This window comes from Hymenobacter translucens, assembly GCF_020685205.1.
Classification (GTDB): domain Bacteria; phylum Bacteroidota; class Bacteroidia; order Cytophagales; family Hymenobacteraceae; genus Hymenobacter; species Hymenobacter translucens.
Genome location: NZ_JAJERB010000007.1, coordinates 56,253 through 171,595, shown reverse-complemented (window position 1 = coordinate 171,595; position 115,343 = coordinate 56,253). Strand labels below are relative to the sequence as shown.

At 60.3% G+C, this 115,343-nt stretch carries 96 protein-coding genes and 1 tRNA gene (2 of these 97 cut by a window edge); 69 read left to right on the top strand and 28 right to left on the bottom strand.

Annotated elements, in window-relative coordinates:
• Positions 1–1,286 carry the 3' portion of a hypothetical protein gene (locus LJY25_RS15995; RefSeq protein ID WP_227609364.1) on the top strand. Its footprint begins 463 nt before the window's first position, so 1,286 of the gene's 1,749 nt are visible here — the last part of the coding sequence; its start codon lies off the left edge, out of view; its stop codon occupies positions 1,284–1,286.
• Between the two features lie 209 nt (positions 1,287–1,495).
• On the opposite strand, the gene LJY25_RS15990 is transcribed toward LJY25_RS15995, so the two are convergent.
• Complete coding sequence (locus LJY25_RS15990; RefSeq protein WP_227609363.1) at positions 1,496–1,831, bottom strand: hypothetical protein; 336 nt, start codon at positions 1,829–1,831, stop codon at positions 1,496–1,498.
• A 436-nt stretch (positions 1,832–2,267) separates the two neighbouring features.
• Here LJY25_RS15990 and LJY25_RS15985 point away from each other — a divergent pair, with 436 nt between their 5' ends.
• The 4 genes from LJY25_RS15985 to LJY25_RS15970 all read left to right on the top strand — a co-directional run bounded on the left by LJY25_RS15985 (position 2,268) and on the right by LJY25_RS15970 (position 7,425).
• Entirely contained in the window at positions 2,268–4,124 is a 1,857-nt protein-coding gene (locus tag LJY25_RS15985; protein ID WP_227609362.1) for an ABC transporter ATP-binding protein, read from the top strand.
• Positions 4,125–4,239: 115 nt separating this feature from the next.
• Complete coding sequence (locus LJY25_RS15980) at positions 4,240–4,836, top strand: hypothetical protein (protein ID WP_227609361.1); 597 nt, start codon at positions 4,240–4,242, stop codon at positions 4,834–4,836.
• A gap of 111 nt (positions 4,837–4,947) precedes the next feature.
• The gene (locus LJY25_RS15975) at positions 4,948–5,538 is read left to right on the top strand and encodes a DUF4136 domain-containing protein (RefSeq protein WP_227609360.1); all 591 of its coding nucleotides are present in this window, start codon (positions 4,948–4,950) and stop codon (positions 5,536–5,538) included.
• Positions 5,539–5,742: 204 nt separating this feature from the next.
• A complete protein-coding gene (locus tag LJY25_RS15970) occupies positions 5,743–7,425 on the top strand; it encodes a catalase (protein WP_227609359.1) in 1,683 nt (560 codons plus the stop codon).
• A 112-nt stretch (positions 7,426–7,537) separates the two neighbouring features.
• Here LJY25_RS15970 and LJY25_RS15965 read toward each other — a convergent pair whose 3' ends face one another.
• Positions 7,538–8,482 (bottom strand): hypothetical protein, encoded by a 945-nt coding sequence (locus LJY25_RS15965; RefSeq protein ID WP_227609358.1) that lies wholly within the window; start codon positions 8,480–8,482, stop codon positions 7,538–7,540.
• A 210-nt stretch (positions 8,483–8,692) separates the two neighbouring features.
• Between LJY25_RS15965 and LJY25_RS15960 the strand changes: the two genes are divergently transcribed.
• Both LJY25_RS15960 and LJY25_RS15955 read left to right on the top strand, forming a co-directional pair.
• Positions 8,693–9,217 (top strand): redoxin domain-containing protein, encoded by a 525-nt coding sequence (locus LJY25_RS15960; RefSeq protein ID WP_227609357.1) that lies wholly within the window; start codon positions 8,693–8,695, stop codon positions 9,215–9,217.
• A 101-nt stretch (positions 9,218–9,318) separates the two neighbouring features.
• Positions 9,319–10,899, top strand: a complete 1,581-nt coding sequence (locus LJY25_RS15955) for a T9SS type A sorting domain-containing protein (protein ID WP_227609356.1) — start codon at positions 9,319–9,321, stop codon at positions 10,897–10,899.
• A 136-nt stretch (positions 10,900–11,035) separates the two neighbouring features.
• Here LJY25_RS15955 and LJY25_RS15950 read toward each other — a convergent pair whose 3' ends face one another.
• Positions 11,036–11,245 carry a hypothetical protein gene (locus LJY25_RS15950; RefSeq protein ID WP_227609355.1) on the bottom strand — a complete coding sequence of 70 codons (210 nt, stop codon included), beginning with the start codon at positions 11,243–11,245 and terminating at the stop codon, positions 11,036–11,038.
• Between the two features lie 213 nt (positions 11,246–11,458).
• Here LJY25_RS15950 and LJY25_RS15945 point away from each other — a divergent pair, with 213 nt between their 5' ends.
• From LJY25_RS15945 to LJY25_RS15935, 3 genes are all read left to right on the top strand, one after another.
• Positions 11,459–12,535, top strand: coding sequence for an MJ1255/VC2487 family glycosyltransferase (locus LJY25_RS15945; RefSeq protein WP_227609354.1), 1,077 nt, complete (start codon positions 11,459–11,461; stop codon positions 12,533–12,535).
• A gap of 78 nt (positions 12,536–12,613) precedes the next feature.
• Complete coding sequence (locus LJY25_RS15940; protein ID WP_227609353.1) at positions 12,614–14,599, top strand: peptidylprolyl isomerase; 1,986 nt, start codon at positions 12,614–12,616, stop codon at positions 14,597–14,599.
• A gap of 77 nt (positions 14,600–14,676) precedes the next feature.
• Positions 14,677–15,498 carry a phosphatase PAP2 family protein gene (locus tag LJY25_RS15935; RefSeq protein WP_227609352.1) on the top strand — a complete coding sequence of 274 codons (822 nt, stop codon included), beginning with the start codon at positions 14,677–14,679 and terminating at the stop codon, positions 15,496–15,498.
• Positions 15,499–15,598: 100 nt separating this feature from the next.
• On the opposite strand, the gene LJY25_RS15930 is transcribed toward LJY25_RS15935, so the two are convergent.
• Positions 15,599–18,586, bottom strand: a complete 2,988-nt coding sequence (locus LJY25_RS15930; protein ID WP_227609351.1) for a right-handed parallel beta-helix repeat-containing protein — start codon at positions 18,584–18,586, stop codon at positions 15,599–15,601.
• A gap of 339 nt (positions 18,587–18,925) precedes the next feature.
• A complete protein-coding gene (locus LJY25_RS15925) occupies positions 18,926–19,267 on the bottom strand; it encodes a cupin domain-containing protein (protein WP_227609350.1) in 342 nt (113 codons plus the stop codon).
• 196 nt (positions 19,268–19,463) lie between these two features.
• Here LJY25_RS15925 and LJY25_RS15920 point away from each other — a divergent pair, with 196 nt between their 5' ends.
• From LJY25_RS15920 to LJY25_RS15910, 3 genes are all read left to right on the top strand, one after another.
• Complete coding sequence (locus tag LJY25_RS15920; protein ID WP_227609349.1) at positions 19,464–20,294, top strand: serine O-acetyltransferase; 831 nt, start codon at positions 19,464–19,466, stop codon at positions 20,292–20,294.
• A gap of 140 nt (positions 20,295–20,434) precedes the next feature.
• Positions 20,435–21,355 carry a cysteine synthase A gene (gene cysK, locus LJY25_RS15915; RefSeq protein ID WP_227609348.1) on the top strand — a complete coding sequence of 307 codons (921 nt, stop codon included), beginning with the start codon at positions 20,435–20,437 and terminating at the stop codon, positions 21,353–21,355.
• A 145-nt stretch (positions 21,356–21,500) separates the two neighbouring features.
• Entirely contained in the window at positions 21,501–22,004 is a 504-nt protein-coding gene (locus tag LJY25_RS15910) for a cupin domain-containing protein (RefSeq protein ID WP_227609347.1), read from the top strand.
• A 108-nt stretch (positions 22,005–22,112) separates the two neighbouring features.
• Here the strand turns inward: LJY25_RS15910 and LJY25_RS15905 are convergent.
• From LJY25_RS15905 to LJY25_RS15895, 3 genes are all read right to left on the bottom strand, one after another.
• Positions 22,113–22,186 (bottom strand) — tRNA-Ala (locus LJY25_RS15905).
• 166 nt (positions 22,187–22,352) lie between these two features.
• A complete protein-coding gene (locus LJY25_RS15900) occupies positions 22,353–25,532 on the bottom strand; it encodes a TonB-dependent receptor (protein WP_227609346.1) in 3,180 nt (1,059 codons plus the stop codon).
• Between the two features lie 153 nt (positions 25,533–25,685).
• Complete coding sequence (locus tag LJY25_RS15895; RefSeq protein ID WP_227609345.1) at positions 25,686–26,363, bottom strand: C40 family peptidase; 678 nt, start codon at positions 26,361–26,363, stop codon at positions 25,686–25,688.
• 42 nt (positions 26,364–26,405) lie between these two features.
• Between LJY25_RS15895 and LJY25_RS15890 the strand changes: the two genes are divergently transcribed.
• Positions 26,406–27,815: an FAD-binding oxidoreductase gene (locus LJY25_RS15890; protein ID WP_227609344.1), complete on the top strand. Its 1,410-nt coding sequence runs from the start codon at positions 26,406–26,408 to the stop codon at positions 27,813–27,815.
• Between the two features lie 193 nt (positions 27,816–28,008).
• On the opposite strand, the gene LJY25_RS15885 is transcribed toward LJY25_RS15890, so the two are convergent.
• Positions 28,009–28,539, bottom strand: a complete 531-nt coding sequence (locus LJY25_RS15885; RefSeq protein WP_227609343.1) for an acyl-CoA-binding protein — start codon at positions 28,537–28,539, stop codon at positions 28,009–28,011.
• Between the two features lie 125 nt (positions 28,540–28,664).
• Here LJY25_RS15885 and asnB point away from each other — a divergent pair, with 125 nt between their 5' ends.
• From asnB to LJY25_RS15720, 32 genes are all read left to right on the top strand, one after another.
• Positions 28,665–30,572 (top strand): asparagine synthase (glutamine-hydrolyzing), encoded by a 1,908-nt coding sequence (asnB, locus tag LJY25_RS15880; RefSeq protein WP_227609342.1) that lies wholly within the window; start codon positions 28,665–28,667, stop codon positions 30,570–30,572.
• A 52-nt stretch (positions 30,573–30,624) separates the two neighbouring features.
• On the top strand, positions 30,625–31,962 hold the full coding sequence (locus LJY25_RS15875; RefSeq protein ID WP_227609341.1) for a UDP-glucose dehydrogenase family protein: 1,338 nt from the start codon (positions 30,625–30,627) through the stop codon (positions 31,960–31,962).
• A 94-nt stretch (positions 31,963–32,056) separates the two neighbouring features.
• Positions 32,057–33,043, top strand: coding sequence for a UDP-glucuronic acid decarboxylase family protein (locus LJY25_RS15870; RefSeq protein WP_227609340.1), 987 nt, complete (start codon positions 32,057–32,059; stop codon positions 33,041–33,043).
• Positions 33,044–33,131: 88 nt separating this feature from the next.
• A complete protein-coding gene (locus tag LJY25_RS15865) occupies positions 33,132–33,545 on the top strand; it encodes a sugar 3,4-ketoisomerase (RefSeq protein ID WP_227609339.1) in 414 nt (137 codons plus the stop codon).
• Complete coding sequence (locus LJY25_RS15860) at positions 33,524–34,459, top strand: hypothetical protein (protein WP_227609338.1); 936 nt, start codon at positions 33,524–33,526, stop codon at positions 34,457–34,459. The genes LJY25_RS15865 and LJY25_RS15860 overlap by 22 nt, the downstream gene beginning before the upstream one ends.
• A 95-nt stretch (positions 34,460–34,554) precedes the next feature.
• Positions 34,555–35,484, top strand: a complete 930-nt coding sequence (locus LJY25_RS15855; RefSeq protein WP_227609337.1) for a glycosyltransferase family 2 protein — start codon at positions 34,555–34,557, stop codon at positions 35,482–35,484.
• Between the two features lie 85 nt (positions 35,485–35,569).
• A complete protein-coding gene (locus LJY25_RS15850; RefSeq protein WP_227609336.1) occupies positions 35,570–36,940 on the top strand; it encodes a glycosyltransferase family 39 protein in 1,371 nt (456 codons plus the stop codon).
• 19 nt (positions 36,941–36,959) lie between these two features.
• On the top strand, positions 36,960–38,072 hold the full coding sequence (locus LJY25_RS15845; RefSeq protein ID WP_227609335.1) for a DegT/DnrJ/EryC1/StrS family aminotransferase: 1,113 nt from the start codon (positions 36,960–36,962) through the stop codon (positions 38,070–38,072).
• Positions 38,073–38,267: 195 nt separating this feature from the next.
• Complete coding sequence (gene rfbF / locus LJY25_RS15840; RefSeq protein WP_227609334.1) at positions 38,268–39,038, top strand: glucose-1-phosphate cytidylyltransferase; 771 nt, start codon at positions 38,268–38,270, stop codon at positions 39,036–39,038.
• Between the two features lie 14 nt (positions 39,039–39,052).
• Entirely contained in the window at positions 39,053–40,132 is a 1,080-nt protein-coding gene (rfbG, locus tag LJY25_RS15835; RefSeq protein WP_227609333.1) for a CDP-glucose 4,6-dehydratase, read from the top strand.
• A complete protein-coding gene (locus LJY25_RS15830; RefSeq protein WP_227609332.1) occupies positions 40,129–41,049 on the top strand; it encodes an NAD-dependent epimerase/dehydratase family protein in 921 nt (306 codons plus the stop codon). Before rfbG ends, LJY25_RS15830 begins: the two co-directional genes overlap by 4 nt.
• Before the next feature lie 14 nt (positions 41,050–41,063).
• On the top strand, positions 41,064–42,788 hold the full coding sequence (locus LJY25_RS15825) for a thiamine pyrophosphate-binding protein (protein WP_227609331.1): 1,725 nt from the start codon (positions 41,064–41,066) through the stop codon (positions 42,786–42,788).
• Between the two features lie 72 nt (positions 42,789–42,860).
• A complete protein-coding gene (gene rfbH, locus LJY25_RS15820) occupies positions 42,861–44,186 on the top strand; it encodes a lipopolysaccharide biosynthesis protein RfbH (RefSeq protein ID WP_227609330.1) in 1,326 nt (441 codons plus the stop codon).
• A 107-nt stretch (positions 44,187–44,293) separates the two neighbouring features.
• The gene (locus LJY25_RS15815; RefSeq protein WP_227609329.1) at positions 44,294–45,823 is read left to right on the top strand and encodes a glycosyltransferase; all 1,530 of its coding nucleotides are present in this window, start codon (positions 44,294–44,296) and stop codon (positions 45,821–45,823) included.
• A gap of 16 nt (positions 45,824–45,839) precedes the next feature.
• Positions 45,840–46,046, top strand: a complete 207-nt coding sequence (locus tag LJY25_RS15810) for a hypothetical protein (protein WP_227609328.1) — start codon at positions 45,840–45,842, stop codon at positions 46,044–46,046.
• A gap of 104 nt (positions 46,047–46,150) precedes the next feature.
• Positions 46,151–47,698 (top strand): glycosyltransferase, encoded by a 1,548-nt coding sequence (locus LJY25_RS21405; protein ID WP_317206606.1) that lies wholly within the window; start codon positions 46,151–46,153, stop codon positions 47,696–47,698.
• 50 nt (positions 47,699–47,748) lie between these two features.
• Complete coding sequence (locus tag LJY25_RS15795) at positions 47,749–48,687, top strand: NAD-dependent epimerase/dehydratase family protein (protein ID WP_227609327.1); 939 nt, start codon at positions 47,749–47,751, stop codon at positions 48,685–48,687.
• Between the two features lie 176 nt (positions 48,688–48,863).
• Entirely contained in the window at positions 48,864–50,756 is a 1,893-nt protein-coding gene (locus LJY25_RS15790) for a hypothetical protein (protein WP_227609326.1), read from the top strand.
• A gap of 204 nt (positions 50,757–50,960) precedes the next feature.
• Positions 50,961–52,742, top strand: coding sequence for an ABC transporter ATP-binding protein (locus LJY25_RS15785; RefSeq protein ID WP_227609325.1), 1,782 nt, complete (start codon positions 50,961–50,963; stop codon positions 52,740–52,742).
• Positions 52,743–52,781: 39 nt separating this feature from the next.
• Complete coding sequence (locus LJY25_RS15780) at positions 52,782–53,864, top strand: DegT/DnrJ/EryC1/StrS family aminotransferase (RefSeq protein WP_227609324.1); 1,083 nt, start codon at positions 52,782–52,784, stop codon at positions 53,862–53,864.
• Positions 53,865–53,894: 30 nt separating this feature from the next.
• Positions 53,895–54,518: an acetyltransferase gene (locus tag LJY25_RS15775; protein WP_227609323.1), complete on the top strand. Its 624-nt coding sequence runs from the start codon at positions 53,895–53,897 to the stop codon at positions 54,516–54,518.
• 48 nt (positions 54,519–54,566) lie between these two features.
• The gene (locus tag LJY25_RS15770) at positions 54,567–55,307 is read left to right on the top strand and encodes a dTDP-4-amino-4,6-dideoxyglucose formyltransferase (RefSeq protein WP_227609322.1); all 741 of its coding nucleotides are present in this window, start codon (positions 54,567–54,569) and stop codon (positions 55,305–55,307) included.
• On the top strand, positions 55,297–56,241 hold the full coding sequence (locus tag LJY25_RS15765) for a glycosyltransferase (protein ID WP_227609321.1): 945 nt from the start codon (positions 55,297–55,299) through the stop codon (positions 56,239–56,241). The genes LJY25_RS15770 and LJY25_RS15765 overlap by 11 nt, the downstream gene beginning before the upstream one ends.
• 72 nt (positions 56,242–56,313) lie before the next feature.
• On the top strand, positions 56,314–57,363 hold the full coding sequence (locus LJY25_RS15760) for a glycosyltransferase (RefSeq protein ID WP_227609320.1): 1,050 nt from the start codon (positions 56,314–56,316) through the stop codon (positions 57,361–57,363).
• A gap of 3 nt (positions 57,364–57,366) precedes the next feature.
• Positions 57,367–58,398: a glycosyltransferase family 2 protein gene (locus tag LJY25_RS15755; protein ID WP_227609319.1), complete on the top strand. Its 1,032-nt coding sequence runs from the start codon at positions 57,367–57,369 to the stop codon at positions 58,396–58,398.
• 11 nt (positions 58,399–58,409) lie between these two features.
• Positions 58,410–59,669 carry a glycosyltransferase gene (locus LJY25_RS15750; RefSeq protein WP_227609318.1) on the top strand — a complete coding sequence of 420 codons (1,260 nt, stop codon included), beginning with the start codon at positions 58,410–58,412 and terminating at the stop codon, positions 59,667–59,669.
• Positions 59,669–60,892: a glycosyltransferase gene (locus LJY25_RS15745; RefSeq protein ID WP_227609317.1), complete on the top strand. Its 1,224-nt coding sequence runs from the start codon at positions 59,669–59,671 to the stop codon at positions 60,890–60,892. The genes LJY25_RS15750 and LJY25_RS15745 overlap by 1 nt, the downstream gene beginning before the upstream one ends.
• 256 nt (positions 60,893–61,148) lie before the next feature.
• The gene (locus LJY25_RS15740; RefSeq protein WP_227609316.1) at positions 61,149–61,865 is read left to right on the top strand and encodes a WbqC family protein; all 717 of its coding nucleotides are present in this window, start codon (positions 61,149–61,151) and stop codon (positions 61,863–61,865) included.
• 1 nt (position 61,866) lies between these two features.
• Positions 61,867–62,793 (top strand): glycosyltransferase family 2 protein, encoded by a 927-nt coding sequence (locus tag LJY25_RS15735; protein ID WP_227609315.1) that lies wholly within the window; start codon positions 61,867–61,869, stop codon positions 62,791–62,793.
• A gap of 30 nt (positions 62,794–62,823) precedes the next feature.
• Positions 62,824–63,504 carry a formyltransferase family protein gene (locus LJY25_RS15730; protein WP_227609314.1) on the top strand — a complete coding sequence of 227 codons (681 nt, stop codon included), beginning with the start codon at positions 62,824–62,826 and terminating at the stop codon, positions 63,502–63,504.
• 369 nt (positions 63,505–63,873) lie between these two features.
• Entirely contained in the window at positions 63,874–65,034 is a 1,161-nt protein-coding gene (gene rffA, locus LJY25_RS15725) for a dTDP-4-amino-4,6-dideoxygalactose transaminase (protein ID WP_227609313.1), read from the top strand.
• Positions 65,035–65,074: 40 nt separating this feature from the next.
• Positions 65,075–66,139 carry a glycosyltransferase family 4 protein gene (locus LJY25_RS15720; RefSeq protein WP_227609312.1) on the top strand — a complete coding sequence of 355 codons (1,065 nt, stop codon included), beginning with the start codon at positions 65,075–65,077 and terminating at the stop codon, positions 66,137–66,139.
• Here LJY25_RS15720 and LJY25_RS15715 read toward each other — a convergent pair.
• Positions 66,061–67,428, bottom strand: a complete 1,368-nt coding sequence (locus LJY25_RS15715; protein ID WP_227609311.1) for a hypothetical protein — start codon at positions 67,426–67,428, stop codon at positions 66,061–66,063. The two genes, LJY25_RS15720 and LJY25_RS15715, sit on opposite strands and share 79 nt — an antisense overlap.
• A 22-nt stretch (positions 67,429–67,450) precedes the next feature.
• Complete coding sequence (locus LJY25_RS15710) at positions 67,451–68,704, bottom strand: tetratricopeptide repeat protein (RefSeq protein WP_227609310.1); 1,254 nt, start codon at positions 68,702–68,704, stop codon at positions 67,451–67,453.
• Between the two features lie 111 nt (positions 68,705–68,815).
• Here LJY25_RS15710 and LJY25_RS15705 point away from each other — a divergent pair, with 111 nt between their 5' ends.
• From LJY25_RS15705 to obgE, 9 genes are all read left to right on the top strand, one after another.
• A complete protein-coding gene (locus tag LJY25_RS15705) occupies positions 68,816–69,730 on the top strand; it encodes a M20/M25/M40 family metallo-hydrolase (protein ID WP_227609309.1) in 915 nt (304 codons plus the stop codon).
• Between the two features lie 288 nt (positions 69,731–70,018).
• Positions 70,019–71,083 (top strand): NAD-dependent epimerase/dehydratase family protein, encoded by a 1,065-nt coding sequence (locus tag LJY25_RS15700; RefSeq protein ID WP_227609308.1) that lies wholly within the window; start codon positions 70,019–70,021, stop codon positions 71,081–71,083.
• A gap of 19 nt (positions 71,084–71,102) precedes the next feature.
• Positions 71,103–72,173, top strand: coding sequence for an NAD-dependent epimerase/dehydratase family protein (locus tag LJY25_RS15695; RefSeq protein WP_227609307.1), 1,071 nt, complete (start codon positions 71,103–71,105; stop codon positions 72,171–72,173).
• A gap of 1 nt (position 72,174) precedes the next feature.
• Positions 72,175–72,918 (top strand): glycosyltransferase family 2 protein, encoded by a 744-nt coding sequence (locus tag LJY25_RS15690; RefSeq protein WP_227609306.1) that lies wholly within the window; start codon positions 72,175–72,177, stop codon positions 72,916–72,918.
• Positions 72,919–72,925: 7 nt separating this feature from the next.
• On the top strand, positions 72,926–74,398 hold the full coding sequence (locus LJY25_RS15685; protein WP_227609305.1) for a hypothetical protein: 1,473 nt from the start codon (positions 72,926–72,928) through the stop codon (positions 74,396–74,398).
• A 259-nt stretch (positions 74,399–74,657) separates the two neighbouring features.
• Positions 74,658–76,874, top strand: a complete 2,217-nt coding sequence (locus LJY25_RS15680) for a sodium-translocating pyrophosphatase (protein WP_227609304.1) — start codon at positions 74,658–74,660, stop codon at positions 76,872–76,874.
• Between the two features lie 119 nt (positions 76,875–76,993).
• Positions 76,994–77,533 carry a hypoxanthine phosphoribosyltransferase gene (gene hpt, locus LJY25_RS15675; RefSeq protein ID WP_227609303.1) on the top strand — a complete coding sequence of 180 codons (540 nt, stop codon included), beginning with the start codon at positions 76,994–76,996 and terminating at the stop codon, positions 77,531–77,533.
• Between the two features lie 110 nt (positions 77,534–77,643).
• The gene (locus LJY25_RS15670; RefSeq protein WP_227609302.1) at positions 77,644–78,267 is read left to right on the top strand and encodes an adenylate kinase; all 624 of its coding nucleotides are present in this window, start codon (positions 77,644–77,646) and stop codon (positions 78,265–78,267) included.
• Positions 78,268–78,480: 213 nt separating this feature from the next.
• Positions 78,481–79,476, top strand: coding sequence for a GTPase ObgE (gene obgE, locus LJY25_RS15665; protein WP_227609301.1), 996 nt, complete (start codon positions 78,481–78,483; stop codon positions 79,474–79,476).
• Between the two features lie 30 nt (positions 79,477–79,506).
• On the opposite strand, the gene LJY25_RS15660 is transcribed toward obgE, so the two are convergent.
• Complete coding sequence (locus LJY25_RS15660; protein ID WP_227609300.1) at positions 79,507–79,866, bottom strand: hypothetical protein; 360 nt, start codon at positions 79,864–79,866, stop codon at positions 79,507–79,509.
• Positions 79,867–80,057: 191 nt separating this feature from the next.
• Here LJY25_RS15660 and LJY25_RS15655 point away from each other — a divergent pair, with 191 nt between their 5' ends.
• On the top strand, positions 80,058–80,630 hold the full coding sequence (locus LJY25_RS15655) for a nucleotide exchange factor GrpE (protein WP_227609299.1): 573 nt from the start codon (positions 80,058–80,060) through the stop codon (positions 80,628–80,630).
• Positions 80,631–80,642: 12 nt separating this feature from the next.
• Positions 80,643–81,782 (top strand): molecular chaperone DnaJ, encoded by a 1,140-nt coding sequence (gene dnaJ / locus LJY25_RS15650; RefSeq protein WP_227609298.1) that lies wholly within the window; start codon positions 80,643–80,645, stop codon positions 81,780–81,782.
• An 83-nt stretch (positions 81,783–81,865) separates the two neighbouring features.
• Here the strand turns inward: dnaJ and LJY25_RS15645 are convergent, their stop codons facing one another.
• Both LJY25_RS15645 and LJY25_RS15640 read right to left on the bottom strand, forming a co-directional pair.
• Entirely contained in the window at positions 81,866–83,227 is a 1,362-nt protein-coding gene (locus LJY25_RS15645; protein ID WP_227609297.1) for a T9SS type A sorting domain-containing protein, read from the bottom strand.
• A gap of 117 nt (positions 83,228–83,344) precedes the next feature.
• Entirely contained in the window at positions 83,345–83,647 is a 303-nt protein-coding gene (locus LJY25_RS15640) for a hypothetical protein (RefSeq protein ID WP_227609296.1), read from the bottom strand.
• 173 nt (positions 83,648–83,820) lie between these two features.
• On the opposite strand from LJY25_RS15640, the gene LJY25_RS15635 reads away from it, so the two are divergent.
• From LJY25_RS15635 to LJY25_RS15615, 5 genes are all read left to right on the top strand, one after another.
• Positions 83,821–84,333 (top strand): RNA polymerase sigma factor, encoded by a 513-nt coding sequence (locus LJY25_RS15635; RefSeq protein ID WP_227609295.1) that lies wholly within the window; start codon positions 83,821–83,823, stop codon positions 84,331–84,333.
• Entirely contained in the window at positions 84,333–84,950 is a 618-nt protein-coding gene (locus LJY25_RS15630) for a hypothetical protein (RefSeq protein WP_227609294.1), read from the top strand. The genes LJY25_RS15635 and LJY25_RS15630 overlap by 1 nt, the downstream gene beginning before the upstream one ends.
• Positions 84,951–85,118: 168 nt before the next feature.
• Positions 85,119–86,069, top strand: a complete 951-nt coding sequence (locus LJY25_RS15625) for an ABC transporter ATP-binding protein (protein WP_227609293.1) — start codon at positions 85,119–85,121, stop codon at positions 86,067–86,069.
• A 143-nt stretch (positions 86,070–86,212) separates the two neighbouring features.
• The gene (locus LJY25_RS15620) at positions 86,213–87,553 is read left to right on the top strand and encodes an ABC transporter permease (protein ID WP_227609292.1); all 1,341 of its coding nucleotides are present in this window, start codon (positions 86,213–86,215) and stop codon (positions 87,551–87,553) included.
• Positions 87,554–87,664: 111 nt separating this feature from the next.
• Complete coding sequence (locus LJY25_RS15615) at positions 87,665–88,537, top strand: ChaN family lipoprotein (RefSeq protein ID WP_227609291.1); 873 nt, start codon at positions 87,665–87,667, stop codon at positions 88,535–88,537.
• A gap of 388 nt (positions 88,538–88,925) precedes the next feature.
• Here LJY25_RS15615 and LJY25_RS15610 read toward each other — a convergent pair whose 3' ends face one another.
• The 8 genes from LJY25_RS15610 to LJY25_RS15575 form a co-directional block, all read right to left on the bottom strand.
• The gene (locus tag LJY25_RS15610) at positions 88,926–89,870 is read right to left on the bottom strand and encodes an N-acetylornithine carbamoyltransferase (protein ID WP_227609290.1); all 945 of its coding nucleotides are present in this window, start codon (positions 89,868–89,870) and stop codon (positions 88,926–88,928) included.
• Between the two features lie 78 nt (positions 89,871–89,948).
• Positions 89,949–90,239 carry a GIY-YIG nuclease family protein gene (locus LJY25_RS15605; RefSeq protein WP_227609289.1) on the bottom strand — a complete coding sequence of 97 codons (291 nt, stop codon included), beginning with the start codon at positions 90,237–90,239 and terminating at the stop codon, positions 89,949–89,951.
• A 167-nt stretch (positions 90,240–90,406) separates the two neighbouring features.
• Positions 90,407–93,637 (bottom strand): carbamoyl-phosphate synthase (glutamine-hydrolyzing) large subunit, encoded by a 3,231-nt coding sequence (gene carB / locus LJY25_RS15600; protein ID WP_227609288.1) that lies wholly within the window; start codon positions 93,635–93,637, stop codon positions 90,407–90,409.
• Between the two features lie 631 nt (positions 93,638–94,268).
• Positions 94,269–95,348 (bottom strand): glutamine-hydrolyzing carbamoyl-phosphate synthase small subunit, encoded by a 1,080-nt coding sequence (carA, locus tag LJY25_RS15595; protein ID WP_227609287.1) that lies wholly within the window; start codon positions 95,346–95,348, stop codon positions 94,269–94,271.
• A 191-nt stretch (positions 95,349–95,539) separates the two neighbouring features.
• A complete protein-coding gene (locus LJY25_RS15590; protein ID WP_227609286.1) occupies positions 95,540–96,703 on the bottom strand; it encodes an aspartate aminotransferase family protein in 1,164 nt (387 codons plus the stop codon).
• Positions 96,704–96,849: 146 nt separating this feature from the next.
• Complete coding sequence (argC, locus tag LJY25_RS15585) at positions 96,850–97,830, bottom strand: N-acetyl-gamma-glutamyl-phosphate reductase (protein ID WP_227609285.1); 981 nt, start codon at positions 97,828–97,830, stop codon at positions 96,850–96,852.
• Complete coding sequence (argG, locus tag LJY25_RS15580) at positions 97,820–99,010, bottom strand: argininosuccinate synthase (RefSeq protein WP_227609284.1); 1,191 nt, start codon at positions 99,008–99,010, stop codon at positions 97,820–97,822. The genes argC and argG overlap by 11 nt, the downstream gene beginning before the upstream one ends.
• A 148-nt stretch (positions 99,011–99,158) precedes the next feature.
• Complete coding sequence (locus LJY25_RS15575; RefSeq protein WP_227609283.1) at positions 99,159–99,731, bottom strand: GNAT family N-acetyltransferase; 573 nt, start codon at positions 99,729–99,731, stop codon at positions 99,159–99,161.
• 598 nt (positions 99,732–100,329) lie between these two features.
• Here LJY25_RS15575 and argB point away from each other — a divergent pair.
• The 3 genes from argB (at position 100,330) to argH (ending at position 103,814) form a co-directional block, all read left to right on the top strand.
• On the top strand, positions 100,330–101,112 hold the full coding sequence (gene argB, locus LJY25_RS15570; RefSeq protein WP_227609282.1) for an acetylglutamate kinase: 783 nt from the start codon (positions 100,330–100,332) through the stop codon (positions 101,110–101,112).
• A complete protein-coding gene (locus tag LJY25_RS15565; protein ID WP_227609281.1) occupies positions 101,100–102,167 on the top strand; it encodes a M20 family metallo-hydrolase in 1,068 nt (355 codons plus the stop codon). The genes argB and LJY25_RS15565 overlap by 13 nt, the downstream gene beginning before the upstream one ends.
• A 339-nt stretch (positions 102,168–102,506) precedes the next feature.
• The gene (argH, locus tag LJY25_RS15560; protein ID WP_227609280.1) at positions 102,507–103,814 is read left to right on the top strand and encodes an argininosuccinate lyase; all 1,308 of its coding nucleotides are present in this window, start codon (positions 102,507–102,509) and stop codon (positions 103,812–103,814) included.
• 71 nt (positions 103,815–103,885) lie between these two features.
• On the opposite strand, the gene LJY25_RS15555 is transcribed toward argH, so the two are convergent.
• On the bottom strand, positions 103,886–104,236 hold the full coding sequence (locus LJY25_RS15555) for a HesB/IscA family protein (RefSeq protein ID WP_227609279.1): 351 nt from the start codon (positions 104,234–104,236) through the stop codon (positions 103,886–103,888).
• 151 nt (positions 104,237–104,387) lie between these two features.
• On the opposite strand from LJY25_RS15555, the gene LJY25_RS15550 reads away from it, so the two are divergent.
• Entirely contained in the window at positions 104,388–104,924 is a 537-nt protein-coding gene (locus tag LJY25_RS15550) for a DUF7935 family protein (protein ID WP_227609278.1), read from the top strand.
• 160 nt (positions 104,925–105,084) lie between these two features.
• On the opposite strand, the gene bshA is transcribed toward LJY25_RS15550, so the two are convergent.
• Positions 105,085–106,221 carry an N-acetyl-alpha-D-glucosaminyl L-malate synthase BshA gene (bshA, locus tag LJY25_RS15545; protein WP_227609277.1) on the bottom strand — a complete coding sequence of 379 codons (1,137 nt, stop codon included), beginning with the start codon at positions 106,219–106,221 and terminating at the stop codon, positions 105,085–105,087.
• Positions 106,222–106,373: 152 nt separating this feature from the next.
• Positions 106,374–109,289: a glycoside hydrolase family 3 N-terminal domain-containing protein gene (locus LJY25_RS15540; RefSeq protein WP_227609276.1), complete on the bottom strand. Its 2,916-nt coding sequence runs from the start codon at positions 109,287–109,289 to the stop codon at positions 106,374–106,376.
• Positions 109,290–109,610: 321 nt separating this feature from the next.
• Between LJY25_RS15540 and mutL the strand changes: the two genes are divergently transcribed.
• From mutL to LJY25_RS15525, 3 genes are read left to right on the top strand one after another with little or no spacing between them, the layout of a single operon-like run.
• Positions 109,611–111,581: a DNA mismatch repair endonuclease MutL gene (gene mutL / locus LJY25_RS15535; RefSeq protein WP_227609275.1), complete on the top strand. Its 1,971-nt coding sequence runs from the start codon at positions 109,611–109,613 to the stop codon at positions 111,579–111,581.
• A gap of 24 nt (positions 111,582–111,605) precedes the next feature.
• Positions 111,606–112,382, top strand: a complete 777-nt coding sequence (locus LJY25_RS15530; protein WP_227609274.1) for a rhomboid family intramembrane serine protease — start codon at positions 111,606–111,608, stop codon at positions 112,380–112,382.
• Between the two features lie 10 nt (positions 112,383–112,392).
• Positions 112,393–113,289 (top strand): rhomboid family intramembrane serine protease, encoded by an 897-nt coding sequence (locus tag LJY25_RS15525; RefSeq protein ID WP_227609273.1) that lies wholly within the window; start codon positions 112,393–112,395, stop codon positions 113,287–113,289.
• A gap of 86 nt (positions 113,290–113,375) precedes the next feature.
• Here LJY25_RS15525 and LJY25_RS15520 read toward each other — a convergent pair whose 3' ends face one another.
• From LJY25_RS15520 to tilS, 3 genes are all read right to left on the bottom strand, one after another.
• Positions 113,376–114,074, bottom strand: a complete 699-nt coding sequence (locus tag LJY25_RS15520; protein ID WP_227609272.1) for a DNA alkylation repair protein — start codon at positions 114,072–114,074, stop codon at positions 113,376–113,378.
• Positions 114,075–114,167: 93 nt separating this feature from the next.
• A complete protein-coding gene (mdh, locus tag LJY25_RS15515) occupies positions 114,168–115,109 on the bottom strand; it encodes a malate dehydrogenase (RefSeq protein ID WP_227609271.1) in 942 nt (313 codons plus the stop codon).
• Between the two features lie 121 nt (positions 115,110–115,230).
• Positions 115,231–115,343, bottom strand: partial view of a tRNA lysidine(34) synthetase TilS gene (tilS, locus tag LJY25_RS15510; RefSeq protein WP_227609270.1) — the 3' end only. The gene runs 1,216 nt beyond the window's last position; 113 of the gene's 1,329 nt are visible here — the last part of the coding sequence; its start codon lies beyond the right edge, outside the window; it ends in the stop codon at positions 115,231–115,233.

Genomic DNA, 115,343 nt, shown 5'->3' with positions numbered 1-115,343 from the left:
TGACCTCAGCGGGAAGCAACGATGTGTTCGTCGCCAAGTTCGCCGCCGCTACCGGCGCCTGCGTGTGGGCCGTGCGGGCCGGCGGCAGCGGCTTTGATACCGGCACTGCGGTGGCCGTTGACGCAAGCGGCAACGCCCTAGTTACGGGGGGCTTCGCCGGCACGGTCAGCTTTGGCACCAGCCCAACCGCCACGGTCCTGACGGCAGGGCGCAGCGGCATATTCGTGGCCAAGTTCAGCGCTGCCACGGGCGCCTGCGCCTGGGCCGTGCAGGCCAGGGGCAACAGCGATGATCTGGGCTACGGAATAGCGGCAGATGCCAGCGGCAATGCCCTGGTCACGGGTATCTTCGGTGGCACGGCCAACTTTAGCACCAGCCCAACGGCCACGGCCTTAACCTCAGTAGGTAGCTATGATGTCTTCCTCGCCAAGTTCACTGCCGCCACGGGCGCCTGCATGTGGGCCGTGCGGGCCGGCGGCAGCAGAAGTGATTACGGCTATGCGGTTGCGGTGGACGCAGGCGGCAACGCCCTGCTCACAGGTGTCTTTGGCGGCACGGCCAGCTTCGGCACCAGCCCAACGGCCACGAACCTGACCTCGGCTGGTAGTATTGATGTGTTCGTGGCCAAGTTCGCCGCCGCTACCGGCGCCTGCGCCTGGGCCGTGGGGGCCGGCGGCAGCGTCGAAGATTACGGCTTCGGGTTGACGGTGGACGCAGGCGGCAACGTCTTGGTAGCGGGATATTTCCAGGGTACGGCCAGCTTTGGCACCAGTCCAACAGCCACGGCCCTGAACTCAGCGGGAAGCTATGATGCGTTCACGGCTAAGTTCGCCGCGACTACGGGCGCCTGCGAGTGGGCCGTGCGGGCCGGTGGCGGCGGCGAGGACTTCGCCACCGGGGTGGCGGTGGACGCGCGCGGCAATGCCTTTATCAGCGGTACCTTCGCCAGCTCGGCCAGTTTCGGCAACCTGACCCTGATGGGCCGCAGCAGCGGGGCTACTGGATACGTGGCCGTCCTGTCCGGAGCCGCCGTGCTGGCCACTGGCGCGCCGTTGGCTGGCACGCCGGCTTTCGCCTTGTTCCCTAACCCGGCCCGGAGCACCTGCCAGGTACGCGGGCTGCCGGCTGGGGCCCGGGTGACCGTGCTCGACGCGCTGGGCCGCCCACGGCTGAATGTCCTGGCCGATGGGACAGGCACGGCCTTCCTGTCGCTGCCGGACGGGCTGGCCCCGGGCGTGTACCTGGTGCGCAGCGGGGCGCGGGCCCAACGCCTGCTGGTGGAGTAGCGGCAGAACATGCCGTCTAATTCATGGTCTGCTACCCTTTTTGCCGGCCGAAAGCATTAAAAACGCTCAGATGCCGCTAAATAGCATTCGAAGAAATGTCGGCCATAAGCCGATGGTGCAGACGCGGAGGGCAGAAGCGGGCATGAGCCGTAAGGGTCGCCCTTTAGCCGGGAACGGCGAAGGTCGGCGGTGGCTTTACGGGCTGGCAGCTACCGGCCGCGCCGCTTCAGCAGGTAGCGCGAGGGGCCGGGCACGGAGCTGGGGTTGGGAATCACCTCCCAGCCCTGGCTATACAGGAAGTTGAGTATGGCGGCCTCGTCGGCAAAAACCCGGTCCTTGCCGTTCTCCTGGTAGTAGCTTTGCTTCGGGTTAGGCGTCACGCCGTCGTTGAGGATGAGAAAGTACCGGTTGCCGAGGTTGGGTCCGTCGACCATTGCGAGGCCGTAGACCGGCTGAGTAGGGGTGGGAGCGGGCTGAGCCTGCTGGGCTACGGCGGCAGTGGAAAGGGCGCAGCACAAGAGGAAGGCAGAAAGGAGGCGGATCATAGAGCAGCGGTGAGGAGTACGGCAGGTGGGGCTAAAGATACGAGCCCGTTTACGGCGGTAACGTCGCCCCGGTCGGCTACGTCAGCGGGAAGGGCCGGGCAGTAGCAGCACCCGCTTGCTGAACTTGCACTTTTCCGACGCGGCTGAAACTGAAGATGGCGGGAAGATGGCTTCAAGGTCTCAACTAGGTGGCTGCCAGCCTTCGACTAGAAATAGCATCCTTCTTAGAAACTAGCAAACCGGCCTGAGCTCCCGGCGTCGTGGTCGGTTTGCAGCAGTTCTCACAGCGGGAAGCCGTCGGTTTGGTCAAGCCCGGGTGAATCCACCTTCCCTGCCCGCCAGTACGTACCTCTGTCCGGCTGCCAAAACGGCGGCTCCCGCGTTTCGGCGCGAAGTATGTGCTGCCCCTGCGTCTATGTCCTGGCTTTCACGAAAAATGGCGAAGCTGTCCGCCAAGCGTCCGCGCCCCGACGGCAAGCCTGCCCTCACGGTGCAGGAGCGGTTTTCGGCTTTGCGCAACCTGCCCGAGTTTCTGGGGCTGATCTGGCAAACCAGCCCGGCCCTGACGCTCGGCAACATTGCCCTGCGGCTGCTGCGGGCCGCCCTGCCGGTGGCGATGCTCTACGTGGCCAAGCTGATCCTCGACACCATCATCGGCCTGGCCCAGCACCCGAGCCCCCACACCGCCCTGCGGCCGGTGTTTCAGCTCGTGGCCCTGGAGTTTGGTCTGGCCATTCTGTCCGATGCCCTGGGTCGGGGCGTGGCCCTGCTCGACTCCCTGCTCGGCGACCTGTTCGCCAACCGCTCGTCGGTGCGCATCATGGAGCACGCCGCCCAGCTCGACCTCGACCAGTTCGAGGACAGCACCTTCTATGACAAGCTGGAGCGGGCCCGGCGCCAGACGTTGTCGCGCACCGTGCTGATGTCGCAGGTGCTCAGCCAGGCCCAGGACCTGATTACCATGGGCTTTCTGGCTATAGGCTTGATCAGCTTCAACCCCTGGCTTTTGTTGCTCTTGCTGGTGGCGGTGGTGCCGGCGTTTCTGGGCGAGTCGCACTTCAATGAGCGCAGCTACTCGCTCGTGCACGGCTGGACGCCCGAGCGGCGGGAGCTGGACTACCTGCGCCAGACCGGTGCCTCCGACGAAACGGCCAAGGAAGTGAAGATCTTCGGGCTGTCGGGCTTTCTGATCAACCGGTTCCGGGAGCTGTCCGACACCTTTTACCAGCAGAACAAAGCGCTGGTGATTCGCCGGGCCGGCTGGGGTACGTTCTTCGCGGCGGTGGGCGCGGCCGGCTACTACGCGGCCTACGTCTACATCATCAGCCAGGCCGTGCGGGGGCGGATATCCATTGGTCAGCTTACCTTCCTGGCGGGCTCCTTCGGGCGGATGCGCGGCTTGCTCGAAGGCATCCTGAGCCGGTTCAGCAGCGTGGCCGAAGGAGCCTTGTACCTGCAGGACTTTTTCGACTTCTTCCACCTCCAGCCCCGCATCGTGCGCGACGAAACCAAGGCCATACGGCCGTTTCCGCGCCCGATCCGCCAGGGCTTCGTGTTCGAGAACGTAGGCTTTCAGTACCGCAACACCGACAAGTGGGTGCTGCGCAACCTGAGCTTCGAGCTGAAGGCCGGGGAGAAGCTGGCCCTGGTAGGCGAAAACGGGGCGGGAAAAACCACGCTCGTCAAGCTGCTGGCCCGGCTTTACGACCCTACCGAAGGGCGTATCCTGCTCGACGGCCACGACCTGCGCGAGTACGACCCGGCCGAGCTGCGCCACGAAATTGGGGTGATTTTTCAGGACTTCGTGCGCTTTCACCTGTCGGCGGCCCAGAACCTGGCCGTGGGCCGGATCGAGGAAATGGGCAACCAGGAGCGGATTCAGTCGGCGGCCGCCCAGAGCCTGGCCGATACGGTCATCAAGAAGCTGCCCGGCGGCTACGACCAGCTGATCGGCCGTCGTTTTGCCGGGGGCGTGGATTTAAGCGGGGGCGAGTGGCAGAAGATTGCGCTGGGCCGGGCCTACATGCGCGACGCCCAGCTGCTGATTCTCGACGAGCCTACCGCCGCCCTCGACGCCCGGGCCGAGCACGAGGTGTTTGAGCGGTTTGCCGAGCTTACCCAGGGCAAAACCGCCGTGCTCATTTCCCACCGCTTCAGCACCGTACGCATGGCCGACCGGATCTTGGTGATTGAAAACGGGAAATTCGTGGAAATGGGCTCCCACGCCGAGCTGCTGGCCCGGGAGGGGCGCTACGCCGAGCTGTTCGCCCTGCAGGCGGCCGGCTACCGGTAGTAGCCTGTGCATGTAGCCGGTACCTTTGCTTACGCAACCTGACGCCGCTCATCCGGATCAGTGTAGAAGTCGCCGCTCTCTAATTATCGTCATTATCGTCGCTGTCCCCGCAAGAATGAAAAAACCGTTGATCCTGCTTTTGGTGACTCTGCTTGGCCTGCCGGCCTGCGGCTTGTTCACCGAGAAGTGCGTGGTAGTGCCGGCCCCGCCTTACTACGACGTGGAAGGCGTGCAGCTGCTGGCGGCCCAGCATCCGGCGGGCCAGAGTCAGCAGCCATTGGCGACCGGTCAAAGCGTGGCGGGCTTTGATGCCCGGCTGGAGTTCCGGGTTACGGCCCGTTTCTACGGCGCGGTTTCCCCGCCCGGCGGCTGGCTGGCCGGGGCCTATGCCTGTTCACCTTCCCCGCCGGCCGGCTACCTGGGCACCACCGAGCGCATCGACTCTTTCACGGTGGTCAGCGCCTATGCCTTCGATGCGGCCCACCCGGCCGGTACCTCGCTCAACGATGTGCTCGTGGACGAAGCCAGCGGGCAGGTTCTCGACCAGGCGCTGGTATCCGTGCTGCAGGGGCGGGGCTACTTTCCGCGGGAGCTGTATCTGTGTCTGCGCCGCCCCCCGGCAACCCCCGGCAATCAGCAGTTCACGGTGCGCTACCACCAGACCAACGGGGAATCATACTCGGCCCGGACCGTACTGTTTCGCTTAAACTAGCCTCTGCTGGAGGCGGAGGGGCCAGGTCTAAATTTTTTCGCTAACCAGCAGCCTCTCAAAGCCCTTGCTTACGTATCTTAGTAGGTATCCTACCTAAGAACCTGCCTGAGCATGAAGCTAACTAGTACATTGTTAATTGGGCTGGCCCTGGCCCTGTCGGGATGCCTGTCCTCCCGCGAAGCGCGTATCGAGTCGGATTACAGCTACAGCGGCAATTTCCGGCGCTACCGCACCTACGAATTTATTACCGGCCAGGGGCTGGCTTCCGATACCAGCCGCCTGGGTGAAATTCTGCGCGACGCCATTCGCACCCGCCTCAAGATTCAGGGCTACCGTGCTGCCCGCAACCGCCCCGACCTGCTGGTTTCCTTCCGGGTGTACGAAGGCGACATGAAGTTCCGGGGCTACGACCAGGAGGATATTGCCCGCTGGGTGACTACGGGCAACGTGGAAGATGAGGAAACGCCCGAAAACCAGCGCCACGGCTACCAGCCCGTCCGCCGCCTGCTGTCCGAAGGTACTCTGCTGATCACGCTGATTGACAACCGTACCAACCGGGCCGTGTGGAACGGCTACGCCTCGGGCGTGACGGTGCCGCCCGGTCCTCAGGGCGAGGTGGTGCTGCGCCGCTCGGTGCGCTCCATCTTCGACCACTACCGCGTCTTCACCGAAGGCTACCTCGACTCCAACAGCGGGCAGTAGCCAACTGCTACCAGAGCCGCCCCGGGCCCGCCGAAAGGAGGGTGCCCGGGGCGGTTCGTTTTTCGGCACCTGCGTGCGCCGCCTGATTCATCGGAGCCTGCTAAGGTTTTTTCAAAACTATTCGCCGGCAAAATCAGGCGGGGTGATGAACAATTGCCGGCTTTTTGAGTAGTTTAAGACAGTCAACCATTACCGTAAAAGCTAATGCAAGAGGACCACAACCACCAGAACGCCACCAATTCCTCCGAACCCAGTGGCAACGGCACCGGAACCGCGGTAACCGGGGCCGGCACCTCGCACGACCCGCGCACCGCCGCCGGTGAGGAAAGCCAGACCCTGACCACCCGGCAGGGCCACCCGCTTACCAACAACCAAAACACGCGCACCGTGGGCAACCGCGGCCCCGCCACGCTGGAGAACTATGCCTTCATCGAAAAAATCAGCCACTTCGACCGGGAGCGGGTTCCGGAGCGGGTGGTACACGCCCGCGGCGCCGGCGCCCACGGTGTGTTCGAAGCCTACGGCAAAGTGGGGGAGGAGCCGATTGCGAAGTACACCCGCGCCAAGCTGTTCAACACGCCCGGCAAGCAGACGCCCGTTTTCGTGCGCTTCTCCACGGTAGGCCACGGTGGCCACTCGCCCGAAACCCTGCGCGACCCTCGGGGCTTCGCCGTGAAGTTCTATACTGAGGACGGCAACTGGGATCTGGTCGGCAACAACCTGAAGGTCTTCTTTATCCGGGACGCCATGAAGTTCCCGGACCTGATTCACTCCCAGAAGCCTGACCCGGTCACCAACCGCCAGAGTGGGGAGCGGATCTTCGACTTTATCTGCAACACCCCGGAGGCCATGCACATGGTGTCGTTTCTGTTCTCGCCCTGGGGCATTCCGGCCAACTACCGCCAGATGCAGGGCTCGGGCGTGAACACCTACAAGTGGGTGAATGCCGCCGGCGAGGCCGTGCTGGTGAAGTACCACTGGGAGCCGCTGCAGGGCATCAAGAACCTGACCGCTCAGGAAGCAGAAGCCATCCAGGCCAAAAACTTCAACCACGCCACCCAGGACCTGTTCGAGAACATCAAGGCCGGCAACTTCCCCGAGTGGGAGCTGCGCGTGCAGATCATGAGCGACGACGAGCACCCGGAGCTGGACTTTGACCCGCTCGACGACACCAAAATCTGGCCCGAAGACCAGTTCCCGCACCTGCCCGTGGGCAAGATGACGCTGAACCGCAACCCCGAAAACTACTTCGCCGAGGTGGAGCAGTCGGCCTTCGGTACGGGTGTGCTGGTGGACGGCCTCGACTTCTCCGACGACAAGATGCTGCAGGGCCGGACCTTCTCGTACTCCGACACCCAGCGCTACCGCGTGGGCACCAACTACCTGCAGCTGCCCATCAACGCGCCCAAAAAGCATGTGGCCACTAATCAGCGCGACGGGCAGATGGCCTACCATGTGGACTCGGCCCCCGGGCAGAACAACCACATCAACTACGAGCCCAGCTCCCTGAACGGCCTCAAGGAGGCCCCCCGCAGCGCCCCCGACCACATGCCGCAGTATTCGGGCCGCCTGATGCGCCAGACCATCGACCGGCAGAACAACTTCAAGCAGGCCGGGGAGCGGTACCGCCTGCACGAGCCCTGGGAGCGGGACGATCTGATCAGCAACATGGTGGGCGCCCTGGCCGCTGCCGACCGCCGGGTGAGCGACAAGATGGTGGAGCTCTGCACCAACTGCGACCCGGACTGGGGACAGCGCCTGGCCGAGGGCCTGCAAGCTGCCCGCGCCGGTAAGTCGGCCGAGGGTGGCAACCAGTACAACGAAGGGCAGCAGGTGGAGGCCGCGCAGCGGGCCGAGCAAATGGCCCACGATGCCAAGCCCTACTAGCGCTGTAATCAGTTGAAAGAAAAAGAGCCCGTTGATAACTCAACGGGCTCTTTCTTTTGCTATTCTGGTCAGGGTAGAACGTCTGCCGGCCGGGGGGCAGCAGGTACCCGACTTACCAGCTGCGCTTGGTGGGAATGCGGAACTGCAAGCCGATGGAAGGCACTACGGTGAAGCCCTTCAGCGAAGCCGTCTGGTTGTTGAGCAGCTTGTACGTGCCGTAGTTCTGGTAGAACACCGACATGGCCGGAATCACATAGGCATACTTGAAGCCCAGTTTGGCGTTGCCGAAAATTCCGAAGGCCGAGTAGTTGTTTTTAGTGTTGAAGCCCTTGAGCGGCTCCAGCCGCTCGTTTACCTGCCCGCTGCCGGGGCCGGTGTAGATGTTGGTCGGGTCGAAGGCGTACTTCATAAACGTGTGGCTGTACACCACGCCGTAGGAAATAGCTCCAATCTTTTCTTCAGGACCAAACGAGTTGCTGAACACCAGGGGCACGATGATATCCTTACGGGAAGCCTCGAACTGCAGCAGGTCGTTGATGTCGCCGAGGTAGGGGATGTTGGGCAGCTTGGAGTTCTGGGTGGCATACTGGATGCCGATGCTGCCGTAGGTCTGACCGCTCTGCCCGCCGGGATTTTCGGGAGTGCCCACCGGACCCAGAAACTGGTACATGGCATCGAATACGTGCGAGCCGAACGCATACTTGTAGCCCACATCCACCCGGTCGACTACGCCGTAACGCAGATACAGGTCCGTGGACTGCTGCACCGGGTCGAGGATGTAGGAAAGGGCCGCTACCTGGAACTCGTCGATAATCTTGCCGTAGCGCACCGTATCCATCCGGGCCGCATCTTCGGCCGCCGTCTTCAGCAGGCTGCCCGTATTGCCGATGGTGGACGTGCTGATGTTGAAGGCCATGTTGCCGCCCACTTTGAACTCGCCCCTGGGCGTTACCTTGCCCGACGAGGTGATGGTGCGCGGGGCAGTGCAGGCGGAGGCAAAGACCGTGGCCAGGGCTGCCAGCAATACGGAGGCGCGGAAGCGAAAATGTTGATTCATAAGAACTGAAAAGTGGAAGGCGCGGAATCAGTCAGGTAAAATAGGGTATTTGCGAAAACCGGGCCGAAGGTACGAAGCGCATTAGTTTAACCACCGGCCACGGGCGGAACTGCCAGCCCCGGCCAGCTGTCTGCTACCGTACGCGCCGGGCCAGTTTTGCCAGTACCTGCGCAGAGGAGTATCTTTCTGTCTATAACGTTGCTTGGGGGTATGCGCTTTTTGCTTGCCGGGGTGTTTTTCCTGCTTCTCAGCTGCCTGCGGGCAGCCGGAACAAACCCCGTGCCCACCCGCCCGACCGTTGCCACCGTGTATGTGTTCCTGGATCCGGGTTGCCCGATCAGTCAGAACGCGACGGTGGCGCTGCGGGAGTTGTATGCGGTTTACAGCCCGCAGGGAGTTGCGTTTGTCGGCCTGTTTCCGGGGCCGGAGGTTGCCCTGACCGACGTGGCCGGCTTTGGTCGCCAGTACCAGATCCCGTTTCGACTGCTCCGCGACGAGCACCAGGAGTCAACCCGCCGCTTCCAGGCCCGCATCACGCCGGAAGTGGTGGTGGCCCGGCCCGATGGTACCGTGCTTTATCAGGGCCGGATCGACAATTCCTATGCCCGGCTGGGGGTGCGCCGCACCGTCACGACCAGCCACGAGCTGGCCGATGCCCTGGCCGCCGTGGTAGCCGGCCGGGCGGTGACTCAGCCTCGTACCGATGCCGTGGGCTGCTTTATCACTACCCACTGACTGTCAGCTGCTAAATTTTAAGTTTGATTGCAAAGCCAGGCGTAAATGCCGACCTTCAGATGCTTCGGCAAACCTGTGGGCCCACCAGTAACCTTCTGCCTATGTCAGCTTCTCTACGTTTTCTCTTGCCGGCCCTGGCATTGCTGGCATCGACGGTCCACGCCCAGCAGCCCCAGCAGCTGACCTACAGCGAGCATATCGCCCCCATCATCTACCAGCACTGCACACCCTGCCACCGGCCGGGCGAAGTGGCTCCTTTTACCCTGCAGAGCTACCAGGACGTGGCGGCCCGGGCCCAGACCATCAAGTTTGTGACCGGCATCCGCTACATGCCCCCGTGGAAAGCCGACCCCAGCTACCGTCATTTTCTCGACGAGAACACGCTCACCAGTCAGCAGATCCAGCAGATTCAGGACTGGGTGGATAACGGCCTGCAGCGCGGCAACCCGGCTCTGGAGCCCCCGCTGCCCACGTTTCCGGCCGGCTCCCGGCTGGGGCAGCCTGATCTGGTGGTGCCCATGCAGGAGGCCTTTACGCACCAGGGAAATCTGCAGGACCTGTATCGGATTTTTGTGCTGCCCACCAACCTACCCACCGACCGCGACGTGGCTGCCGTGGAGTTTCGGGCCGGCAACCGGCGCATCACCCACCATGCCATCATCGGCATCGATACCACCCGTCGGGCCCAGGTGCTTGATGCCCAGAGCCCGGGCTATGGCTACACGCAGTTCGGAGGCTTCGGCTTTAACCCAACAGAGTCCAACTGGGCCGGCTGGGTGCCGGGCATGACCGCCCGGCTGGCTCCCAACGGCCTGGGCAAAAAGCTGTACCGGGGAGCCAAAATACTGCTGCAGGTGCACTACGGCCCTACTGCCCTTACCCAGAAAGACTCTTCCGTCGTCAACATCTTCTTCAGCCGCCAACCGGTGCAGCGCTACATTCAGACGCTGCCAATGACCCCCCTTCAGATTACCGTAGGCGGGACGTTTGTCATTCCGGCGGGCCAGCTGAAAACCTTCCGGGCCGAGTACCGGATGCCCGCCGATGCCAGTCTGATCAGCGTGCTGCCCCACGCTCACCTGCTGGGCAAAAGCTGGAAGGTGTGGGGGGTAAAGCCGACGGGCGACACGATTCCCATCATCAAAATCAACGACTGGGACTTCAACTGGCAGGGCTCGTACCGCCTGCCGAACCTGGTGAAAATTCCGGCCAACACCCGCATTTTTGCCGAAGCCACCTACGACAACCGCGCCAGCAACCCCCGCAACCCCTTCAACCCGCCCCAAACTGTATCCTGGGGTGAGGAAACGACGGCGGAAATGTTTCTGTGCTACTTCGACTTCGTGCCGTACCGCCCCGGCGACGAAAACCTGGTCCTGAGTGCCCAGACCGAGAACGAGCTGTTTCAGCGACCTGCAATGCGCCTGTACCCGCTCTATCCCAACCCGGCCGGGGCTGAGGGCGTAACCCTGGGATTCTCGTTGGCCCGCCCTGCCCCGGTTACGCTCACCCTGACTGACGCCCAGGGGCGGGTTGTCCGGCGCATCCTGCAGGATGAAACGTATAGCGCCGGCCCCCACCAACTCAGGCTTTCTACCGCTAGTCTGCCCGCGGGACTGTACCAGGTCCGGTTGCAAACCCCCGATGCGGAAGAAACGCAGAAGCTGACGTTGCTGAAGTAGCCTGTCAGCAGCGCGTCCCCGAAGACTGAGCACAAAAAAGCCCGCCATTTCTGGCAGGGCTTTTTTCGTATCTGTCCGAAGCTAATCTCCGGCAGCGGGGTCTAACGTTTCGGCGGCTATGGGCAGCTGGTACAGGTTAGCGGAACAAGGACATAATGCCGCGGTAGGGGCTGCCTTCGCCGCGGTACTGCTTGTAGTTGGGGCGGTGAATCTGACGGCCGCTGCGCACTTTCAGGCGGGGCCGCTCGGCCATGGATTTAACGGTAACGAGGGCTGCGCAGGCGGCCGAAACGGGTGCTGCTCCAACAAAAGCCAGAACAAGACAAAGAAGTAGAGTTTTGTACATATTGAGTAGTTGACAGAGTTATGGATGTACCAAAACTATGGCAATTCGAATAGATACGCAACTATATTTGCTATTTAGTTGCATTATTTAAACATAAAATAAATAAAGTACAAAACCTTATTTAGTACTTCTCGTCAGGTTCTGGTTTGCCTGTGTGGCCTTCTGACAGGGAAAGCGTTATTTCACGTTCTGGTTAGCGCAACATTCTCAACAATGAATATTCTCTACGGAGTACCCGGTGAAGGTCTGGGCCACGCCACCCGCAGCAAAGTCGTCATTGCCTGGCTGCTCAGCCAGGGCCACGAGGTTTGCGTGGTCAGCAGTTCCCGGGCTTACTACATGCTGGCGGCCAACTTTCCGGGCCGGGTGCACGAAATCCGGGGCTTTCATCTAGCGTATAAAAACTTGACCGTTTCCAAGTCGCGCACGGCGGCCCTGACGCTACGCTCGGCGCCCGAAAACATCCGCATCAATTTCGCCAAGTACCGGGAGCTGCTCTGCGACTTCACCCCCGATCTGGTTGTTTCCGACTTTGAGTCGTTCAGCTACCTGTTCGCCAAAAGCCGTCGTTTGCCGGTCATCAGCATCGACAACATGCAGGTCATCAACCGCACGGAGCTGGACATTCCGATACCGCGGGCCGAGCGGGGCAACTTCAACCTCGCCCGGAAGATCGTGCGCGTTAAGCTGCCGGCCAGCCAGCACTACCTTATCACCACGTTTTTTCAGCTGCCGGTCATCAAGGAAAACACGACCCTGGTGCCTCCCATCATCCGACCGGAAATCCTGGCTATGCGCCCCACGCGCGGGGAGCACGTGCTGGTGTACCAGTCGGCCACCAACCAGCGCGACCTGGTGCCGATGCTGCAACAGCTGCCGGGGCAGACGTTCCGGGTATATGGCTTCAATAAAGAGGAAACGCACGGCAACGTGCAGTTGCGCGCATTTAGCGAGCAGGGCTTTATCGACGACCTAGCCAGCGCCCGGGCCGTGGTTACCAACGGAGGCTTTTCCCTGATCAGTGAAGCCGTTTACCTGGGTAAGCCCGTCTGCTCGGTTCCAATTCCGGCGCAGTTCGAGCAGTATCTCAACGCCGCCCAGGTGGAGCGCCTGGGCTACGGCCGCCATTTCGAAGCCCTGACTGCCGACAGCGTAAAAGCCTTTCTCTACGACCTGCAGGGCTACGAAGAGGCGCTGTCACACTACGAGCAGGATGGTAACCAGTCGTTGTTTGCCCGCCTCGACGAGGTACTGACCCAGGTGGCTGCCGACTACGCCGTAGCGCGGTAGCCGTTCGTTGGCGAAATTTTGCACCGGAATTTGGATAAATTCCGGTCGGGAAGCCAAATTGTGGTACTTTGGCCTACCATGACGCAACCTCTTTTCCGGAGCCTCGCGGCGGCCGGCGTGCCTTTTCTTTTCAGTCTGCTGACTGCCTGTGCGCCGCGCCCGGCGGCAGTATCCCTGGCCCCAGCCCCCAATAAGTTTACCGCTGATACCACGCTGCGCCGGATTGCTACCGCCCAGGACGGCCGGCAGACGGCCGTGCTGCTGCCTTACCTGGAGCGGGCCGAGCCCCGCTACCGCCGCGAAGCCGCGCTGGCGTTTGCCTCGGTGCAGGACAAGAGTGCTACCCGCGCCCTGAGCAACCATTTAGCGGACGCCGATGCGTCGGTACGCCGGGCCGCTGCCTACGCCCTCGGGCAGACTGCCGACAGCACGGCAGAGCTTGCTTTGCGCCAGCGCATCACCGACGAAACGGACGCCGTTACCCGTCGCTACGTACTCGAAGCCCTGGGCCGATGCGTCACCCGGGCCGGACTGGGCAGCCTGGAGCGCCTGCCGGCTGCTTTGGCTACCGACACAGCCGCGCTTAGTGGGCAAGCCTGGGGCCTGTACCGGGCCGGGCTGCGGAGCATCACCTCCGAAGGCGCCGTTCGTCGCCTGGTGCAGCTGCTGGCCCCTGCCAACCCTGCCGGCGCCCGTCTGGCTGCTGCCAACGCCCTGGCCCGGACCCGGGGCCTCAACCTGGCCCCTTACGCCGGCGCCATTGCGGCAGCGGCCGAAGCCGACCCATTGTACGCCGTGCGCAGCGCGGCCACTTCCTCGCTCAGCAAAGCCACTGCGGCTGCCAGCGTAGCCGCAACGTTGGCTTCTCTGGCGCGGCGGGATCCTGACCACCGGGTTCGGATTGCGGCCCTGCGGGCAATGAATGCTGTCATGTATACGCCCGTGAAGGAAGCTGTCTGGGCTGCCCTCACCGACGCTAATGACCATGTTGCCTTGACCGCAGCAGAGTTTTTCCTGGCCCACGCCTCGGGGGAGCGGGGTACGCTGTTTTTCGAGAAAGCCAATAAGCTGACTCCCTGGCGGGTGCGTGCCACGCTGCTGGCAGCGGCGCTGAAGCAGGGAGGGGACGAGCAGGGTGCCATTCGAACCGCTGTGCAGAGCCGCTATGCTTCCGTGTCTGACCCCTATGAGAAAGGCTACCTGCTGCGGGCCCTGGGGGAAGATCCCGCCGCCTATGAGTTTGTGGAGAAAGCCACGTTTGCAGCGGGGCAGCCCGTCGTAATTGGCACGTACGGCATGGAAGCCCTGGTGGCTATGCGCCGGGTGGCTACGTTTCCCGCCGACCAGAAGCCCGCCTTCGCGCTGACTTTGCGCCGGGCCATCGGCAGCCGCGACGTGGCCGTGATGGGCACCGCGGCGGAGGCCATCCGGGACCCGAAGCTCGAGCTCCGCAGCCTGCTACCCAACCCCGCGTTTCTGCGCGAAGCCCGCGACCAGCTGACCCTGCCCCGCGACCTGGAAGCCTGGATCAGCCTGCAACAGACCATCGATTTTCTAACCAATTCTCCCGCCACGACTCCACCGGTCGCCCCGGCCGCTACGCACCCTATCGACTGGGCCCTGGTAAGCACAATTCCGGCAAGCCAACGCGTAGTCATTCACACCAGTAAAGGTCCCGTCACGATGCGGCTGCTGGTTGAGGCAGCACCAGGTTCGGTAGCCAGTTTTGTGACGCTGGTGCGGCAGGGCTTTTACGATGGCAAGAACTTCCACCGGGTCGTACCCAACTTCGTGGTTCAGGGCGGCTGCCCCCGCGGCGACGGATGGGGCAGCTCCGACTATAACCTTCGCTCGGAGTTTGCCGACCTGCACTACGGCCTGGGCTCGGTCGGGCTGGCTTCCGCCGGCAAGGATACGGAAAGCTGTCAGTGGTTTATCACCCACGCCCCCACGCCCCACCTCGACGGCCGCTATACCATCTTTGCCCAGGTGGTGGAAGGCATGGACGTAGCCGCCCGGCTCGACATTGGGGACCGGATTGAGCGGGTCGAGTTGATACGCTAAGCGAAACCGCTTTATTTTGCCGGATGCTTCGGGTCCTGCTTTACCACCAAAACAGGCCGCTGAGTTCAATTGCAGCTATGACAACTTCCCAATGGCTACGGCAGCTCGTGCTTCCGCTGGCGCTGATTTTCTCCCTACCGGCGCTGGCCCAGGTGCCCGTAGCGCCGGTTGATACGACGCGTAAATACGAAACGCCCGCTTCAGCTACCCTACTTCCGGCTGCGCCGAAGCCCTGGTACAAGGGCAAGCTGGTGAAAGCGACCATTGTGCCGGCCCTGCTCATCGGCTATGGCGCTTCCACCATCAATGACCGCGGCTTTTACAGCAGCTACGACGCCAAGCGCGACCTGCAGCGCCACTTTCCCAACTTCCGCACCCGCGTCGACGACTTCCTGATTTTCGCTCCCTACCTCGAACTGGGCGCCGTAACGCTGGCCGGGGTGGAGTCGCGCAACGACCGGCTTAATACGCTGCTCGTCATTGCCAAAGCCGAGGCCATTTTTATTACGACCACCGTCATCTTGAAGAATACCACGGATATTCTGCGCCCGGATGGCTCCACGAAAAACTCGTTTCCGTCGGGGCATACGGCGCAGGCGTTTCTGGCGGCCAGCATCGTGCACACCGAGTTTCGCGACCAAAGCCAGTGGTACGGGGTCGGGGCCTATACCATTGCCACGTCGGTAGCAGCCCTGCGCATGCTCAACAACCGCCACTGGCAGTCCGACGTGGTGGCCGGGGCCGGCGTAGGAATTTTATCGGCTCATCTGGCGTACCTGACTCACCGCAACCGCTGGGGCCGCAAGCCCAGAGTCCTGGGCTCCGTGGATACCTGGTCGGTTTCTCCGGTATACTACGCCGGTGCCACCGGCCTTAATCTGACCATTGGCCTGAAGTAGTTTCGGACAGTACACTATCAGCATTCACGCCTGCTAGTAACAAGAAGCGGCTGCCAGATTCTGGCAGCCGCTTCTTGTTACTAGCAGGCGGTTACAAAGCTTACTGCTTGACCATGCGCATGGCTTTGCTGCTGATGCCTTCGCCTTTCACCTGCACGAGGTAGGTGCCGGCCCGTAGGCTAGCGGGCAAAACAACGGGCAGGTCCGTCTCGAACCGGGAATTCAACGTCTGCGAAAGCACCGTCCGACCAGTCAGGTCGGTGATGAGCAGCTGCACGTTGCCGGTAGCCGGAGCCGACAGCTGCACGGTCAACTCATGCTGAGCCGGGTTGGGAAACAAAGCCAGCTGGGTTTCGCCTTCGACCTTAGTCAGATTCACCGTTGCTACCGGCGAAAGGTGAGTCGTGCCGTCCAGATCGGTCTGCTGCAGGCGGTAGTAGGCGGTCGGGCTGGTCGTGCCGGGCAGGTCCTGGAAGCTGTAGGTGCTGCGCTCCGAGGTTGTGCCTTTTCCGTTCACAAAACCCAGAGCTTTCCAGCTGGTACCATCGAAGGAGCGTTCAACCGAGTAGCCGCGGTTGTTTTTCTCGGAGGCCGTAATCCACTCCAAGCTGACTACCCCGGGCTTACGCTGGATAGCGCGGAAGCTAACCAGCGTGACGGGCAGGGGGTTTACCTCTGAAGCTGTGCCCAGCGTGAAGGGCCCAAAGCCACTGGTCGGTGTATTGGACGCTACCGTGCCGCCGGCGCCGGTGGCAACTCCGCCCGCGGGCGTGCCCTCGTTTACCCAGACAGCTCCGTTAAAGCGGGCCACCCGCAGGTCAGCCGGCAGAACTACGCCGCTGCGGCCGGCATTTTCATAATACAGCTGTACGCCCACCAGATCGGTGGAACCGGTGCGGTCCAGGGTCCAGTACTCTACGCTGCTCACCCGCACCAGATCCGGAGCCGTGGTTTGATTCGGGTACGCCGCGTCGAAGTATTCTGCCGTCAGCGCCGTGGCAGTGCTGGCCGGAGCCGTTACTCCAAGCCGGGCCCAGACGTTGCCTTTGCCCAGCGGAAATACAAAGGCCTGAGTGCCCAGCTTGCTAAGCGGACCCATCACGAAAGAGGTGGCATTACCACTGGTTGAGGTAGCGCCGTCGTTGAGGGTGAGCAGGCTGGAGAGCGTGGTGCTCAGCTTGCCGTCGGTGAGCACCAGAGCACCAGAAAGCGAGAAGGGGGCCCCAAGCGTAACTACTTTGCCGCTGCCGTTCATGGTCACGTCCCGGATGGTAGTAGCGCCGGTGTTGGTGAGCGTCAGGGTTTTATCAAAGGTGGCTTCCTCGTTGAAGAAGTTTGCTGCGGCCCGCAGCGTGCCGTTCTCAGTGACCAGCGTAACTCCTTCGCGCAAACGGCCCAGCGTGCCGGTCTGCGGGCTGGGGAAGTCGGCATTGAGGTAGCTCAGGTCACCCTGAAAGCCGGCCGTAGCCGGGGCGCCGTCGGTGTTGCTATTCAGGAAGGGAGTGTAGTCGAACCGGCCGGTGGGGGTAAAGGACGACTGTTCGGTAAAGCTGCTCGGACCATCCAGGGTTTGCACCAGGCCACCCGTTCCACTGGCTCCGCGTACGGCCACCGGGTCGTTCGAGCCAAACCAGTTCAGCGAAGCATCCACGGTGCTGGTCAGATTTACGGCCCGCAGCGCCGTGGTGCAGCTGTCCAGGCGGTTATAGCGGACAATCGTGTTGGTGGTGGGAACCAGTACGTTGCGGTCAAGATCGAAAAAAGCGCTGCCAAACTGCGCCGTAGTGCCGGTGGGGCGCTCCTGAACCTGAATGCCCCGCTGGCAGCGGCTAATAGTGTTGCCCATGGCCGTGTTGTTTGCACCCTCCAGCACAATGCCAAAGCCGTTGAGCCCGGCAAGCGTTCTGGTAGCATCCGCCAGATAGCCCCGCACCGTGTTGTTTTCTATGTACGCGCCACCCGTGACCAGGTCGCCGTTTACGCCACCGGTAGGCTGGGGGCCCGTAACGTTCCGGTCCCGGTCGATAAAGGCAATGCCGGCGTTATCGGCAACAATGTTCTGCGGAGTGCCCACGGCCCGGGCAATGTAGTTGCCCCGTACGACGAAGCTACCCAGCCCCGAGCTCTGCCCGTTGCCGGTGCAGGCTTTCAGCTCCATGCCATTGTCGGCATTGTCGCTGATAACGTTGTTTTCAAGCAGGGCCGCAATAGTAGTGGGGTTGCCACCAGAGTCGCGCAGCGCCCCGGCTCCCAGCAGGGCAATGGCCGGCCCGATGTTTTGAAAGAAGCGGCAGTTGCGGATAATAACGCCGCTGGCACTACCGTCATTAAAGTCGATGCCGGCCCGGCGGTTCTGCTCGAAGACCGACTGCTCAATCGTAAAGTTAACTTTGCTACCGTTAACGACAAACAAACCACGGCCGGCGCCGTTGTCCCGCGTGTTCGGGTCCAGGGCATTGCGCGAGGCGCGCACCCGCCGGAAGGTGATGTTGGCCGATACGCTCGGCGGCGGGCTCTGCGAGCCAATAGCGTTCCAGAGGATGCCCATCTGCCGGTTATCGACTGTTTCAATGTCTTCCAGCAGGAAGTTGCTGCGGTTGTAAAGCGCGTCGGTCTGAATACCGAAGTCGTAGGCCCGGAACGTAAGCCGGGTGATACGCAGGGGACTAGCCGGCGACGGGCCGCCCAGGGCAGAAATCAGCAGCCCGATTTCATTGCCTTGCGTACCCGGCGTCAGCTGCGCATCGAAAATGGTAGCCGAGCCCGGGGAGTCGGTGGCGGTGCCCGCGCCCTGCAGGTTTACGTTTTTGTCCAGCACCATCCGCTCGTTGTAGGTGCCGGCATCAATAAAGATGGTGGAAGTGCCGGCTACTGCCAGCTGCATGGCCTTGGCTACCGTAGCGTAAGGCGCGCTGCTGGTTCCGTTGCCGGTGTCGTCGTTGCCAATTGCCGTTGTATATATGTCTCCCGCCAGGGAGTTGTCATTCACATACACGGCAGCGGGGGCCTGGGCCTGTGCTACCAAAGACAGAGGTCCAGAAACAGTGGCGGCAAAAACAGCTGCGGCCGAGAGTAAGATGTGTTTCATAACCTGGGTGTTTTAGTGGTGGAAGATTAAACGAAGGGCAGCAGACAGAGGTTAGGAAAAATTCACTTTTTCAGGGAATGGCAAGGCTGTTTGTGAATAGAGGAGAGCTGAGCAGGTTATATTTTTTTGGTGGGACGACTTTTGATTAATATGTTGTAACATAAGTGAATGACTATGTAGAACCGTATAGTGATTTTCAACGCAGGCAAAAATCGTGCATTATTTTCAGGGTGTTTCGTTAGTTCTTTGCTAAGGAAACCCGTCGATTAAACTTGAATAAATGCAAAAAGACGCCAACCGGTGGGATGGCGTCTTTGAACCGTGAGAAAGGAGGCTGGACTATTTGTCCTCGCGGCCGTGAACCTGGGCCGGGGGAGTGGTGGCTTCCACGGCGCTGAAGGATTCCAGAATCTTATAGGTATGGGAGGAGCCCCGGGGCACAACCCAGGAATTGCCAGGCTCCAGAAGTACCATCTGGCCCTCCAGGTGCAGTTCGGCCCGGCCTTTCAGGACGTACCCGACGGTTTCGTACGGACGGGTAACGGCGGGTTTGGCCTCGCCGGGCTCTTCATTTTCCCACATCCGCATAGCAACGTGGATGCCTGAAGCCAGGTATTTTTCCCCATCCTTTCCGGTGGGTGAAAATTTAGAGTCGACTTTGGTAATGCTGGTATCTGCCATGGTACTACTGGTTGGTTGTGGAGTTCGAAAGAATTGTTCCCAGACTAACGGCGGGCGGGGCCGGTCGGTTACCTGAACGGTAAACCTTCGCCCCGCAGCTTGGTTTTTCAGCAGGTGCTCTGCTACTTGGCACCTTGGTGGCCTTATACCAGGTTGGCCCACCCCGGCTCAGGGCCCGTCAGAGCCTGTTTTTTAGATGGATACAGCGTTTATCGATAGTTTAGCCCGGGCCCATCAGCAGGTGGCTGGTCCTCTACCCGCGGCCGCCTGGTGCCAGTGGGCCGATGAGCTGCTGGCGCTGCTTTTTCCGGAGCGGGCTTCCGCCCCGGTTACAACGTCCGGGGCAGTTACTGCCACCCTTAGCCGGCTACAGCACCAGGTCGCCGACATGCTGCTGGCCACCGGGCTCGACGCGGCCCAGGCCCCGCGCATTGCCCAGGCTACAATAAATGATCTGCCCCGGCTGCGCAGCCTGCTGCTTCAGGATGCGGAGGCTATTGTGGCCGCCGACCCCGCCGCCCAGGGGCTGACGGAGGTTATTGCTACTTACCCTGGGTTCTACGCCACGGCCGTGCACCGGCTGGCCCACGGCTTGTATCAACAGGGGGTAGCCCGGGTGCCCCGCCTGCTGGGCGAGTTTGCCCACGCCCGCACCGGCATCGATATTCACCCCGGCGCCCAGATCGGCCCTTCGTTCTGCATCGACCACGGCACCGGGGTCGTTATCGGCGAAACGGCTACCATCGGGGCGCGGGTGCGGGTGTTCCAGGGTGTTACGCTTGGTGCCCTCAGCGTAGCCAAGCACCTGGCCAACGTAAAGCGCCACCCCACTATCGAAGATGACGTCGTTATCTATGCCGGGGCCACGATTCTGGGGGGCAGCACCGTAGTGGGCCGCTACAGCATCATTGGGGGAAACGTCTGGCTTACCGAGAGCGTGCCGTCCCACTCCCGCGTCTACCACCGCCCCCAGATCCACGTCACCCGGGCCGAGGACCCTGCTGCCGACATTGCCTTTTCTATTTAAAAGCGGAAAGCCGGGACGTGTTGAAATGTGGAGTTGCTGTTCGGCTGACTTACGTGACCCGAAGAGTATCATCCGCATTCTACCACGACCTGCTACCTCTATTTACCCTTTCACCCGTTTACAACTTCATCACCTGACCCATGAAAGCGCACACCATTCTCGATACCATTGGTAATACGCCGCTGCTGCGGCTGAACCGCATGTTCGCCCACCGCCCCGACGTGGAAGTCTGGGTGAAGCTGGAGCGCGCCAACCCCGGCGGCAGCATCAAGGACCGCATTGCCCTGGCGATGATTGAGCAGGCCGAAAAAGACGGCCTGCTCACCCCGGATAGTTTGATTGTCGAGCCGACTTCCGGCAACACCGGCGTAGGCCTGGCGATGGTCGCCGCCGTGAAAGGCTACCGGCTCACGCTGGTGATGCCCGAGTCCATGTCGATTGAGCGCCGCCGCCTGATGGCCGCCTACGGCGCGCAGCTGGAGCTCACGCCCCGCGAAAAGGGGATGAAGGGTGCTATCGAAAAGGCGCAGGAGCTCGTGCGTGATACGCCCGGGGCCTGGATGCCGATGCAGTTCGAGAACCCCGCCAACATCCGCATTCACGCCGAAACTACCGCCCAAGAACTTCTTCGCGATGCCCCCGAGGGTTTCGACTACCACATAACCGGCGTGGGCACCGGCGGCCACATTACAGCCGTCACGGAAGTGCTGAAGCCGCACTTTGCCAATATGAAAACTTTTGCCGTGGAGCCTGAGCTTTCCCCGGTCATCAGCGGCGGGGCGCCGGGCCCGCATCCGATTCAGGGTATCGGAGCCGGGTTTATTCCTGCCAACCTGCATACCGACATCCTCGACGGAACCATTCAGGTAAGCCAGCAGGATGCCTTTGAAATGGCACGCCGGGCCGCGCGCGAAGAAGGAATGTTTGTGGGCGTATCATCCGGAGCTTCCCTGGCTGCCATTGCCAAAAAGCTGCCCGAGATGCCCCAGGGTAGCCGGGTGCTCACCTTTTGCTACGACACGGGGGAACGTTATCTGTCGGTCGACGGCTTATTTGTGTAGCCCGGCTACAGGTTTTACACCGGAAAGAGCCTGGCCTGCCGCCGGGCTCTTTTTTTAGCTTCGGAAGCGTAAAAAAATGCCAGAAAGGCGCTTTTAATGCGGTTTTTACCCAAAAAAAGCATTTATTCGACCCCGCAAGTTTAGAATGAGCCCCGATACCGAAAAGAAACACATGTTTCAGCAGATGGAGGACCACCTCCGGCACCAAGGCTTTACCATCGCCCAACAGGATCAGTCGCGGCCCTGGGGAGGGTTCTACGTGATTGAGGAAAGCCAGGCCCGTCGGTTCGCGGACTCTTATTTTGCCGGTATTACCCTCGAAGAGCTGCAGAGCACCCGTAAGCTTAGCCCCAAGGTGCTGCTCGTGGCTCCGCATCAGCGGCTGTCCTGGCAGTACCACCACCGACGGGCCGAAATCTGGCGCGTGGTGCGCGGCACCGTCGGCATCATCACCAGCCAGACCGATGAGGAAGGGGAGCTGCAGCTGTTCAGCCCCGGCGAGCTGATTGTACTGGCCCAGGGGGAGCGGCACCGCCTCGTCGGACTTTCGGAGTGGGGAGTTATTGCCGAGATATGGCTGCACACCGATGCCGACCATCCTTCCAACGAGGAGGATATCGTCCGGGTGCAGGACGACTTCGGCCGTTAGGCCGCCTGCCTGGCTGTTCAGCAGGAATCAAGATATCGAACCTCTTTTCCGGGCATCAAACCCAGCAAAATAAAAAAGCCTCGTACATCACGTACGAGGCTTTTTTAGTGGAGAATATCGGAGTCGAACCGATGACCTCTTGCATGCCATGCAAGCGCTCTAGCCAGCTGAGCTAATCCCCCGATTTTGAAAACCATTCGCCTGTTGCGTTTGGTGGGACAAAAGTACGGCAGGATTCGGAATCTGCAAGGGTAGAGCGAAAAAAACTTCAAGAAATCTTGCCCTCTGGCATTAAAAAAGCGGACTGGAAATGAATCCAGTCCGCTTTTTAAGCGCTAAGCAGTTGGCTTAGTTGAAGATGTAGCGAACACCCAGCTGACCCTGCCACCGCGAGGCGAAAGGAGCAATATCGTACGAGCGGTTGTTCACGGCGAAGCTGGCCGGGAACGTGAAGCTCGGCTGCACGTTCGGAGCGGGCGTGCCCGACACGCGCAGGATCTCAGAGGCGTTGTTCTGCAGCGAGTACTGACGGCCCCACGAGTTGTTCAGCAGGTTACCCACGTTGATCACGTCGAACGTAAGCTGGATGGTGTTCTTCTTGCCACCGGCAGTGAAGTTGAAATCCTGGGTTACACGGGCATCAAACTGGTGCGTGAACGGCATGCGGGCGCCGAAACGCTCCACAACCTGGCCACGGCGGGTACGCAGGTAGGGGTCATTCTCGATGAAGGCGTCGAGCTGGTCCTGAACCTGAGCCAGGGTACGGTTTTCGCTGGCTACCAGGATGATTTCCCGGGTATCGCGCACGTCGCGGGGTACGTAGATCAGGTCGTTGCCCGAGCGCGTCCCACCACCACGGTCGAAGTTGAGGTCACTGTTGTACACGTAGCTGATCGGTGCGCCCGACAGACCTTCGTACACCATGGACAGGCCGGTTGCGAACCGGTCACCACCGTAGCGCAGGGTGTAGCCGGCAGTAGCCAGGATACGGTGACGCTGGTCGTTGCGCGAGAAGCCCAGCTCGGGGTTGTTCGGATCGAAGGCAATCTGGTTGAAGCCGAAGTTGGAGTCAGCCGTGCTGCTGCTGCCGCTGTTTACTTCCTTCGCCATACCGTAGGTATAGGCTACCATCGAGTTCAGGCCGTTGGTGAAGTTCTTCTGCAGCTGAGCCGTGGCGCTGTAGCGATAGCCCTTGCTCGTGTTGTCGAGCAGGTACACGTTGGTGAAACGCTGGTCCACGAGGCGGGTAGCGTTGGTGCTGCCGTAGATCGGACGCTGGTCCGGACCAGCCAGACGGCCAACCGGGGCCTGCAGGTTGATGTCGCGGTAGTAGATGTCGTTGATGGTCTTCGAGTAGATACCTTCGAGGGTAGCTACGATGTCGCCGGGCAGGCGGAAGTCAACGGCAAGGTTCGAGCGCCAAACCTGGGGCAGCTTGAAGTCGTCGCTCAGCAGGTTAATCTGCGTGGTGGCGGCGGCACCATTTGCGTAGTAGGTGGGAAAGCGGCTGATGTCAGTCAGCACGCGGCCGGGGGCCTCACGTACAGGGTTGCTTACAAACAAGGAGCCCTGAATCAGACCGCTGTTCGTGTAGCTGTTCGAAATCCACACGAAGGGAACCCGGCCGGTGAAGATACCGGTACCACCGCGCAGCTGCGTTTTGGCATCGTTGTTTACGTCCCAGTTGAAGCCCAGTCGGGGAGCAAACAGCAGCTGGCCGCTCGGTACGTTCTGGGTGCTGATGTTGCCATACTTGGCGAATGCAGCCTGGCCCTCAACGTTGGTGTTGTTCTGAGGCTTGTCGAAGAAGACGGGTACGTCGAGGCGGATACCGGCGGTCAGGCGCAGGTTTTCTACCGGCGAGAACTGATCCTGCAGATAAACGCCCAGCTGGGCAGCCGAAAAGCTGGCTTCGCCGTTGTCGGCGGTAGCGTAGGCGGCCTGAATGTTGTTGGCAGTGCCGGCGTAGAAGTTGCGTAGCGAGCTGAAGTTGTAGTAGCCGTTGCCGTTGTTGATAAACAGGTTCCGGAACTTAAAGAACTCGTTGTGGGTACCCAGCGTCAGGGTGTGCTTGCCGAAAGCGGAAGTCACGTTGTCCGTGATTTCGAGGATGTCCTGGTCCAGGCTGTTGGCGGCCGAGCTACGCTCGGTGCCCAGGGTGTAGCGGTTGCCTTTGTCGTTAATTTCAAAGGTCGGGAACAGGGAACCCGGAGTGGCGCGCTCGTCGCGGATACGGCTGTAGCTGAGGAGCAGCTTGTTGGAAACCCGGTCCAGACGGCTGTTCAGTTCGAGAACCGAGCTGTTGGTCACGTTGCTGAACTGGTAGGCGTTGTTGCCAAAGCGCATCTGGTTCGAGGAACGCGTGATGTTGTCGTCAAACGCCTTTACGAAGTTGTGACGGACCGTGAGCTGGTTGTTGGGGGTGAGGTTGAAGTCCAGGCGGGCGAAGATCTTGTTGCTTTCGGTCCGGCGGTTAATCTCGCTGCCGAAGCTGCCCACATCGTAGTTATAGGTGTTCTTTACGAAGTTGGCAATAGAGTCGAGGGTTTGCACCTGAATGCGCGACGTGGACGAGCCGGGCTCGAAGGCCAGGGGTGTGCTGTTACGGGCAATTTCAGCATTTAGGAAAAAGAAGGCCTTGTCCTTTACGAGGGCACCACCTACCCGGAAGCCGGTCTGGTAGTTGTAGAACTCATCTGCCTTGGTACGGGGCTCGGTTACGCTTTTGCCAACCGAGTTCTGGTTACGGCCGAAACCGTAGATCGAAGCCGATACTTCGTTGGTGCCCGAGCGGGTTACGGCGTTTACGCCGCCACCGGTGAAGTTGCCGAGCGTTACGTCGTAAGGAGCCACTACTACCTGGATTTCCTGGATAGCGTCCAGCGAAATCGGCGTGGTGCCTGCCTGACCACCGGGCGTGCCGCTGCCGGCCAGACCGAATACGTCGTTGTTCACGGCGCCGTCGATGGTGATGTTGTTGTAGCGGTTGTTGGAGCCGCCGATCGAGGAGCTGCCGCCGCCGTTAGCCTGGGGGTTCAGACGCGTGAAGTCGTTCAGCGAACGGCTCAGCGTGGGCAGACGCTGAATCTGCTCCCGGGTGATGGTGGTTTCAGCACCGGTGCGGCCCGCGTTGATCACGCGGTCCTGGGTGCCCTGAACCGTTACGCCAGCCAGTTCGGTGGTGGCTTCGTTGAGGTTCACGTCGAGGCGCAGGTTTTGGCCCAGGGTCAGGAAGATGTTTTCCCGGGTCGTTTCCTTGTAGCCAATAAAGGTGATGCGCACGGTGTAAGGGCCACCTACGCGCATGTTCTGGATGTTATAGCGGCCTTCCGAGTTGGTGGGCGCTACGTACTGAGTGTTCGTGGGGGTGTGCACGGCAATAACCGTTGCCCCGGGGAGACCGGCACCTGCCTTGTCGGTGATAACACCGTTCATGGCTGAGGTGGTGGCTCCCTGGCTCCAGCCCAGCTGCACCGTAAACACGGTCAGCAGGAGTGCCAGCAGGTAGCGTAAGCGTTGCAGGTTCATAGAAAGCGGAAAAGGTGAGAGAAGTGATTTAGTGAGAGAATGAGATGTGCGGCAAAAGTAGCTTGTTCTACAGTTGGGCTGAGTTAACCAATCTTTAACGTTTGCAAAGATAGGGTGCCGGGCAAAAGGTGCAGCAAAAGTAAGACAGGAAATTTACAATCGGGGTCGAACGGCTTTGATGTAGCGGCTCAGGTAATAATCAGATTCCAGACTATTCTCAATCACCCCTAATGAGGTAGAAGAATGAATAAACTGGACTCCTTCAGGACTTGCTTCCGTCACTAAACCTACGTGCGTAATGGTGGTGCTTCCGGGTGAGGCTCCGAAAAATACCAAATCACCCGCCTGTAAGTCCTGTGGCCGCACCGGCTCGCCCCAGGCCGCCTGCTCGTTGGAAGACCGCGGAATCTGCACGTCGATGGCACTAAATGAAACGCAGAGCAGCCCCGAGCAGTCCAGCCCGAGGCGGGTGGTGCCGCCATATTTATAGGGCGTGCCCTGGTAGGAGCGGGCAGCCTCAATCACCGTAGCCAGATCCTCGCTTACCGTGGCCGCGCTGCTGCGGCGGGCAGCGGGCATCCGGGGCGCCGTCTTGGGTTTGGTGGCAGCCACCGGCGTGCGGGACTTTGCCTTGGGCAGGCCGGCAGCCCGCCGCCGGCGCTCCTCGGCTTTCAGACGGGCCATTTCCCGGGCCGAATAGTAGCGGCCGTTCCGCTGGTTTACCTTAGTGCCCCGGCAGCTGGCCAGCTGGAGTACCAGGCCCAGCAGGAGCAGGGGCAGCCAGCGGCGCCACTGAATCGAATACCGTACCTTCGCGTCGTAATCCCACATTAGTACAAAGATAGGCTAAAAGGCCATTTGCCGGCCCCCACTATGGATTTTCAACGCTTGACTCCGGAGCTGATTACGGCTTTCGAGCAGATAGTAGGCTCCGAATACATCCTCACCCCGCAGCTGGCCGAGGCAGATGCCTACGCCAGCTATGGCCGCGACCATACCGAAGACCTGCACTTCGCGCCCGAGGTGGTGCTGCGTCCGGCTAACGCCGAGGAGATAAGCCAGATTGTGCGGCTCTGCCACGAACACCGGTTGCCGATCACCGCCCGGGGAGCCGGTACCGGCCTGAGCGGGGGTGCCCTGCCCATCCACAACGGAGTGGTTTTGTCGACTGACCGGCTCAACCGGATTCTTAAGATTGATGAGCGCAACCTGCAGGCCATCGTGGAGCCGGGCGTCATCAACCAGGTGCTGCAGGACGCGGTGCGGGAAGTAGGCCTGTTCTACCCGCCCGACCCGGCCAGCAAGGGCAGCTGCTTTCTGGGCGGCAACCTCAGCCAGAGCAGCGGTGGCCCGAAAGCGGTAAAGTACGGGACCACCAAAGACTACGTGCTCAACATCCAGGTGGTGCTGCCCACCGGCGAAATCATCTGGACCGGAGCCAACACGCTTAAGAACGCCACCGGCTACAACCTCACCCAGCTGATGATCGGCTCGGAAGGCACGTTGGGCATCATCACCTGCATCGTCTTCCGGCTCTTGCCATTTCCGCAGCAGAATATTCTGATGCTGGTGCCCTTCCGGCAGGAAGAGCAGGCCGCCGAAGCCGTTTCCGAGACGTTCCGGGCCGGCATTGTGCCCTCGGGCATGGAGTTCATGGAGCGCGAAGCCATTGAGTGGTCGGCCCGCTACCTGAATATCGATATCAGCCTGCCCGAGGATATTCGCGCCCACCTGCTCATCGAGCTCGACGGGCAGGACCTCGACCAGCTGTATAAAGAAGCCGAGCAGGTGTATGCCGTGCTGGAGAAGTACGACGTGGGCGACATTCTGCTGGCCGACACCGCCGCGCAAAAGGATGAGCTCTGGAAAATCCGTCGCAACATCGGCAATGCCGTCCGCTACAACTCCGTCTATAAGGAAGAAGACACCGTGGTGCCCCGGGCCGAGCTGCCCACCCTGCTCAAAGGCGTCAAGGAAATAGGGGGGCGCTACGGCTTCAAGAGCGTGTGCTACGGCCATGCCGGCGACGGAAACCTGCACGTAAACATTATCCGCGGCGACCTGACCGACGAGCAGTGGAACGTGGGGCTGCAGGATCCGATTTCCGAGCTGTTCCGGCTGTGCGTGAAGCTAGGCGGCACCATCAGCGGGGAGCACGGCATCGGGCTGGTGCAGAAGCGCTACATCGGCATTGCCCTGCCCGACGTGAACCTGAACCTGATGCGCGGCATCAAGCAGGTGTTCGATCCTCACGGCATCATGAACCCGGGAAAAATCTTTTAAAAGCTGATAGCTATTGGCTGATGGCTGAAAGCTTTTCGATCTGGAGCAAACTAAAAAGGAGCGGAGCAGGACTGAATTAATAGTCCTTTTCCGCTCCTTTTAATTCTGTGCGTTGCTGGTACGCGAAAATCAGGTGTACCCGACCTTTTCGAAGCTATCAGCTAATATCCATCAGCTAACAGCTTAAGGAACCCTACATCTGGTCACCTTTCAGCTTGTCCTGACCGCCGTAGGGGGCTCCGGCCGTCATGTCGCCGCGCAGGCCGGCCTGGGATACGCCCGGCTGGGTGGACGACTGCTGCGAGAGTGTGGTGTTGTCATCGGGCTGTACGTTGGGGCCGGAAGCGGCGTCGGCGCCGCCTACCTGAGAGGCCGTGGCGGGCTGCCCGTTGCCGGTCAGCACGTTGGTTTGCTCTCCTACGGGGCCGGCAATCTGGTTTACTTTCTCGATGTACTGGCGTTTGGCGTCGTCTTCGCTCACGCCCTTGAACTTGCTCCAGGAGTCCCACTGGGCCTGGGACATGCCCGGGTCGCCGCTGGGGTTATCAGGCGAGTCGTCGCCCACCACTTCGCCTTTGGTATCGTGGTCGCCGGCGGTGGCTTGCTTATAGAGGCCGTAAAGCTCGGTCATCTCGGCAGCGGCTTCATTGCCGGGAAGATTATTTACCCGCGTCACCGCGGCTTCGAATTCCTGTTGCAGGTCCATTTGCTGCTGAAGATTCATAGTACAGAAGGCTTAGAGGTGAATCGGTACCAAGTGTACTAGGGGAGCAGGGCTTTGGTTGCCAGACTCGACAGTTACTTTTTCGGGCTGTAAGTCCCGATAGTTTGTACTTTTGCCGGCCAATTATGTGTGGAATAACCGGAGTATTCGCTTTCACTGACGCAGGCCGCGCCTCCCTGGCCAACCTGCATTCTTCCACTGACGCCATCGTCAGCCGGGGACCCGATTCGCAGGGACACTTTGTGTATGACCACTGCGGTCTGGGCTTCCGACGACTGGCCATCCTCGACCTGACGGCCGATGGGAACCAGCCCATGACCGACGAGTCGGGACGCTACACCATCGTTTTCAACGGGGAGATCTTCAACTTCAAGGAGCTGCGGCAGCGTCTGATTAAAAAGGGCCACCGCTTCCACTCCCAGACCGATACCGAGGTAATTCTGCACCTCTACATCGCCGAGGGACGGGGCTTTCTGAAGAAGCTGAACGGCTTTTTCGGCCTGGCTATCTACGACAAGGAAGAGGACTCTCTGTTCATTGCCCGCGACCGGATGGGGGAGAAGCCCCTGCTCGTGTACCGTGACGAGGACAAGCTGTTCTTCGCCTCGGAGATGAAGTCGCTGCTGGCTTTGGGCGTGCCCCGCAAGCTCGACTACGCAGCCCTGAGTCACTACCTGCAGCTCAACTACATTCCCGGCCCGGCTACCATCTTCAAGGGCGTCAAGAAGCTGCTACCCGGCCACTACCTCTATGTGAAGGGCGGCAAGGTGGTTCGCAAGCGCTGGTACAAGATTCCGTACGACCCCAAGAAGACCGCCAAAAACAAGCTCACCTACGAGGAGCAGCAGAAAAAGCTGGTCGAGCTGCTCGACGACGCCACTGCCCGCCGCCTCGTGGCCGACGTGCCCCTGGGCGCTTTCCTCAGCGGGGGTATCGACTCCTCCGTTATCGTGGCCCTGGCCTCGCGCCACACCGACCACCTGAACACGTTCAGCATCGGCTACCGCGACGAGCCCTTCTTTGACGAAACGAAGTATGCCAAGCTGGTAGCCGAGCGCTACAAAACCAACCACACGGTTTTCTCGCTCACCAACCAGGACCTCTACGACCACATCTTCGACGTGCTCGACTACATCGACGAGCCGTTTGCGGACTCCTCGGCCCTGGCCGTGTACATCCTGAGCAAGCGCACCCGTGAGAAAGTAACCGTGGCCCTCTCCGGCGACGGCGCCGACGAGATGTTTGCCGGCTACAACAAGCACATGGGCGAGTTCCAGGTGCGGCGCGGGGGCTTCAAGGCCGAGGCCGTAACGGGCCTGAACCTGCTCTGGGACGTGCTGCCCAAGTCGCGCAACTCGTTTATCGGTAACAAGGTCCGGCAGTTTCAGCGCTTCTCCCGTGGTATGCTCAGCGGCCCCAAGGACCGGTACTGGGACTGGGCCTCGTTTGTAAGCGAGAAGGATGCCCGTCGCCTGCTCAGCGCCGACTCCCGCCGCAAAATCGGCAAGAAGGCCGCCGAGAAGCGCCGCAAGGACGTACTGGCCAACCTGCACGCCGACGGCGACCTGAACGAGGTGCTGCTGACGGACATGAACCTGGTACTGCCCTACGACATGCTCACCAAGGTGGACCTGATGAGCATGGCCAACTCCCTGGAGGTGCGCCCCCCGTTCCTGGACCCCAACGTGGTCAACTTTGCTTTTTCAATTCCCGTCGAAAGCAAGATTGACGCGAATATGAAAAAGAAGATTGTGCAGGACGCGTTCCGGCCGATGCTGCCCGAGGAGCTGTACAAGCGCCCCAAGCACGGCTTCGAGGTACCCCTGCTGAAGTGGTTCCGCAACGAGCTGCGCCCGCTTATCACCGACGACCTGCTGTCCGATGGCTTTATCGAAGCCCAGGGCATTTTTGACGTCGAGGCTATCCGGGCCCTGAAAACCCAGCTGTTTTCCAACAACCCCGGCGACATCCACGCGCGTATCTGGGCTCTCATCGTCTTCCAGCATTGGTGGAAGAAATGGATGATGAGTTAACTTTGTCTCGAAAAAATTAAATAAGTAGCTTCCTTTTACGATTTCACGCCATATGAAAATTGCAGTTGTAGGCACCGGTTATGTAGGACTGGTAACCGGCACGTGTTTCGCCGAAGTCGGTATTGATGTTACGTGCATCGACATCGACCAGAAAAAGATTGACAACCTGAACAAGGGTATCCTGCCCATCTACGAGCCGGGCCTCGAAGAAATGGTGTCGCGCAACGTGGAGAAAGGCCGCCTGCACTTCTCGACCAATCTGGCAGAAGGCATCAAGGGCGCCGACGTGGCGTTCATCGCCGTGGGCACCCCTCCCGGTGAGGACGGCTCCGCCGACCTGAAGTACGTGCTGGCCGTGGCCCGCGGCATCGGTGAGAACATGAACAACTACGGGGTTATCGTAACCAAGAGCACGGTGCCCGTGGGTACCGCTGCCAAGGTGCACGCCGAAATCGTGCAGGCCCTGGCCAAGCGCGGCGAGAACATCGACTTCGACGTAGCGTCCAACCCGGAGTTCCTCAAGGAAGGCGCCGCCATCGACGACTTCCTGAAGCCCGACCGCATCGTGGTAGGTGTTGCTTCGGAGCGCGCCGAGGAGGTGATGCGTCGCCTCTACAAGCCCTTCCTCGTGAACGGGCACCCGATCATCTTCATGGACATTCCGTCCGCCGAGATGACGAAGTACGCCGCCAACTCGATGCTGGCAACCAAGATTTCGTTTATGAACGACATCGCCAACCTGTGCGAAATCATGGGCGCTGACGTCAACATGGTACGCCTGGGCATCGGCTCCGACGCCCGCATCGGCAACAAGTTCATCTACCCCGGCATCGGCTACGGTGGCTCCTGCTTCCCCAAGGACGTGAAGGCCCTGATCAAAACCGCTTCCGAGAACGGCTACGACATGCAGGTGCTGCAGGCCGTGGAAAGCGTGAACGACAAGCAGAAGTCGGTGCTGTTCAACAAAGTGAAAAAGCACTTCGGCGGCAACCTCAAGGGCAAAAAGATTGCCATGTGGGGCCTGTCCTTCAAGCCCAAGACCGACGACATGCGCGAAGCCCCTTCCCTGGTGCTGATCGACAAGCTGATCGACGCTGGCTGCACCGTGACGGGCTACGACCCGGTGGCTATGCGCGAAGCCGAGCACATGATCGGTAACAAAATCGCCTACGCCAAAGACCAGTTCGAGGCCCTGATCGATGCCGACGCCCTGCTCATCGTGACGGAGTGGCCCGAGTTCCGCTCGCCCAACTTCGACGTGATTGCCCGCCTGATGAAGGACCGCGTGATCTTCGACGGTCGTAACATCTACGAAGCCCAGGAACTGAAGGAAGCCGGTTTTGCGTACCACTGCATCGGCATCCGCACCGACCACCACGAGCCGGCTTAAGTAAGCCACAAGCTGCCAGCCCCAAGCGGCAAGCTTTTTCGTTCACCCTAAAACGCTTGCAGCTTGTCGCTTAAAGCTTGCAGCTAATAAGAATATGTCTGATAAAAAACGCGTCCTGATTACCGGCGGAGCCGGTTTCCTGGGATCCCACCTCTGCGACCGGTTCCTGGCCGAAGGCTTCCATGTCATTGCCATGGACAACCTCATCACCGGTGACCTGTCGAACATCGAGCACCTGTTCGGGAAAGAGGACTTCGAGTTCCACCACGCTGACGTGTCGAAGTTCGTGTTTGTGCCCGGCAAGCTGGACTACATCCTGCACTTCGCCTCGCCCGCCTCGCCCATCGACTATCTCAAGATTCCGATTCAGACGCTGAAGGTTGGCTCACTCGGTACCCACAACCTGCTGGGCCTGGCCCGGGTGAAAGGTGCCCGCATGTTGATTGCCAGCACCTCGGAGGTGTACGGCGACCCGGAGATTCATCCCCAGGTAGAAGAGTACTTCGGCAACGTGAACCCCGTCGGCCCCCGCGGCTGCTACGACGAGGCCAAGCGTTTCCAGGAGGCTATTACCATGGCCTATCACAACCACCACGGGCTGGAAACGCGCATCGTGCGCATCTTCAACACCTACGGTCCGCGGATGCGCCTCAACGACGGCCGCGTATTGCCGGCATTCCTGAGCCAGGCCCTGCGCGGAGAGAACCTGACAGTGTTCGGCGACGGTTCGCAGACCCGCTCGTTCTGCTACGTCGACGACCTGATTGAGGGCATCTACCGCCTGCTGATGAGCGACTACGCGCTGCCGGTGAACATTGGCAACCCCGACGAAATCACCATCAAGGAGTTCGGTGAGGAAATTGCCCGCCTGATGAACGTAGAGTTCAAGCCCACCTACCAGGAGCTGCCCCAGAACGACCCGATGAAGCGCAAGCCGGACATCACCAAGGCCAAGGAAATCCTGGGCTGGGAGCCCAAGGTAAACCGCGCCGAAGGCCTGCGTCGCACGCTGGAGTACTTCAAGGAACACGTGCAGGGTGTGTCGGCCGGACAGGTCGACAACACGCCCCGCAACTTCTAGCTGGTGCACCATAAAAAAGCCGGTCACTCCGCGTGACCGGCTTTTTTGTGTTTATTTGAAGGTGAACACGGGCAGTAAATGGGAGTGCATGCAGAAACCTTACTTGATAGATTTTCCCAGAATCGGGGCTTCTGATATTGGCTATATCTCGGTGTCAGAATCGGCCCGGGCGGTGCCGTTCGAGATTGAGCGGGTTTTCTGGACCTACTACACGCCCGAGAGCATCGTGCGCGGCCGGCACGCGCACCACGCCACCGCCCAGGTGTTGGTGGCCGTATCGGGCCGGATTCTGGTTACCACCGAGATGCCCGACGGGGAAATCATGGTTTTTGTGCTGGAGTCGCCAAGCCAGGGCGTGTACATTCCGCCCCACGTGTGGCATACCATGCAATACTCGCACACGGCCGTGCAGCTGGCCTTTGCCTCCACGCTGTATGATGAGGCCGACTACATCCGGCAGTATGATGATTTCCGGCAGCAATGGCCCCCGCTGAACAGCTAGCTGCCCGCCGGGAGGCCCTGCTCGGCGTCGTGCCCTACGCGGCGCTGCGCCGGTTAAACGAGCAGCAGCTCTTTGAGCTGTTCGTCGCCGAGCGCGTCCGGGCTTATGGCCGGCGCCCAACCGAGCAGATCTGGGAAACGTCGGCAGCCGGCAGCCCCGTACGGTTTTACTACGAGCAGCTGACCTGGGACTCGGCATTTTTTCAGCAGCCCATGGTCCGGCTCCACACGGTTCTGTTTACGCCGGGCGGGTCCGTAGAATTGCTGGCCACCGCGCTGCGGGAGTTCACCCAGCTCCTGGCCCGTAACGAAATCCGGCACTGCTACTGCGAGGTAGCCGCGGCCGACACCGAGTTGCTGGTGGCCGGCGGGCGGGCAGGGTGGAGCACGGTGGAAACCCGTTTGCATTACCTGTACAACAGCCCGGAGCTGCCGGCCGGACCGGAGTCGGCCGTGCGCGCGGCCTCGGAGCCTGAAGCCGAGCAGCTGCGCCGGATAGCCGCCGCGAATACGAATCCGCACGACCGTTTTCATGCCGACCCGTTCTTTGGACCTGACCGGGCCGATGCGTTTCTGGGGGAATATGCCGCCGCCGCCGCCCGGGGCTACTGCGACGCCGTACTGGTGCCGGCCCGGGAGCCCGTCGACAGTTTTCTGGCCATCAGCTACCTCGCGGCCGATGCCGCCCTGCTCGGCACGAAGCTCGGCCGGGTAGTGCTGACGGCCGTTGGCCCCCAAAACCGGGGCTGGCACCGCCGCCTGCTGACGGAAACCGTGCGGCACTGCTACGGGCGCGGTGCGGAGGCTGTGCTGATGAGCACCCAGGCGGCAAATCAGGCGGTGATCCACAATGCCCAGCAGGTCGGCTTTCGGTTGGGCGGCGTCACTCACCTGCTGAGCTGCCAGCCCGGGTAAGAAAAAGCGGATTTTAAATCCAGAACTCAACTGCACTGCCAATCGGCAGGGCAGGGTTATATTTGCCACGCTCCTTCGCCGGCTCACTCCCGCTCATGCCCAAGCTCTCCATTATTATTCCTTGCTATTTCAACGAGGAAAATATTCCGGTTACGGCTAAGGCATTGATTGCCAACGAGGCGCTGTTTCCGGCGGATGTCTCGTTTGAGTACGTGCTGGTCGATGATGGCTCGGGCGACAACACGCTCGGGGCGCTGCAGGCTTTCCGGGCGCAGTATCCCGACCGGGTGCGCATCGTGGAGCTGGCGGCCAACGTGGGCTCCTACAACGCCATCGTGGCGGGTATGGAGTATGCCACCGGGGACTGTAACGTTGTGATTACGGCCGACATGCAGGACCCGCCGGAGCTGATGGTAAAGATGTTTGAGCACTGGCGGCAGGGCTTCCGCCTCGTTATCGGTAACCGGCAGGACCGGGAGGAAAAGGGCTTCAGCCGGGTGCTTGCCACGCTGTTTCACCGCCTGATGCGGCGGTTTGCCCTGCCCAACATTCCCGTCGGGGGCTTCGACTACGTCATGTTTGATGAGCGGATCCGCCGCGAGGTCGTCGCCATGCAGGAGCGCAACAGTAACGTATTCTACCTGATGACCTGGCTGGGCTACCCCTACGTCAACATTCCCTACGTACGGGCCAAGCGTAGCATCGGCCGCTCCCGCTGGACCTTGCCTAAAAAGCTAAAGCTCTTCGCCGACTCCTTTGTCTCTTTCTCTTTTTTCCCAATCCGGGCCATTTCCGTCACCGGTATCCTGCTCGGCATCGTGGCTTTGGGCTACGGCCTGTATCTGACGGCCCTGAAGCTGTTCGGGGCCCAGGAGCCGGCCGGCTGGACGATGCTGATGGTGGTGCTGCTGTTCGTTTCGGCGTTCCAGATGGTGGCCCTCGGAGTACTGGGCGAATACGTGTGGCGCGGCCTTGATGCGGCCCGCAAGCGCCCCATGTACGTGGTGCAGCAGGTGTATGAGTAATAGAGTCCGCTTACGTTGGTGGAACAAGGTTTCAACGCGCAGATTACTGCTGGTCATTCTTTTCGGGGGAGGGCTGTTACGCTTTTTGTTCTGGCAGTTCGGCGCGACCTACTTCTATGGGCAGGGCTCGATCTATACCAATGGTGACTCCCATTCCTATGTTCAGAGCTTTCTGAACCTGTGGTATCACGGCCGCTACAGCTTTGATCTGCTCGAGCCGATGGCTTCCTTCGGCCGCACGCCAGGGTATCCGTTTTTCGTGGGCCTGCACTTTCTGGTGTTCGGGCCGAACTACTTTCAGCCGGCGGTAGCAGTGTCCCAGATTCTGCTTGATACGGCTTCTATCGGGCTGTGCTTTCTGATCGGCCGGCAGCTGTTTCCCCAACTCCGCGGTGCTGCCCTGCTGGCGGCTTTGCTGTACGCGTGCTACCCGTTTGCCATTGTCTGGGTTACCATTCTGGGCACCGAAACGCTTGGCATCTTTGTCGTGCTGCTCTGGGCAAACCAGCTGCTGATAACGCGACGAAACCCCCGGGTCCTGCACTTTCTCGGGCTGGGCCTGATTGCGGCCCTGGCGCTGCTGGTGCGGGCCTACCTGGGAATTCTGCTGCCTATTTCCCTGCTGTTCATCTTCCTTGTGCCAGTGGAAGCTGCCCAGCTCCGGTTCAGGCGCATGTTGCTGGTAGGCGCCGGCTTCTTGGCGCTTTATAGCTGGTGGCCGGTGCGCAATCTGGTCTTTCACCAGCAGCTGATCCTCATAAAGCCCGCCACGGCCGGGTACCCAGATATGAAGGACGACATGGTTGGCTTTCTGGACTGGGTGCACCTGTGGAGCAACGACAATACCTACTGGTTGCATGAGCTCATGGAGGTACAGCAGGCCGACCGGTTCCCGGCTCACGTTATTTCCACTCCGGCCGACCGGCAGCTGCTCCGCACCATCATTCAGCAGGCCAACACCTGCGGGTCCAGCTTCTACGTGCGCCGCCACCTGCGCAACGATTTGCAAACCACCAACTGCAACGCCGCCCTGAAAGCCGGCTTTGATACGCTGGCCGCCCGGTACCGGCACCGCCACCCCTGGCGCGCAGCCCTGGAAGTTCCCCTGCAGAACGTCGGCAAGTCGCTGTTCAAGCACCAGCTCAAGCGCGAAGCCGAGCTGGGCTTCGCCGACCGGCTGACACTGGCCTTATTCGGTATGCGCAGTCTGCTGCTGGCCTTTGCCGCTGTGGGGGCCTGGCAGCAGCGCCACAACCGGCGGATGTGGCCCCTGCTGCTTTTCGGCATCTTTCAGTACGTATACATCTGCTTTTTCTTCCGCAGCCTGGAGATGCGCTACCTCCTGCAGGCCGACGCTCTGTCGCTGATTGTAACGGCCGCCGGCATCTGCGGCCTGTTCCAGACAGTATTTTCACGCTCCGCACCCGGGGCCGACGCACCGGCCGCTTCCGCCTGATTATCTTTTCCTTGCCGGCATGACGATTCCCTTTCTGTCCTTCGCGCCCCAGCACCAGCCCATCCGGGAGGAAGTACTGGCCGCTATCAGCCGGGTATATGACTCGCAGTGGTATGTGCTCGGGCAGGAGGTTGCCGCCTTCGAAGCCGCCTACGCCGGCTTTAACGGGGTAGGACACTGCGTAGGCGTTGCCAACGGCCTCGACGCCCTGCACCTGGCCCTGGTTGCCCTCGGCATCGGGCCCGGCGACGAGGTCATCGTGCCTTCCAACACCTACATTGCTACCTGGCTGGCCGTTTCCTACGTAGGAGCCACCCCGGTTCCGGTGGAGCCCGACCCGGCTACTTTCAACCTGGATCCGGACCGGCTCGAAGCGGCTATTACACCCCGCACCCGGGCTATCATGCCGGTCCACCTCTACGGGCAGGCCTGCCAGATGAGCCGCATCCTGGAAATAGCGCGGCGCAGTAACCTTTTCGTGGTGGAAGACAATGCCCAGGCCCAGGGCGCCGCCGAGCACGGCCGGCTTACCGGCAGCTTCGGTCAGGTAAATGCCACCAGCTTCTATCCCGGCAAGAACCTCGGCGCCCTCGGCGACGCGGGGGCGCTGACCACCGACGACGCCGAACTGGCCACGCGCCTGCGGACCCTGCGCAACTACGGCTCCCAGAAAAAGTATTTCAACGAGGTAGTCGGGTACAACTCCCGGCTCGATGAGCTCCAGGCGGCCGTGCTCGGGGTGAAGCTGCCCTACCTGACCCGCTGGACCCAGGAGCGGCAGCAAGTGGCTGCGCTGTATCAGCAGCAGCTGGCCGGCCTGGGCGACCTGATACTGCCGGCTACGGCCCCGGGCTGCACCCACGTTTATCACCTCTACGTAGTCCGGACCGCGCGCCGCGATGCCCTGCAGGCTCACCTGGCGGCTGCCGGTATCGGGTCTTTGATTCACTACCCCATTCCGCCGCACCGGCAGCAGGCCTACGCCAGCCTGGGGTACCTGCCCGGCGCCTTCCCCATTGCCGAGGAGCTGGCGGCTACCTGCCTGAGTCTGCCCCTCTGGCCCGGGCTGACGGAGGAGCAGGTGGCATTTGTGGCAACCGGAATAAAGGCGTTTTTTATGCGGCAGCCCTAGCCCGATGCCGGCCCCGGCGCTGCTTGCCGAACCTTTCCCGGCAAGCCTGGCGGACAACAAAATCTTGCCTTCCTTGCTGTCGCACCCCGGTCAGACAGTTAGCCGCCGTGGAAAAACACTAACTTTGCTTGGCTCTATGCTCTGATCTAAAGGCAGGCATTTCATTTTAATACGTTCATTTTCTAATATTTCGCAGTGAAAGTAGTCATACTCGCAGGGGGACTCGGGACCCGGCTTTCCGAGGAAACCGTCCTGAAGCCTAAACCGATGGTGGAAATCGGAGATATGCCCATCCTGTGGCACATCATGAAGATTTACTCTTCCCATGGATTTAATGATTTTGTCATCTGCCTCGGGTACAAGAGCTATGTCATCAAGGAGTATTTCGCCAACTACTACCTGCATAAGTCTGACGTTACCATTAACCTGAAGGAGAATTCCCTGCAGGTGCACGACAGCTTTGCCGAGCCCTGGAACATCACCCTGGTGGACACGGGCCTGGAAACCATGACCGGGGGGCGCATCAAGCGGGTGCGTCAGCACATCGGTGACGAGACCTTCCTGCTGACCTACGGCGACGGAGTGTCCGACGTGAATATTGCCGAGTCCGTAGCCTTCCATAAGGCCCACGGCCGCCTGTGCACCGTTACGGCCGTGCAGCCCAGCGGCCGTTTCGGCGCCCTGAACCTGACCGAGCAAGACGAAGTCACCTCCTTCGCTGAGAAGCCCAAAGGCGATGGCGCATGGATCAACGGCGGCTTCTTCGTGTGCGAGCCCAGCGTTATCGACTTTATCGAGGACGATACCACCATCTGGGAGCGGGAGCCGATGGAGCGCATTGCCCGGGCCGGACAGATGCAGGCCTATAAGCACGATGGCTTCTGGAAGCCGATGGACACCCTGCGCGACAAAACCGAGCTGGACAACAGCTGGAATTCCCGTCAGGCCCCCTGGAAAACCTGGTAACCCCGCCCTCTGCCATGACTGAAGACCTGAAGACCACGTACGCGGGCAAAAAGGTGCTGCTCACCGGCCACACCGGCTTTAAGGGCGCCTGGATGCTGTACTGGCTGCACCTGCTCGGTGCCGAAGTTAAAGGCTACGCCCTGGCCCCCGAGGGCCCGGTAAGTCTCTACGATCTGCTGCAGGGTGATACGCTCTGCGACTCTGTTATTGCGGACCTGCGCGACCGTGACCAGCTGGCCAAGGCGGTACTGGACTTCCAGCCCGACTTCATCTTTCACCTGGCCGCCCAGCCCCTGGTCCGCCTGTCCTACGACATCCCGGCCGATACCTTCGAGGTCAACGCCATCGGCACGGCCTTCCTTCTCGACGCGGTACGCCGGCTCGACAAGCCCTGCACCGTGGTGCTCATCACCACCGACAAGGTATATGAGAACAAGGAGTGGGTGTATCCTTACCGCGAAAGTGACCGGCTGGGCGGCTACGACCCCTATAGCGCCAGCAAAGCCTGCGCCGAGCTGGTCATCAACTCCTACACCCAGTCCTTTTTTAACCCGGCCAGCTACGGCCAGCACCGGAAAGGAATTGCCGTGGGCCGGGCAGGCAACGTAATCGGCGGCGGCGACTGGGCCAAGGACCGGATTGTGCCCGACATCGTGCGGGCCCTGCAGGCCAACCAGCCCGTGCAGGTGCGCAACCCCCAGGCCGTGCGGCCCTGGCAGCACGTACTGGAGCCCATCGGCGGTTATCTGCTGCTGGGTGCCAAACTGGCGGCGGACCCCATCCGCTACGCCGGGGCGTGGAACTTCGGGCCTCACCTGCAGGATGCCCTGCCGGTAGCCAGCCTGGTAGGCATCGGCCTCAGTGCCTGGGGTGGGGGCGAGTACGAAACCCCGACCCTGACCAACCAGCCACATGAAGCCGGTCTGCTCAAGCTGGACATCAGCAAAGCCCTGAATGAGCTGCACTGGCGGCCGAAGTACAGCGCCCAGGAATCAATCCACAAAACCATCAACTGGTACAAGGCCCTCAATGACGGTCAGCGTGCGGACGCGCTTGTCCGGGCCGACATTGAAGCATTCGTGGCGGCATCATGAGCCAGGGCCGAGTTCTGCTGACCGGCGCCACCGGCTTTATCGGCTCCCACATTGCCGAGGCGTTGTTGCAGGCCGGCCACGAGGTTCTGGCACTGCACCGCACCTCATCAGACCGGTGGCGGCTGGCCGGGGTGGCAGGCCCACTCACCTGGATCAACAGCGACGACGCGAACTGGGAGCAGGTCGTCGTGTCGCTCCGGCCTGAATTTCTGGTTCACTCAGCCTGGCTGGGCGTGAGTGCCAGCCAGCGCGACGACTGGGAAAGTCAGCTAACCAACCTGAGCTTTACTCTGCAGCTGCTCAAGCTGGTAGCGCAGGGACCAATCAGGCGGGTGGTGGCACTGGGCTCGCAGGCCGAGTACGGGCTGTTTCACGGGCGGGTCGATGAGGCCTCCGAGACCAGCCCGACCTCGGCGTATGGGGCCGTGAAGCTGGCCACGCTCGAAGTGCTGAAAGCTTTTTGTCAGGGAGCAGGCATGGAATGGTGCTGGCTACGCGTATTTTCGGTTTTCGGACCCCGGGAAGACAAGCATTGGTTTGTTTCCTTCGTTGTCGACAACCTGCTGGCCAACCAGCCCACCAACCTGACGGCCTGCGAGCAGCAATATGATTACATGTTTGTGCGGGACCTGGCCCGGGCTGTTACTCAAGTAGTAGGGGCCGAACCAGGGACTAGTGGAGTCTATAACGTGTCGTCGAACACGGCAACCAGCTTAAAGACCATTGTCAGTGCCATTCAGGAGCTGACCAGTTCCCGGTCGGTCATAAACTATGGTGCTGTTCCCTACCGGCCGGGGCAGGTAATGCACATGGAGGGGAACTCTAACCGGTTCCGGCAGGTCTTCGGGGAGATTCAGTCCACGCCGCTCCCGGAAGCGCTGGCGGAAGTCATCAACTTTGTCAGATTAAACAAGTAAACACGCTTTTGATTATGAAATCATCCGACTACATAGCCAGGTTTCTCGAAGCCCAGGGGGTGAAAACCGTCTTTGAAATGGCGGGAGGAATGATTACGCACATGCTGGACTCCCTGCATCAGCTGACGCCCATCGATATCGTGAGCATGCACCATGAACAGTCGGCGTCGTTCGCGGCCGATGCCTACGGCCGGGTTACGGGCGTGCCGGGGGTAGCAATGGCTACTTCAGGCCCTGGCGCGACCAACCTGCTCACCGGTATTGCCAGCTGCTACTTCGACTCGTCGCCGGCCGTTTTCATCACCGGTCAGGTAAATATTCACGAGCAGAAGGGTGACCGGAACATCCGCCAGCTGGGTTTCCAGGAAACCGATATCATTTCGATGGCCCGGCCCGTTACCAAGGCCTGCTATGCCGTTACGGATGCCCACGAGCTGCCCGCTATTTTAGAGGATGCGTTTCGCATTGCCCTGAGCGGCCGCCCCGGTCCGGTGTTGATTGACATTCCGATGAACCTGCAGCGGGTCGACATTACCCCCACGCTGCCGATTCCGTTCGTGACCCGGGAGCGGGTTGCCCATCAGCTTACCCCCGGCGTATTTGATGAGCTGGTTGCCGAGGTGGCTGCCGCCCGCAAGCCCCTGATTTTGGTGGGCCGCGGAGTGCGCTCGTCGTTTATGACCGAGGAGTTCCGCCGGTTTGTGGAACTGACCCAGATTCCGGTGGTGACCACGCTGCTGGCCGTCGACGCTATTCCCCACGACCACCCGCTGCGGGTGGGCTATATCGGCAGCTACGGCAACCGGTGGGCTAACATGGCCCTGGGCCACGCCGACCTGCTGATCGTGCTGGGCAGCCGCCTCGACATCCGCCAGACCGGTGCCGATACCGACTATTTCAAAGGCACCCGCCCCATTTACCACGTCGACTGCGAAGTGGGCGAAATCAACAACCGGGTGCTGGGCTGCCGCGAAGTCGTGGCCGATCTGGAGGACTTCTTCACCCTGGCCCACAGCTATTATACCCCCGAGCTGTTCCAGCCCAAGCAGGAGTGGCTGGAGGAGCTGGCCGCTTCGAAAGTGCAGTGGCGCGATACCAACGAGCTGCCCGACATTACCGGCATCAATCCCAATGTCTTCATGCACGCCCTGTCCAAGCCGCGGCTGGGCTCCGGCTACGTGGCTGATGTGGGCAACCACCAGATGTGGGCTGCGCAAAGCCTGGAGCTGGGCGCCGACCAGCTGTACATGACGTCCGGCGGACTGGGCAGCATGGGTTTTGCTTTGCCCGCAGCCCTGGGCATGTGCTTTGCCACGGGCCGCAAGCCGGTCGTGGTTATTGCCGGCGACGGCGGCTTTCAGATGAACATCCAGGAGCTGCAGTGCATCGTGCACAACAAGCTGCCCGTCAAGCTGGTAGTGCTGAACAACAACTGCCTGGGCATGATCCGGCAGTTTCAGGACAGCTACTTCGAGGGCCGCTACCAATCGACGTACTGGGGCTACAGCGCGCCAGACTTCACCAAGATTGCGGAAGCGTATGGCATCAAGACCCTGACCATTGCGTCGCCCGATGACGTGGAGCAGGGTGCCGACTGGCTGTGGGCCGACCCCAACGAGCCGGCCCTGCTTCAGGTAATGATTGACACGCATACCAACTGCTACCCCAAGCTGGCCTTTGGTCGCCCCATCACCGAGATGGAGCCTTTCGCCAAGCCACTGGAAATGGAAGGCACCTGATTCAATTTAAACCTGTCGTTCCGCTTCCGCTAAAACCCTGTTACCTTTGGGCAAATAACGCCCCTACGCTCCATGCAAAAACTGGATCAGAAGTATAAGAATTTTGATGAGGCTCTGGAGGGCCAGCTACAGCAGGCAATTCTGCCCAACGTCACCAAGACCATCATCCCCGGTCAGGATTATATCCCGGTTACCGGCAAGGTGCTTGATGCGGAGGATCTGCTGTATGGCGTAGACGCCACCATGGATGGGTGGCTGACCACCGGGCGCTTCGGTCCTAAGTTTGAGCAGAAGCTGGCCAAGTGGTTTGGCTGCAAGTCGTCCATCGTCGTGAACTCCGGTTCCTCGGCCAACCTGGTCGCCTTTTATACCCTGACCTCGCCCAAGCTGGGGGACCGCGCCATTAAGCCCGGCGACGAAGTGATTACCGTAGCCGCCGGCTTCCCGACCACGGTGAATCCGATGATTCAGTTTGGTTGCGTACCGGTGTTCATCGACGTAGAAATTCCAACCTACAACATCAAGGCCGAGCTGCTGGAGCAGGCCATCACGCCCAAGACCAAGGCCATCATGATGGCCCACACCCTGGGTAACCCCTTCAACCTGGAAGAGGTGATGCGCGTGGCCAAGAAGTATAACCTGTGGGTGATTGAGGACGACTGCGACTCCCTGGGCGCTACGTTCCAAGGCAAAAAGACCGGCACCTTCGGCGACCTGGCCACGCTCTCGTTTTACCCTGCTCACCACATCACGATGGGAGAGGGCGGCGCGGTGCTGATCAACAACATCCGCCTGAAGATGATTGCGGAAAGCTTCCGCGACTGGGGCCGGGACTGCTACTGCGAGCCGGGCAAGGACAACACCTGCAACAAGCGTTTCTGCTGGCAGCTGGGTGAGCTGCCCTACGGCTACGACCACAAGTACACCTACTCGCACATCGGCTTCAACCTGAAGGTGACGGATATGCAGGCCGCCATTGGCCTGAGCCAGCTCAACAAAGCCGATTTCTTCGTGCAGCGCCGGCGGGAAAACCACGCCATGCTGTACCAGAAGATGAAGCAGTTCGAGGACCACTTCATTCTGCCCGAAGCCACGCCCGGCTCGGAGCCCAGCTGGTTTGGCTTCCTGATTACCCTGCGCGACAACAGCCCCCTGGACCGCGCCGAGCTGGTGGAATACCTGGAGAACCACAAAATCGGTACCCGCCTGTTGTTTGCCGGTAACCTGTTGCGCCAGCCGGCGTACGCCGGCATCGAGCACCGGGTAGTCGGTGACCTGACCAATACCGACATCATCATGAACCGGGCCTTCTGGCTGGGCGTGTGGCCGGGCCTGCAGGAAGAGCACTACGACTATATTGCGCAGACGGTGGCTGGCTTTATTGCCAGCAAAGCCTAGTCTTTGTCAGCCGGGCAGCTTTTACAGCAGTTGCCTATCCCCAAGGTGAAGAAAGGTCCGCTAGCTATGGTAGCTAGCGGACCTTTGCTCGCCATACCAGTATGTTTATGGAAGATCTGATACTCACTATTGCCATTCCTACGTATAACCGGGCTGATCTGCTGGGCAAGGCGCTGGCGGCGGTGCACGCACAGATTGGTAACGTTGCGGACCGCGTGGAAGTGGTGATATCAAATAATGCTTCCACCGACCATACCAAGCAGATCATTGATCAGTACGGAACTCTGTTCCGCCACTTCCGCTACTTTGAGCACCCCACCAACACGGGCCCGGATGCCAACATCGCCCAGGCCTTCCGGCTGGCGAAGGGGCGCTACGCCTGGGTGTTGTCTGACGACGATATTCTGCTGCCCAATACCCTCGAAAACATTGTGCGGGTGCTGGAGCGCCAGGAAATCGGCCTGATGTTCCTGACGCCGATCTGGTACAACCATCACATTGAGGATGCCCGGCCCAACAATGAGCCGTTTGCCTACCAGGTCTACGACAACCCGACCGCGTACCTGGAGCAGGTGGGCTACTGGATTACGTTTATCAGCGGCATCATCACCAACAAGTCGCTGGTGCAGGACCTCGACGTTCTGTATAAGTTTCAAAATACCAACCTGATTCAGATCGGCTGGACGCTGCCGGCCATCTTTCGGGGCAAGCCGAATGTAAAGGTGTCCAGCGACGTTATCCTGGGACGCGCGGAGGCTTCGGTAAACTACAAGTTCTTTAAGGTTCACAGCACCAACTTCAACCTGGTCATGAACGGGCTGGTAGCGGCCGGCCACGTTCCGGTGCAAGCCCGCGACATCGTAAACCGCAAGCTGATCACGGAGCTGTTTCCCCAGTACATTGCGCCGGGCAAGCAGTTTATCAACGGCGAAAACCCCTACCTCATTCTGCTGGAGGCGTACTGGCGGTACCCGGCCTTCTGGCTTACGCTCGTACCCATCTTCTTCAAGCGCCTGTACGTGCCGGCCCTGACCCGAATCAAGAGCGGGGGCAAGGCGCTTATGCTAAAGCTGTTCGGAAAGGTGTCGGGCAGCCACGCCTACAGTCAGGCCGAGCTCACCAAGGGCAACCTGCGGCATGTGGGTATCGGGACCTACCTGCCTTCGAAGAGTTTTCTGCAGAACCCGCAGTGCATCACCCTGGGCCGCCGCTTCCATTCCCTGGATGGGCTGGTGGTTAACGCCCTTACCCAGCACAACGCGCAAAGCTTCACGCCTTCCGTGGTGATTGGCGACGACGTAAGCTTTGGCGCGAACTGTCATATTGCCTGCATCAACCAGGTCACGATTGGTAACGGGGTAGTCCTGGGTGGCTCGGTTTACATCACCGACCATGACCGGGACGAAAGCCCGGAGGCCCTGCAGCAGCCGCCGGCCCACCGCCGGCTGCTCAGCCGTGGTCCGGTTGTTCTGCACGACAACGTGCTGGTAGAGCACGGAGCGTGCATTCTGCCAGGAGTCACCGTAGGCAGAAATGCCATTATTCGGGCTAATTCGGTGGTCAGAGAAGATGTAGCGCCCTTTGCCATAGTAGGAGCGGAAGCGGCCCGGGAGGGTACCCGCCAGCTGCATTCCTAACGCAGCACCTGCCTGCTTGTGCTGTGCCGAGCTGGTGGAATACCTGGACAGCCACAAAATCGGTACCCGCCTGCTGTTTGCCGGCAACCTGTTGCGCCAGCCGGCGTACGCGGGCATCGAATACCCGGTGGTGGGTGACCTGACCAGTAGCATTATAAACCGGGCGTTCTGGCGGGGCGTCTGGCTTGGTCTGCACGAAGCAATGGCTATTCAACAAGCATAATTTCTGGGTTGATGCAATCGAGAAAGTAACTGATCTGTCAAGTTGTAGGATCAATTCATCAGGGATTTCATTTTAACTTAGACCACCGCGAAAAAATCAGCTTGATGAGGCTACTTCTTACTATTGGTGTACCCACGTACAACCGTGCAACTACGCTGGCCCTAGCACTTGAATCATTGGCCAGCCAGGCACCGGAAGCGCTGGAGCACGTACAGATTCTGGTTTCCAATAATGCCTCGACGGATAATACGCCGGAGGTAATTGCGCGCTACAGGCACCGGTTTCCGCACTTCGAGTACGTGGAAAATGAGCGCAATATGGGCATGGACTTCAACATGGCCCAGGCCTTCCGCTTGGCACGCACGAAGTATTCCTGGATATTTTCGGATGACGATATTCTGCTGCCCCAGCAACTGCTTCACATTGTCGGTATCTTAAAGGGGGAGGAGATAGGGGGCATGTTCATGCAGCCCACCTGGTATCTGCACAACATTGCGGATGCCACTATTGGGGACTTGAGCTTTACGTACAAGCGCTACGAGAAGCCGATGGAGTATCTCGAGCAGGTTCATTACTGGGTTGGGTATATCTCCGGCAACATCGTCAATAAAGATCTGGTGAGCAGTCTGCCCGCCCTGTATCAATTCGATGGATCCAACATCGTGCACATGGGGTGGAACATCCCGGTCATCTTTATGGGGAAGCCCAATGTGCGGGTGTTCAGCAATACCGTGATGGGCCGGGCCACCGAATCGGTCAGCTATCGCTATTTCGAAACCCTGAGCACCAACATGCTCCGCATTCTGAATCCGTTGGTGGAGCAGGGCCTGCTCCCAGCCGCCGGCCGCCAACTAATTGTGGAAAAGATTCTCACGGTATGGGTTCCTCAGTACGTGCAGCCCGGCGTGCCGATCATCAACAATGAGAAGCCCTTCCTGCTGCTGCTAAGGTCGTTCTGGTCGTACAAAGCCTTCTGGACTTCCCTGGTTCCGCTGTTTATCAAGCGCATTTACTACCCACTAACCAGCCGGCTGGGCGCGGCAATAAAGAAAGCCGTTATCAAAGTAGTCGACAAGCTGCTAAAGGTGCATGCCAATGCCCAGCGGGAGCAGTTAGCCGGGCAGCTAGCCAGCCTGGGACTTAATTCCTGGCTTCCTGCGCAGTGCGCATTGCGCAACCCGCAATACATTGCTATTGGCCGCCGGTTTATTTCGGGCGACAACCTCCGCCTGGAGGCAATCGAGGAGCCGGGCACTACCTCCGCCCAGCCTAAGGTAGTTATCGGTGACGATGTGGAAATTGGAGTTAACGTACACATTTCCAGCCTCCAGCACGTCTATATTGGAAACAACGTCCGGCTAAGCAACCGCGTTTATATTACCGACCATGCCCTAGAGCGCACAGCCCAGGCCCGGGAGCAACTCCCCCGTCACCGGAAACTAAAATCTGCGGGGCCGGTACGAATCGAGTCGCGGGTTCTGATCGAAGAAGGTGTCTGTATTTTCGGAGGCGTCACCATCGGCGAGAATGCCATTGTACTGGCCGGATCAGTCGTAGATCAGGATGTGCCGGCGCATACTATTGTGGGCGGTAACCCAGCCCGGGAACTAGTGGCCAGCCCAGCCCTCTCACCTGACTTCAACATACCTTAACGCTGTTTCGCAGCCGCCCGATTCGTTATTCCTCAGGTTTTCCTCCCCCAATGCACATTGCTATCCTTGGCAGCACGTCCCTGCTGGCATCTTACTTAATTGAGCAATTGCTGTTGGACCCAACCGTGGACCTGACATTGTACGGCCGGCGCCCTCCGGCAGAAATGCCTGCCCGCCCCCAGGTGGAGTTTCGACACTTCGACTACCCTGCCAAGCCAATTGATCCAGCGGAGCTGCTGGCTTTTGACGCGCTGATTTATTGTACTGCGAGTGGGGTTCAGGCCAGTGACCAAACCTCGGAGGAAGCCATCTGGGGAATTAATTCTGAGCTGCCGATCAGCCTGCTCCGGTATCTGACGGCGTACAACTATCGGGGCAAATGGATCAGCTTTGGTACCTATTTCGAGATCGGGGCCAGCCGGGAGCGCCGGCCAATGGGGGAGGAGGAAGTGCTGCTTAGCACCAGGTCGGTACCTAACTCGTATTGTGAATCAAAACGGAGATTATCAGCTTTCGTCAGGCAGGAGCACTTTGCCTTTACTGTTTGGCACCTGATTCTGCCTACTATTTACGGTGCCAGGGAGAATGCAAACCGCCTCATTCCGTACTTAGTGCGTACCCTTCAGGCTGGCGAAATGCCCCGCCTGAGTGCCGGTACGCAGGTCCGGCAGTATATCCATGGCCGCGAAGTTGCCGGACTAGCCACGCGGTTGCTAACCGAGCCTATTCCCACTGGCATCTACAATGTGGCCGGACCGGATGTCATTACAATCCGGGAGTTGGTGGAGGTGGTGTTTTCCGAATTCGGACAAAGTGCAGCGCAGGCATTGGGAGCCGTCACTACCCGCGACGAATGTATGGGCTACCTAGCTCTGGATGACACCAAGCTGCACACTTACCTGCCGGACTGGCGGCCCCAAACCCAGCTCGTGGCTGGCATCAAGGAGTATATCGTAAGCCTCGATCTACCCAACGATAAAAAGCACTGATCTGCAGCCCAGGGTAGCGCGTGCACAATGGTCTGGGTTGGCCGCACAACTGCTGTGGCCCATACGGCTACGATTTGCCGATGAATTTAGATACCAGGTGAATTTGCCTTCCGCCATTCTACCTTTGTCTGTTGATCAACCTGGTGAGCTGCCTTTGGGTGGCTTCCATTCTTTCTATGCACGTATCTTCCCCGCCTGTCTTCTCAGCTGCCCCCCAGTCTGCTGGCAACACCCATCGCACAACAAGGCTTCCCTTCGGAGCCCGGATTACCGGCCTGGCTATTCTGCTGCTGCTGGCCGCCGTGGTCGGCATGCTGCTGTGGAGCCTCGACAAAGGGTTTGACATCACGGACGAGGCCTTTTACCTGCTCAACTACCGGTATCCCGGCGAATACGCCGCCTCGCTCTCCTTTCACCTGCTGATCGTCAGGGTGCTGGGCTTCCTGCAGCTGGAGGTAGTCGGATACCGGCTGGCTGCCCTGCTGTGCTCGTTGCTGGCCGGCGGCTTATTTTCCCTTGGCGCCGGGCGCTGGCTGCGGCAGACGTACGGAGAAACGGCGCTGGCAGTGGCGGGTGGTCAGTGGGGGGTAACCGCCCTGTGCATGCTGGCCAACCTGACCATCTACTCGCTTATTCCCCGGGCCATTTCCTATAACACCCTCAACAACTTTGCGCTGCTGGTGGGTACCAGCGCGGTTCTGGCCGTTATCAGCAGCCCGGACCGGCGCCTGAGTTATCCGCAGCGTCTGCTGCTGGCCCTGGCCGGAATGCTGGCCGCGCTTGATTTCTTCGTGAAGTTCTCTACCAGCATTTTGCTGCTGGCTTCGTTTGCTTTTTTTCTGGGGTGGTTCCGCTGGCAGGCCGGGGGGCTAAGAGGCGTACTTGCCGCTTGGCTGTGGCTGGGGCTGGGCGCCAGCGCCGGTCTGGCTTTGTTTTTTGGCTTTATCCAGCCAGCCGGCGTCTGGATCAGCAACTTCCGTACGGAAATAGCGGTGCTCACCACTTCTTCGTATGGCATTGGCACGCTGCTGGGAACCTACCTGGGCTACGCCATCCAGATGGCAAAAACGATGGTGTATCCCTATGGGCTGCTGTTTGCCGTGGCGTTTCTGCTGGCCCGGCGCTGGGCCCAAACCAAGGCCTTACCGATCGGTGTGCTGCTGGGAATCGTCACTGTCAGCCTGGCCTACCTGCTGTTCCAGCTCTGGCGCCGTCGGGTTTATGAGGTCATTGAGCTTAATGGAATCGGGTCGACGGCATTTCTGCTGGCCGGGCTTGGCCTACAGCTGGCCGCGCTGGCGGGCTTCTTCAGCGTCCGTCCCCGCCAAAGCTGGCCTCGCCTGCAGATCGGACTGGTAAACAAGCTGCTGGTTTTGGCCTGGCTGTTTGGGCTGCCCTTCTTCGGGGCGGTGGGGACCATCAACAACATTTTTCTGAACGTGCTGATTGATGTTGCTCCCTGGCTGGTGATTGTCGTGGCGCTGGGGCTGGAGATGCCCGCGGGCCTGCAACGGGCCGGGGTGGTTGCCCTCTGCCTGGCCTGGCCGGCATTCTACCTGACCGAGCAGATTGCCCGTGGGGTGCTCATTACGCCTTACGTGCAGTCGGCTACTGCTTTTGCGCAGACTGAACCGCTTCGGGTAGCCGGCATGAAATCCGAGCTCCGGGTGGATAAGCCAACGGCCGTATTTGCCCATTCCCTGCAAACGCTGTTACAACAAAACGGATTTCGCCCGGGCGGACCGCTCATCGGCTTGTACGACATGCCCGGGATGGTGTATCTGATGGGGGGCGTCTCGCCCGGCATGTCCTGGTATTTCAGTGGGGCCGATGCGCGCAACTGCCACGCCCTCGACCTGTCGAGGCAGGATCTGCGCCAAAGCTTTCTGCTGGTTAACGAGCCGCCCGGCGCTGATTTCATTGCCTGCCTGCAGAAAAAGGGAATGTCGTTTCCTGGCTCGTACCGGCTCGTGGGAACGGTGGACAATCCGTATAGCCGGAACCTGTACGGCTGGCGGGGCCATCAGCGCCAGGTTGCCGTTTATGCGCCGATCCTGAGCGAAAAGTAAAGCGCCCCCCGGACCGGCCGGGCCGAATCAGGCGGGGTGCACGGTGGGCCAGAAGAGCCGGTGGCGGCGTCCTAATTGCGGTCTGCCGACGGTCGGCTTACCCAAAACGCGTATCTTTGCTGGCCGAAACTGAAATCCGGGACAACTGTCCTGTGGGCGGACTGCTTTATTGCTGCCCAGGCTCTTCGCGTGACCCAAGCCGCTATGAATACCGGAATTATCCGCTACTCGCTGAATAGCATCCGCTATTATCTTACTGCTTTGCAGAAACGCAAAGCCGTCTGGATGTTTGCGCTGTTGCTGATTTCTTCCTTTCTCGACGTAGTCGGACTGGCCTCCCTGGTGCCGGTAATGATGGTGGCAGCCGAGCCCGGCGGCATTCAGAAAAGCAAGTACTTCGCCCCGATCTATCAGGCCCTGGGCTTTCAGTCGGACCGCTCGTTTCTGCTGGTGCTGATTGTGGTGGTGTTTCTGTTCTTTCTGTTCAAGAACCTGTTCTCGACCTGGGTTAACTACCTGCAAACCAAGTTTACCGCCGAGGTAGGCCTGAGCATCATTAAAACCCAGCTCACCAAGTACCTGCACTTCCCGTTCTGGTATTTCAACGACCTGGGTTCGTCGAACCTGATCAATAGCACGCTGCAGGTACCGAGCACCTACGTGAACATGATCATGCGGCCCCTGTTCATCTTCTTCTCGGAGGTGGCGGTGGTTCTGGTTATTGTCGTCAGCATCCTGTTGTACGAGCCTAAGCTGCTGGTGATTCTAGTGGTTGTGCTGGTGCCCACCACGCTGCTCACGTACCGGGCGCTGCGGGCCCGCTCCCAGGTTATCGGCAACCGTATCAACGAGCTGCGCCCGGGCTCCTTTGCCGTTATCAGCGACTTGTTTACCGGCTTTGCCGAGCTGAAGCTGGCCAACAAGCAGTCCCGCTTCCGTGACCGGCTCCTGAGCAACCAGCAGGAGATTCAGAAGCTCGATGCCGAAGCCTACCTCTACACGCTCGTTCCGCTCAAGGTTATCGAGATGGTGGCCATCCTGGGAGTGCTGACCATCTTTCTGTACGCCATCTACGTGCCCAGCACGGAGACCAACCTGATTACGCTGGTTGGTTTGTTTGCCGCCGCCGCCTACCGGTTGATGCCTTCGGTGAACCGGATGCTGATGGCCATGGTGCAGCTCAAGCAAAACCAGTACACCATCGAAAACCTGGAGGCATTCCGGGAGCCCAAGTACAACGAGTCGCCCCACCCTCAGCAGCTGCCGCTGACCTTCGAGCGCACCCTCACGTTCGACCGCCTGAGCTTCAGCTTCCCGGGCAGCGAGAAGCCCACCCTGCGCGACATTACCATTAACATTCGTAAAGGCGAGAAAATCGGCTTTATCGGCAGCTCGGGCTCGGGCAAGACTACCCTGATGAACGTGCTGCTGCGCTTCTATACCGAGCAGAGCGGCCATATCCTCATCGACGGCCAGCCGCTGACGGCCCAGAACCTCGAGGCCTGGCATCGGATCATCGGCTACGTAAAGCAGGATACCTTCCTGATGGAAGCCTCCATCCGCGACAACATCACCCTCGGCGACGATGCCGCTGACGTGGACGAGGAGCGGCTGCAGTACGCCATCGACCAGGCTTCGCTGCGCACCTTCGTGGCCGGGCTGCCGGACGGCGTCAACACCCACATCGGGGAGCGGGGCTCCAAGCTTTCGGGCGGGCAGCGCCAGCGCATCGGCATTGCCCGGGCCATGTACAAGCGCACCGAGGTACTGGTGCTTGATGAGGCGACCAGCGCCCTGGACAACGAAACCGAACGCGAGGTAAACGAAGCCATCAACAAGCTTTCCCAGACCGATATCACCATTCTCATCATTGCCCACCGCATTACCACGCTTCGGGAGTGCGACCGTATTTATGAGCTCAGCCAGGGCGAGGTAATCGCCGAGCATGAGTATACCAGTTTGATGCGCCAAATTGTGCAGCCGTAAGCGGCCGCCCAAAACCCGTTGTTTCAACCGATTTTAAGCATGAACATAAACGTCACCAAATCATATCTGCCCCCGCTGGAGGAGTATGTGGGCTATCTGGAAGGTATCTGGGAAAGGGGCTGGCTTACCAACAACGGACCGCTGGTGCAGCGCCTCGAAGCCGACCTGAGCACCGCGCTCAGCGGAGCCCGGGTGCAGTTTATGTCGAATGGCACCATTGCCCTGCAGGTAGCCATCAAGGCCCTGGAGCTGACCGGCGAGATTATCACGACGCCGTTCTCCTACGTGGCCACGACCACGGCAATTCTGTGGGAAGGCTGCCAGCCGGTCTTCGTCGACATCGAGGAGCAGACCTTCTGCATCGATGCCACCAAGATCGAGGCGGCCATTACCCCCCGCACGTCGGCTATCCTGGCAACCCACGTCTACGGCTACCCCTGCGACGTGCTGGCCATTGAGAAGATTGCCCGCAAGCACAACCTGAAGGTGATTTACGACGGCGCCCACGCCTTTGGCGTAACCGTACACGGCCGCTCCCTGCTGGCCTACGGCGACATTACCACCTGCAGCTTCCACGCCACCAAGCTGTTTCACACCTCTGAAGGCGGGGCCATCATCACCATGCACGAGGAGCTGGCCAAGAAGGTCTGGCTGTACAAGTCGTTTGGGCACATCGGCGACGACTATTACTCGCTGGGCGTGAACGGCAAGAACTCGGAGTTTCATGCTGCCATGGGCCTTTGCAACCTGCCCCGCGTGCCGGAGTTTATCCGGGCCCGGCGCGAGGTGGCCGAGCTGTACCGCGCCGAGCTGGCCTCGCTGCCCCTGCGCTACCCCATTACCCCGGAAGACACCGAGTACAACTATGCCTACTTCCCGGTCATCTTCGACAGCGAGGAGCAGATGCAGCGGGTGAAGGACGCGCTGGCAGCCCACAACATCAACACCCGCCGCTACTTCTTCCCGTCCCTGAACAAGCTGCCCTACCACACCGGCGCCGACTGCCCGGTATCAGAGGACATTTCGCTGCGGGTGCTGTGCCTGCCTTTTTACCAGCAGCTGGAGCACGAGCACGTGCGCTGGATCTGCGGCCTGATCCGGCACTACTACACAAAGCCGTAAGCCGGAAATCTTCCTCAATCGAGCTGCCACATGCTAATAATCGGAGCCGGCGGCCACGCCATTGAGTTGTTGCAGTGCTTGGACACCCGGGCCGAAGGCGTTGACATCCGGTTTTACGACGACGTAACGCCTGATCTGCCGGCTACGCTGTTCGGGCGCTTTCCGATCCTTCGCAGTGAGGCCGAAGCCCGGGCGCTGTTTGCGCATGACCCGGAGTTTGCGCTGGGGCTGGGCGGCACCACGGTCCGGTTTAAGGTAGCCCACAAGCTCGAAGCCCTGGGCGGCCGGCTGGTTTCCATTGTGGCTGGCAATGCCATCATCGGGGAGTACGGCACCACGCTGGAGCACGGGCTGAATATCATGCCCGGTGCCTTCATTGCCAACGAAGCCCGGGTAGGGGAGGGCAGCCTGCTCAATACCGGAGCCGGCATGCACCACCACGTGGTGCTGGGCCGGTACTGCGAGCTGGCCCCCGGCGCCCGGATCCTGGGGCGGTGCCAGATTGGGGATTTTTGCCTGATTGGCGCCAATGCGACCATAATGCCGGATATTACCATCGGGGAGGGTTCTACCGTGGGCGCCGGAGCAGTCGTCACGCGCAACGTTCCGCCCGGTACCACAGTAGTAGGCATCCCCGCCCGACCTCTCCGCTAGCATGGCCCGGCCCACGCTGCTGTACCTTCTTTCTTACCCATTCCCCGTATGCTTCCCGCATCCAACGTCCTTGTCATCACGGATAACGTCTACCTAGCCCAGGAATTCCGAAAGCTGGTGGCGCAGAAATCCGAGCTTTCCCAGGTTTCCTTTACGTATTGCTGCAGCCCGGCCAGCCAGGCCGCCATGGAGCCGTTTGGCATTACGCCCGTGGTGGTAAAGACCGAGTGGCCCCGGCTGGTCCAGGAGTACTCCCTGGTGATATCGGCGCACTGCAAGCAGCTGTTTCCGGCCGACATGGTTCAGCAGGTACGCTGCATCAACATTCATCCCGGCCTGAACCCCTACAACCGGGGCTGGTTTCCGCAGGTGTTCTCCATTCTGAACAAGCTCCCGCTGGGCGCCACCATCCACGAGATTGACGCTGAGCTCGACCACGGTGCCATCATCGTGCAGCAGCCCGTGCCGGTGTACGCCCACGACACGTCCCTGACCGCCTACAACCGGGTGCAGGCCGCCGAGCTAACGCTGCTGGACCGTTCCCTGGTTGATCTGGTGGCCAATACCTATGCCACGAGCCAGCCTAAGCAGGAAGGCAACCTGAACCTGAAAAAGGACTTCAACAAGCTGCTGCACCTCGACCTGAAGGAAACCCTCACCATGGGGCAGGCCATTGACCGCTTGCGGGCCCTTACCCACGGCACGTATAAGAATGCGTACTTCCTGGACGAGAACGGCCGAAAAATCTACGTTAACCTAGTTCTTGAGCAGGAGCCCCATGCCGGATAAGTCCACGACGCCCATGGTCAGCGTGTGTTGCATTACCTACAACCACGAGCAGTTTCTGGCCCAGACGATTGAGTCGGTGCTGATGCAACAAACCACCTTCGCGGTGGAGCTGGTGATTGGGGAAGACTGCTCCCCGGACCGCACCCGGCAGATTGCGCTGGACTACCAGACCCGCTACCCGGACCGGATCCGGGTGCTGCTGCCCGAGAAGAACCTGGGCATCATGGGCAACCTGATGGCAACCATGGGCGCCTGCACCGGGCGCTACATTGCCTTCGTGGAGGGCGACGACTACTGGACCGACCCACTCAAGCTGCAGCGGCAGGTGGATCTGATGGAAGCCCAGCCGGAATGCTCGCTCTGCATTCACGATGCGGAGGTGTTTACCGAAGACAATTCCCAGCCGCCCTACCTGTTCAGCTCCCGGTATCCGATCTTTGCTCCCGCAGGCGGAGGCCGCATCACCCAGGCCGAGCTCGTCAGGCACGGCTGGGGTATTGCCAGTGCCTCCATGCTGTTCCGGAGCAGCAGCCTGACGCTGCCGCTGCCGGAGTGGTACCGGCAGGTGTTCAGCGGCGACTACACCCTACAGCTGCTCAGCACCCGCAGCGGCTACATTTATTACCTGCCCCAGGTAATGTCGCGCTACCGCCTGCACTCGGGCGGGGTGATGCAGACGAGCAACAACACGCTCATGCAGAACGGAAAGCGCATCTTCGAAAACGAGCAGTACAAGCGTCTGCTGCCCAGTGAGTTTCATTACGCCTTCGACAAGTACCTGGAGCACCTGTACTTCGAGCGGAGCGAGAAAATGAAAGCCGCCGGCAGCCGCTGGCAGCAGCTCTACTACTACTACAAAGCCGCGACCATCAATCCGGAGCGCCTGCGCTTTCACCTGTCAAGGCTGGTGAAACGCGTAACTTTGGCGCGCTGACTTACCCTGCCCGGTCCCCGGAACAGGCGCTTAACCGGCTCCGGCTGGCGGATGCCGGCCCCGATACAACCTATGAACGGAGTTACCCTTCTCATCTGCACGCACAACGGGGCCGCCCGTTTGCCCGATACCCTGCGCCACGTAGCCGCCCAGCAGGTGCCCGCCGGGGTACCGTGGGAGGTGCTCATCGTCAGCAATGCGTCGAAGGACAACACGGTGGAAGCCGCCACGACGCTGGGCCGGGAGCTGCCCGTACCCTGCCGGGTGCTCGACGAGCCCGTAGCCGGCAAGGAGAATGCCCTGATCCGCGGCTTCAACGAGGCCCGCTACGAGTTCATTGTTATCGTGGACGACGACAACTGGCTCGCGCCGAACTACGTGGGGCTGGTGTTTGAGATTATGAGCGCCCACCCCGAAATCGGGATTCTGGGCGCCCACGCCGAAGGTGCCTTTGAAATTACGCCGCCGAAATGGTTTGAGGAGTTCCGGGCCGTGTACGCCGTGGGTCCCCAGAACAACGGCAAAAGCGGCCCCCTGCCCGACCACGAAGGCTACCTCTACGGGGCCGGGTCGGTGGTGCGCAAGTCGGGCTGGCTGAAGCTGCTCGACCACGACTTCCGCTTCACAACCTCCACCAAGCGGGGCAAGATCATCGTGAGCGGGGAAGACGTGGAGCTGGGCGACGCCCTGCAGCTGGCCGGCTACAAGCTCTGGTACGACGACCGGCTGCGGCTCAAGCACTTCATGTTCAAGGAGCGCCTGACCTGGCACTACCTGATGCGCATCGGGCAGGGCACGGCCTCGTCCCAGCTTACCAGCATCGTGTACTACTTCGTGTTCCGCCACCCCAACCTGACCGAGGCCCGCTTCCGGCAGCTGTACACCAAGCGGCTGGCCTGGCTGGCTTCCCAGATTGCCAAGCAGCCGGCTAACGTGTATAACGCCGTGTTCCGCCGCGACCGGGAAGAGCTGACCAGCAACTTCGAGACGATGCGCCTGCTGTACAACTTTAAAACTTCCCTGGCCCAGCGCGAAGAGGCCGTGCGGGTGTTCCGGCAGGTCCGGACCCTGCAGGACCGCCTGGCGCAAACTGCCGGGGCCGGAAAAGCTGCCGTCCGCTAACGTATGTCTGACCGTTCCGCCCCCCTCGTTTCCGTAATCCTGCCCATCTACAACGCCGGTGAGTACCTGCGCCCGGCCATTGAGAGCATTCTGAGCCAGACGTTCCAGGACTTCGAGTTGATTCTGGTTGACGACTTCTCCAAGGACGACAGCCTGAGCGTGGCCCGCAGCTTTGCCGCCGACCCCCGCGTAACCGTGCTGGCCAACGACCGGAACCGGGGCCGCTCCTTTACCGACAACTACGGGGCCGAGCACGCCCGGGGCCGCTACATCGCCAAGATGGATGCCGACGACATTGCCCTGCCGCACCGTCTGCAGGCCCAGGTTGATTTTCTGGAGCAGAACCCTACGGTGGGACTTACCAGCTCCTTCATGAAATGCTTCGGGGAGTCTGACATTGTGTATGAGTACCCGGTGTCGGCCGACGCGGTGCGCAGCTTTCTGCTGTTCAACATGCCCGTCGCCAACCCCACGGCGTTTTTTCGCCGCTCCCTGCTCACCGAGCACGGCCTGCGCTACGACGACACCATTCAGGACACCTTCGGTGAGGACTACGAGTTTATTGCCCGCGCCGCCCAGGTCGTGGACATCGTGAACCAGCCGGAAATCCTGCTGCACTACCGCACCCTGCCCCAGACGGTAAAGGCCGACGTGCACGCCCGCCGCAACGCCAAAAGCAACCAGATCCGGGAGCGGCTCCTGGGCGTGTTCGGCATTCCGTTCACGGAGCGGGAGCTGCACGTGCACAACACCATTTCCTACTACCCCTTCACGCTGGGCGACATCACCCTGGCCGAAGTGCACGCCTGGCTCTGGAAGATTCATATCTACAACCAGGAGCGGCGCTACGCCGACCCGGCCGCCATGCTCAGCGCCGTGGCCGAGCGGTGGTTTCTGACCTGCTACCTGAACCCGGACAAAAAGACCAACTCCCTGCGCGAGTACCGCCGTCAGCCCTTGGCCCGGCACTACCAGGCCCCGGCCAAGCTGCAGGCTAAGTTTCTGCTCAAGAGCTACGTCCTCCGGCATATCTAACGTCTCTGCGCATGACTACTGCTGCCGCGCCCCGGCGTAAAAACATCCTTTTGCTTATTCCCCAGCTCACCTACGGCGGGGCCGAGCGGGTTTTCCACGACCACGGCCAGGAGCTGGCCCGCCGTCACCATGTGGTAGAGTGCGTATTCGACAGCCGCACCGAAGTCGCGTTCCCGACCAGCAATACCCTGGTGGCGCTGGATGTGCCCGCCGGTGCCGGCATCGTGGGCAAGCTGACCACCTTTGTGCAGCGCGTCCAGCGGGTAAAGGCCCTCAAGCGGGAGCACCGCATCGACGTATGCATCAGCCACCTTGAAGGAGCCGATTACCTGAACCTGCTCAGCAAAGGGTCCGAGCAGGTGCTGCTGTGCATTCACAACTCCAAGCGCCACGACCCCAACATTACCGGGGCGCTGGGATGGGTGCGGCGCCGCCTGCTGATGCCGCTATTATACCGCGGCGCCGACTTTATCGTGCCCGTCAGCCGGGACCTGCGGCAGGAGCTGATTGACCTGTTCGGGCTGAGTTCCCGGAAAGTAGTTACCATCAACAATTTCTTTGACGTGGAAGGCATCCGGCAGCGCAGCCAGGAGCCGCTGGACCCGGCCGAGCAGGCGTTGTTTGACCAGCATCCGGTGTTGATAACGGCCGGCCGCCTGGCCCGGGAGAAAAACCAGACCGCCCTGCTCGAGGTGCTGCACCGCCTGCGCCGCACCGGCGACCAGGCAACCAGGCTGGTGCTGCTGGGCGACGGTCCGCTCCGCGCCGACCTGCTGCAGCGCTGCCAGGAGCTGGGTTTGCGCAGCTGGCAGGCCTGGGACAGCACTCCGCTGACCCCCGACTTCGACGTTTACTTTCTGGGCTTCCAAAGCAACCCGTTCCGGTACATTGCCCGCGCGGCCGTGTCTTTGCTATCCTCGTCTACGGAAGGCTTTCCGATGGCTTTGTGCGAAGCCATGGCCTGTGGGGTGCCGGTTGCCTCTACCGACTGCCCTACCGGCCCGCGGGAAATCCTGGCCCCGCAGACCCCGGCCGACCAGTATGCCGCAACGCCCGAAATGGCCGAGTTTGGCGTGCTGCTGCCGTTGCTGGGTGCGGGCCCGGCCCTCGAGCAAAGCGCCCCGGTATGGGCAGATACCTTAGCGGCTTTGTTGGCCGATCCGGCTAAACGCTCGTACTATGCGGCGCAGGCGCACGCCCGGGTGCAGGACTTCGCGCCCCAGAAAATTATGCAGCAGTGGGAAGCCCTGCTTAACCAACCAACCTCCTGATGAAGCTGCGTCACGTCATCATCTTCGTTTACAATAGCTGTGATGATCCGCTGTTCAAGGGGAACCTGCTGCTGCTGCTCAAGCATGTGGGAGGCGTGCAGCCCGACTTGCGCCTTCATCTGATTACATACGAACAAGTCGAGTATGCCCTCAGCCCGGAGCAGCAGGCTCAGAAGCGGGCTGAGTTTGCCAGCTTTAACATGGATTGGCACCCGCTTACCTGGAACTCCGGGCGGTTTAAGTTGCTAAAAAAGGGGTACGATCTGCTGCTTGGTGCACTGCTGGTGCTGCGGCTGAAACTATCGTTAGGCGCTGACTCTGTTGTGTCGCTGGGTACCGTTGCGGGAAGCTTTGCGTTTCTCATCGCCCAAGTATTCCGTTTGCGTTACTATGGCTACCAGTATGAGCCCCACAGCGAGTTTATGCTGGACTGTAATATCTGGCCGGCAGAAAGCATTGCATACCGTGGGTTAAACTATCTGGAGCGCCTGAGTGGGATGAAGGCGGATATTCTCTCTACCGGCACGGTGCATATGATGAAGCGGCTGGAGCAGTGGGGCAGCAAAGCAAAAGTGTATAAGCTGCCCAGCTGCGTCGACGAAACCAGAATTTTCTTTCGCCCCGAGGGCCGGCAGCGCGTCCGGGAGAAATATGGAATACCGGCTGATAAGCAGGTGGTGTTGTACCTGGGTAAGTTCGGGGGTATCTATTACGACCGAGAAATAGCCGTGTTGTTTCGGGTGTTTCACCAGCAGAACCCGGCGCTTTTCTTCCTGATTGTTTCGCCCGACGCACCGGCTTATATCCGGGAGCTTATGCAGGCTGAAGGCTTGCCGGATGACTGCTACACCATCACCCGCAGCCCCTATGAGCAGGTGCAGGACTACATCTCGGCGGCCGACTTCGGAATAGTAGCCGTTCCCTCCTTGCCCTCGCAGCGGTTCCGCTCGCCTATTAAGGTGGGGGAGTACCTGTGCTGCGGCTTGCCCTACCTGGTCTGTGCCGGCGTGTCGGAAGACGATCTGGTAGCAGAGAAATACGGAGTTGGGGTCGTCGTCAACGGGTTTGCGGAGGCCGAAGCCCTGCGGGTATATCCTCAGGTAGTAGCCCTGCTCAATGCTGAGAAAGGTCCGTTGCGGGAAAAATGCCGACAGGCCGGTATTGCCTACCGCGGCCTGAGCCAGTACCTGCCTACTGCTGAAATTATATTCGCCCAGCTGTAAAAGTTACCTGCTGAGGGCGGGGGCTGAATGATGTGGACAGTCAAGCCAATGGCAAGCGCTCAGGCAGTAGTGGGACGACCCCAGGGAGCCTTTGGGCTACTTTGTAGATGACGGCTTTTTCCGCCCCGAAGCGGCTGAGCGGCTGCGCACGATCCGGGCCGGCGGGCGGCCGGGGAGGCGGCTTTTTCTGCTGCCATACCAACCCGAAACCGGCTACCTTTGCCCGTCTAGTCCAAGTTCTCAGTAACCACACCCAATGCCCGATTCCAAGAAAGTAGCCATTATCCAGTCCAACTACATTCCGTGGAAGGGCTACTTCGATATCATCAATGCCGTAGACGAATTCATCCTCTACGATGAGATGCAATACACGAAAAACGACTGGCGGAACCGCAACAAGATCAAAACCAACCAGGGGGTAGCATGGCTTACCATTCCCGTACGGCAGGAAACCCTGCAGCAGCGCATCGACGAAACCCTGATCTTTGATGAGAAATGGGCGCTGAAACACTGGCGCACCCTGGCCCAGGCCTACGCGAAGGCCCCGCACTTCAAAATCTACAAGGATACCTTTGAGGCGCTGTACACCGGCCTTGACACCAGATACCTGAGTCAGATCAACTTCGCGCTTATCCAGACAACCTGCCAGCTGCTGGGCATCACTACCAAGCTCAGCTGGTCGTCGGACTACGAGCTGGGCGAGGGTAAGACGGAGCGACTGGTAAAGCTGGTACAGGATGCCGGCGGCACGGAGTACGTTTCCGGCCCTGCGGCCCGGGGCTACCTCGAAACCGAGCTGTTTGAGCAGGCTGGCCTGCAGGTGTCGTGGATGGACTACGATAACTACCCGGAGTACCCGCAACTGCACGGCGGACCATTTGAGCACGGTGTCAGCATGCTGGACCTGCTGTTCAACATGGGCCCCGAGGCTCCGCAGTACATGAAGACCTTTGCCAACCAACTTTCCAGCTAAGGTGGTCGACTTCTCCATCATCATTCCGGTATACCGCGGCGAAAACACCATCGGCCCCCTGGCCCGCCAGATCCGGCAGTACTTTACGCAAAGCGGGGAAAGCTTTGAAATAATCTTTGTCTACGACTGCGGCCCCGGCCGGTCCTGGTCGGTTATCCAGGAGCTCCGCCAGGAGCTGGGGCCGGAAGTCGTAAAGGCCATCCGGTTGTCGCGCAACTTCGGGCAACACAATGCCCTGATCTGCGGCTTCCGCCTGGCCCGGGGCCGGTTCCTGGTCACGATGGACGAGGACCTGCAGCACGACCCGGCCGATATTGGCTTGCTGGCCCGCTGCCAGCAGGAGGGCGACTACGACGTAGTGTACGGCAAGTACGACACGCTGCAGCACTCCGGGTTTCGCAATATGACGTCGCGCATGCTCAAAAAGCTGCTCAAGCTGGGCCTGCCCGACCTGCACCCCGACTATACCGCGTTCCGGCTGCTGAAGGCGGATATTGCCCGGTATTGCCTGAATATGAGCAACTCGTACACGTTTCTGGACGGCTACCTCACCTGGGTTACCAACAACGTGGGCAGCGTTACGGTCCGGCACCAGGAAGGCGCAGCGGGCGCCAGCTCCTACACGCTTACCAAGCTCATTGAGCATTCGGTCAACATCTTCGTCACGTTCTCGGACCTGCCCATCCGCCTGCTTACCCTGACGTCGGTGGCGGTATTTCTGTTTACCACGCTCTATTCGCTGTACATCATCATCCGTAAGCTGTTCTTCAACGACCTGAGCCAAGGCTTCGCGTCCCTGATTATTGCTATTGGGTTCGGCATCGGGCTGCTGCTGCTGGGCATGGGCATTCTGGGCGAGTACATTCACCGCATCAATTTGAAGACCACCCGCCGGCCCAGCTTCGTGGAGCGGGAAGTTCTGTCCTGAGCGTCCTGTTCCAGAATTTGAATCTTTCTCATGCAACACAAAACCATCGCGTTTCTGGCCTCGGGCAATGGAGGCACTCTAAAGTTCGTCCACCAGGCCGCTCAGCGCCTGGGGCTGCCCTTGTCGATCGGGGACGTAGTGGCCGACCGTGACTGCGGCGCGCTGGATTACGCCCGCGCTCATGGACTGCGCGCAACCCGGCTCAAGTACACCCGTACGGCTCCCGAAGCCTTGCAGCAGGTGCTGGTAGCCGGACAGCCCGATCTGGTCATTACCAATATTCACAAAATCATCGATGCGGACACGCTGAATCTGCTGCCCGGCCGCTTCATTAATCTGCACTACTCCCTGCTTCCGGCCTTCAAGGGATTTATTGGCATGGAAACAGTCGAGCAGGCCCGTCTGCTCAACGCGGGCATCATTGGGGGCACTTGCCATCAGGTAGACGAACTGGTCGACAATGGCCAAGTGCTCAGCCAGTGTGCGGTTCCCGTAGACTGGAACCGGGATGATACCACACAGGTATACAATGCCGTTTTTCGAGGAGCCAGTATGGCTTTGCTCGACGGTATTCTTCAAAAAACCGGGCTCAACACCGCTCAGCACACCCAACTACTGGATCTGGCCGGCCGGCCGGCTCTGTTTTCGCCTGCCTTGAGTTATCAGGCGGAAGCGTTGGATGAGGCGTTCTGGCAGAACCTGAAGGGGTAAGCAGCAGGTACCCTGAATGCCCGCGCTCATCTTCCTGCGTCCGGTCTTCCTCTCCAGCCCGCCTGATAATCTGATCTTCCCATCGTACAGATACAGGCTGCTAAGAGGCTGGCAGTCGCCGGTGCGGAACGTATGCCCCCGCAACTATACGCCTAAAGGCAGCATTCATGAACGGGTCGTTTTACTGTGAAGTTGGTGCATCTACGGCAGGAACGGCGGCATAAGAAGGCCGCAGGGCGAAGGGTGTTAAGACAGGTTGTGCTGGAGCAAACTGTTCATGAGCAGGGGAGGGGCTGTCGTTAGCAGCCAGCAGCCAACTGCAGGAGAAAGGCGCGGCTTCTTCTTACCTTTGCGTCCTGAAAAAACGCCATGCCTACTTCTTCCTACATCCCCTTCAACAAGCCCTATCTATCCGGCAACGAGACGCGCTACATCGAAGAAGCTGTCCGTTCGGGCAAGATCTCGGGCGACGGAATGTTTACAAAGCGCTGCCACCAGTTTTTTGAGCAACAGCTTGGCTTCACCAAAGTGCTGCTGACCACCTCCTGCACCGATGCCCTCGAAATGGCGGCTCTGCTGATTGACATTCAGCCCGGGGATGAGGTGATAATGCCTTCCTACACCTTTGTGTCGACGCCGAATGCCTTTGTGCTGCGGGGCGCCCGGATTGTGTTTGCCGACAGCACGGCCGAGAATCCGAACATGGATCCGGCCCAGCTGGAAAGCCTGATTACACCCCGCACCAAGGCCATCGTGCCGGTGCATTACGCCGGCATTGCCTGCGACATGGACCCGATTATGGCCCTTGCCGACCGGCACGGCCTGTTCGTGGTGGAGGATGCCGCCCAGGCCATCGACAGCTTTTACAAGGGCCGGGCGCTGGGGACCATCGGCCACCTGGCGGCTTTCTCGTTTCACGAAACCAAGAACATCATCTCCGGAGAAGGCGGTATGCTGGCCATCAACGATGCCCGCTTTGCGGCCCGCGCCGAGATTATCCGGGAGAAGGGCACTAACCGCTCGTCCTTTTTCCGCGGCGAAGTCGATAAGTACGGCTGGGTTGACTACGGCTCCTCGTTTCTGCCTTCCGACATTATTGCCGCCTTCCTCTGGGCTCAGCTCGAAAACCTAACCAGCATTCAGCAGCAGCGCAAGGCTATCTGGCAGCGCTACTACGAAACCCTGGCCCCGCTCCGGGCGGAGGGTGTGCAACTGCCGGAGGTGCCGGACTATGCCACCAACAACGGCCACATGTTTTACCTGGTGTGCCGCAGCCTGGAAGAGCGCACCGCGCTGATCAGCCAGCTGAAGGAGCAGGACATCCACCCGGTGTTTCACTACCTGTCGCTGCACAAGAGCCCGTTCTACGCCGACAAGCACGACGGCCGGCAGCTGCCCCAGGCCGACCACTACACCGACTGCCTGCTCCGCCTGCCGCTCTACTACGAGTTGACGGAGGCCCAGCAGAACCGGATTGCGGAGGGCATTCTGGCCTACTATGCACACCAGACGCAACCGGCGGCTCACTAACTCCTAATGCCCGCCTGCCCCGGCGGGCGGCTACTGCCGAATGACTATCCTGTTTCTGATTCCGTATCCTCCCGGCAAAGCTCCTTCGCAACGCTTCCGCTTCGAGCAGTACCTGCACTTCCTGACCGAAGCCGGGCATTCGTATACCCTGGCTCCGTTCGTTTCTGATGCCACCTGGGCTATCCTGTACAAGCCCGGCCACATGGCGGCCAAAGCCCTGGGTATCCTGGGAGGCTTTGCGCGCCGCATCGGGCAGCTGTTCACGGCCGGGAAGTACGACTACGTATTCGTGCACCGCGAAGCCTCACCTATCGGGCCGCCCGTATTTGAGTGGGTGCTCGCTAAGGTGCTCGGCAAAAAGCTGATCTACGATTTCGACGACGCCATCTGGATTCCGAATACGTCCGCGGCCAATAGCATTGTGGCCGGCGTGAAGTGGCACCACAAGGTGGACAGCATCTGCCGGTGGGCCTACAAAATCAGCTGCGGCAACAGCTACCTGCGCGACTATGCCCGGCAGTTCAACCCCCGCGCCATCGTCAACCCCACCACCATCGATACGGTGCACCTGCACAACCAGGTGAAAGACCAGAGCACCGAGCAGCTGGTCATCGGCTGGACGGGTACGCACTCGACCATGAAGTACCTCGACCAGGTGGTACCGGTGCTGGCTCAGTTGGAGCAGCACTATGCGTTTGAGTTTCGGGTGATATCCAATCAGGACCCCCAGCTGCCGCTGCGGTCTGCCTCGTACCGCCCCTGGCGCAAGGACACTGAAATTGCCGACCTGCTTACCTTCAACATTGGCCTGATGCCCCTGGAAGACGACCCCTGGGCCAAGGGCAAGTGTGCGTTCAAGGCGCTGCAGTACATGGCCCTGGGCGTACCGGCCCTGGTGTCGCCGGTAGGTATGAACAGCGAAGTAGTAACCGACGGCCTGAACGGCTACATCTGCTCAACCCCGCAGCAGTGGTACGAAGGGCTGGAGAAGCTGCTCAAAGACCACGAGCTGCGCACGCGCTTTGGTCAGGCCGCCCGGGCCACCATCGAAGCCCGCTTCTCGGTGGAAGCCAACCGGGCCAACTTCTTGGCACTGTTTGCCTGATACTCCATGATGTAAAGCGCCGCCAGAAAAAACGGCATCAGCGGAATCTTGTAGCGCACCAGCGTACCGAAGTTGCCGCTGTTGGTGCCTACGCCGATGGCGAATACAATGGCAAACAGAAAGCAAAAGGACACGATGGGGGTACCGCCAATCATTCGGAAGCTGCGCAGGAATCCGGTTCGATAGAACATCATAAAGGTCAGGTACATAAACATCGTCGCCTCCAGCGCCGACAGCAGCATTACCGGGTTTCGCGCCTCGAACAGGAAGGGCCGGAACAAGGCCACGATAATGGCCTGGGGTGCTACAGTGGCGATGCTGCCCAGACTGCCATCAATGGTGCCGATGTTGTACGCCGAGCCCTGGTCCTTGGTAAGGCTGTACAGGTACTCCTGGTTGATTTTGGTTCGCTCCCCGATCTTGTCCACGGCGAATCGCTCATCCGACGCCGTGAGGTTCGTGGCGCCCAGGTAGCCGGCTCCCACGCCCAGCAACAGAAAGAACGGCTTGAGGAGCATGCGTAACGCCGCGCTTTTGATGCGCCGGTTGTTTTCAAGCACAATCCAGAGCAGGGCCGGGGGCATAAAGGAAAGCAGGATGTACACCTTCACCGTGATAAGGACGTAGGCGCCCAGCAAGCCGACGATGCTGGAAAACAACACGTTGCGCTTGACCACGGTGGCGAAGTAGAATCCGTAGAACACCCAGCCCAGGGCTCCCAGGCACAAAGAGTCCTTCATGACGCCCGAGCCCCAGAAGAAGACGGACGGCAGGAAAAAGACGGCAATGGCCAGGCGCTTATAGAGCAGTGGGTAGGCCCACACGAAGGTGATGTACATCGCCCACACCCCGCTAAAGCTGATGACCGCAAAAAACAGGGCAATAACTCCGTAGCTGTTAAAGCTGAGCAGGGCTGCTGCAGCTGCTATCCGAACCACGAAATACTCCGTGCCCGACTGGTACCAGTACATTTGGGACGAATACTGAACCGTGGTCCGGTCAAACTCCCCGACGGTGGCGAAGAGCAGCTTTAGTCCGGCCGCGGGGGAGTCGCCAAAGGCGTTATAGATAATGGTGGAGTGCTTGGTATAGTTGAATGTGTCGCCACCCCCGTAATAGAACTGATACACCAGCCCCAGGCCAACGGCCCCCACGAACTTGACGGTCAGGGCCGGCATAAAGTACTTCTTGGTGAAGGCATTCGTGACCTTGGGCCGGATGGCAACTGCTAAGCCATAGAAGATCAGCAGATAAATCGGCACCAGGAAAATGTCTTTAACTTCCATCATAAGCCAACCGGGCTTCTCAAGCTTATTTCTTGTTTTTCTTCAGGTACGCCTTCGCCTCCTTGTACAGCTCCGACTTGTTGTCGGCTTTGTTTAGCAGCACTTCATAATAGCGCCGGGCCGCAGTCAAATCCTTTTCTTTCTCGGCAATGTGGGCCAGGTTCTGATTGGCGTACAGGTAGTAACCGCTGCTGGTTTCGCCGGTGCTTTCTGAAAACACCAGGCAGCGCTGGTAGTAGTCTTTGGCCTTTGTCAGATCCTTGTACTTGTTCTGCATCAGCCAGCCCAGGAAGTAGGTGGCATACCGCCCGCTGATGCCTTCGTAGCCGGGGTAGCCCCGGTTAATCTTATCCAGGATGTCGCGGCTCACCTTTTCGCACTCCCGGAAGTAGCCTTCGTTGAACGCCACCAACGCAAAGAAGCGCTGGAAGTAGCCGTTGTCGGGAAAGTTGGTGGCCATGGTGCGGGCAATGGGCATAGCCGCCTCCGCCTTGTTTTCCTCGTTGTAGAGAATCCGCATCAGGAAAAACCGCGCTTCCAGGCCGGTGTAGAAGCCGTTGTCGGCCACGTTCTTGAACTGCTGCAAGCCCAGGGCCCGGTTTCCTTTCGGAAAAAACAGCAGCACGGGCCGGAGCAGGGGATAGTTTTCTGAAATCCAGACCGCGTAGTAATTGAACAGTGCCTGCCCGAACAGAAACTCGGGGCTCAGCCCGTTGGCTTCCTTGCTTTTCTCTAAGTAGTTGAGGGCCCGCTTGCTGCTGAAGGTCGCCTTGCGCCAGTTTTTGCGCTCGGAGTTCAGGCGGGCGTCAAAGCCGTAGGCGGCCGACAGGAAAAAGCACGCTTCGTAGTTCTTGCTGTCCTTCTCGTACATCTTTTCCCCCAGCGCAATGGTCGTGTCCATGTAGGCGAAGAAGATCTTGTCGAACTGCTTGGTTTGCATGTTCGTCGGCACAATCTTCCACCACGTGCTCAGGCCCAGCAGAAAGTAGGGCATGGGGTGCTTGGGGTAGCGGCGGCGCAGGGAGCGGAATTGCTTTTCGGCCTTGTCGTACTTGAAGTTGTAGAGGTTGTGAACCGCGCCTTCCAGCTCCGTCTGGATGTCCTTGTCCAGCAGCAGCCACCCGCTGATATCCACCGCGCCGGGCGCCACGTCGATGTTCTCCAGCTCGATATTGCGGATAGGCTTGGGAGTGCCGCGGGTCGTATCGGGCAGCTGGGCCAGGGCCAGCAGCGGCGTGAGTACGAGCAACGACAAAAGAAAACGCAGTTTCAAAATCATAGATGCGTTAGCTGCAAGCTTCCTGGACTACGAAAAAGAAGATCAACAGCATCAAACCGGATTTACGAAAGTAAGTCAATAATAGTAGGTTTGGACAAATAAAATATTGCCATGCACCTCCTTCAAACGCTCTGTCAGATTGCCGCGCCATCCGGCAACGAAGCTGCCTTGTCGCAGTATCTGCAAAAATACATCCGCGAGCAGCAGTCCACCTGGCGGGTACAACCCGAAGTAATCGTTGGAGAAGAGTTTCAGGATTGCATTATTCTGGTATTTGGCAAGCCGCGAACGGCAGTATTCGCGCACATCGACTCCATCGGGTTCACCGTGCGCTACGATCAGCAGCTGGTTCGGATCGGAGGGCCCCGCGCCGAAACCGGCTACCGTCTCGTAGGCCGCGATGCGCAGGGCGACATCGATTGTACGCTGACAGTCAACCCTCAAACCAGCGAGCTGGGGGTTGAGTTCACCCGGCCGATCGAGCGGGGCACCGAGCTCACCTTCCGCTGCGACTTCCGCGAAACCGAAACCACCGTGCAGAGCTGCTACCTCGATAACCGGCTTGGCGTGTGGAATGCCCTGCGGCTGGCCGAAACCCTCGAAAATGGAATTATTGTGTTTAGCTGCTGGGAGGAGCACGGCGGCGGCTCGGTAGCCTACCTGGCCAAATATATATATGAGCGGTTTGGGGTACGGCAGGCGCTGATTTCCGACATCACCTGGGTTACCGAAGGGGTTCACCCGGGCGAAGGCGTAGTGATTTCGCTGCGCGACTCGCTGATTCCGCGCCGGTCCTACGTGGAGCGGATCCGCCGGATTGCCGAAGCCAGCGGTATTCCCCACCAGCTGGAGGTGGAAGGCAGCGGGGGCTCCGATGCCAAGGAACTGCAGCACGGCGCCCAGCCCTGGGACTGGTGCTTTGTCGGAGCGCCCGAGGATGAGGTGCATTCCCCGAACGAGATTGTCGACAAGCAGGATATTGCCAGTATGCTGGCCCTGTACCAGGCGTTAATGAAAGACCTGTAAGCCCCGACTCCCGGCCCCGTATGCCTACCGGGAATTCTTCGGATTATCAGGTCCGGGGAGGCTCTGTCAGGGCCCGGCGGGTGGTCGGCGGAGCCGCTTGGCGGAGGCGGGCCACGGTTGGGAGCAGGGTCGATCAGATAGCTTGTCTGATGCAGGTATGATGCTTTGCGTTAGTTGGTTATGCTGAGCTATCCAGGCGCTTTAACACAACAGTAACTTGCCGCAAGGCATATTGCGCCCCGTTTTATGGGAATTGTATCGTAATATTGCCACTTAAAATCCCTAGCCTTGAAATCACTACTCATAACCGGCGGCGCAGGCTTTGTAGGCTCCGCTTTGGCTCTGCAATTCAAGCAGGCATACCCGGATTGCCAGATCATTGCCTTTGATAATCTGAAGCGTCGGGGCTCCGAGCTGAACCTGCCCCGACTGCGGGCGGCCGGCATCGAGTTTGTCCACGGCGACATTCGCACCAAGGACGATTTCGCGGGCCTGCCCGCCGTGGAGGCCGTTATCGAAGCGTCGGCGGAGCCTTCCGTTCTGGCCGGCCTCACCTCGGCTCCCGACTACCTGATCAACACCAACCTGGGCGGGACGGTAAACTGCCTGAACTACGCCCGGCAGCACGATGCCGCCTTCGTGTTTCTCTCAACCAGCCGCATCTACCCGATCAACCAGATCGACCGGATCAAGCTCGACGAAGCAGAAACCCGGTTCGAGGTAAGCGCCGACCAGCCCTTCGCGGGCATTTCCCCGAAAGGCCTGTCGGAAGACTTTCCGCTGGAAGGCTACCGCTCCCTTTACGGGGCTACCAAGCTCTGCTCGGAATACCTAATTCAGGAATACCACCACTTCTACAACATGCGCACCGTGATTAACCGGTGCGGGGTACTCACCGGCCCGTGGCAGATGGGCAAGGTCGACCAGGGCGTGATTGTGCTGTGGGTGGCCCGCCACTTCTGGAAGCAGCAGCTGGGCTACTTTGGCTTCGGCGGAACCGGCAAGCAGGTGCGCGACATCCTGCATGTCGATGACCTGTTTGACCTGGTCAACTACCAGCTGCAGAACCTCGAACAGGTGAACGGCAAAACCCTGAACGTAGGCGGCGGCTACGACGTGAGCGTAAGCTTGCAGGAGCTGACCGCCATCTGCCAGCGGGTGACCGGCAATACCGTGCCGATGGCATCGGTAGCGGAAAACCGGCAGGCGGATATTGCTCTCTACCTTACGGATAATACCCGCGTGAGCGAACTGACCGGCTGGCAGCCCAAGCGGAACGTGGAGCAGATTGTGACGGACGTCTACAACTGGCTGCGGGAAAATGAAGCCTCACTGAAACCCATTCTGGGCTAATCATCAACTAACGAACGATATGAAAGTAGCACTCATTACCGGGGCCGGCGGCCTGATCGGCAGCGAAGCCGTCGAGTTCTTCGCCGATAAGTTTGATGTGATTGTCGGGGTCGACAACAACATGCGCAGCTATTTCTTCGGCGAGCAGGCCTCGACCGACTGGAACCGGGCCCGGCTGCAGAACGATTACGCGAACTACCGGCACTACGCGGCTGATATCCGCGACCTCACCGCCCTGGAAGCCATCTTCCGGGAGTACGGCGCCGACATTGCCCTCGTGGTGCACACCGCCGCCCAGCCCAGCCACGACTGGGCCGCCCGGGAGCCGTTCACCGACTTCTCGGTGAATGCCACCGGTACGCTGAACATGCTCGAGCTGACTCGTCAGCACGCTCCCGAGGCCGTGTTCATCTTTACCTCCACCAACAAGGTATACGGCGACAACCCCAACTTCCTGCCCCTGGTGGAGCTCGAGACGCGCTGGGAAATCGACCAGAACCACCCCTACTTCGAGCGGGGTATCGATGAGCAGATGAGCATCGACCACACCACCCACTCGCTGTTCGGCGCCTCCAAGGTGGCCGCCGATGTGCTGGTGCAGGAGTATGGCCGCTATTTCAACATGAAAACCGCCGTGTTCCGCGGGGGCTGCCTTACCGGCCCGCGCCACTCCGGCGCCCAGCTGCATGGTTTCCTGTCGTACCTGATGAAGTGCGCCATCACGGGCCAGCACTACACGGTGTTCGGCTACAAGGGCAAGCAGGTGCGCGACAACATCCACTCCCACGACCTGGTGAACATGTTCTGGCACTTCTACCAGCAGCCCCGCACGGGCGGTGAGGTGTACAACGCCGGCGGCGGCCGCTTTGCCAACTGCTCGATGCAGGAAGCCATTGCGCTCTGTGAGAAAATCACCGACAACAAGATGAACTACTCGTACTCCGACCAGAACCGTATCGGTGACCATATCTGGTACGTGTCGGACGTGAGCCGCTTCGAGCAGCACTACCCGGGCTGGCAGTTCAAGTATGACCTCACGAGCACGCTGACGCAGATCTTCAACGAACTGCGCGAGCGTCAACCAGCATAGCATGAAGCTGAGCGTCGTCATTCCCGCGTACAACGAAGAAGAAAGCATCGGCGAAACCCTGCACACGCTGTATGCCAAGCTGGTGCAGGAGCAGATCGACCACGAAATCGTGGTCACCAACGATAATTCCAAGGATAATACCCTGGGCCGGCTCGAGGAGCTGGCCCGGGAGATTCCGACGCTGAATTATTACACCAATGCCGGCCCCAACGGCTTCGGCTACGCGGTGCGCTACGGCCTGGAACGCTACCAAGGCGACTGCGTGGCCGTAATGATGGCCGACCTCTCCGATGACCCCGACGACCTGGTGCGGTACTACCGCAAGATGCAGGAAGGCTACGACTGCGTCTTCGGCAGCCGCTGGATTAAAGGCGGCAAGGTTATCGACTACCCGGCGCATAAGAAGTACATCAACCGGGTTGCCAACGGCATCGTCAAGACCCTGTTCCGGCTGAGGTACAACGACTGCACCAACGCCTTTAAGCTCTACCGCCGGCACACCATGGATGGGCTGAAGCCCTTCCTGTCGCCGCACTTCAACCTGACCCTGGAACTGCCTTTGAAGGCTATTGTGCGGGGCTACAGCTACGCGGTGGTGCCCAACTCCTGGACAAACCGCAAGTACGGGGAGTCGAAGCTGAAGATCAAAGAGATGGGCAGCCGCTACTTTTTTATCATGATGTACTGCCTGATTGAAAAGCACTTCTCCCGGGGGGATTTTCACAAGGCAAAAACGACGGCCTAACGCACGTATGGCAACGGAATACAAAGGAGGGCGCTGGTTAGCTTGGCTGGCCAGCGCCCGATTGTTTTGGCTGCTCGCCGGACTGAATCTGCTCATCACCCTGGTAGTGGCGGCGGCAACATTTGGCACCATTAGCGGAGACCATTACACCTATATGGGGTATGCCGACGGCCTGCTGCAGGGCCGTTATACGTACTGGTATTTCCTGCCTGACTACATCCCCGACACGTTTCGAAACCCGGGATATCCCCTGTTTCTGCTGCTGATCCGGGCCCTGGGTGGGGGCGACGGGCTGGCCCGGATCGTGCAGACGCTGCTGTACCTCATCACGATTGGGCTGGTGGTCCGGCTCGCGGCCCGGTGCGAGACTGATTCGCGCTCGTGGCTGGTGCGCAACCTGTTTCTGCTGCTGCTGCTGCCCAACATCCAGCTGGCGTATTTCGCGGCGTTGGTATTTCCGGAAATGCTGGTCGCCTTTCTGGTCGCCCTCTATGTGTACGTGGCTATTACCTGGCCCTTGAGTGGTTGGAAGCGGACCGTGGTGCTCGCGCTACTGGCCGGCCTGATTTTTCAGACCCGTCCGGTGTTTATTTTGTTTCCGTTGGGCCATCTGGCACTGGACTTCTGGCAGAACCGCTCGATGGGCATGTTCTCGTGGCTTAAGGGCATTGTCCTGCTCGTGCTGTTTGGCGCTACTATGCTGCCCTATGCCTTCTGGAACTACCGGCATCACGGCGTCTTTAAGCCGACCTCACTGGAAGGAGGGGCTGGGGTAATGCAACTCGGGTTCTGGGCGCTGCGCATGCCGGGTTACCATGAAACCCGGTACTGGGGTAATACAATGGGGGACGAAGTAGTTTCGTTTGCTGAGCCTGCGGAAGTGCCTGGTTACATTGCTGCCTTTAATGCGGAATGGGACCAGATTGATGCTGCCACCCGACCCCTGCTCACGGCCCGCGACCTGCGCTACCTGCCGCAGATGCGCAACAATGACCGGAACATGTTTCCGACTTATAACTCAGACTACACGGTCCGTCGAGAGAAGTTGTTGCTACAGGCCACTATTGCCAACATTCGGCGGGAACCGGGATACTATCTTAAGACCCGCCTATACACCTTGGTGCGGCTCTGGGTAACCGGGGTGCAGCTTAACGCTTGGCGCGAGGCGGCGAGTCCTCTGGCAAAAATAAAGGTGATTTATCCGGCCCTGGCCAGTGGATTTACTTTCCTGCTTGGCATCATTTGCCTGGCTTGGGGGCTGTTCCATCAGCGCGCCATCCAATGCACCCGCACGTGGTGGCTGTCCTTAGCCTTGGTTGTTTACTTTGGTCTGGTACACATCCCTTTCTCAATTCAGGCGCGCTACACGGTGCCCGTGCGCCCCTGGCTCCTGCTGGCAATTGCCGTGGCACTTGGAGCCTGGCTGGTGCGCCGTATGCCCCTGGCGCCAGCGGCTACTAAGCCTGCAGAAACCAGATAAGTGGGCTGCCTGCCGGTCAAAGTAAACGGGTTTGTCGGTCATTTTAGTCCGGCATGCCCGGCTGGCTAAGCGTGACTGCAATCCGGCCCTGGCTCTGACTTGTACTGGGTCACGGAGCGCGTGTCCGTCAATTACTTCCGGAAAGTGTAGAGCAGGGAAGGGCTGCGTTGGTGAAAAGTTGGAGTTGGTGGTAAAAAATCTATTTTACACCCCCAAACCTTCTTTCTCAAACCTTAACACCAACTTCCATCCTCTGCTTATGAAGTCACTTTTCCTCTACTCTGCGCCGGCGCTGGGCATCCTGGCGCTGCTCTATACCTGGGTACGCTCCCGCTGGGTGACGCGCCAGGATGCCGGCGACGAGCGCATGCGCACCATTGCCGGCTACATTGCTGATGGCGCCATTGCCTTTCTGAAAGCGGAATACCGCGTGCTGATGATTTTCGGGCTGATTGCCTCAGCCTTTCTGTTCTACCTGGGCAGCACCGGCGAGAAGTCCAGCCCGGTGATTGTCATTGCCTTCATCATTGGCGCCGTGTTCTCGGCACTGGCCGGCTACATCGGGATGAAGATTGCCACCAAAGCCAACGTCCGCACCGCCCAGGCGGCCCGGACAAGCTTGTCGAAGGCCCTGAACGTGTCCTTTTCGGGGGGCTCGGTGATGGGCATGGGCGTGGCCGGCCTGGCCGTGCTCGGCCTTGGCTCCCTGTTCATTGTGTTCTACAACATGTTTGTAGTCGGAAAGGGTGATGCCAACAGCATCGACATGGAACGGGCGCTGGAAGTACTGACCGGCTTTTCGCTTGGGGCCGAAAGCATTGCCCTGTTTGCCCGCGTAGGCGGGGGCATCTACACCAAAGCAGCTGACGTGGGCGCCGACCTCGTGGGCAAGGTAGAAGCCGGTATTCCCGAAGACGACCCCCGCAACCCCGCCACCATTGCCGACAACGTAGGCGACAACGTGGGCGACGTAGCCGGTATGGGCGCCGACTTGTTCGGCTCCTACGTGGCTACGATTCTGGCGACCATGGTGCTGGGCCGGGAGGTAAACGCCTCCGGTGACCAGTTCGACGGCCTTTCCCCGATTCTGCTGCCGATGGTTATTGCCGGCATGGGCATTGTCGCTTCGCTGATCGGAATTCTGTCGGTACGGGTCAAGGAGGGCGGCAACGTGCAGGCCGCGCTGAACCTGGGCAACTACGTGTCGGTGGTGGTGTCGGCTATTGCTTCCTATTTCATTATCCGTTACATGCTCCCCGAAGGCAGCATTGCCATCCGGGGCGTGGCCTTCGACTCGATGGATGTGTTCTACGCCGTGCTGGTCGGCCTCGTGGTCGGTACGCTGATGAGCATTATCACCGAGTACTACACGGCCATGGGCAAGCGCCCGGTGATGAGCATCGTGCAGCAAAGCAGCACCGGCCACGCCACCACCGTTATCGGGGGCCTCGCCGTGGGCATGGAATCCACCGTGCTTCCCATTATCGTGCTGGCCGCCGGCATTGTGCTGTCGTATGAGTGCGCCGGCCTGTACGGGGTGGCCATTGCCGCCGCCGGCATGATGGCGACGACCGCCATGCAGCTGGCCATCGACGCCTTTGGTCCCATTGCCGACAACGCCGGCGGTATCGCCGAGATGAGCGAGCTGCCCAAAGAAGTGCGGGAGCGTACCGACATCCTCGACGCAGTGGGCAACACCACCGCGGCCACCGGCAAAGGCTTCGCCATTGCCTCGGCGGCTCTTACCTCCCTGGCATTGTTTGCCGCCTTTATGGGCACGGCCAATATCACCAGCATCGACATCAGCAACGCCCGCGTGCTGGCCGGACTGTTCGTGGGCGGCATGATTCCCTTTATCTTCTCGGCCCTGGCAATTTCGGCCGTAGGCCGCGCCGCCATGGCCATGGTGCAGGAAGTGCGCCGGCAGTTCCGCGAGATTCCCGGCATCATGGAAGGCACCGGCCGGCCCGAGTATGAGAAGTGCGTGGCTATTTCCACCCAGGCCGCCATCCGGGAGATGATGCTGCCCGGCGCCATTGCCCTGGTGGTACCCGTTATCATCGGCTTCACCTTTGGCCCCGAGGTACTCGGCGGTCTGCTGGCCGGCGTTACCGTATCGGGCGTGCTGATGGCCATGTTCCAGAGCAACGCCGGTGGCGCCTGGGACAACGCCAAGAAGTCGTTTGAAAAGGGCGTAATGGTGAACGGCAAGATGGAGTACAAGGGCTCTGACGCCCACAAAGCCTCCGTCACGGGCGACACCGTGGGCGACCCGTTCAAGGATACCTCGGGTCCGTCGATGAACATCCTGATCAAGCTCATGTCCATCGTCTCGCTCGTTATTGCGCCTCACATTGCCGCACCCGACCGGGCCGTGGCGCCGGTGGTGCCCCAAGTCAATGAGGTGAAGGTGCAGCCCCTGGGTCAGCAGGCCCCGGTGAGCCTGCCCGCCCGGACGGTCGTGCTGGCACGATAGACAGCCGTGGCTTGCCGGCCCGGAGCCGGATTTCCGCAGCAGCCCTTCCCCACCGGAAGGGCTGCTTTTTTTGTCTTACCTTTGACCTCGCTTTCACCGGCCAATCAACCCAACCCTGGATGCCTGAATCCATCATCTCGCTGCACGACAAGCAGTTTGCTCCGTATTTGCCGTATGAGCAGCTGACCGACGCCATTCGGATTCTGGCTGCCCGGCTCAACGAGGACTATGCCGGCAAGCAGCCCCTGTTCGTGGCCGTGCTCAATGGCTCGTTTATGTTCGCTGCCGACCTGATGAAGCGTCTGAGCATTCCCTGCGAGGTGGCCTTTATCCGGGTAGCCTCGTACGAGGGCACCGGCAGCACCGGCAAGGTGCGCGAAGTGCTGGGCCTGCAGGAGGACGTGAAGGGGCGCCACCTGGTACTCTTGGAAGACATTGTGGATACCGGCCACACCATCCGCTACCTGCTCGACATGCTCAGCAGCCGGGGAGCCGCTTCGGTGGAGGTCGCCTGCCTGCTGATCAAGCCGGAGTGCCTGCAGCACGAGCTCAACATCCGCTACGCCAGCATCTCCATTCCCAACGAGTTTGTGGTCGGCTACGGGCTCGACTACGACGGACTGGGGCGCAACTACCCCGACGTTTACAAGGCCCTTTAAGCTCAGCCAGCGGCCATAAACGCCCTTCTTCCGTACACGGACTCTTTGTTGTCAATTTGTTATCTTTCCCACACTCACCCGCTCTTCTTCCCGCGTAACACTTCGTCTTTATGCTGAATATCGTGCTCTTCGGCCCCCCCGGCGCCGGCAAAGGAACGCAAAGTCAGAAGCTCATTGCCCGCTATAACCTGGTTCACCTGTCTACCGGCGACCTGCTCCGTTCCCAGATTGCGCAGGGCACCGAGTTGGGCCTGCACGCCAAGAAGCTGATGGATGAGGGCCTGCTCGTGCCGGACGAAGTGGTGATTGGCATGATTGAAACCCAGCTGGCCGGCAATACCGACGCGGCCGGCTTTATCTTCGATGGCTTTCCCCGCACCGTGCCCCAGGCTGCCAGCCTCGACGAGCTGACCCAGCGCTACGACACCGGCGTGAGCTGCATGATTGCCCTGGAAGTAGCCGAGGAAGAGCTGGTCAAGCGCCTGCTGGAGCGGGGCAAGACCAGCGGCCGCCCCGACGACCAGGACGAAGCCAAAATCCGCAAGCGGGTATCGGTGTACAACAACGAAACCGCCCAGGTAGCCAGCTACTACGCCGGGCAGGGCAAGTTTCACGGCCTCAACGGCATCGGCGCCATCGACGACATCTTCTCCCAGATCTGCCGCATCATCGACGCCAACCAGCCCGTCGCGCCCGTATCGGGTGGCCTGGCGGCCGACGAAGTAAAAGCTTAACCCGGCCTGCCGTACCCCAGTAACCCGGTCTGTCATCCTGAGCGCAGCAAAGGACCTTAGCACGCAAGAACGAGTCGTGGAAACGATAAGTCGTTCAAACCGGTTAAGGTCTTTCGCCCGCTCAGGGTGACAGCCTTTTTTTGGTCAATTCATTCAAGAACGGAATCAGGGATTAATTCTTAATTCTTAATTCTTCATTACTAATTCCTCCCAGTGGCTTCCAACAACTTCATCGACTACGTTAAAATCAACTGCCGCTCGGGGCGGGGCGGGGCCGGCTCGGCTCATTTCTTCCGGGCCAAGGGCCTGCCCAACGGCGGCCCCGACGGCGGCGACGGGGGGCGGGGCGGCCACATCATCCTGGAAGGAAACTCCCAGCTTTGGACGCTGCTCCACCTGCAGTACCAGAAGCACATCATTGCCGGACACGGCGTGAACGGGCAGGAAAGCCTGCGCACCGGCGCCCAGGGCGAAGACATCATCGTGCCCGTGCCGCTCGGCACCATTGCCCGCGACGCCGAAACCGGTGAAATCAAAGCTGAGGTTACCGAGCACGGGCAGCGCATCATTCTGACGCCCGGCGGCCGGGGCGGCCTGGGTAACGACCATTTCAAGTCGGCTACCAACCAGGCCCCCACCTACGCCCAGCCCGGGGAGCCCGGCATCGACGAATGGGTGGTGCTGGAACTCAAGCTGCTGGCCGACGTGGGCCTCGTCGGCTTCCCGAACGCCGGCAAGAGCACGTTGCTGTCGGTGGTGTCGGCGGCCAAGCCTAAGATTGCTGACTACGCCTTTACCACGCTGGTGCCGAACCTGGGCGTAGTGGCGTATCGCGACTACAAGTCGTTTGTGATGGCCGACATCCCCGGCATTATCGAGGGGGCGGCTGAGGGCCGGGGCCTGGGTACGCGCTTCCTGAAGCACATCGAGCGCAACTCCATCCTGCTGTTCATGATTAGCTGCGACTCGCCCGACATTGCTGCCGAGTACGACGTGCTCATCAGCGAGCTGTCCCAGTTCAACCCCGAACTGCTGGAGAAGCGCCGCCTGCTGGCCATCACCAAGTCGGATCTGATTGACGACGAGCTGGAAGCCGAAATCCGCGCGACCCTGCCCACCGACCTGCCCAGCGTCTTCATCTCCAGCCTGACCAATAAGAACATTCAGCCCCTAAAGGACATGATCTGGCAGGCGCTGCATGCGGAATAAAGGATAGGGTGGAATAAGTGCTGCGACCTTTCAGCCGGGATTAAGCCACTGGGTAATTTGCCGCAGCTCATCCAGCACTTCTACCGGGTCCCGCTGAGCATAGTAGCGAAAGTGGAGCTGCAGCTCGTCTTGTTTCAACTGCTGAAATGCCGTTGCGTCGGACAAGAGCACCGGTTCGGCCCACTGCTGAGCCAGTACAGCCACAGGCTTGCCGAGGATGGCGACCCAGGTAGCCATACCCCCGGAAATAGAAGCCAGATAGCGGGTGGAATGCACAAGCTGCAGGATTTCCAGGAGCCCGGTGCCATCCGCCACAGTAAGATGGCGCGTGTGGGGAGCTAAGCAGTCGTCGCCCATGGCTACGCTGTCCCGGGTTAGGCTAATCAACATAAGCTGCTGGTTAATGGAGCGTGAAAATAGCCAGCTCCGGCTATTTCCTTGACCACTGAACCAACTGCCCTGCGGCCAAGGTTGCCGTGCCACTATGACAGCCGGCTGAGCTTTGGCAAACTCCTTGCGCCCGCAACGCGTGCCCAACGGCAAACTCCGTGAAAAACCCTTTCCGACGAATATTTACCAAGATGGCTGACGATAAGCAACTACCTCAGGACGACAATCTGGCCGCTGACCCCACGCATATGGCTGGCGAAATGGCCGATGAGGCAACGACCACCGAAACCGGTGAAACCACCGGTGCGCCCCAGGCTGAAGCTTCCAAAACCGATGCCGAGCTGGCCGAGCTGAAGGACAAGTACCTGCGCTTGGCCGCCGAGTTCGATAACTACAAGCGCCGCACCGCCAAGGAGCGCGCCGACCTGTTCAAGACCGCCAACCAGGAGCTGATGGTGGCCCTGCTGCCCGTGCTCGACGACTTCGAGCGCGCCCGCACCCATACCCAGTCGTCGGAAGACGTGACGGTGGTGCGCGAGAGCGTGGACATTATCTATAACAAGCTCGCCAAAACCCTCCAGGGCAAGGGCCTGACTTCGATGGAAGTAAAGGGGGGCGGCTTCGACCCAGACCTGCACGAGGCCATCACCCAGATTCCGGCGCCTTCGGAGGACCTGAAGGGCAAGGTGGTCGACGAGATTGAGAAGGGCTACTACCTGGGCGACAAAGTAATCCGCCACGCGAAAGTGGTGTTGGGCCAGTAAACAAGGCGTATCATGGCAGAGAAGCGAGATTATTACGAGGTGTTGGGCGTCGCCAAGAACGCTGCGGCTGATGAAATCAAGAAGGCCTACCGCAAGGTGGCCATCAAGTACCATCCCGACAAAAACCCCGACGACCCGACAGCCGAAGACAAGTTCAAGGAAGCTGCCGAGGCCTACGAGGTGCTGTCTGATGAGCAGAAGCGCGCCCGCTACGACCAGTTCGGGCACCGGGGCATGGGCGGCGCCTCGGGCGGCGGACCGAATATGGAAGACATTTTCTCCCAGTTCGGCGACATCTTCGGCGGGGGCGGTGGCTTCGAAGGCTTCTTCGGGGGCCGGCAGGGTGGCGGCCGGCGCGTGCGCAAAGGCTCCAACCTGCGCATCAAGCTCAAGCTCGACCTTGAGGAAGTCGCCAACGGCGTCGAGAAAAAGATCAAGGTGAAGCGCTACGTAGCCTGCAGCACCTGCACCGGAACCGGCGCCAAGAACGGCACCGACCTCAAGGACTGCGGCACTTGCCACGGCCAGGGCCAGGTGAAGCGCGTGGTGAATACGATGCTGGGCCAGATGGTCAGCTCCTCGACCTGCCCCACCTGCCAGGGCGAAGGCAAGATTGTGAGTGCCAAGTGCGACGTGTGCCACGGCGAAGGCCGGGAACTCAAAGAAGAAATCATCCCGATCAACATTCCCGCCGGCGTGGCCGAGGGCATGCAGCTTTCCATGAACGGCAAGGGCAACTATCCCGAGCGCGGGGGCGTGGCCGGCGACCTGCTCATCCAGATCGAGGAGGAGCCGCACGAGCTGCTCAAGCGCGACGGCAACAACATCATGTTCGACCAGTACATTTCCTTCGTGGATGCGGCGCTGGGAGCGAACATCGAAGTGCCTACCATCGAAGGCAAGGTTAAGATCAAGGTGGACCCCGGCACCCAGCCCGGCAAGATCCTGCGTCTGCGCGGCAAGGGCATCAAGGACCTGAACGGCTACGGCCGCGGCGACCAGCTCATTCACATCAATGTCTGGACCCCGAAGAGCGTGAACTCCGAGGAGCGCCAGATCCTGGAAAAGCTACGCGACTCCCAGAACTTCGCGCCCAACCCGGGCAAGAACGACAAGGGCTTCTTCGAGAAAGTAAAGGAGTACTTCCAGTAAGCCGACTAGAGCTCGAGTTATAAAAAAGCCCGCTGTTGGAAAACAGCGGGCTTTTTTGTGCCCAATGCGGCAGCTGTATCAGTCTACTGCCTCACTACGCGCTTGACTACGGTGCCCGCAGTGGTGTGCAGGCGCACGGTGTAGAGGCCCGCGGGCAGTGCGCTCAGGTCGAGCTCCTGCCGGATAGTGCCCTGCTGCGGCCGCAACGACAGGGGCTGTACGACCTGGCCCATGGCGTTCAGCACCTGGCCCGGTACGGTGCCCTGGTCCCGCAGGCCAGCTACGAGTAGGGTAGCGGTAGCCTGGGTCGGGTTTGGATACAGCGAAGCGGCGGCTTCCAGCTCCGTAGCCCGGCGGGTTTCCAGCGTAATAAAGCCGGAATAAGCGGTGACCAGGGAGTTGACGTAAGCGCCGGCGCGGTCGTTGAACTGCTGCACGACCTTGCGGCGCACCTGGTTGGTGGCGGTGTAGGAAAGCAGGTACTGGTAGCCGTAGACGATGTTCCAGGCGGCATTATCCCATTCCTCTCCCTGCTCGAGAAGGATGTTGCCGAAATTGTCGTACGTATCCGTATACCGCATGTCGTTAACCCAGACCCCGGGGGCAACGAAAGCTTCGCCGATGTATACCGTGCTCCCGTTGGACTGGTAAGTGAAGGTGAAGCGCTGAGCGTCAAACCAGGCATTGGCGAAATCGTCCCATTCCTGCTGCTCAAAATAAGCGGGCTGCAGCTCGGCCCAGTTGTGCCAGCTGATGTTGCGGATTCGGGCGATGTTCACGTAGGCTCCGTTGGTCCACCCTTCCTGCACAACGTCCGTCCATTGGTTGCTGGCGTTCAGGAGGTAGGTAAGGCGCCCCGAAGGCTGCCAGGTACCGGCCATGGCATCCCAGTTTTCGAAGGTTTCGCCGACGACGATGCCCGCCGGGTTGGTGGTGTAGGCGCTACGGCTGCCATTGCTCGTGAACCAGGTGTTGTTCTGCCAGGTCTGGTAGAGGCTGATAAGCGCCCGGCTCTGGGCGTCGAACGTGTGCACCTCCCGGATCTCGTTGACGTAAGCCGTGCCGTTCCAGCGCTGATCCAGGCGTTCGGTTACGGCTCCCTGGGCATTGTAGGTCAGCAGCTCCCGGCGCCGCGGCTGGTTGGAAACCGAGTCGTTGATGAGGTGCTGGGTAACCTGACCCCGGCTGTTGTAGGTATGGGAGGTAATTGTGCCATCGCCCCAGCGGCCGGTTGGCAGCATCCAGCGGTGTTCCACGCTCCGGCCCGGCACCACCACCGAGGCACTGATGCCCCGGGCCTGGGTTCCCGGGCCGGCTGCCGGTACCGGGCGGGAGCGCTGTGCCCGTTCAAACAGCAGCGGAGCGGCACTCGCAGGGCGGGAGGTTTGAGCGTAGCTGCCGCCCGACAGGCTCAGCAGGGCGACAAGGGTAAGGAGTAGCTTCATATCGGAGTTGGGTTAGGCAGTAGAGCCCGCCGCCGGACGAATAGTTGCCCGGCCCGGTTTATCAATAATACGCCCTGCAGGCGTATTCACGAGCGGAGCCGTCCTGGCGCAGCCCGTTTACCGGGAAGCTCCCGGGGTACGCCGCTGCTTGGCCTGATAGTCCGCTTTGATCTGCAGACCCATGAGCAGCAGGGAAAGCACCAGAAAAATGCCGGTGGTGTAGGTGAAGATGGTCTTTTTGTACCGGCTGCTCAGGGCCATCGAGGCAAAGCTCAGGCTCAGCGCCAGCCACACGCCGGCGTGGGTGTAGGAGTTCCTGAGAAGCTGAAACCCAGCCGAGAACAGGAACATGCCCGCCGTGAGCAGGTTCAGCATGTAAGGGGGTAGGGGCGTTTTGGCGGCGGTGCGGAAAGAGGCCATAACCGAAAGCGGAAAAGGTGGAAGATGGATTCACCCCATATATCGGCAGCTGGCCCTGGGCATTACAGGATCGGTAAAGAAATTCTGCGGTCCGGGGTCCGGAAAATTTAAATGCCGCGGGCCTGTAATGCTGCCCGGGAGTTGCCGATATATGCTCTGAAACCGCCGCCCTCATGAGCTTCGCTGCCCCTGCTACTGATTTTGTGGCCGTCATCAATGAGTACCAGCCCCTGCTGCGGCGGGTGTGCCGGCTGTACTGCGCCGGGGCCGACGACCAGCAGGACCTGTTTCAGGAAGTGGTGCTGCAGCTCTGGCGGGCGTGGCCCGGCTACCAGCCCCAGGCCGGGGCCAAGCTCAGCACCTGGCTGTACCGCGTAGCCCTGAACGTGGCCATCAGCAACCTGCGCCAGCAAACCCGGCGCCCGGTGCAAAGCAACCTGGAAGAGGAAGCGCTGCACCTGGCCATGGTTTCCGACCCGGACGGCTACGAGCCCGAGGAAATGGCGGCCCTGTACCGGGCCATCGACCGGCTCTCGGACGTCGACAAGGCCTTTGTGCTGCTGTACCTGGAAGAGCGCACCTACGAGGAAATGGCCGACATCCTGGGCATCACTCAAAACAACGTACGCGTGAAGATGCACCGCGTACAGGACAAGATCCGCCAACTGCTTACCCGCCCCGTCTGATGGAACTCGACGATTTGCGCCGCCAGTGGCAGCAGCCCGCGGCTACCCCGCCGCCCCTAAGCCCGGGCCAGCTCGATGGCCTGCTCAGTCGCCGCTCCGGCGGACTGGTGGAAAAGATGCGCACCAACGCCCGCCTCGAAACCGGGCTCACGGTTTTGCTGGCCGTGGGCATGCCCTTCGGGTTCTGGCGGGCCGATACAGCTCTGCACAAGCTGGAGGCCGGATTCTTATTTCTGGTGGCGCTGGGCATGCTGGGGTACTACTACCGCAAGCTGAACACCCTGCGGCAAATGGCGGAAACCGGGGGCAACGTGCGCAGCAACCTGCAGCGCCTCTGTGCCGGGCTGCGCGACCTGCTCCGGTTCTACTACCGCCTCACCCTGGCTTCCGGTCCGGCTTCGCTACTGCTGATGTACGGGTACATGGTGGGCAAAGAGCTGGCCCGGCCCGAGGGGCCGCGCAGTAAGCTGCTGCTGATTACGGGCGGGGTGCTGCTGGTGCTGGGGCTGCTGCTGCAGTGGGCCGTGATACACGGCACCCGCTGGTACCTGCAGCAGCTGTATGGCCGTCACCTCGACCGGCTGGAAGCTGCGCTCCAGGAGCTCGGGGAACAGTAGGGCCCACGCCAGGCTCGTTTTTGCTGGACCGGTGCCGCCCCGCTTACCGCTCAGCTGCCGGATACGCCGCTCGGGTAGCGGAAACAGCAGCTCGGGTGAAATGAGTTGGCTTGGTGCCTGGCAATCTTTCTACATTTGAGCCTTCATATCTTTTATTGCTTTCTGATCGTGCAGCCCATTCTCCAAGCAATTGACGTGCGCAAGGCCTACGCCAACCACGTCGCCCTCGATGGCGTGAGCCTCGACATCCCCGAGCAGAGCATCTTCGGCCTGCTGGGGCCGAACGGGGCCGGCAAGACCTCCCTGATTCGCATCATCACCCAGATTACCGGCGCCGACTCCGGCGAAATCCGCTTCCGCGGGCAGCGCCTCAACCCCAGTCACATTGCCCAGATCGGCTACCTGCCCGAGGAGCGGGGGCTGTACAAGAAGATGAAGGTGGGCGAGCAGCTCCTGTACCTGGCGCAGCTGCGGGGCCTGTCCCGCGCCGACGCCTCGGCCCGGATCAAAAGCTGGCTGGAGCGGTTCGATGTCAAGGCCTGGGCCGATAAGTACGTCGAGGACCTGAGCAAGGGCATGCAGCAGAAGGTGCAGTTCATTGCCACCGTGCTGCACGAGCCCAGCCTGATTATCCTGGATGAGCCGTTTTCGGGCTTCGACCCGATCAACGCCAACCTCATCAAGGATGAGATTCTGGAGCTGCGGAAAAAGGGCGCGACCATCATCTTCTCGACCCACCGTATGGAGTCGGTCGAGGAAATGTGCGACAATATTGCCCTGATCAACCGCTCACGCAAGGTGCTCGACGGCCCGGTCAGCCAGATCAAGGAAACCTTCAAGACGCAGACCTACGAGGTGGAGGGCAAGGGCCATCTGCTGGTAGTACACCCCGACTTTGAGGTGCTCGAGCACCACGACCGGGAAAACGGCTATTTCTACGACCGGATACGGCTGCACGCGGGCGCCACGCCCAACGACCTGCTGCGCTTCCTGATCGGGCAGGTGGAAGTGCACGCCTTCCGGGAGCAGATTCCCAGCATCAACGAAATCTTTATCCGCCGCGTCCGCGAAACCATGCCCGAAAGTCTGGTGGAAGAAGAAGCAGAAGCTAGGAGATAGTAGTGTGGAGCTAGAAGTCAGGAGGGAATTCGGTCGGGTTACTCCCGTTTTCCACTTCTTCTGGCTCCTAACTTTCGACTCCCAGCTCCTGCGTAGCAACTCCTGACTCCTCCCAACTCCTAGCTCCCAACTCCTCTTTCCCCATGGACAAAATCTGGCTTATCATTCAGCGCGAATACCTGACCCGGGTGCGCAAGAAAAGCTTTATCGTGATGACCCTGCTGACGCCCCTGCTGATGGCAGGACTCGTGGTGGGGCCGGTTCTGCTGGCCAAAACCGGCTCCAAGCAGCGTATTGTCGAAATCGTGGATGCCGGCAACCTGTTTGGCGGCGTGGTACCCACGTCGGAGAAAATCGACTACCAGTTTGTGGGCACTGATGTAGCAGCGGCCAAAGCCAGCTTCCGCAAAAGCAAGCACACGGCTCTGCTCATCATTCCTCCCGGCTTCCGCCTCGACCAGCCCGGGGACGTGCAGCTGGTATCGCGGGAAAACGCCGACCTGGAAACGACCCGTCGGGTCAAAAACGCGGTTGATAACCAGATTGAGGCCAGCCGCCTCCGCCAGTCGGGCATCGACCGCACCACCCTTGACAAGGCCAAGTCGGACCTGGACCTCAGCTCAATCAAGCTCGACGAAGCCGGCGGGGAACAGGCCAGCAACTCGGGCGTGACGACCGGCGTGGCTTTCGGTCTGGCCATGCTGATTTACTTTTTCATCTTCCTCTACGGCGTGCAGATCATGCGCGGGGTGATGGAAGAGAAGTCGAACCGCATCGTGGAAGTTATTATCTCCAGTGTGAAGCCCTTTCAGCTGATGATGGGCAAAGTGCTCGGCATTGCCGCCGTGGGGCTCACCCAGCTCATGCTCTGGATTCTGCTGTCGTGGGGTGCTACCACGGCCGTAGCAGCCGTAACCGGGGCACCCGGCATGGCGGAGCAGCGGATGGAACAGGTTACAGCTTCTTCGGCCCGCACCCCGGAGGAGGCTGCTAAGGAGAAAGCCAAGATGAGCCAGGCCATGGAGGGCGGTGTACTGAAGGCGATGGGCAACCTGAACCTACCGCTGATCCTGGGCTCTTTCCTGTTTTACTTCCTGGGCGGCTACCTGCTCTACGGCGCATTGTTCGGGGCTGTAGGCTCGGCCGTGGACGGCGAAACCGACTCCCAGCAGTTTATGATGCCCATCACCATTCCGCTGATTGCCACCATCATCGTGGCCCAGAGCGTGATTATCCGGGACCCCAACGGCTCGGTGGCCACTTGGATGTCGATGATTCCGCTGACTTCGCCCATTGCCATGATGATGCGCATTCCCTTCGGCGGCGTGCCGGGCTGGCAGCTGGGGCTCTCGATGCTGCTGCTCGTGGGCGGCTTCCTGGCTACTATCTGGATTGCCAGCCGCATCTACCGCGTGGGCATCCTGATGCACGGCAAGAAGGTGACCTATGGGGAGCTGTCGAAGTGGTTTTTCTATAAAGCCTGACCTGCACCCCAGCTCTTCCACTGCCCGAAAGCCCCGACGCCCCTCCGCGCCGGGGCTTTCTGCGTAAGTTGAGGTTGCGTCACCTTCCAAAACTGAGCCTGTCTTCTTTGCATGTCCCGCCTTGCCCTGCTTCCCCTGCTGCTTTTCTTGCTCGCCTTCCGCTCCGACGACAAGCCGGCCTACCGCCTGTTCACGGCCTCCGGGAAAGCCGTCGGCTACGAGCCGATGATCAAAGAGCTAACCCAGGCTGACGTGGTGCTGTTCGGGGAGCAGCACAACGACCCGATGGCCCACTGGCTGGAGCTGCAGGTGCTCCGCGACCTGGCCCGGCGCAAGGCCGGCGAGCTGGTGCTGGGCCTGGAAATGTTTGAGCGCGACGTGCAGCCCCTGGTGCAGCAGTACAACGTGGGCGAGCTCGACGACAAAGCTTTTGCCGAAGGCAGCCGGCCCTGGCCCAACTACGACACCGACTACAAGCCCCTGCTGCAGCTGGCCCGGCAGCAGAAGCTGCGGGTAGTGGGCACCAACGTGCCCCGCCGCTATGCCACCCAGGTCGCCAGGGGCGGCCTGACGGCGCTGGACGCGCTGCCCGCCGAGGAAAAGCAGTGGCTGGTTCCCTTGCCGATCAAGGTCGATTTCACCCTGCCCGGCTACCAGAACATGGCCAGAATGTTCGGCGCCGACGGGGCGCACAGCGCCGCCACCCAGAACATCATCCAGGCCCAGGCCCTCAAAGATGCTACTATGGCCCACTTCATCCGCCAGAGCCGCCAGCCCGGGCAGTTGCTGCTGCACGTCAACGGAAGCTACCACTCCGACAACTTCGACGGCATCGTCTGGTACCTGCGCCAGGCCGAGCCGGGGCTGCGTATCCGCACCATCAGCACCGTCACGCAGGAGCAGCTGAGCAAGCTGGACAAGGAGAATCAGCAGAAAGCCGACTTCGTGCTGGTAGTTCCGGCCGATATGACCAAGACGTACTAAAGTTGGGTGTAGTTGACGTCAGCCTGGTTTAGCTCCCACGGCTACCAAGAAGTTAATCGTTGGGTAGTTGTACAAGTGATTTACAAAATCGCCGACGACTTGTACAAAATCACAGATGATGGTGTACAAGTGATTTATAAAGTTTAAAAAAGTTGTACACGCCTGCAAAGCAGTTCGACAAGCCCAGTGAAGAAGCGTCGTCGGGTCCTGTCACGCGAAAACGGGTGTCGTTCTGACCAGCAAAGCTGAGCGGCCCCTTCGTTTAATGCCTGTCTATTCAAAAAGCCCATTACCTGCGGTGCGGTAATGGGCTTTTTCGGGTAACAGAGAACCGTCCTCGGCTACGTTAACTTTCGGTTTGTATGCGCCGGCTGCTACAAGCACCAGCCTACTTCAGCAGCTCGTGCAGCACCGTCTGCATCGAGAAGACGCGGTTGCCGGCTTCCTGAATTACCAGGGAGTTGGGCGAGTCCAGGATGGCATCGGACACTTCCACGTTGCGGCGCACGGGCAGGCAGTGCAGAAATTTGGCGTCGTTGGTATCCGCCATATGCCCGGGCGTGAGCATCCAGCTCGGGTCGTTGCTCAGGACCTGACCGTAGTCCTGGTAGCTGCTCCAGTTCTTGGCTTGCACAAAGTCGGCGCCTTCGAGGGCATTTTTCTGATCGTACTCGATGCGGGCGCCCTTGGTGAACTTGGGGTCCAGCTCGTAGCCCTCGGGGTGGGTGATGACGAAGTCTATCCAGTCGATTTCCGCGAACCAGTCGCAGAACGAGTTGGGCACGCACTGGGGCAGGGCGCGCACGTGCGGAGCCCAGGTCAGCACAACCTTTACGCGCTCTTTCTGCTTGTGCTCGGCCACCGTAATCAGGTCGGCAAACGACTGCAGGGGGTGGAGCGTGGCGCTTTCCAGGCTGATGACCGGCACCGTGGCGTACTTCAGGATCTTATTGAACACGACCTCTTCGTAGTCCTCAGCCTTGTCCTTGAGCGTGGGAAACGTGCGCACGCCCAGCACGTCGCAGTACTGGCTCATCACCGCAATGGCTTCCTTGATGTGCTCCTGCGTACCGCCGTTCATCACCGCGCCATCAGCCATTTCCAAAGTCCAGGAATCCGCCCCGGCGTTGAGCACCCAGGCCTGGGCGCCGAGGTTGTATGCCGCCTTGATGGAGCTGAGCCGGGTGCGCAGGCTGGGGTTGAAGAAGATCAGCCCGACGGTTTTGTTTTTGCCGATGTGCTGGTAGCCGAAGGGGTTCGCCTTGATTTCCAGGGCTTGCCGTAACAGGGCCTTATAGTCGCCCGCATCGGCGAAGGAGGTGAAGTTTTTCATGTGGGGTGTTAAGTGGCTGCTAGTCCTAAAAGAACGTCATGCTGAGCTTGTCGAAGCATCTCTACCGCTTCGTTGGAGTTAGCCAGCCCAGGTTTCAAAATCAATCGGCTGCCAGTCTGGATTAAATGCCGTGATCAAAGCATCTTTCTTACTACGCGTCCAGCCTTTCAGCTGCTTTTCCCGCGCAATGGCTTGCTTTGCATCCGGGCAGACTTCGAAGTACACCAGTAAATCCGTCTGATACCGGCCGGTGAACTTACCCGCCTCGCCCCGGCCGCTGCTGTGCTTATAGAGACGACGCGTCAGGTCGTTGGTGACGCCGATGTACAGGACAGTTTTGGTGGGATTGGTCAGGATATAGACGTACATCCGACTACGATACGAAGAAAATCAGAACGTCATGCTGAGCGAAACGGAGTGGAGCCGAAGCATCTCTACCGCTTCGTTGTGATTACTAATCCGACGAAGCGGTAGAGATGCTTCGACTTCGCTCAGCATGACGTTCTATTGTGTCTTCCACCAGAACGCCATGCCGTTTACATCGCCTTGTACTCGTTCCAGCTCTTGATTTTCAGGTCCTGCATTTCCAGCGTGCAGAAAGCCTGGATAAAGGCTTTGGCCAGGCGGGCATTGGTGAGCAGGCCAACCCCCTGATCCACGGCCGTGCGGCGGATTTTGTAGTCGTTGTCCAGCTCGCCCTTCGAGAGGTTCTTGGGGATGTTGATGACCAGGTCGATCTTCTTTTCCTTCAGGTAGGTCAGCACGTTGGGCTCCTGCAGCTCGTCGGGCCAGTAGAGCAGGCTCGACGGCACGCCGTTTTCGGCGAAGAAGCGGTGGGTGCCCTGGGTGGCGTAGATCTGATAGCCTTTGCGCACCAGCAGCTCTACGGCCGACAGCAGCGCCACCTTCGACTTGAGCGGTCCGCCGGAAATCAGCACCGTTTTCTGGGGAATCCTGTAGCCCACACTCAGCATCGACTTCAGCAGCGCCTCCTCGGCCGTGTCGCCCAGGCAGCCCACTTCGCCGGTGCTCACCATGTCCACGCGCATCACCGGGTCGGCACCGGGCAGGCGGGTGAAGGAGAACTGCGGGGCCTTCACGCCCACGAAGGGCAGGTCGTAGATCCGCTCACTCTCGTCGCGCTCCACCTTCTTGCCCAGCAGCACCTGGGTAGCCTTCTGAATCAGGTTGCGGCCTGATACTTTCGACACGAACGGAAAGGAGCGGGAGGCGCGGATGTTGCACTCAATCACCCGGATTTCGCCGCCTTTTTCCAGGAACTGGATGTTGAACGGTCCGCTGATTTCGTAGCGCTTGGCAATCTTCTCGGCAATGATTTTCAGCTTCCGGATGGTGCCCACGTACAGCTTCTGGGGCGGGTAGTACATGGTAGCATCACCGGAGTGGACGCCGGCAAACTCCACGTGCTCGGAAATGGCGTAGCTCACGATTTCGCCGTGGTCGGCCACCGCGTCGAGCTCCACTTCCTTGGCATCCTGGATAAACTCCGACACCACCACCGGGTACTCCGCGCTGACCTCTTTGGCGGTCTGCAGGAAGCTGTCCAGCTCAAAGGTGTTCGACACCACGTTCATAGCCGCGCCCGACAGCACGTAGCTGGGCCGGATCAACACCGGGAAGCCCACTTCCTGCACAAACTGGTGCATGGCGTCGAGCGAAGTCAGCTCTTTCCAGCGCGGCTGCGCGATGCCCAGCTCGTCCATGATGGAGGAGAACTTGTGGCGGTTCTCCGCCTGGTCAATCATGGCCGCCGAGGTGCCCAGAATCGGGGCCTGGGCTTCTTCGAGGCGGGTGGCGAGGTTGTTGGGAATCTGTCCGCCGGTGCTCAGAATCACGCCCTGGGGCTGCTCGAAGTCCAGGATGTCCATCACCCGCTCAAAGCTCAGCTCCTCGAAGTAAAGCCGGTCGCTCACATCGTAGTCGGTTGAGACGGTTTCGGGGTTGTAGTTGATGATGATGGTCTTGTAGCCTTCCTGTGAAGCCGTCTGCACGGCCTGCACCCCGCACCAGTCGAACTCCACGGAGCTTCCGATGCGGTACACGCCCGAGCCCAAGACCAGCACCGACTTGTCGGTTTCGGGGTCCAGGTCGTTTTCGGTGCCGTGGTAGGTGCTGTAGAGGTAGTTGGTTTTGGCCGGAAACTCAGCCGCCAGCGTGTCGATCTGCTTGATGACCGGCACCACGCCCAGGGCCTTGCGGCGGGCCCGCACCAGCAGCTCGTCGGCCTTTACGTCGCCCTCGCCGAGCAGCTTCACGGCAATCTGCTGATCCGAGAAGCCGGCTTTTTTCGCGTCGCGCAGCAAGGTGGTTTCCAGCCCGTCAAGGCCGGCGGCGCGGCCCTCGGCGAGCTTGTTGCCCAGCTGAAAGATGGTGTACAGTCGCTGTAGAAACCAGTGGTCGATGCGCGTCAGCTTGTGGACCTGCTCGAGCGTATAGCCAGCCTCGAAGGCCAGGTTGATGGCGAAGATGCGCTCCTCGTTCGGTTCGCTCAGCAGCTTGTCGATGGTGGCCGAGTTTACGTCCTCGGGCTTGTTGGCCACGAAGCCGCGCTTGCCGGTGTCCAGCATCCGCAGGCCTTTCTGAATGGCTTCTTCGAACGACTTGCCGATGGCCATTACCTCGCCCACGCTTTTCATGGCCGAGCCGATCTGCCGGTTCACGCCCTCGAACTTGCCCAAATCCCAGCGCGGCAGCTTCACCACCACGTAGTCCAGCGCCGGCTCGAAAAAGGCCGATGTGGTCTGCGTCACGCTGTTTTTCAGCTCGGCCAGCGAATAGCCCAGGCTCAGCTTGGCCGCCACAAACGCCAGCGGGTAGCCCGTAGCCTTGGAAGCCAGAGCCGAGGAGCGCGACAAGCGGGCATTCACCTCAATCACGCGGTAGTCTTCCGACACCGGGTCCAGGGCGTACTGAATGTTGCACTCGCCCACGATGCCCAGGTGGCGAATGGTTTGGATGCCGATGCTGCGCAGCTTGTGGTACTCGCGGTTACTTAGCGTCTGCGACGGAGCTACTACGATGCTTTCCCCGGTGTGAATGCCGATGGGGTCGAAGTTCTCCATGTTGCAGACCGTGATGCAGTTGTCGTACTGGTCGCGCACCACTTCATACTCCACTTCCTTCCAGCCCTTCAGCGACTCTTCCACCAGAATCTGGTCGGAGGTTGTGAAGGCCTGCTGGGCCAGGGCCCGCAGCTCGTCGGGGTTGTTGGCAAAGCCGCTGCCCAGGCCACCCAGGGCAAACGCCGCCCGCACGATAATCGGGAAGCCGATGGTCTGCCCGGCGGCCATGGCGTCGTCCATCGTGGTCACGGCCACGCTGCGGGCCGAAAGCACGCCGATCTGGTCGAGCTTCTCCTTGAAGATGTCCCGGTCCTCGGTGTCGATGATGCTCTGCACGGGCGTACCCAGCACCTGCACGTTATACTTCTCAAACACGCCGGCGCGGAACAGAGCCACGGCGCAGTTCAGGGCCGTCTGCCCGCCAAAGGCCACCAGAATGCCGTCGGGCTGTTCCTTTTTAATGACCTCCTCCACGAAGTAGGGCGTCACGGGCAGGAAGTACACGTCGTCGGCAATGTTGTCCGACGTCTGCACGGTAGCAATGTTGGGGTTGATGAGAATGGTGCGGATGCCTTCCTCTTTCAGCGCCTTGAGGGCCTGGGAGCCGGAGTAGTCGAACTCGCCGGCCTCGCCGATTTTGAGGGCGCCCGAGCCGAGGACGAGAACTTTGTTGGGTTTGTTCATTCTATGAGTTGAGTAACAGACCAGGAAAAAGGTCGTGTTAAAAGGCTGTCGGGTTACGGGTTATTTAGAACGTCATGCTGAGCGCAATTCAGCACCTTTAGTGCTGTACATAAACTTTGCCTTCTGCATAGTACATGCGCGAACCTGGCGGAATATGCAGTTCGCTAGCTGTGATTTGGACTGCTGGATTGCCGATGGATTCATGATCATCCGCATAGTAGTTGGAATGCTTTTTCCCAATTAGTAGACCATCAGGGGTGACAATCAAGCAGCTGTATTTGTGTGGCGAAACACGTTCGTTTCTGAAGTTGTACACCTTAAACCTGGTGTATTTCCGCTTCCAACCTAAATTGAAAGGAAAGCCAGCAGAACGAACACTGCTAATACTGAGGTGCAATGACTTCCATTCGCGCTGCACTGCCACCGCATTTGAATCAACAGCAATGCTCTTCGTAGACCAAAGAGGCCAGGGCCGTAGCTGCGCAGAAGCAGGGCTCGTTGACCAGATAGTGAACAGAAGGCAGGCAATGGCTGTGGTTCTCAACGTCCAAAGTTCTAAGTAGGATAACCGTGCAGCGAAGCGGTCGAGATGCTTCGCCTTCGCTCAGCATGACGCTCATTTCGGTACGTTCTACTTAGCAGCTTTGTGCTCTGCCACTGCCTTCAGGAAGTCGTCGAACAGGTACTCCGTATCCTCGGGGCCGCCGGCGGCTTCGGGGTGAAACTGGGTGGAAAAGAACGGCTTGGTCTGGTGGCGGATGCCTTCGCAGGTGCCGTCGTTGAGGTTCTCGAACAGCATGGTCCAGTCGGCGGGCAGGGTGGCGGGGTCGACGGCGAAGCCGTGGTTCTGGCTGGTGATGTAGCTGCGCTGGGTGCCGGTAAGCTTCACGGGCTGGTTGTGGCTGCGGTGGCCGTACTTGAGCTTGAACGTGTTGCCCCCGCAGGCCAAACCCATCAGCTGGGAGCCCAGGCAGATGCCGAAGATGGGCTTGTCCTGGCCTAGCGCGGTTTGCAGGTGCCGGATGGTGGGCTCACACATCTTCGGGTCGCCGGGGCCGTTGCTCAGGAACAGGCCGTCGTAGTCGAGGGTGGTGAAGTCGTAGTCCCAGGGCACGCGGATCAGCTCCACGTCGCGCTCCAGAAAGCAGCGGATGATGTTGGTCTTGGTGCCGCAGTCGACGAGCACGATTTTGTGCCGGCCCGTGCCGTAGTGCTGCACCCCGGCAGGGCTTACCTGGGCCACCAGGTTTTCCAGGTTCGGGTCGTGGAGCGGAATGTCCTGCTCGGCCACGATCTTGCCCAGCATAGCGCCTTTCTCGCGCAGCTTCTTGGTGAGCATGCGGGTATCCACGCCGAAGATGCCGGGGATGTTGTACTCCTTAAGCCAGTCGCCGAGGCTTTTGGCCGCGTTCCAGTGGCTGTGCTCTTCGGAGTAGTAGTTCACCACCAGGCCGGCAATGTGAATCTTGTCGGACTCGAAAATCCGGGAAATCGACTCGTACAGCTCCTCGCCGGGCACGCCGTAGTTGCCCACCATCGGGTAGGTGAGCACCAGAATCTGGCCGGCAAACGACGGGTCAGTGAGATTTTCGGGGTAGCCGGTCATGGCCGTGCTGAACACGACTTCGCCGGCCGACGAGGTATACGCCCCGAAGGAAGTACCCTCGATTTCGGTGCCGTCTTCGAGTACGAGTTTTACTGTCTGGTTCATCAGTTGATGGAAGTTCTAGTAGTGGCAGCCTGTAAGAAGTTGACTAATCAGTTCCCCGCCTCAGATGAGGAGGGGTGCCCGAAGGGCGGGGTGGTTGACCGGCGTTGAACGATTTGGCAGTACTGGTTCTAATTCGTTCTGCTGTTTCAACCAGCCCTAACCCCTCCTTATCCAAGGAGGGGAACTAGTATCTAATCCAGCGCCGAAGCCTGCTGAATGACGGTTGTTGACTTTGCCGTCAGCGCATACAGCGCCTGCAGGAACCGGTCAACTTCGGCTTTGGTGATGTTCAGCGGGGGCAGCAGGCGCAGCACCGTCGGGTCGGAGGCGTTGCCGACGAAGATGTGATGCTGGGTCAGCAGCTGGTCGCGCAGGTCCTTGATGGGGAAGTCGTACTTGATGCCTACCATCAGCCCCCGGCCGCGGATTTCTTCGGCCCCGGCCCTGGCTTCCAGCTCCGAGCGGAGGTATTGGCCAATTTCGGTGGCATGCGTCAGCAGGCTTTCCTGCTCAATAACTTCCAGCACGGCCAGGGCCGCGGCGCAGGCGAGGTGGTTGCCGCCAAACGTAGTGCCCAGCAGACCGTACGACGCCTTCAGCTCGGGCGCAATCAGAATGCCGCCGATGGGGAAGCCGTTGCCCATGCCCTTGGCTACCGAAATGACGTCGGGCCGGACGCCGGTGTGCTGGTGAGCAAAGAACTTCCCGCTGCGGCCGTAGCCGCTCTGCACCTCGTCGGCAATCAGCAACGCGCCGTACTGCTTGGTCAGCGCGGCCAGGCCGGTTAGGAACTTGTCGGAGGGCATGATGATGCCGCCCACGCCCTGAATCGGCTCGATGATAACCCCGCACACGTCACCACCCTGCAGGACCTGCTCCACCGCCGCCAGGTCGTACTCCACAAAGGAGATGGCGTGGTCGGCGTTGAAGGGCGCTACGATCTTGGGGTTGTCGGTAGCGGCGACGGCGCCCGAGGTGCGGCCGTGGAAAGCTCCTTTAAACGCAATGACGCGCTTTTTGCCAGTGTGGAACGACGCCAGCTTTAGCGCATTCTCGTTGGCCTCAGCGCCCGAGTTGCACAGAAACAGGGAGTAGTCCGGGTAGCCCGACACCTCGCCCAGCTTTTGCGCCAGCTCCCGCTGAATCGGAATCTGCACTGAGTTGGAGTAGAAGCCGATGTTCTGCAGCTGCCCGGTCAGACGCTGCACGTAGTGCGGGTGGCTGTGGCCGATGGAAATCACGGCGTGGCCCCCGTAGAAGTCCAGATACTCCTGGCCCTTATCATCCCACAGTTTAGCGCCCAGCGCCCGGACAGGGGTGATGTCAACCAGCGGGTAAACGTTGAAAAGCTCCATGGCTTAGTAGAGGTTAGATTTTAGAGCTTAGAACTTAGAAAAAGGCGGTCATTCCGAGCGAAGTCGAGGAATCTCGCGTGCTGACGTTAGAGGTAGTAATTCAACGAAGCGGTAGAGATGCTTCGACTTCGCTCAGCATGACGATACTAAAAGCTTACAGCTTTAAGACCCAACCCTGTGGTTTCCGGCAGGCCGAAGAGCAGGTTCATGTTCTGGATGGCCTGGCCTGACGCGCCTTTTACCAGGTTGTCGATAGCCGAGGTGATGAGCAGCTGCTTGCCGAACTTCTGCACGTGCAGCAAACACTTGTTGGTGTTGACGACCTGCTTGAGGTGGATTTCCGCGTCCGAAACCGTGGTAAACGATGCCTCGGCGTAGAACTTCTTGTACAGCTCCCGGGCTTCTTCCACGCTCAGATCCGAAGGCGTGTACACGCTGGCGAAGATGCCCCGGGTGAAGTTGCCGCGGTAGGGAATGAAGTGAATGTCAACGTCCAGCTTTGACTGTAGCTGGCCCAGGCTTTCCCCGATTTCGCCGAGGTGCTGGTGGGTGAAGGGCTTGTAGATCGACACGTTGTTCGTGCGCCACGAGAAGTGCACCGTTTCCGACAAGCTTTGTCCGGCGCCCGTGGAGCCCGTAATGGCCGACACATGCACATCTTCCGTCAGCTTGCCGGCCTGGGCCAGGGGCAGCAACGCCAGCTGGATGGCGGTGGCGAAGCAGCCGGGGTTGGCAATGCTCTGGGCCTGCTGAATACGGCTTTTGTTGAGCTCCGGCAGCCCGTACACAAACTCCCGGCCCCCGAACTCGGCGTCGGCCTCCAGGCGGAAGTCGTTGCTCAGGTCGATGATATGCGTGGTTTCCGGCAGGGGCGTCTTCTCCAGGAAGGCGCGGGAGTTGCCGTGCCCCAGGCACAGGAACACCACGTCCTCGTCCCCGGCCAGTTCGGCGGCAAAGACCATGTCGGTTTCACCCACCAGGTCGTCGTGCACGCTGCTGATTGCGTTGCCGGCGCTGGACGAGCTGACGATGGCGCCCAGCTCCACAAACTCGTGGTGGAGCAGGATGCGGATCAGCTCCCCGGCCGTGTAGCCGGCCCCGCCGACGATGCCTACCTTAATTTTCATCGGTAAAGGAAGAGTGAATGCGCAGCTGGTTGCTGAAGATCTTGATAAAGCCCTTGGCGTCGCGCCCGTCCCAGGCGTCGTTTTCCTCGCCGTAGGTAGCCACCTTGGAGCGCATCATGTCGTAGCGCGACTCGATGCCCTGCAGCTCAAACTGGTAGGGCTTCAGGGTCACGAACACCGTGCCCGACACGCGCTCCTGCGAGGAGGTCAGCAGGGCTTCGAAGTCGCGCATCACCGGGTCGAGGTACTGGGCCTCGTGCAGCAGCGTGCCGTACCAGTTGGCTACGTAGTCCTTGTGCAGCAGCTGCCACCGGCTCGACGTGTGCTTTTCCAGCAGGTGGTGGGCCTTGAGCAGAATCAGCGGGGCGGGGGCTTCGAAGCCGACGCGGCCCTTGATGCCCAGGATGGTGTCGCCCACGTGGGTGTCGCGGCCGATGGCGTAGGTGCCGGCCAGCTCGTTCAGGGCCTGAATCAGCGCTACCGGGTTCAGCTGCTCGCCGTTCAGCGCTACCGGCTCGCCCTTCTCGAAGGTAATTTGGATGCTGGTCGGCTCGGTAGCACTGAGCTGCGTCGGGTAGGCCGACCCGGGCAGCGCCTGGTGCGAGGTCAGCGTTTCGACACCGCCCACGCTGGTGCCCCAGATGCCCTTGTTGATCGAGTACTTCGCCTTTTCCCAGCTCATCTCGAAACCGTGCTGGTTCAGGAAGTCGATTTCCGCCTGGCGCGAGAGTTTCAGGTCGCGGATGGGGGTGATGATTTCCGTGTTGGGCGCAATCACCGAGAAAGCCACGTCGAAGCGCACCTGGTCGTTGCCGGCCCCGGTGCTGCCGTGGGCGATGAAGTCGGCCTTATGCTCGCGGGCGTACTCGGCCAAAGCCAGGCTCTGGAACATCCGCTCGGCACTCACGCTCAGCGGGTAAGTATCGTTTTTGAGGATGTTGCCGAAAATCAGGTAGCGCAGGCAGTCCTGGTAGAAGCGCTGGGTGACGTCGATAACCTCGTGCTTGGACGAGCCCAGCTCGTAGGCCCGCTTTTCGATGGCGGCCAGCTCTTCCTGCGAAAATCCGCCGGAGTTGACGATGACCGTGTGAACTTCCAGGCCCAGCTCACGGGTGAGATACACCGCGCAGAACGAGGTGTCGAGTCCGCCGCTGTAGGCCAGTACTACCTTCTTTTTCATGGTTTATTGAGTGATTATCAGAACGTCGTTAGACCGTCATTCCGAGCTTGCCGAAGCATCTCGCGTGCTGATGTTGGAGTAGCATTCAGCCGTCAGCACGCGGGGTGCTTCACTTCGTTCTGCATGACGTTCTGGTATTTGCTTGTTGCTAGGATTGCTCCTGGCTCAGGATTTCGATGGTTTGCTGGCTGAACTGGTCGTTGAGCTTGTCGTAGACCATGCCGGTGCACAGGCACATCTTGCGCTGATTTTCCTGCAGGATCGGGTAGTTTTTGCACGAGGCGCAGCCCTTCCAGAAGTCGTCGCTCTGCGTCAGCTCGGGGAAGGTGACGGGTCGGTAGCCCAGCTCGGAGTTGATCTTCATGACCGGCCCGCTGGTGGTGATGCCGAAGATCTTGGCCTGGGGGTACTTGGTGCGCGAGAGCTCAAACACGCGGTGCTTGATGGCGCGGCCCAGGCCTTCCTTGCGGAGCGCGGTGTTCACGATCAGGCCGGAGTTCACCACGAACTTGTTGTCCTCGAACGTTTCGATGTAGCAGAAGCCGGCCAGCTGGTCGTCGAGGAAGGCAATGATGGCGTCGCCCCGCTCCATCTTCTTTTTCAGATAGTTAGGGTCGCGCTTGGCGATGCCGACGCCGCGCGTTCTGGCAGATTCCTCATACCATTGACAAAGGGTTTCCACATACTGCGCATCGGCAGCATTGGCGACTCGTAAAATCATGGTCAAAGCTCGGTTGGTTGCCTTGCAGACGGCAACAGACTCGGAAAGACAGTAAAAGGGGAGCTTGGGGCGTAGCGTGGGGGTAAGGCTACGCGGCAACCGGAGGAAAAGCCGGTATCGAAAGGGAAGCGCCTAAATAGTCAGGACAGGCTTCAGAAGGGCACGGGGCGGGTTGGCGGCTGGCCAGGACGTGGCACTCGGCGGCTTACACTCGGATCAGTCTGTTTTTCGTAGAAAGGTTCTCTTACGGTGGGGCCGTGGGAGGCGCCCGCGCCGGGTTTATCGTTTGGAACGCACCGACGAACTATTGCAGCCAGCTCTTAAGCTGGCATTGTTCGCAGGGCCGTGGTGGGCCGCAGCGAAGGCGCAATAGGGGAGAGAAGTTTCATGACAGCTACTGAGAGCGAAGGGTGTTTCAGCGGTTTAAATGATTTAGACCGCGAATTCGTTGCAAAACTAGCCGTTTTTTTTCGGAAACTTTGCCGCTCCGGAATTAAAAAATTGTTGTGTTCCGACCCGCTGCCCCCGGTGATGGCAGTAGCTTTCCGTAGGCTCCGGCCGTTCACGGACGTATGCGCTGCACCCCAATTCCCTGCTTATGAGCGAAGTCCTGAAGATATTTAAGATTGGCGGCGGCATCATTGATGACGCGCCCCAACTCGGGAAATTCCTGGCCGAGCTGAGTCGCTTGGACGGCCGCAAGGTGCTGGTGCACGGTGGGGGCAAGGGCGCCAGCCAGATGCTCTCGGACCTGGGCATCGAGCCCCGGATGGTGCAGGGCCGACGCATTACCGACGCGGCCACGCTCGACATCGTGACCATGTTCTACGCCGGCAAAACCAACAAGCAGCTGGTGGCTTTGCTCCAGCAGCACGGGGTAAATGCCCTGGGGCTGAGCGGGGCCGACGGCAACACCATCCGGGCCATAAAGCGCCCGGTGAAGGACATCGACTACGGCTTCGTCGGCGACCTGCCCGAGGGCAGCGTCAACACCGGACTGGTGGAGCAGTTGCTGGAAGCCGGCATCACCCCGGTGTTCTGCGCCATCACCCACGACGGGCAGGGGCAGCTGCTCAACACCAACGCTGATACCATTGCCAGCCGCCTGGCCACGGCCCTGGCCGGCCGCTACCAGGTAGAGCTGCACTTCTGCTTTGAAAAAGACGGCGTCCTGGCTGATATCAACGACGACAGCTCGGTGATTCCGCAGATAACGCCCGCGCAGTACGCCCAGCTGAAAGCCAATGGGGTAGTAGCTGCCGGCATGCTGCCCAAGCTGGACAACGCCTTTGCCGCCCTCGACGCGGGCGTAGAAAAGGTTATCATCGAAAATGCGCTGAAAATCAACGAACCCGTGAAAACCGTGCTATGCCGGAGCTAATCGAAAAGCTGACCGACGACGCCATCAAGCTGCTGACCGAGCTGATCCAGACCCCGTCGTTTTCGCGGGAGGAGCAGGACACGGCCGAGCTGATCTTCCGCTTCCTGACCTTTCACGGCGCCCACCCGCAGCGCGACAAAAACAACGTCTGGGCCATCAGCCGCCACTTCCATCCGGCCCGTCCCACCGTGCTGCTCAATTCCCACCACGACACGGTAAAGCCCGGCACGTCGTGGACGCATGACCCGTTCGGGGGCGTGCTGGAAGGGGAGAGGCTCATCGGCCTGGGCAGCAACGACGCGGGCGCTTCGGCCGTGAGCTTGCTGGCCGCGTTTCTGTACTTCGAGCAACACCCGCCGGCCTTTAACCTGATCTGCGCCATCACGGCGGAGGAGGAAGTGTCCGGCATCGACGGAATCCGCCTCCTGCTGCCGCTGCTCCCCAAAATCAGCCTGGGCGTGGTGGGGGAACCCACGCAGATGGATTTGGCCGTAGCCGAGAAAGGACTGGTGGTGCTCGACTGCGTCGCCTACGGCAAAAGCGGCCACGCGGCCCGCGACGAAGGCGAAAACGCCCTGTATAAGGCGCTGGAGGCTATCCAGTGGGTACGCGGGTTTCGGTTTCCGGACGTCTCGCCCCTGCTGGGACCCGTCAAGATGACCGTAACCCAGATCCAGGCCGGCTCCCAGCACAACGTGGTGCCGGACCGCTGCCAGTTTGTGGTGGACGTGCGCACCAACGAGTGCTACTCGAACCCGGAGGTAGTACGCATCGTGCAGGAGCATATAGACGCCGACGTCACGCCCCGGTCTACTCACCTCAACTCGTCCCGCATTGCGTCCGGCCACCCACTGGTGCGGAAAGCCCTGGCGTTGGGCAAGCGCACGTTCGGCTCGGCCACGCTGTCGGACCAGAGCATGATGCCCTTCGATACGGTGAAAATCGGCCCCGGCGACTCGGCCCGGTCCCATACTCCCGACGAGTACATTCTGCTCAGCGAAATCCGGTCGGGCATCCAGGAGTACATCGAGCTGCTGGCGGGCCTTGAATTATAGCGCGGGCTCTGTAGTCCGCGCCTGGATAAACCGGGCCCGGACTACAGAGCCCGCGCTACTGTCCTACGCCTGCTCCAGCGCGGCAATGTCCAGCTTGGTTATCTTCAGCATGGCCTGCATAGCCCGGCTGGCCTGGGGCTGGTCGTTGAATGGGAGGAAGGTGGTGATTTCCGGCATGAGCTGCGCGACGGATCAGGTACTACTCAATATACCCCGGGACTTCTCCGGCCCGGGCGTGCAAAACCGTCAAATAGCGGACGTATTGCGGCAAAGCAGTGGCGGCCCTGTACCTTCAACTATTGATTTATCCGACCCTGGGTCGGCATCAGCCAACAACGCATGAAAATCTGGGATAAAGGCATTGCCGTCGATAAGAAGATTGAACAGTTCACCGTGGGCCGCGACCGGGAACTGGATGTGTACCTGGCGCGGTTCGACGTCCGCTCGTCCATGGCCCAGGCCGTGATGCTGGCTAAGGTCGGGCTGATTTCCAGTGCCGAGAATGAGCAGCTCCAGCAGGGCCTGAGCGAGCTGGAAGCCCAGATCGAAGCCGGCACCTTTACCATCGACGACTCCTTTGAGGACGTGCACTCCAAGCTGGAGTTTTACCTGACCGATAAGTTTGGCGACGCGGGCAAGAAAATTCACACTGCCCGCTCCCGCAACGACCAGGTGCTGACCGCTATTCAACTGTTCCTGAAAGACTACACCGAGCGGGCCGCCGCCAAAGTGCTGGCGCTGGTGGAAGTGATGCTGGACAAGGCCGCCGCGCACCAAACCGACCTGATGCCGGGCTACACCCACTTTCAGGCCGCCATGCCCAGCTCGTTCGGGCTGTGGTTTTCGGCCTATGCCGAGCACCTGCTGCTCGACATTGCCTTGTTCGAAGCCGCCCACGCCGTGGCCGACCAGAACCCGCTGGGCTCGGGCGCGGGCTTCGGCTCCTCGTTTCCCATTGACCGGCAGCTGACGACCCGGGAAATGGGCTTCGGTAACCTGGCCGTGAGCAGCGTGGGCGCTCAGATGCTGCGGGGCAAAACCGAGAAGACGGTGGCCTTTGCCCTGGCCGGCATCTGCGGCACGCTTTCCAAGCTGGCCTACGACCTGGTGCTGTACAACTCCCAGGACCTGGCGTTTGTCGAGCTGCCCAAGGAGTTCACCACCGGCTCCAGCATCATGCCGCACAAGAAGAACCCTGACGTGTTTGAGCTGGTCCGGGCCCGGTGCAACGTGCTTCAGGGTCTGCCGACGACCATCATGCTCGCCACCAATAACCTGCCCAGCGGCTACCACCGCGACTTTCAGCTGCTTAAAGAAGTGATGTTTGAGCCCATGGCCCAGCTGCTCGACATCCTCGACATCCTGCTGTTTGCTTTGCCCCAGCTGAAAATAAAGCCCGACCTGCTCAACCACGCCAAGTACGACGGCATTTTCTCGGTTGAGAACATCAACCAGCTGATTCAGGCCGGGGTGCCGTTCCGGGAAGCGTACAAGCAGGTAGGCCAGGCGGTGGAAAACGGCACCTACGTGCCCCACAAAGACTTCCAGACCACCCACCTGGGCAGCATTCACAACCTCGGCCTGGGCGAAATAAAAGCCAAGGTGGAAAAGGTAAAGCAAAGCAGCCGCGTGCTGGCAGCCGAATAGACAGCCGGCCCGCAAACAAAAAAGCCCCGACCAGGCATGGTCGGGGCTTTTTTGTGATGTAAACGAGCTGCTTACGCCGAGAACGAGGAGCCGCAGCCGCAGGTGCTCTTGGCCTGGGGGTTGTTGAAGACGAAGCCGCGGGCGTTGAGGCCGTCCTGGAAGTCGACTTCCATGCCCAGCACGTACATGGCGTGCTTTTTATCCATCACCAGCGTGACGCCGTCGAGCTCGAAGGTCTCGTCGTTGTCCTTGGGCTTGTCGAAGCCGAGCAGGTAGCTCATGCCCGAGCAGCCACCGCCCTGCACGCCAATGCGCAGGCCGTACTCGGTGGGGACCTTTTTCTCGACAAGAATATTTTTAACCTCAGCCAGGGCCCGGGGGGTGAGGCTGATCGGAGCGGTTTTAGTGGGTGCCGTTACCATGTGTAGCTACGTTAAAAGCGAAGTTGCAGACAAAGATACGAAGCCTGAGGGGATAGGAGTTACCGGCTGCCGTACCTCTGTAACAGCCGGCAGGGTGGGAGGGTTCAGCGTTTTTCCCGACCTTCCGCCCCCCGTCCGACGTAATTTCAACATGAACACGACCACGTATCTTTTCGACCTGCTCAAGATTATCCTGCCGGCCATCATCGTCGGCGGCGCTATCCTGCTCATTATCCGGCAGTACCTCGACAAAGACCAGCAGCGCCGCCTGATCGAGCTGCGCCTGCAAAGCAGCCAGACGACCCTGCCTATGCGCCTGCAGGCGTATGAGCGGATCGTGCTGCTGCTGGAGCGCATCACCCCGAACAACATTCTGGTGCGCCTGAGCAGCGGCGGGCAGACCGCTCAGGACTACCACCGTGCCCTGCTCACCGAAATCCGCTCGGAGTTTGAGCACAACCTGTCCCAGCAGCTGTACATGAGCCATGAGTCCTGGGCCCAGGTGAAGCAGGCCAAGGAAAACGTGCTCACGATGATCAACAAGGCCTTTCACGCCCTGCCCAACCCCCAGCAGCAGCGCGGCACCGACCTGGCCAAGCGGGTGCTCGAAAGTCTGATGACCGACGAAGCTGACCCCACCGCCCAGGCCCTGGCGTTCGTGAAGCGTGAAGCCGCCGGGCTGTTTTAAGATATAGTTGTCAGTTGTTCGTTGTCCGGTTTTTTCTTTTCCTACTTCGATTCAAGCATAGCCTAAATACAAAGTGCCGCTCACAATTGTGGGCGGCACTTTGTATTTAGGCTATGCTATTGACTAACAACGGACAACTGACAACGAGCAACTAAAAAAGCTAAACCGTAGCCAGCTGGGAGTCGATGGCGCGCTGGTAGCAGGCCTCGTAGAGCGGGACGATGTTCTCGACGGCAAACTCCTCGGCCCGGGCCCGGGCGGCGGCTTTAAAGCGGGGCAGGTTCTCGTCCTGCAAAATGAACAGGGCATTCTTGACCATGTCCTCCACGTCGCCGATTTCGCTCGTGGTACCGGTCACGCCGTCCACGTTCAGCTCGGGAATGCCCCCGGCGTTGGTGCTGACGACCGGTACTTCGCAGGCCATGGCTTCAAGAGCGGCCAGGCCGAAGCTTTCCTTTTCCGAGGGCATTAAAAACAGGTCGCTCACGCTCAACACTTCCTCCACGGCTTCGAGCTTGCCCAGGAAGCGGATATCGTTGCAGAAGCCGGTGTCGCGGCAGAGCTTCTCGATGCGGGGCCGGTCCGGGCCGTCGCCTACCAGCAGGAGCTTGGCCGGAATCTGCCGCCGCACACCAGCGAAGATGGCTACAACGTCATCGATGCGCTTTACCGAGCGGAAGTTGGAGGTATGAATCAGCAGCTTCTCGCCCTCCGGGGCAATGGCGGTGCGGAAGTGACTTTTGTTCTGCTTCTTGAACCGGTCCAGGTTGATGAAGTTGGGAATCACCTCGATGTCCTTCTCAATGGGGAAGTACTCGTAGGTTTCCCGCATCAAATCCGCCGATACGGCCGTAACGCCGTCGCTCTGGTTGATGCTGAACGTGACAACCGGCTCGTAGGAGGCGTCCTTGCCCACCAGGGTAATATCGGTGCCGTGCAGGGTGGTGATAAAGGGAATCTGGATGCCCTTGGTACGCAGAATCTGCTTGGCCATATAGGCTGCCGAAGCGTGGGGAATAGCGTAGTGTACGTGCAGCACGTCGAGCTTCTCGTTCTGCACAATGTCGACCATCTTCGAGGCCAAAGCCAGTTCGTAGGGCGGAAACTGAAAGAGAGGATAAGCCGGCACGTACACCTCGTGGTAAAAGAGGTTCTCGTTGAAGAAATCGAGCCGCACGGGCTGGCTATAGGTGATAAAGTGGACGCGGTGGCCTTTGAGCGCCAGCGCTTTGCCCAGCTCGGTAGCTACCACGCCGGAGCCGCCAAAGGTGGGATAACAGACGATGCCGATGTTCATAGAAGGGGTGGGGCAGAGGGTACGCTACTGCTTTGCCAAACCAGCCCGAAGCCGGGATGTTGGAAAAGCGCGAAAAGGTAGCAAGAAAAAGCCCGTGACGAAGGCCACGGGCAGTTCAAGGACACCGGAAGTACGGTCGAGGTTGTTGGCTGTCAGGTTTTCTGCAGCGATTTGTAGATCACGTCGTGGATGCGGGTGCGGATGTTAAACTGCCGCAGCTTGTTGTTGCCGGCGTCGGGGTACACCCGGTTCGAGAGGAAGATGTAGAGAATCTTGTTCTCGGGGTCCATCCACACGCAGGTGCCGGTGAAGCCGGTATGCCCGAACGTGGAGGCCGGCGACAGATTCGACGTGGGTCCTTCCGGCTTCTCGGGGTTGCCGTGGTCCCAGCCCAGCCCGCGCTTATTGCCGGCCGACTGCGACCGGGCAAACTCGGTTACGACCGGGGTCTGGAAGTAGCGCTGCCCGCCGTAGCGGCCGTTCTGCAGATTCATTTGCATCAGTACGGCCAGGTCGTTGGCGTTGGAGAACAGGCCGGCATGGCCGCTTACGCCGCCGATTAAGGCTGCCGTCTGGTCGTGTACCGTGCCCTGGAGCTGGGTGCGGCGGAAATAGGTGTCATTCTCCGTGGGCGCAATGCACGACTTCGGAAACCGCGCCAAGGGGTTATAGGTCATCGAGGCCAGACCCAGGGGCTTGTAGATGGTCTTCTCCAGAAACTGGTCGATGGGCTCCTTGGCCACCCGCTCCGCCAGGTTCTTGAGCATAATAAAGCTCAGGTCGCTGTACTCAACCGGGTATTTGCCCTTGATCTTGGGCAGCAGGGAGCTGCGCTGAATCCACACCCAGACCGAGTCGTCGGTGGCTTTGGAGCTGAACGTGCCGGGCGACACCTCGTTGGGGTAGTCGTCGGAGCGGGCGCTGGCGTAGAAGGTCGGCTTGAGGCCTCCCTTGCTCACCGTCCGCTCCCAGGTAGGGATGCCCGGCTTGAGGCCAGCCTGGTGCAGCAGCACGTCGCGCACGGTCATCTCCCGCTTGTTGGTGTTGCGCAACTCGGGTAGGTAGGTAGCAACTTTCTCGTCGAGGTTGAGCTTGCCCTCGTCCTTGAGGTACATAATAGCCTGCAGGGTGCCGGCCACCTTGGTGATGGAAGCCAGGTCGTAGAGGGTGCTGTTGCTTACCGGCTGCGACTTGTCGTAGGTGCAGTAGCCGTAGCTTTTGTCGAAGACCACGGCGCCGTTTTTGGCTACCAGCACCTGGCAGCCCGGAGCGGCCGCGTAGGCTACCGACTCCAGCGCGATGTTATCGATCTGAGCCAGGATGCGGGAGTCCAGCCCTTCGCTTTCCGGGGTGGCATAGCGCAGGCGGCGGAAGTCGGGAGTAGGCACACCCTTACCGGCCACCAGCTTCGGCGACACCGTCACGGGCAGGCGGCCCTTGGCGGGCAGGGCGCCGAACAGCACCTGGGGCACCACGAGCTGGGCCGCGAAGTTGTCTTCGTAGCCGCACACCAGGGTGCGCGCGTCCTCCACGTACTTCAGGCCGTAGGCGTTGCCCATGGCAACAACCACGGTTTTGATGCTCTTATTGGCCTGCAGCTGCTTGATAAAGCTGAGGGCTCCTTCACCGATGCCGTAGTTGTGGGCCGGCGTATTGTTCATGCCGTGCAGGCTGACCACCACTACATTATACGGGGCCAGGCGGGGCAGCAGGTTGGTAAAGGCCGTGTCCGCCGCGTACCGGTTCGGCACCGAGTACACCGGGCCAGGCTGGTACTTGCTCATAATCTCCCCGAACGTGCTGCCGCCCTTCGCGCCGACGGTAACCGTGGCGATGCGCAGCGTGTCGAGGCGGTGGAAGGGTAGCAGATCGTCGTCGTTTTTGGCAACCGTAACGGCGTGCTCGTAGATCTGCTGCTGCACCATCCGGCTCAGGGGCCGGTTCAGGTCGTTCATCAGGTTGGGCAGGTCCACCGGCTGATAGCGGTTCAGGCCGGCCCAGAACTTGGCGCGCAGGATCTTGCGGACCCGGGCGTCAATGTCTTCCTGGGTGATCTTACCGGCCGTAACGGCCTCTCGAATGCGCTGCAAGCCCAGGGGAACATCCTCGGAGAACAGCAGTACGTCGTTGCCCGCAATCAAGGCCAAGGCGTCCAGCTCACCGGCCTTGTAGTGGTTCGTGACGCTCTTCATGTTCAGCGCATCCGTGAACACCAGACCTTTATACGCCATCTTTTCCTTGAGCAGGCCGGTCACGAGGCTGCGGGAAAGGGTAGTGGTCTGGTTGCGGGTGGTGTCGAACAGCGGCATGTAGAGGTGCGCCACCATCACGCCCATTACCCCGGCCTCGAACGACTTCTGAAACGGGTACAGGTCCACGTTGGTCAGGCGGGCCATGTCGGTGTTTACCACCGGCAGCGCCACGTGGGAGTCTACGTCGGTGTCGCCGTGGCCCGGGAAGTGCTTGGCAACGGCCATGATGCCGTGGTCCTGCAGGCCCCGGATATAGGCGATGCCGCGCTGCGACACCTGTTCCTTGTTCTCGCCGAACGAGCGGTTGCCGATAACCGGGTTATCCGGGTTGGAGTTGACGTCGATAACCGGGGAGAAGCTGACGTGCACGCCCAGGGTTTTCATCTTCAGCGCAATTTCGCGGCCCATCTGGTACACGTACTGCTCGTCGTCCATGGCGCCCAGCGTCATCTGCTTGGCAAAGTGCATGGAGGAGTCGAGGCGCATGGAAAGTCCCCACTCGGCATCCATAGCGACCAGCAGGGGCACTTTCGCCAGCTTCTGGTAGTGGTTGGTGAGCGAAGCCTGCCGGCGGGGGCCGCCCTGCAGGAACATGATGCCCCCGATGCCATGCGTGCGAACCAGCTCATCTACCTGCTGCACGTGGCGCCGGTCCTTGTTGGAGTAGGCGGCCACCATAAACAGCTGACCCAGGCGCTGGTCGGGCGTCAGGGTATTGAACACGCTGTCGACCCAGTTCTCCTCGGCCACCGAACTAGGGCGCATCCCCTTATCCTTCGGTGCCGAAGAGGAAATAATCAGACCCGTAGCGGCCAATAGGAGCAGTAAGAGTCTAATTCGGAATTCCTTGAGCATCGGCTCCAGTGGTCTGTCGTATGATTGAAATCAAGCAGAAATAGCCCTACTTTTGCCCGCCGCCGGAAAGCTCCGCGGCCAGGGTTTGACCCCTTTTTACGGCAGGCAGTAGCGGATGACTACTTCTTTCCAACGCAGCGGCTTTAAATCCGGTATAGCGTCTTCCCACAAAAAGTCGGCCGCAAACTTACGGATTTTTTCCCTAGGTCGGACGTTTTGGAAGCGGAGCCGGTTGGTTCTGCCGCCTCTAACCGCTTCATTCTCACCTTCAGTTCCCCGCCCATGGCAGATGTGATTCAATTGCTGCCCGAATACCTGGCTAATCAGATTGCCGCCGGGGAAGTGGTGCAGCGCCCGGCTTCGGCGGTAAAGGAGCTTATGGAAAATGCCGTGGATGCCGGTGCCACCCAAGTGCAGCTGATTGTAAAGGAAGCCGGCAAGCAGCTGGTGCAGGTGGTCGACAACGGAGCCGGCATGAGCCCGACCGATGCCCGCATGAGCCTGGAGCGCCACGCCACCTCCAAGATCCGGACCACGGAGGATTTGTTTCGCATCCGCACCCTCGGCTTCCGGGGCGAGGCCCTGGCCAGCATTGCCGCCGTGGCCCAGGTAGAGCTGCGCACCAAGCTTCGCGACCAGGACACCGGCACGCTGCTGCTGGTCGAAGGCTCCCAGATTACGAGCCAGCAGCCCGTGGCCTGCCCCGACGGCACCAGCATCTCGGTAAAAAACCTGTTTTTCAACGTGCCCGCTCGTCGTAACTTTCTCAAAAGCAACGCGGTAGAGATGCGCCACATCCTGGACGAGTTTCAGCACGTGGCCCTGGCCAACCCGCAGATCGGCTTTTCTCTGTTTCAGAACGATCTGGAGGTGTTCAACCTGCCCGCTGGCAAGCTCAGCCAGCGGATCGTGGCGTTGCTCGGCAACGGCTACAAGGAGCAGCTGGCCGCGGTAGAGGAAGTCACGCCTTTTATCACCATCAAAGGCTTTATCGGCAAGCCCGAGGCGGCCAAGAAAAGCCGGGGCGACCAGTTTTTCTTCGTCAACAACCGGTTTATCCGCTCGGCCTACCTCAACCACGCCGTGCTGGCCGCCTACGAAGGGCTGCTTCCCCGCGATGCCCATCCGTTCTACGTACTGTTCCTGGAGCTGGACCCCAAAACCATCGACATCAACGTGCACCCCACCAAGACGGAAATCAAGTTTGAGGACGAGAAAACCGTCTATGCCATTGTGCGTGCCGCCGTCAAGCAGTCCTTGGGTATCCACAACATGGCGCCCTCCCTCGATTTCGAGGGCGACGTCAACTTTGCACCCATCCAGCCCCTGCGCACCTCCTCAGCCAGCCGCAACCCCTTCGACGACCAGCGCCAGCCCGATTCCCTGCCCGTGCAGCGGCCGGTTTCGGGCAGCGGGGGCAGCCGCCCCAAAAACCTGGCGGGCTTCGAGCGGGAGCTGCCGCCCCGCCCAACGGAGCAGGCCAAGCGGGAGCTCGAAGAGTTTTACCGCAGCCTGGGTCAGATTCCGCTGCCCGACCTTGAGGCTGAAGCCGCGCTGCCTGATACGAGCAAGCCCGCCGCCAGTGCCGACCGTCCATTCCGCGACAACCAGGGCCTTTCGGAGGTTTTTCCCAACGCCGAGGATACTGCTCCTGAGCTGCCCCTGCCCGAAACCAGCGGCGGACCCGGCAGCCGGGCCGTGCAGGTGCAGCAGTACCTGGCCGTGCCCGTGAAGTCGGGCATGATGCTGATTGACCAGGTGGCGGCCCGGGAGCGGATTCTGTTTGAGTCCTACGCCCAGGGCGGCGGCCCGGAAAGCAGCGGCTCCCAGACGTTGCTGTTTCCGCGTACCGTCACCTTTTCGCCCGCCGACTTTGCCGTGCTGCGCGAAGCCACCGACGATCTGCACGCGCTGGGGTTCCGGTTTGCCGAGTTCGGGCAGTACACCATTGCCGTGGAAGGCTTGCCTGCCGACGTGCCCAACCGCGACGAAAAAGAGCTGCTCGAAAGTCTGATTGAGCAGTTTCGCACCCAGGCCGGGCCCATTCGCCTGAACCGGCGCGAGCAGCTGGCCCGGACCCTGGCCCGGCGGGTGGCGGGCAGCGCCGGCAGCGGCCGTTTGTCGGAAACGGAGATGAACGCGTTGGTCGATAAGCTGTTTGCCTGTCAGGTACCGGGCTACACCCCCGATGGGCGCCGTACGCTCGTACTGTTGGAGCTAAGCCAACTGGCCGACTTCTTCCGTAAACCCTGATTTTCCCGGCCTAGCTTCCGCGCCATGTTCAACCTGACCCCGACAGTACGCATTCTGCTTTTCATCAACATCGGCGTTTTCATCCTGCAAAGTCAGCTGGGACTCAACTTTCTGGCCTTATATCCTTTTGGCTCGCTGAAATTTCAGCCCTGGCAGTTTGTGACCTACATGTTCATGCACGGCGGCATCGGCCACCTGCTGTCGAACATGTTCGGTCTGGTTTCCTTTGGGCCCTTGCTGGAGCAGCGCTGGGGGCAGCAGCGTTTTCTCACATTCTGGCTGGTATGCGGTATCGGGGCCGGCATTCTGTATTCCGGCGTACGCCACTACGAGCTGAATAAGATGAACGACGACCGGCTGGCATTCGAGGAGGCTCCGTCCGGCGTGCGGCTGGCTGACTTTTTCGAGGAGAATATGCCTGGTGCCAGGGGGTATGAGGCGGTGGCGGCCGAGCTGGATAACCACCCCGAAAACCAGGGCGTCGTTGCGTCGGCCAAGGAAACTATCAGTGCCATCTTTAACTCTGCCCTGAATGCGCCGATGGTCGGCGCGTCAGGTGCCCTGTTCGGGCTGCTGTTTGCGTTTGCCTACCTGTTTCCGAACACCGAGCTGATGCTGCTGTTTTTACCGGTGCCCATCAAAGCCAAGTACTTCGTATTCCTTTACGGGGCCTACGAGCTGTACGCGGGCGTGCAGCGGGCCCCCGGCGACAACATTGCCCACTTTGCCCACCTTAGTGGAATGCTGGTTGCCTTCATTCTGTTGAAACTCTGGGAGCGCAGCCGCGGCCAGTTTTATTGATTTCCACCCGATGAGCATTATCAACGATATCCGCACCGCCTTTAGCCGCCGCGACAACGCCCTGAATCAGCTTCTGCTGATCAACGTGCTGGTGTTTGCCGGGCTGATGCTGTTTGGGGCAATCCGGTTTCTGAGCAGCGGCGGGCCCATCGACACGTTCCGGCCGGTGCTGGCCTGGCTGGCTGTACCCTCGGAGCCGTCGCGCCTGCTGACCCGCCCCTGGACGCTGCTCACCTACAGCCTCGTGCACATCGCGCCGCTGCATATCCTGTTCAACCTGCTGAACCTGTACTGGTTTGGAGCCCTGGTGCGGGAATACCTCGGCAACCGGAAGCTGGTGAGCCTCTACGTGCTGGGCGCCCTGGCCGGGGCTGTGCTGTATCTGCTGGCGTACAACCTGCTGCCCCGCTTTCAAAGCCAGTATGCAATTCTGTACGGCGCTTCAGCCAGCGTGACGGCCATTATCGTAGGGGGCGCTACCCTGTTGCCCAACTATACCTTCAATGTCATTTTCATAGGCCCGGTCCGCATCAAGTACATCGCAGCCGTGGTGGTGCTGATGTCGATAGTGGGCATTAATGGCGGCAACGTGGGTGGTGATATTGCCCACCTGGGCGGGGCCATCCTGGGCTTTGTGTTTATCAAGCAGCTCCAGGCCGGCCGCGACCTGGGCCGTCCGGTGCAGGCTGTGGGCGACTGGATCGATAACCTGCTGCACGGCCGTCCCAACCTGCGCGTCACCCACCGCGACCGGCCGGCTGCAACTCCTGCGAAGGGCAAGAGCGGCGGCCTGGTAAATCCGATGCAGGAGGAAATCGACGTGATTCTGGACAAGATTTCCCGGTCCGGCTACGAGAGCCTGTCGAAAGAGGAAAAGCAGAAGCTGTTCCGTGCCAGTCAGAAGTAGGTTATTAGTTGTTAGTTGTTAGTTGTTAGTTGTCAGGATCGTTCTGACAACTAACAACTAACAACTGACAACTGTCAACTAGCAACTCAGCTCATCAGGTGCCAGTGCCGCCGGGCGGGCTCCAGCTTCTCGATGGCGTAGCGCAGGGTCGTGCGGGGCAGGAGCCCGCGGTGGTCAGCCAGAAATTCCTCCAGGGCTTCCTCGCTCCGTTTGCCCGCCTCCCGCAGCATCCAGCCGGTGGCTTTGTGAATCAGGTCGTGCGGGTGGGAGAGGAGTTGCTCGGCAATGGCAAACGTATCCTGCAGCTGCCGCTTGCGGATAAAGGCCAGCGTAGCTACGATGCTCATGCGCTGGCTCCAGAGGTGATTTTCGGCCGTCAGCTCATACAACAGGCTCCGGTCCTGGTGCAGCAGGTGGGTGCCCAGCAGCAGCGGGCAGGTAATGTCGACCAGGTTCCAGTTGTTGACCCGTTGGCGGTTCTGTAGATACGCCTCGTGGATGGCCTGCCGTCCGGCTGGTCCCGCTTTGGCATACTGTAGCGTCCAGATGATGAGCGCCGTTTGCCGGTGCTCGTGCCAGGGGCTGGTCAGCAGCTGCTCGGTTTCGGGCAGGGGCAGGGTTTTAAAGTGCCGGGCCACTTCGCGCTGCTGGGGCAGGTTGAGGCCCAGAAACCGGTCACCTTCGCCGTAGTCGCCCGGGCCGGTCTTGAAAAACCGCTGCAGTAGCACCGCCCGCGCGGGGTCAGCCAGAGCGTCGAGGGCAGCTTGAACGTGGGCGGCAGTCATGAGCAAGGAAAGGTTGGTACCGGCAAGAAAGCAAACCGCCCGCTCTGCGGGGCAGAGCGGGCGGGTAAAAATCTTTCAGGACTCGACTGAAAACTAGGCGCTGGCCTTGCTCATGTTGTCGAGGGCATCCATTACCTCTTTCACGTGGCCGCGGGAGGTTTCGAGCAGCTGCTTCTCTTCGTCGTTGAGCTGGAGCTCAATAACTTTCTCGATGCCGTTCTTGCCCAGGATAACCGGAGCACCCAGGTACACGCCGTCGATGCCATACTCGCCTTCGAGCTTGATGCAGACGGGGAATACGCGGCGCTGGTCGCGCACAATGGCTTCTACCATCTGAGCCGCAGCGGCGCCGGGGGCATACCAGGCCGACGTACCCATCAGCTTCACCAGCTCACCGCCACCGTTGGTGGTGCGGGCTACGATGGCGTCAAGCTCGGCTTTGCCGATCAGCTCGGTTACGGGAATACCGCCTACCGTCGTGTAGCGGGGCAGGGGCACCATGGTGTCGCCGTGGCCGCCCATCAGCACGGCCTGAATGTCCTTGGGGCTTACGTTGAGCGCCTCGGCCAGGAAGGCGCGGTAGCGGGCCGTATCGAGGATGCCGGCCATGCCGAACACCTTCTCGCGGGGCAGACCCGAGGTGAGGTGGGCCTGGTAGGTCATCACGTCGAGCGGATTGCTGACGATGATGATAATGGCGTTGGGCGAGTATTTCACTACCTGCTCGGTCACCGACTTCACGATGCCGGCGTTGGTCGAAATCAGGTCGTCGCGGGTCATGCCGGGCTTGCGGGGCAGGCCGGAGGTGATAACCACTACGTCGGAGTCGGCCGTGCGGCTGTAGTCGCCGGTCACGCCCACGGTGCGCGAGTCGTAGCCGATAATGGGGGCTTTCTGCCAGATGTCCAGCGCTTTGCCTTCGGCGAAGCCTTCCTTGATGTCGACGAGGACGATTTCGTTGGCGATTTCGCGGGTGGCCAATACATCAGCGCAGGTTGCGCCTACGTTGCCAGCCCCTACTACGGTAACTTTCATCGGGTGGGAATTGAGTTTTAGGTTTTGAAATCCGAGCCGTAAAAGTAAGCGAAAACCCATAGCCGGGTTAAACAACTTACGGGAACGTTGCCGAAGCCTGCTCCACGAAGGCAGAAGCCTTTTACAGCTTGCGCACGACGAGCACGCGCTGCGTTTCCTCGGTTACCTTGTACCGGTCATCGGGCCGGAAGCCGATAACCCAGGCAATCTTCTGGTCGGCCGTGACGAGCACCC

Bases quoted from the DNA above. Each gene is read 5' to 3' on its own strand.
- LJY25_RS15660 (WP_227609300.1), bottom strand. From the start codon at position 79,866: ATGTTGATTAGCCTAACCCGGGACAGCGTAGCCATGGGCGACGACTGC.
- LJY25_RS15520 (WP_227609272.1), bottom strand. From the start codon at position 114,074: ATGACTGCCGCCCACGTTCAAGCTGCCCTCGACGCTCTGGCTGACCCC.
- LJY25_RS15940 (WP_227609353.1), top strand. From the start codon at position 12,614: ATGACGCAACCTCTTTTCCGGAGCCTCGCGGCGGCCGGCGTGCCTTTT.
- LJY25_RS15680 (WP_227609304.1), top strand. From the start codon at position 74,658: ATGAAGTCACTTTTCCTCTACTCTGCGCCGGCGCTGGGCATCCTGGCG.
- LJY25_RS15565 (WP_227609281.1), top strand. From the start codon at position 101,100: ATGCCGGAGCTAATCGAAAAGCTGACCGACGACGCCATCAAGCTGCTG.
- LJY25_RS15525 (WP_227609273.1), top strand. From the start codon at position 112,393: ATGAGCATTATCAACGATATCCGCACCGCCTTTAGCCGCCGCGACAAC.
- LJY25_RS15760 (WP_227609320.1), top strand. From the start codon at position 56,314: ATGAACGGAGTTACCCTTCTCATCTGCACGCACAACGGGGCCGCCCGT.
- LJY25_RS15950 (WP_227609355.1), bottom strand. From the start codon at position 11,245: ATGTACAAAACTCTACTTCTTTGTCTTGTTCTGGCTTTTGTTGGAGCA.
- LJY25_RS15945 (WP_227609354.1), top strand. From the start codon at position 11,459: ATGAATATTCTCTACGGAGTACCCGGTGAAGGTCTGGGCCACGCCACC.
- carB (WP_227609288.1), bottom strand. From the start codon at position 93,637: ATGAACAAACCCAACAAAGTTCTCGTCCTCGGCTCGGGCGCCCTCAAA.
- rfbH (WP_227609330.1), top strand. From the start codon at position 42,861: ATGCAAAAACTGGATCAGAAGTATAAGAATTTTGATGAGGCTCTGGAG.
- LJY25_RS15740 (WP_227609316.1), top strand. From the start codon at position 61,149: ATGCCCGATTCCAAGAAAGTAGCCATTATCCAGTCCAACTACATTCCG.
- LJY25_RS15785 (WP_227609325.1), top strand. From the start codon at position 50,961: ATGAATACCGGAATTATCCGCTACTCGCTGAATAGCATCCGCTATTAT.
- argB (WP_227609282.1), top strand. From the start codon at position 100,330: ATGAGCGAAGTCCTGAAGATATTTAAGATTGGCGGCGGCATCATTGAT.
- LJY25_RS15830 (WP_227609332.1), top strand. From the start codon at position 40,129: ATGAGCCAGGGCCGAGTTCTGCTGACCGGCGCCACCGGCTTTATCGGC.
- carA (WP_227609287.1), bottom strand. From the start codon at position 95,348: ATGAACCAGACAGTAAAACTCGTACTCGAAGACGGCACCGAAATCGAG.
- LJY25_RS15775 (WP_227609323.1), top strand. From the start codon at position 53,895: ATGCTAATAATCGGAGCCGGCGGCCACGCCATTGAGTTGTTGCAGTGC.
- LJY25_RS15635 (WP_227609295.1), top strand. From the start codon at position 83,821: ATGAGCTTCGCTGCCCCTGCTACTGATTTTGTGGCCGTCATCAATGAG.
- LJY25_RS15690 (WP_227609306.1), top strand. From the start codon at position 72,175: ATGAAGCTGAGCGTCGTCATTCCCGCGTACAACGAAGAAGAAAGCATC.
- dnaJ (WP_227609298.1), top strand. From the start codon at position 80,643: ATGGCAGAGAAGCGAGATTATTACGAGGTGTTGGGCGTCGCCAAGAAC.
- LJY25_RS15695 (WP_227609307.1), top strand. From the start codon at position 71,103: ATGAAAGTAGCACTCATTACCGGGGCCGGCGGCCTGATCGGCAGCGAA.
- LJY25_RS15890 (WP_227609344.1), top strand. From the start codon at position 26,406: ATGGATTTTCAACGCTTGACTCCGGAGCTGATTACGGCTTTCGAGCAG.
- LJY25_RS15575 (WP_227609283.1), bottom strand. From the start codon at position 99,731: ATGATTTTACGAGTCGCCAATGCTGCCGATGCGCAGTATGTGGAAACC.
- LJY25_RS15640 (WP_227609296.1), bottom strand. From the start codon at position 83,647: ATGGCCTCTTTCCGCACCGCCGCCAAAACGCCCCTACCCCCTTACATG.
- LJY25_RS15795 (WP_227609327.1), top strand. From the start codon at position 47,749: ATGCACATTGCTATCCTTGGCAGCACGTCCCTGCTGGCATCTTACTTA.
- LJY25_RS15670 (WP_227609302.1), top strand. From the start codon at position 77,644: ATGCTGAATATCGTGCTCTTCGGCCCCCCCGGCGCCGGCAAAGGAACG.
- LJY25_RS15900 (WP_227609346.1), bottom strand. From the start codon at position 25,532: ATGAACCTGCAACGCTTACGCTACCTGCTGGCACTCCTGCTGACCGTG.
- LJY25_RS15655 (WP_227609299.1), top strand. From the start codon at position 80,058: ATGGCTGACGATAAGCAACTACCTCAGGACGACAATCTGGCCGCTGAC.
- LJY25_RS15965 (WP_227609358.1), bottom strand. From the start codon at position 8,482: ATGAATCAACATTTTCGCTTCCGCGCCTCCGTATTGCTGGCAGCCCTG.
- LJY25_RS15765 (WP_227609321.1), top strand. From the start codon at position 55,297: ATGCCGGATAAGTCCACGACGCCCATGGTCAGCGTGTGTTGCATTACC.
- LJY25_RS15710 (WP_227609310.1), bottom strand. From the start codon at position 68,704: ATGATTTTGAAACTGCGTTTTCTTTTGTCGTTGCTCGTACTCACGCCG.
- LJY25_RS15645 (WP_227609297.1), bottom strand. From the start codon at position 83,227: ATGAAGCTACTCCTTACCCTTGTCGCCCTGCTGAGCCTGTCGGGCGGC.
- LJY25_RS15935 (WP_227609352.1), top strand. From the start codon at position 14,677: ATGACAACTTCCCAATGGCTACGGCAGCTCGTGCTTCCGCTGGCGCTG.
- LJY25_RS15530 (WP_227609274.1), top strand. From the start codon at position 111,606: ATGTTCAACCTGACCCCGACAGTACGCATTCTGCTTTTCATCAACATC.
- LJY25_RS15770 (WP_227609322.1), top strand. From the start codon at position 54,567: ATGCTTCCCGCATCCAACGTCCTTGTCATCACGGATAACGTCTACCTA.
- LJY25_RS15910 (WP_227609347.1), top strand. From the start codon at position 21,501: ATGAGCCCCGATACCGAAAAGAAACACATGTTTCAGCAGATGGAGGAC.
- LJY25_RS15975 (WP_227609360.1), top strand. From the start codon at position 4,948: ATGAAGCTAACTAGTACATTGTTAATTGGGCTGGCCCTGGCCCTGTCG.
- LJY25_RS15610 (WP_227609290.1), bottom strand. From the start codon at position 89,870: ATGAAAAACTTCACCTCCTTCGCCGATGCGGGCGACTATAAGGCCCTG.
- LJY25_RS15750 (WP_227609318.1), top strand. From the start codon at position 58,410: ATGACTACTGCTGCCGCGCCCCGGCGTAAAAACATCCTTTTGCTTATT.
- LJY25_RS15925 (WP_227609350.1), bottom strand. From the start codon at position 19,267: ATGGCAGATACCAGCATTACCAAAGTCGACTCTAAATTTTCACCCACC.
- asnB (WP_227609342.1), top strand. From the start codon at position 28,665: ATGTGTGGAATAACCGGAGTATTCGCTTTCACTGACGCAGGCCGCGCC.
- bshA (WP_227609277.1), bottom strand. From the start codon at position 106,221: ATGAACATCGGCATCGTCTGTTATCCCACCTTTGGCGGCTCCGGCGTG.
- LJY25_RS15955 (WP_227609356.1), top strand. From the start codon at position 9,319: ATGTCAGCTTCTCTACGTTTTCTCTTGCCGGCCCTGGCATTGCTGGCA.
- LJY25_RS15980 (WP_227609361.1), top strand. From the start codon at position 4,240: ATGAAAAAACCGTTGATCCTGCTTTTGGTGACTCTGCTTGGCCTGCCG.
- LJY25_RS15715 (WP_227609311.1), bottom strand. From the start codon at position 67,428: ATGATGGAAGTTAAAGACATTTTCCTGGTGCCGATTTATCTGCTGATC.
- LJY25_RS15960 (WP_227609357.1), top strand. From the start codon at position 8,693: ATGCGCTTTTTGCTTGCCGGGGTGTTTTTCCTGCTTCTCAGCTGCCTG.
- LJY25_RS15865 (WP_227609339.1), top strand. From the start codon at position 33,132: ATGCAGAAACCTTACTTGATAGATTTTCCCAGAATCGGGGCTTCTGAT.
- LJY25_RS15970 (WP_227609359.1), top strand. From the start codon at position 5,743: ATGCAAGAGGACCACAACCACCAGAACGCCACCAATTCCTCCGAACCC.
- LJY25_RS15930 (WP_227609351.1), bottom strand. From the start codon at position 18,586: ATGAAACACATCTTACTCTCGGCCGCAGCTGTTTTTGCCGCCACTGTT.
- argH (WP_227609280.1), top strand. From the start codon at position 102,507: ATGAAAATCTGGGATAAAGGCATTGCCGTCGATAAGAAGATTGAACAG.
- rfbG (WP_227609333.1), top strand. From the start codon at position 39,053: ATGACTGAAGACCTGAAGACCACGTACGCGGGCAAAAAGGTGCTGCTC.
- LJY25_RS15630 (WP_227609294.1), top strand. From the start codon at position 84,333: ATGGAACTCGACGATTTGCGCCGCCAGTGGCAGCAGCCCGCGGCTACC.
- LJY25_RS15685 (WP_227609305.1), top strand. From the start codon at position 72,926: ATGGCAACGGAATACAAAGGAGGGCGCTGGTTAGCTTGGCTGGCCAGC.
- LJY25_RS15985 (WP_227609362.1), top strand. From the start codon at position 2,268: ATGGCGAAGCTGTCCGCCAAGCGTCCGCGCCCCGACGGCAAGCCTGCC.
- mdh (WP_227609271.1), bottom strand. From the start codon at position 115,109: ATGAAAGTTACCGTAGTAGGGGCTGGCAACGTAGGCGCAACCTGCGCT.
- LJY25_RS15745 (WP_227609317.1), top strand. From the start codon at position 59,669: ATGAAGCTGCGTCACGTCATCATCTTCGTTTACAATAGCTGTGATGAT.
- argG (WP_227609284.1), bottom strand. From the start codon at position 99,010: ATGAAAAAGAAGGTAGTACTGGCCTACAGCGGCGGACTCGACACCTCG.
- mutL (WP_227609275.1), top strand. From the start codon at position 109,611: ATGGCAGATGTGATTCAATTGCTGCCCGAATACCTGGCTAATCAGATT.
- LJY25_RS15620 (WP_227609292.1), top strand. From the start codon at position 86,213: ATGGACAAAATCTGGCTTATCATTCAGCGCGAATACCTGACCCGGGTG.
- LJY25_RS15790 (WP_227609326.1), top strand. From the start codon at position 48,864: ATGCACGTATCTTCCCCGCCTGTCTTCTCAGCTGCCCCCCAGTCTGCT.
- LJY25_RS15990 (WP_227609363.1), bottom strand. From the start codon at position 1,831: ATGATCCGCCTCCTTTCTGCCTTCCTCTTGTGCTGCGCCCTTTCCACT.
- LJY25_RS15605 (WP_227609289.1), bottom strand. From the start codon at position 90,239: ATGTACGTCTATATCCTGACCAATCCCACCAAAACTGTCCTGTACATC.
- LJY25_RS15875 (WP_227609341.1), top strand. From the start codon at position 30,625: ATGAAAATTGCAGTTGTAGGCACCGGTTATGTAGGACTGGTAACCGGC.
- LJY25_RS15615 (WP_227609291.1), top strand. From the start codon at position 87,665: ATGTCCCGCCTTGCCCTGCTTCCCCTGCTGCTTTTCTTGCTCGCCTTC.
- LJY25_RS15590 (WP_227609286.1), bottom strand. From the start codon at position 96,703: ATGGAGCTTTTCAACGTTTACCCGCTGGTTGACATCACCCCTGTCCGG.
- LJY25_RS15920 (WP_227609349.1), top strand. From the start codon at position 19,464: ATGGATACAGCGTTTATCGATAGTTTAGCCCGGGCCCATCAGCAGGTG.
- LJY25_RS15855 (WP_227609337.1), top strand. From the start codon at position 34,555: ATGCCCAAGCTCTCCATTATTATTCCTTGCTATTTCAACGAGGAAAAT.
- LJY25_RS15815 (WP_227609329.1), top strand. From the start codon at position 44,294: ATGGAAGATCTGATACTCACTATTGCCATTCCTACGTATAACCGGGCT.
- LJY25_RS15705 (WP_227609309.1), top strand. From the start codon at position 68,816: ATGCACCTCCTTCAAACGCTCTGTCAGATTGCCGCGCCATCCGGCAAC.
- LJY25_RS15555 (WP_227609279.1), bottom strand. From the start codon at position 104,236: ATGGTAACGGCACCCACTAAAACCGCTCCGATCAGCCTCACCCCCCGG.
- argC (WP_227609285.1), bottom strand. From the start codon at position 97,830: ATGAAAATTAAGGTAGGCATCGTCGGCGGGGCCGGCTACACGGCCGGG.
- LJY25_RS15845 (WP_227609335.1), top strand. From the start codon at position 36,960: ATGACGATTCCCTTTCTGTCCTTCGCGCCCCAGCACCAGCCCATCCGG.
- LJY25_RS15895 (WP_227609345.1), bottom strand. From the start codon at position 26,363: ATGTGGGATTACGACGCGAAGGTACGGTATTCGATTCAGTGGCGCCGC.
- LJY25_RS21405 (WP_317206606.1), top strand. From the start codon at position 46,151: ATGAGGCTACTTCTTACTATTGGTGTACCCACGTACAACCGTGCAACT.
- LJY25_RS15870 (WP_227609340.1), top strand. From the start codon at position 32,057: ATGTCTGATAAAAAACGCGTCCTGATTACCGGCGGAGCCGGTTTCCTG.
- LJY25_RS15730 (WP_227609314.1), top strand. From the start codon at position 62,824: ATGCAACACAAAACCATCGCGTTTCTGGCCTCGGGCAATGGAGGCACT.
- cysK (WP_227609348.1), top strand. From the start codon at position 20,435: ATGAAAGCGCACACCATTCTCGATACCATTGGTAATACGCCGCTGCTG.
- hpt (WP_227609303.1), top strand. From the start codon at position 76,994: ATGCCTGAATCCATCATCTCGCTGCACGACAAGCAGTTTGCTCCGTAT.
- LJY25_RS15755 (WP_227609319.1), top strand. From the start codon at position 57,367: ATGTCTGACCGTTCCGCCCCCCTCGTTTCCGTAATCCTGCCCATCTAC.
- rffA (WP_227609313.1), top strand. From the start codon at position 63,874: ATGCCTACTTCTTCCTACATCCCCTTCAACAAGCCCTATCTATCCGGC.
- LJY25_RS15780 (WP_227609324.1), top strand. From the start codon at position 52,782: ATGAACATAAACGTCACCAAATCATATCTGCCCCCGCTGGAGGAGTAT.
- LJY25_RS15825 (WP_227609331.1), top strand. From the start codon at position 41,064: ATGAAATCATCCGACTACATAGCCAGGTTTCTCGAAGCCCAGGGGGTG.
- LJY25_RS15885 (WP_227609343.1), bottom strand. From the start codon at position 28,539: ATGAATCTTCAGCAGCAAATGGACCTGCAACAGGAATTCGAAGCCGCG.
- LJY25_RS15550 (WP_227609278.1), top strand. From the start codon at position 104,388: ATGAACACGACCACGTATCTTTTCGACCTGCTCAAGATTATCCTGCCG.
- LJY25_RS15860 (WP_227609338.1), top strand. From the start codon at position 33,524: ATGGCCCCCGCTGAACAGCTAGCTGCCCGCCGGGAGGCCCTGCTCGGC.
- LJY25_RS15720 (WP_227609312.1), top strand. From the start codon at position 65,075: ATGACTATCCTGTTTCTGATTCCGTATCCTCCCGGCAAAGCTCCTTCG.